Raw genomic sequence first — 112,181 nt, 5'->3', positions numbered from 1 at the left:
CTGTGCGGCTACGGCCAGATGCCCGACGAGCTCATCGACGCCGAGTGGGAGGGCGGCCGCGTCTTCGTCAGCAACGCCGACACCATCGCCCGGCCGCTGCGCCTGGGCCGCGACGAGGCCCTCACGCTGATGGTGGGGCTGCGCGCCCTCGCCAGTGTCCCCGGGCTGGGGGAACGGGACGCGATCGAGCGGGCCATGGCCAAGCTGGAGGAGGCGACCGGCGCCAGCAGCGAGGCCGCGGCCCGGGTGCAGGTCGCGATCGACGAGGGCGTGGAGGCCCAGCTGCTCGCCGACGCCCGGCGCGCCGTGGAGCAGCACCGCCGCGTGCACCTGACGTACCTCGTGCCCAGCCGGGACGAGTCGACCGAGCGGGACGTCGACCCCATGCGCGTGGTCAACCTCGACTCGCGCTGGTACCTCGAGGGCTGGTGCCACCGCGCGCAGGACACGCGCACGTTCCGGATGGACCGCATCACGGCGCTGGAGGTGCTCGCCGTCGACGGCACGCCCCCGCCGGACGCCCAGCTGCGCGACCTCGACGCCGGGGCCTTCACCCCGCGCCCCGACGACACGCTGGTGACCCTGCGGCTGGAGCCCGGGGCGCGCTGGGTCAGCGACTACTACCCGGTCGAGTCGGTGCAGGACGCCCCTGACGGGTCGCAGACGGTGACGCTGCGCACCGCCGACACCCTGTGGCTGCGGCGGCTCCTGTGGCGCCTGGGCGGCGGTGGCACGGTCGTCGCCCCCAGTGAAGTCGCGACCGCGGTGGCGCAGGGCGCCCGCGAGGCGCTCGCGGCATACGGGGCGGATCCGGACGCCACGCCGGCGGACCGGTAGGGTCGAACGCATGTGGTGGTGGGTGCTCATCTGGGCGCTGCTCGTGGTCGTGGCGGTGGTGTACCTCGCCTCGCGGGCCTGGGGCGTCTGGGGGCAGTTCAAGGAGCTCACCGCCGAGCTCACCCGGGCCTCGGAGACCGTGGCCGCGCTCGAGGCTGCTGCCGACCGCCTCGGCGACCGCTCGGAGCCGCCCACCCCGGACCTGTTCGGCGACCCGCGGCTGCTGCGGCGGGAACGCGAACGCACCCGTGCCTCGTTGAGGCAGGAGCGACGGGCCCGACAGGCGGCCCGCCGCCCGGCCTGGGCACGACACCTGGACTGAGGCGCCGACCCGGCGCCGACACCCACGACGCGCCACGTGGACTGGCGCACCACCGACGGTCGCGCGCCGCCTAGACTGGCCACGACACAGCACGACACCACGCCGGGCACCCGGCTGAAGGGAACGAACCACCATGGGACGCGGACTGTTCGAGGGATGGCACCTGATCATCCTGATCGTGTTGCTCATCGTTCTCTTCGGCTTCCGGCGGCTCCCGGACGCCGCGCGGTCGATCGGGCGGTCGATGCGCATCTTCAAGTCCGAGGTGGACGAGATGAAGAACGACGGCAAGAACGGCAAGAGCGCCGCCAGCCGCGACACCGTCAAGGGCGAGACCGTGCCCGGCACCGAGACCGACGCGGCCGGGACCACCCCGGTGCGTGAGGACAACTCGCCCCGCACGGACAACTCCTCCGGCGCAGCCTGACCTCGACCGACACGCCCACCCTGCCCACGATGGCGTTCCGCCGTGCCCGAAACCCCGACGGGCGGATGTCGCTGGGCGACCACCTGCGCGAGCTGCGCCGGCGCGTCGTCATCGCGGCGGTCGCGGTCCTGGTCCTGTCGGTCCTGGGCTGGATCTACTACCCGGAGATCTACGGTCGCCTGGCCGCGCCGTTCAACGACTACAAGAACGCGCACCCCGGCAGCGCGATCAGCCTCAACTTCGGCAATGCCACGGCGGCGTTCTCCCAGCAGCTGAGCATCTCGATCTTCGCCGGCGTCATCGTCGCGAGCCCGGTGTGGCTCTACCAGCTCTGGGCGTTCATCGTCCCGGGCCTGACCAAGAAGGAACGGCGCATCTCGCTGGCGTTCATCGCCGCCACCGTGCCGCTGTTCCTCGGGGGCTGCGCCCTGGCGTACTGGGTGCTGCCGAAGGTGCTCGCCGTGCTGTACGGCTTCACCCCGTCGGGGGCCTCGAACATCCAGCAGGTGTCGGACTACTTCTCGTTCGTCACCCGGTTCATCCTCGCCTTCGGTGGGGCGTTCCTCATGCCGGTGTTCCTCGTCGCGCTCAGCGCGATCGGGGTGCTGCCGTCCTCGGCGATGATCAAGGCCTGGCGCCCGGCGGTCTTCGGCATCTTCGTGCTCTCGGCGATCCTCACCCCGACGCCCGACGCGTTCACCATGTTCCTCATGGCCGGCCCGCTGGTCGTCCTGTACTTCGCGGCGATCGGCGTCGCCAAGCTCATCGAGCGCAGCCGTCGACGGGCGCGTCCGGAGTGGGCGGACGTGGCCGACGACGAGGCCTCGAGCCTGTAGCCTCCGCGCGTGGCACCCCTCCCCGCAGGCGCCAGGCGGGTCGGCCTGGTCGTCAACCCGACCTCCGGCAAGAACCGCGGCATGAGCCTGGGGCTCGAGGTCGCCCACCGCCTGCGGGCGGCCGGCCACGAGGTCCTCGACCTCTCCGACGAGACGTATGCCGCGGCGCGCGACCGCGCGCTCGGCGCCATCGCGCAGGGCCTGGACGTGCTGGCGGTCGTCGGCGGCGACGGCATGGTCCACCTGGGGGTGAACCTCGCGGCGGAGACGAAGACGCCGCTGGCGGTGATCGCCGCCGGGACGGGCAACGACGTCGCCCGGGGGCTCGGCCTGCCCGTGCACGACCCCGTGCGGGCGGCCGACCTCGTCACGACGGGTGTCCCGCGCAGCATCGACGCGGTGCGACACATCGACGTCCACGGGGTGCACCGGTGGTACGCCGGCGTGCTGGGCGCCGGGTTCGACTCCCTCGTCAACGAACGCGCCAACACCTGGCCGTGGCCCAAGGGCCAGATGCGGTACAACCTCGCCATCCTGCGCGAGCTCCCGCTCTTCCACGCCATCCCGTACGCCGTGACCGTCGACGGCGTCCGGCACGAGACGCGGGCGATGCTCGTCGTCGTGGCCAACGGGCCGTCGTACGGCGGCGGCATGCGGATCGCGCCGGACGCCCGGTTCGACGACGGCCTCGCCGACGTGGTGGTCCTGCACGAGATCAGCACCATGGAGTTCCTCAAGGTCTTCCCCAAGGTCTTCTCCGGCCGCCACCTCGGCCACCCGGCCGTGGAGGTGCTGCGCGGGCGCGAGGTGACGCTCGAGGCCGACGGCATCGTGGCATACGCCGACGGGGAGCGGTTCGCCCCGCTGCCCCTCACCCTCGAGACCGTGCCGGGTGCCCTGACGGTGCTGACGCCACCCGCCACGTAGTCTCGCCCCATGGCCACCCCCGCCGAGAGGTATGCCGCGTCGGTCCAGCGTGCGGCCCGTCGAGGGCCCCAGCTCACCGCCTTCGCGGACACGCTGGACTTCCCGCTCGACCCGTTCCAGGAGGAGGCCTGCGCCGCCGTCGAGTCCGGTCGCGGCGTGCTCGTCGCGGCGCCCACCGGCGCCGGCAAGACCATCGTCGGCGAGTTCGCGGTGCACCTGGCGATGGCGACGGGACGCAAGGCGTTCTACACGACGCCGATCAAGGCCCTGTCGAACCAGAAGTACAACGACCTGGTCCGCCAGCACGGCGCCGCCAACGTCGGGCTGCTCACCGGCGACTCCTCGGTCAACGGCGAGGCGCCCGTCGTCGTCATGACCACCGAGGTCCTGCGGAACATGATGTATGCCGGGTCGACCACCCTGCGCGGGCTCGGGTTCGTGGTCATGGACGAGGTGCACTACCTCGCCGACCGGTTCCGCGGGGCCGTGTGGGAGGAGGTCATCATCCACCTGCCGCAGGACGTGCAGGTCGTGTCGCTGTCGGCCACGGTCAGCAACGCCGAGGAGTTCGGGGCGTGGCTGTCCGAGGTGCGTGGCGGCGTCGACGTCATCGTCGCCGAGCACCGGCCGGTGCCGCTGTGGCAGCACATGATGGTCGGGCAGGGCATGTACGACCTCTTCGTCGACGAGGCCTCGGCACCGGCCACCGGTGACGGCGCGACGCGGGTCAACCCCGAGCTGCTGCAGGCCATCCGCACGACCGAGCAGCGCAGCGGCTGGGACTCCGGCGGCCGCGGGGGACGTGGCCGGGGCGGCGACCGGTACGGGCGCGGTGGGGACCGCTACGGACGCGGCGGCGGCCGGCGGGCCCCGGCCGGCCCCGGCGGCAACGGTGGCGGGGCCCCGGGGCCGGCCCGCGTGATGGGCGGCTCGGGTGGTCGTCCCGGCGGGGGAGCGACCCGCTCGGAGGTCGTGCGCCGCCTCGAGCGCGACGGCCTGCTCCCGGCGATCACCTTCATCTTCAGCCGGGTCGGGTGCGAGGCCGCGGTCGGGCAGCTGCTGCGCGACGGCGTGCGGCTCATCCCCGAGGCGGAGGGCGACCGGATCCGCCGGGTCGTCGAGGAGCGGGTGTCGTCCCTGGCGGACGAGGACCTCGGCGTGCTCGGCTACTGGGACTTCGTCGACGGGCTCACGCGCGGCTTCGCGGCCCACCACGCGGGGATGCTGCCGACCTTCCGCGAGATCGTGGAGGAGCTGTTCACCGCAGGACGCACCAAGATGGTCTTTGCCACCGAGACCCTGGCGCTGGGCATCAACATGCCGGCCCGGACCGTCGTCGTCGAGAAGCTCGTCAAGTTCAACGGCGAGACGCACGCCGACGTGACGCCGGCGGAGTACACCCAGCTCACCGGACGGGCCGGCCGCCGGGGGATCGACGTCGAGGGCCACGCCCTGGTGCAGTGGAACCGCGGGATGGACCCCATGGCCGTGGCCGGCCTCGCCTCCACCCGCACCTACCCGCTGCGCTCGTCCTTCCGCCCGACGTACAACATGGCCGTCAACCTCGTGGCCCAGGTCGGTCGCGAGACCGCCCGGGAGATCCTCGAGACCTCGTTCGCGCAGTTCCAGGCCGACCGGGCCGTCGTCGGGATCGCCCGCTCGGTCCGCCGCAACGAGGAGGGGCTCGAGGGGTACGCCGAGGCCATGCAGTGCCACCTCGGAGACTTCGCCGAGTACGCCGCGCTGCGGCGCGAGATCGCGCAGGTCGAGAAGGAGGGCGCCAAGGCCCGCTCGGCGAGCAGGCGGGCGGCGGCGGCGATCTCGCTGGAGTCCCTGCGCATCGGCGACGTCATCAAGATCCCCGCGGGTCGCAGGGCGGGCTGGGCCGTTGTCGTCGAGCCGGCGCGCACCCACCGCGGCGAGACGACCCTCCCGTCGGTCGTCACCGAGGACAAGCACCTGGTGCGCCTCACCCTCACCGACGTACCCGCCCCGGTGGAGCCCGTCACGACTGCCAAGGTGCCACCGCACTTCAACGCCAAGAGCCCCAAGGCCCGCCGTGACCTCGCGACCACCCTGCGCATCGCGGTGCCGCACGACCCGCCACCCAAGCGGGGCGCCGTGGGAGGCGCCGGGCACGCCGTGACCGAGGACGAGCGGGTCGCCGACCTGCGCCGCAGGATGCGCGCACACCCCTGCCACCAGTGCCCGGACCGGGAGGAGCACGCCCGCTGGGCCGAGCGGTGGTGGCGGCTCAAGCGCGAGACGGTCGGGCTGCAGCGCAAGGTGGAGGGCCGCACCAACTCCGTCGCCCGGACCTTCGACCGGATCTGCACGCTGCTGTCGGAGATGGGCTACCTGTCCGACGACGCGTCCGCCGTCACCGAGCAGGGCGAGCACCTGCGCCGGCTGTACACCGAGAAGGACCTGCTGGCCGCCGAGTGCCTGCGCCTCGGGGTCTGGAAGCGGCTGGACCCTGCCGGCCTGGCGGCCGTCGTCTCCGCGCTCATCCACGAGCCGCGTCGCGACGAGACCGACGTCAGCCCGCGCATGCCGACCGACGAGGTGGCCGAGGCGGTGCGCGAGATGACGCGGCTGTGGTCCGAGCTCGAGGACCGGGAGCGCGACCTCGGCCTGCCGCTGACCGGCGACCCCGACGCCGGGATGGCCTGGATGATGCACCGGTGGGCGAGCGGGCGCCGGCTCGAGGAGGTCCTGCGCGGCTCGGACATGGCGGCGGGCGACTTCGTGCGGCGGTGCAAGCAGGTCGTCGACCTCCTCGGCCAGATCGGTGACGCCGCGCCCGAACCGCACCTGCGCACGACGGCGCGCAAGGCCGTCGACGCGGTCATGCGTGGCGTGGTGGCCGCGGACCGGCTCGACTAGGACTCGACCAGGGCTCGGCGACGCCGGCGGGGCGGCGGACGCGGTGGTGCCACCGGCCGCGGTGGTGTCACCGGCCGCGGTGGTGTCGCCGGACGGGGGTACGTTCGCCTGGTGAGCGACCTCCCGCCCCTGACCGGGTATGCCGCGGACCTGCACCGCTACCTGCAGCAGGGACGCGACGCCCTCATGCGCACCCTCGACGGGCTGGGGGAGTACGACGTCCGCAGGCCGCTGGTCCCCAGTGGCACGAACCTCCTCGGGCTGGTCAAGCACCTCGCCGGGGTCGAGCTCGCCTACCTCGTCGAGTCCGTGGGTCGCGAGGCGCCTGTGCTGCCGTGGAACGAGGACGGGTCCGTCTGGGAGTCGGCCGACCTGTGGGCGACGGCAGGGGAGTCGCGCGAGCACCTCGAGGGCCTGTACCGGCGGGCCTGGGCGCTCAGCGACGCCTCGCTGGCCGCGGTGCCCCTCGACGCCCCGGCCGAGGTGGCGTGGTGGCGCCCTGAGACACGGCACACGACCTTCGGCCACCTCGTCGTTCGGGTCGTCGCCGAGACGGCCCAGCACGCCGGCCACGCCGAGATCCTGCGCGAGACGCTCGACGGGCAGGCAGGGCGCGACCGCGACGCCCAGGGCGGCGCGGACTGGTGGGAGGCGTACGTCACGCGCATCCAGGCCGCTGCGGACACGTTCCGGGACTGAGCGCCGGACACGCACTTCCCCGGGTTGCCGGGTCCAGGGGCGCGACGGAGGGTGGGACGGTGAGCGACCCGGCACCCGCACCAGCGACCGACACCCCTGAGGCAGGCGGGACGGGCGACCGCCCGGACGCGTCGGGCCGGCAGGGGACGTCCGACGGTCCCGACCCGCGGCGCTGGCGGGCGCTGGCGGTCTGCCTCGTCGCAGGCTTCATGACGCTGCTCGACGTGAGCATCGTCAACGTGGCGCTCCCGTCGATCGAGCGCGGTCTCCACGCCCCGACGAGCGACCTGCAGTGGGTCGTGTCCGGCTACGCCCTCGCCTTCGGCCTGGCCCTCGTGCCGTCCGGCCGCATCGGGGACGCGACCGGGCGCCGGCGCATGTTCGTCGCGGGGGTCGTCGTGTTCGGCGTGGGCAGCCTCCTGTGCGGCCTCGCCACGGGCAGCGCCGTGCTCGTGGCCGCCCGGCTCCTGCAGGGCGTCGGCGGCGGGATGCTCAACCCGCAGGTGTCCGGCCTGATCCAGGAGCTGTTCCGGGGGGCCGAGCGCGGGCGCGCCTTCGGGATGCTCGGCGCGACCATCGGCCTGTCGACCGCGGTGGGCCCGGTCACCGGCGGCCTCATCATCTCCGCGGTCGGCCCCGGCACGGGCTGGCGCTGGGTCTTCTTCGTGAACCTCCCCGTCGTCGTGGCGGCGGTGGTCCTGGCGATGCGCTGGCTGCCCGCCCCGAGCGCCCGGGTGCGCAGGCGCGAGGACCTCGACCCGCTCGGGACGGTGCTGCTCGGGGCCGGCGTGCTGGCACTCCTGCTGCCCCTCGTCGAGACCGGCCACGGGCAGTCGGGCGGTCGCAGCGTCCCGGCCTGGTGGGCCGCGGTCGGGGCCGCCCTCGTGGTCGCGTTCGTCCTGTGGGAGAGGGCGTATGCCCGTCGTGGCCGCACGCCGCTGGTCGACCTGCGCCTGTTCGGGCTGCCCGGCTACTCCTCGGGCGCGGCCGTGGCCCTCGTGTACTTCTCGGCCTTCACCGGCATCTTCTTCGTCCTGACCATCTTCTTCCAGCGCGCCCTGCACTACTCGGCGCTGATGGCGGGCCTGGCGGTGACCCCGTTCGCGCTCGGGTCGGCGGTGACCTCGTTCGTCGGGGGTCGCCTCGTCGGCCGCTTCGGGCGCTCCCTGGTGACGGTGGGGCTCGCGCTCGTGGTCGCCGGGCTCGTGGGCGCCGCGGTCGTGCTCGACCACGCCCGCACCGGCACCGGTTGGTACCTCGCGGGTCCGCTGCTGGTCGCCGGGCTCGGCAGCGGCATGGTGATCTCGCCCAACGTCACGCTCACGCTGGCCGAGGTGCCCGTGGAGCAGGCCGGCACCGCCGGCGGCGTCCTGCAGACGGGGCAGCGGATCGGCACCGCCGCGGGCATCGCGCTGGTCGGCACCGTCTTCTTCACCCTGGTGAGCGACGGCAGCCCTTCCTCCGCGGCCTCGCGGGCGCTGCTCGTCGCGACCGGGCTGGCCGTCCTGGCCCTCCTGGCGAGTGCTGTCGACCTGCTGGCGCGTCGTCGCTCGGCGCGGGCCGACCGGCCGGGTCAGCGTGACGGGGAGGGCGAACCCGATCGCGGCGACCAGTCCGAGCACCCCGTCGCCGGGTCCCGGGCGGCGCCGTCGTCGGACGGGGGCGGGCGTGGACCGGCGCGGCGGTCAGCCCAGGCGGAGGGCTGACAGCAGGCGGTTGACCGAGCTCGTCACGCCGAACTCGCTGGCGACCCGGCTCAGCAGGGCCGGGTCGGCCACCTCCGTCGGCAGGCTCGTGTCTACGTGGGGGACCGGTGCGTCCGGTGCCACCTGGACGACCTTGGGCGCGACCTCGAGGTAGGCCGCGCCGGCCTCCAGGCGTGCGCGCTGGGCCCCCTTGAGGGCAGGGTCGCCCGCCTCGAGCGCCTCACGCAGGGCCGCCAGGGAGCCGTAGGTGGTGATGAGCTTCGCGGCGGTCTTCTCGCCGATGCCGGCCACCCCGGGCAGCCCGTCGCTGGTGTCGCCGCGCAGGACCGCCATGTCGGCGTACGACGGGCCGTCGGGGATGGCGTACTTGGCGAGGAGGAACGCCTGGTCGACGAGGTCGGGGTCGCGCACGCCGCCACGAGCCGTGTAGACCACGCGGACCCCGGCGGCGTCGTCGACGAGCTGGAACAGGTCGCGGTCTCCCGTCACGACGTCGACGGCCATCGACCCCTTGTGCCGCGCGGTGAGGGTCCCGATGACGTCGTCCGCCTCGTACCCGTCGGCGCCGAGCCGCGCGATGCCGAGTGCGGCGAGGGCATCCACGATGACCGGCACCTGGGGGGAGAGGTCGTCGGGGACCTGCTCCTCCTCCAGGCCGCCGTCGGCGAGGCGGTGCGTCTTGTAGGTCGGGATGGCGTCGACCCGGAACTGGGGGCGCCAGTCGTTGTCCCAGCACGCGACGAGGTGCGTGGGCTCGAACTGGGTCACCAGCGAGGCGAGCATGTCGAGGAAGCCGCGGATCGCGTTCGTGGGCGGCTGTCCCGGGTCCTTGCGCTGGTCCGGCACGCCGAAGAAGGCCCGGAAGTACAGCGAGGCGGAGTCGAGCAGCAGCAGTCGGCCAACGGAGCCCGGCGTGGTCATGCCGGACATGCTGCCACGGGCGCCTCTACGCTGTGCCTGTGGAAGACCTCGACCGTCGCATCGTCGACCTGCTGCGCACCGACGGCCGGATGAGCTACACCGACCTCGGCAAGGCCATGGGCCTGTCCACGTCCGCGGTGCACCAGCGGGTGCGCCGGCTGGAGGAGCGCGGTGTCATCAAGGGGTATGCCGCGGTCGTGGACCCCACCGCGCTCGACCTGCCGCTCACGGCATTCATCTCGATCACGCCCCTCGACCCGGCGGCACCGGACGACATCCCCGAACGGCTGCACGGCTTCCCCGAGCTGGAGGCGTGCCACTCGGTGGCCGGCGACGAGAACTACATCCTCAAGGCGAGGGTCCGCACGCCCGGCGACCTCGAGGAGCTGCTGGCGCGGGTCCGTGCCACGGCCAACGTGGCCACACGCACCACGGTCGTCCTCTCGACCCCCTGGGAGTAGCGGGGCCGCTGGATCTCGCTCTGCGTGCAGGCCGGATCAGCGGGCGATCGGGGCGAACGACCCGCCGGTGACCCGCACCAGGTCGGCGGGGTCGAGCGAGAGGTCGAGGCCGCGGCGACCGCCGGACACGTACACCCGGTCGAGCGAGGCGGCCGACTCGTCGACGACGGTGGGGAGCGGCCGCTTCTGGCCGACGGGGGAGATGCCGCCGACGACGTAGCCGGTGGACCGCTCGGCGGCAGCCGGGTCGGCCATCGCCACCTTCTTCAGGCCCAGGGCGGCTGCGACGGCCTTGAGGTCGAGGGTCCGGTCGACCGGCACCACCCCGACGGCAAGACCCCGCTCGCCCTGCACCAGCAGCGTCTTGAAGACGTGCGCGGGCGGGACGCCGAGGGCCTCGGCGGCCTCCAGCCCGTAGGACGGGGCGGCGGGGTCGTGCTCGTAGGGGTGCAGGTCGTACGCGACGCCGAGCCGGGTCAGCGCGGTGGTCGCCGGGGTGCCGGCGGCCTCACGACGCTTCGCCACGATCGGGTCGGGACGGGGACGGGTCAGCCGCGGCCGAAGCGGTTGACCAGCGACCACGTGGCCGGCAGGACACCCGCGGCGACGGCCGTCTTGATGAGGTCGCCGACGACGAAGGGGGTGAAGCCCAGCGCCAGGCCCTTGGCCAGGCCGACGTGGGCGAAGCTCATGAGCCAGCCGACACCGAGGACGTAGATGACGGCGTTGCCGAGCAGCATGGTCCCCGCGGTGCGCAGGACCGTGCGGTCACCGCCACGCTCGGCGAGCTTGCCGACGAGGGCCGCGGCCACGACGAAGCCGACGAGGTAGCCGAAGGAGGCGAACTGCCACCCCGACCGGCCCTCGGCGAACCAGCCGACACCGGCCATGCCGGCGGCGAGGTAGAGCAGCACGCTCAGGCCACCGCGGACGAGGCCGAGCGAGGCGCCGGTGAGCAGGACCGCGAAGGTCTGCAGGCTGAGCGGGACCGGGGTCCACGGCAGCGGGATCGAGGCCTGCGCTGACAGGGCGACGAGCCCGGTGCCGGCGAGGACGAGGACGGCGTCACGGACGAGCGACGCCTTGCCGGACACGGCGATGGCGTCGGCCAGGACACGCTTGCGGGGGAGGGCGATGGCAGTCACGGGAGCAACCTAGCGAACGGCCTGCACCACGCACACCGACGTCTCACGTCGACCACGTCACACCCTCGCGCGTCGCCGTCCAACCCCGGCACGCAAAACGGCAGTTGCTGACGGGAAACGGGGCTTGCGAACTGCCGTTTCGTGCCAGCAACTGCCGTGTTGCGGGGGGAGGGCCGGTCAGACGAGGGAGGCCTCGCGGCTCGCGGCCGCTGCCACGACCGCCGCCTCGTGGGCAGCCTCGTGGCCGCCCTGCTCGAGCCACCACCGCTGCCCCGACTCCGGGAGCGTGTAGATCGGGTCGTAGTAGACGTAGTCGCGCGACAGCGCCTCGGTGTCCGCACCCTCGATCGAGGTCCGGTAGTTCTTGCGCCAGAACGACATGCCCTTCTCGGTGTCGTACTGGTCGACCTGGTGCACCCAGCGCTTGCCCACGAACGGCACGTCGCAGACGATGCGCGGCGTCGAGAACCCGGGCAGGTAGCCCATGATCGAGTGCTGCAGGTGCTGGGCCTCGGCCAGCGACAGCCGCCAGTGCTCGGCGAACGGGATCATGTCGCACATGTAGAAGTAGTACGGCGTGATCATCGCGTCGTCGGCGAGGGCGAAGCACAGGTCGAGCAGCTGCTCGGGGGTGTCGTTGACGCCCCGCATGAGCACGCCCTGGTTGCGCACGTCGCGGACGCCGACCTCGAGCATGGTGCGGGCTGCCTCGGCCACCAGCGGCGTCACCGACTGGGCGTTGTTGACGTGGGTGTGGATCGCGAGCGACACGCCGCGGTCGTGCGCCTTCTTCGCGACGCGGCCGACGCCCTCGACGACGTCCGGCTGCAGCCAGTGCTGCGGCAGGCCCATGAGCGCCTTGGTCGCGAGCCGGATGTCGCGGATGTTGTCGATCTCGAGCAGCTTGTCGAGGAAGCCCTCGAGGTTCTTCCACGGCATGTTCGCCACGTCACCGCCGGAGACGACGACGTCGCGCACCTGCGGCGTCTGCTGCAGGTAGGCGAGCATCGCGGCATACCGGTCGACGGGCTTGCCCACGAGCTTGAGCTTGTCCACGACGGGCGTGGAGTTGCCGACGAGGTCCATGCGGGTGCAGTGCCCGCAGTACTGCGGGCAGGTCGGCAGCAGCTCGGCGAGCACCTTGGTGGGGTAGCGGTGGGTCAGCCCCTCGGCCACCCACATGTCGTGCTCGTGCAGGCTGTCGCGGGTCGCGTGCGGGTGCGACGGCCAGTCGGTGCGGCGGTCGCTGAAGACGGGGAGCATGTAGCGGCGCACCGGGTCGGCGTAGAACGCCCGGGTGAACTCCTCGCCGGCGGCCGGCATGGTGCCGTCGGTCGCCGGGACCATCGTGTTCATCATCTGCGGCGGGACGAGCATCGACATCGTGGCGCGCTCGGCCTGGTCACGCTCGAGGTCGGCGTAGAAGGCCTCGGTCAGCAGGTCGCCCATGAGCTCGCGCAGCTGGCGGACGTTCTTGACGCAGTGGACGCGCTGCCACTGGGCGCTGGCCCAGTCCTGCGCGGTGACGTCCTTCCACCCGGGCAGGCGGGTCCAGTCCGGCTCCACCAGCTCGCGGTGGCGGTACGCGTAGGGCTGCTCGATCGTCGCGCTCATGCATGGCAGGATACGGGAGAAGTTCCACCGAACACGACCAGTCACCGCAGTATTTGCGTCGCGTGTCGCTCTTGATGGGAGATTCTGTGCCGGACACCCCCTCGTCCCCGGTCGGCCTGCACCGCGTGCTCGAGCCCGCGGGGGCCTCGCTGCCCCAGGCGGCGCAGCGCCTCGACGCCCGCCCGGAGCTGTGGCCGGACGAGGTGCGCATCGCCGTCGAGACGCTCAACCTCGACGCCGCCTCCTATCGCCAGCTGCACGACAAGCACGCCGGCGACGGTGCGGCGATCCGGAGCGAGGTCCTCGACATCGTCGCCACCCGCGGCAAGATGCAGAACCCCGTCACCGGCTCCGGCGGCATGCTCATCGGCACCGTCGAGGAGGTCGGCCCCGAGTCGACCCTGGGCCTGGCACCGGGGGACCGGGTCGCGACCCTGGTCTCCCTCTCGCTGACGCCGCTGGTCCTCTCCGACGGCCTCGAGCGCTGGGACGGCAGCTCCGAGCGGGTCCCCGCCGCCGGGCACGCGATCCTCTTCGGCCGGTCGATCGCCGCGAAGCTGCCCGACGACCTCGGCCCGGACCTCGCCCTCATGGTGATGGACGTGTGCGGCGCACCTGCCCTCGTGTCGCGGGTGGTGGGGGAGTATGCCGCGAGCGGCCACGCGCCCACCGTGGTTGTCCTCGGCGGAGCCGGGAAGTCCGGCTCGCTGTCGCTCGCCGCTGCCGCCGAGGCGGGTGCCGGCCGGCGCATCGCCGTCGTCCCGGTGCAGCGCGAGGCGGACCTGCTCGCCGGCACCGGCCTCGCCGACGAGGTCGTCGTCGCCGACGCCCGCAGCCCGCTCGGTCTCTCCGAGGCCGTGGCCGCCGCCGGCGGCCCGGCTGACGTGACCGTGGTGTGCGTCGACGTGCCGGGGTGCGAGCAGCCCGCGATCCTCTCGACCGCCCAGGGCGGCACGATCATCTTCTTCTCGATGGCCACCAACTTCGCGGCGGCCGCGCTCGGCGCCGAGGGGGTCGCGGCCGACGTGCGGATGCTGGTGGGCAACGGCTACGTGCCCGGCCACGCGGCATACGCCCTCGACCTGCTGCGCGGCAACGACGCGGTGCGGGGCCTGTTCGAGTCCCGGCTGGACGACTGAGGCACATCCGCGACCTCGGGGGCAAGGTCCTCGGACCCGTGGACGCGCGCGCCGTCCCGTGGTCGGATGCGGGGTATGCCTGCTGACGTGACGCCGGGATACGCCGCGGAGGACCTCGAGCTCGACCTGCGGTGGTGGGCTGCGGCCAACTACCTCACGGTCGGGCAGATCTACCTGCGTGAGAACGCGCTGCTCACCGAGCCGCTCCGCGTGGAGCACACCAAGCCGCGCCTGCTCGGGCACTGGGGGACCAGTCCGGGGCTGTCGATGGTCTACGCCCTGGTCAACCGGCGGATCCGCGAGACCGGGTCGAGCTGGCTGTACGTCACCGGACCCGGCCACGGCGGCCCCGCCCTCGTGGCGGCGGCGTGGCTCGAGGGGACGTACTCGGAGGTCTACCCGAAGGTGGGCGACGACGCGGCGGGCGTGCTCCGCCTGTTCCGCCAGTTCTCCTCGCCCGGCGGCGTGCCCAGCCACGTCAGCGTGCAGACCCCGGGGAGCATCCACGAGGGCGGCGAGCTCGGGTACGCGCTCGTGCACGCGGCCGGCGCGGCGTTCGACCACCCCGACCTCGTCGTGGCGTGCGTCGTCGGCGACGGCGAGGCCGAGACCGGTCCGCTGGCCGCGTCCTGGCGGCTGCCGCACTTCCTCAACCCGCGCCGCGACGGCGCCGTCCTGCCGATCCTGCACCTCAACGGGTACAAGATCGCCGGCCCCACCGTGCTGGGGCGCACCGACGACGAGGACGTCGAGGCGTACCTGCGCAGCCAGGGCTGGGACCCGGTCGTCGTGGCGGGTGACGACCCGCGCGAGGTGTTCCCGGCGTTCCGGGAGGCGCTGGCCGCGGCGCACGACCGGATCCGGGAGATCCAGGCCGCCGCCCGCGGGGGAGCGGCGCAGGACGGCGCGCGCTCCGACGAGGACGGCCGCGGGAGCGACCTGGGGGACCACCGGGCCGCGTGGCCGGCCATCGTGCTCCGCACCCCCAAGGGATGGACCGGCCCCGCCGTCGTCGACGGCAGGCAGGTCGAGGGCACCAACCTCGCCCACCAGGTGCCGCTCGCCGGCCTGGCCGAGAACCCCGAGCACCTGCGGATGCTCGAGGAGTGGATGCGCGGCTACCGGCCGGACGAGCTCTTCGACGGCGACGGCCGGCTCGTCCCCGAGCTGCGGGCGCTCGCCCCCGAGGGCGACCTGCGCATGTCGGCGACGCCCTACGCCAACGGCGGCCGGCTGCGCACGCCGCTGCCGATGCCGGAGCTGTCGGCGTACGAGGTGCAGGTCAGCCCCGACGGCCGTGGCCGGGAGATGGTCGAGAACACCATCACGACCGGTCGCCTCCTGCGCGACCTGTATGCCGCGACGGCCCGCCCGGACGGTGGCGGCACCTTCCGGCTGTTCTCCCCGGACGAGACGGCGAGCAACCGGCTGCAGCCGGTCTTCGAGGTGACCGACCGGTGCTTCATGGGGCCGCTGCGCGAGACCGACGACCACCTCGGGCCCGACGGCCGGGTCATGGAGGTGCTGAGCGAGCACCTGTGCCAGGGCTGGCTGGAGGGGTACCTGCTGTCCGGGCGGCACGGGATGTTCGCGACGTACGAGGCGTTCGCCATGGTCTCGGCCTCGATGGCGGTGCAGCACGTGAAGTGGCTGCAGCACGCGCAGGAGCTGCCGTGGCGCGAGTCGGTGTCCTCGCTCAACATCCTGCTGACGTCCACCTGCTGGCGCAACGACCACAACGGGTTCTCCCACCAGGGCCCCGGGCTCATCGACTGCCTGCTGCCGCTGGCGCCCGGCGTCGTCCGGGTCTGGCTGCCGCCGGACGCCAACACCGCCCTGTGGATCGCCGAGCACTGCCTGTCGGGCACCGACCACGTCAACCTCATCGTCGTCGACAAGCAGAAGCACCTGCAGTACCTCTCGCTCGAGGAGGCCGCCCGGGCCTGCTCGGCCGGTGCGTCGATGTGGGACTGGGCCAGCACCTGCGGCCCCGACGACGACCCCGACATCGTGCTGGCCTGCGCCGGCGACGTGCCGACCCAGGAGGCGCTCGCCGCCGCGGACCTGCTGCGCGAGCACGTGCCCGACCTCAAGGTGCGGTTCGTCAACGTCATCGACCTGATGACGCTGATCCCGGAGAACGACCACCCCAACGGGTTCTCCGACAGCCACTTCGAGGACGTCTTCACCCCCGAGCGGCACGTCGTCTTCGCGTTCCACGGCTACCCGCGCGCGATCCACCAGCTCATCCACGGCCGCGCCAACCCGGGTCGCTTCCACGTCCGCGGGTTCAGCGAGCAGGGCACCACCACGACGCCGTTCGACATGGTCGTGCTCAACCGGATGAGCCGCTTCCACCTCGCCAAGGAGGTCCTGCGGCGGGCGCGGACCCGGCCGCCGGGGTGGCGCGAGCTCAAGGACCTGTGCGACCAGCGGCTGGCCGAGCACGAGTCGTACATCCGCGAGAACCTCGCCGACCTGCCCGATGTCGCGAGCTGGACCTGGCAGGGGGCGTCAGACACCCCCGCCGGGTAGGTTCGGCGCCATGCCGAGCAGCATCTACCTCGCCGGGACGGAGGCGCGGTCGGGCAAGTCCGCCGTGGCGGTCGGGCTGCTGCACCGGCTCGCCCGGCGCGCGGGCCGCGTCACCGTCTTCCGGCCCGTGGTCCGCGCGGGCGAGACCGACGTGCTCGTGGAGACGCTGCTCTCGCTGCTGCCGGCCACGACCACGACGGCGGAGCTTGCCTGCGGGGTGACCTACGACGAGGTGCACGCCGACCCCGACCGCGCGATGAGCACCATCGTGGACCGGTTCCACGAGGTGGCGCGCGACCACGACACGGTGCTCGTCGTGGGGTCGGACTTCACCGACGTGGCCGCCCCGACCGAGTTCGCCGTGAACGCGCGCATCGCGGCCAACCTCGGGGCGCGGATGCTGCTCGTCGAGCCCGCCGTCGGGCGCGACCCCGAGGACGTGGCCACCACCGCGGAGCTCGCCATCACCGCGGCCCGCGAGCAGCACGCCCACGTGGCGGGGGTCGTCGCCAACCAGGTGCCGCCCGACCGCCTGGCGCAGACCGCCGAGGTGCTGGGCCGGCGGGTCGCCCCCGCCTCGGTGCACGTCCTGCCCGAGACGCCGCTGCTGCGCGCACCCACCGTCCGCGACCTCCTCGAGGCGTGCGGGGGCACCGTCGTGCACGGCGACGACAACCTGCTCGACCGCGAGTGCCTGGGCCTGGTCGTGGCCGCCATGACCATGCCGCACGTGCTCGACCGCCTGATCGAGGGCGGCGTCGTCATCGTCCCCGGCGACCGGGAGGACGTCGTCCTGGGCACCCTGCTCGCCCACCGTTCCAGCACCTTCCCCTCGCTCTCCGGGCTCGTGCTCAACGGCGGGTTCGCCCTCACGCCGCAGGTGCGCCGGCTCATCGAGGGCCTCGACGTGCGGCTCCCGGTGATCGCGAGCGAGGGCGGGACGATGACGACCGCCACCGCCCTCGGCGAGGCCCAGGGGCGGATCACCGCCGACGCGACGCGCAAGGTCGAGGCCGCAGTGGCCCTGGTCGACGACGCCTTCGGGCCCGAGGACTGGCCCGGCCTGCCGTCCCACCCGGGCGACGGCGAGGGTGCCGTCACGCCGCTCATGTTCGAGCACCAGCTCGTGGAACGGGCCCGGGCGTCCGGGTCGCACATCGTCCTGCCGGAGGGGACCGAGCCGCGCATCCTGCTCGCGACCGAGCGGGTCCGCAGCGCGGGCATCGCCCGCATCACGCTGCTCGGCGACCCCGAGGAGGTGCACGACGCCGCGAGGGCCGCCGGTGTCGACCTCATCGGCGTCGACGTGGTCGACCCGCTGACGAGCCCGTGGCGGGTGCGCTTCGCCCGGGAGTACGCAGCGCTGCGCGCCCACAAGGGCGTCACGCTGGACCAGGCGCTCGACCTCGTGGCGGACGGCGCCTACTTCGGGACGATGATGGTCCACGACGGGCTGGCGGACGGCATGGTCTCGGGCTCGGTCACCACGACGGCCCACACGATCCGCCCCGCACTGGAGGTCGTACGGACCGCCCCCGGCGTCCACATCGTCTCCAGCGTGTTCCTCATGTGCCTCGCGGACCGGGTGCTCATCTACGGCGACTGCGCGGTCAACCCCGACCCGACCGCCGAGCAGCTCGCCGACATCGCGATCTCCTCGGCCCGCACGGCGCAGCGGTTCGGGATCGAGCCGCGCGTGGCGATGCTGTCGTACTCCACCGGCGGATCCGGCACCGGAGCCGACGTCGAGAAGGTGCGCGCCGCGACGGCACTGGTGCGCGAGCGCGAGCCGGACCTGCTCGTCGAGGGGCCGATCCAGTACGACGCCGCGGTCGACCCGCACGTGGCTGCCACCAAGCTCGAGGGCAGCACCGTCGCGGGCCGGGCCACCGTGCTCGTCTTCCCCGACCTCAACACCGGCAACAACACCTACAAGGCCGTCCAGCGCAGCGCGTCGGCCGTCGCCATCGGGCCGGTCCTGCAGGGCCTCAACCGCCCGGTCAACGACCTGTCCCGAGGTGCCCTCGTGCGCGACATCGTCAACACCATCGCCATCACCGCGATCCAGGCCGGCGACTGATGGCCGGCAACCGGGTGCTGGTCCTCAACGCCGGCTCCTCGTCCCTGAAGTACCAGGTCGTCGACGGGGCGAGCGGCGAGACGGCCGCGACCGGCCTCGTCGAGCGGATCGGCGGCGACGGGCACCTGCGGCACACCGCGGGGGACGGGACGCACGAGCAGGACGTGTCCGTGCCCGACCACGCCGCCGCGCTCGCGGCCGCCCAGCAGGCGCTGCGGGACCACGGCCCGGACCTCGACGCCGAGCCGCCCGTCGCCATCGGCCACCGCGTCGTGCACGGCGGTGCCCGGTTCAGCGAGCCGGTCCTCGTCGACGACCGCGTCCTCCAGGCGGTCCGCAACCTGGCCCCGCTGGCGCCCCTGCACAACCCCGCCAACCTCGAGGGCATCGAGACCGCGCTGCGCGCCTTCCCGGACGTGCCCCAGGTGGCCGTCTTCGACACCGCCTTCCACCAGACGCTGCCGCCGTACGCCCACACGTATGCCGTGCCCCGCGAGTGGCGCGAGCGGCACCGTGTCCGCCGCTACGGCTTCCACGGGACGTCGTTCGCGTTCGTCTCGCGTCGCGCCTGCGAGGTCCTCGGGAGCGACCCGGGCGACACCAACCTCGTCGTGCTCCACCTCGGCAACGGCGCGAGCGCGTGCGCCGTCGAGGGCGGACGAAGCGTCGACACGTCGATGGGGCTGTCGCCGCTCGAGGGCCTGGTCATGGGCACCCGGCCCGGCGACCTCGACCCGGCCCTGGGCGCCTACCTGTCCCGCGCCGCGGGCCTGGACGCGACGGCATACGACAAGGCGCTCAACCACGAGAGCGGGCTCAAGGGCCTCACCGGCATCGCCGACCTGCGCGAGGTCGAGCAGCGCCGGGAGTCCGGGGACGCGGACGCCGCCCTCGCCTTCGACGTCATGGTGTACCGGCTGCGCAAGTACGTCGGGGCGTATGCCGCGGCCCTCGGCCGGGTCGACGCGATCGTCTTCACCGGCGGCATCGGCGAGCACAGCGCAGCCGTGCGCGCTGCGGTCCTGGGCCGGCTCGACGTCCTCGGCGTCGAGCTGGACACCGCCGCCAACGACGACGGCCCCGCCGAGCGCGTGGTCACCACGCCGGGGAGCCGGGTCGTCGGGCTGGTCGTCCCGACCAACGAGGAGCTGGAGATCGCGCGCGCCTGCCTCACCGTCCTGGGGGAGCGGGCCGGCGCATAGGGTGCAGCCGTGACCACCCTGTACCGCGGCGGATTCGTCTACACCCCCATCGACCCCTTCGCGAACGCGATGGTCGTCGACGACGCGACCGGCACCATCGCCTGGATCGGCGGCGACGACGCGGCGGCCGTGCACGCGGACGCCGTCGACGAGGTCGTCGAGCTCGACGGGGCGCTCGTCACGCCCGCCTTCGTCGACGCCCACGCCCACCTGTCGCAGACGGGGGCGGGCCTGCGCGGGGTGGACCTCGGCACCGCCCGCAGCGTGGCCGAGGCCCTGAGCCGGGTCGAGGACGCCGCCCGCCGCGACCGCGGACGGCCGGTCTACGCCCCCAACTGGGACCAGGGGAACTGGGCGGACGGACGCCCGCACACCGCTGCCGAGCTCGACCGGGCCACCTACGGCGGCGTCGTCTACAGCCCCCGCGTCGACGGCCACTCCGCGGTCATCTCCTCCGCGCTCGCGGCCGCGTGCGGTGCCCGCGACCTGCCGGGGTGGGAGGGCGACGGCCTCGTCACCCGCGACGCCCACCACGCCGCCCGCGAGGCGTTCAACGCCGCGGTCACCCCGGCCCAGCGGCAGGCCGACATCGACCTGGCCCTGCGCACCGCCGCCGCTGCCGGCATCGGCCTGGTCCACGAGAACGGCGGCCGAACCCTGTCGGGCACGGACGACTTCGCCGAGGTGCTGGCCGCGGGGGAGCGCGGCGACGGCCCGCAGACGATCGGCTACTGGGCCCAGCTGGTGTCCGACGAGCAGGAGGCCCGCGACGTCGCCGCCCTGCGCGGCGCGCACGGCCTCGCCGGCGACCTCAACATCGACGGCTCCGTCGGGTCGCGCACCGCGCACCTGCGCCGGCCCTACGCCGACCGCGAGGGGCACGCCGGCAACGCCTACCTCACCGTCGAGCAGGTGCGCGACCACGTCGCCGCCTGCTCGCTCGCCGGGCTGCAGGCCGGCTTCCACGTGATCGGCGACGCCGGCGTCGACACCGCCGTGGCCGGCTTCGAGGCGGCTGCCGAGCTCGTGGGGGCACCGGTCGTGACCCGCGCCCGGCACCGCCTCGAGCACCTCGAGATGGTCTCGCGGGACGGCATCGAGCGCCTGGCCCGCCTCGGCGTCTCGGCCTCCGTCCAGCCTGCCTTCGACGCCTTCTGGGGCGGGGACTCCGGCATGTATGCCGCGCGGCTGGGCGCCGACCGCGTCCACGGCCGGGGCGAGGGCGACGCCGGGCCGATGAACCCGTTCGCCTGGATGATGGCCGCCGGGATGACCGTCGCGCTGGGGTCCGACTCGCCGGTCACCCCGTTCGCGCCGTGGGAGGCCGTGCGCGCCTGCGTCAACCACCACGACGAGTCCCAGCGGGTCTCGGCCCGCTCCGCCTTCCTGGCCCACACCCGTGGTGGATGGCGGGCCGCCGGCTTCGACGACCGTGGCTACCTCGACCTGGGCCTGCCGGCGACGTTCGCGGTCTGGCAGGTGGGCGACCTCGTCGTCCAGGCTCCCGACGACCGCATCCAGACCTGGTCCACCGACCCCCGGTCGGGCACGCCCGGGCTGCCGGACCTCTCGCCGGGCGCCCCGCTGCCGGTGTGCCTGCGCACGTCCGTCCGCGGGCGCGTCGTGCACGACACCGGGGCGCTCGCCCCCTCGACCGCGGGCTGACCCGGTGCGGGTCGGCGTCGTCGGGGCGGGCGGCATCGCAGTGCCCCACGTGCGGGCCTGGCAGGCACTCGGCGCCCACGTCGTGGTCCACTCCCGTCGTCCGCCGACCGCGTTCGCCGAGCGCCACGGCACGGCGGTGGCCGGCGACCTGGCTGATCTCCTCGCAACCAGCGACCTGGTCGACGTCTGCTCGCCCACCGACACCCACGAGGAGGTCGTGCTGGCCGCCGTGGCAGCCCGCCGACCCGTCATCTGCGAGAAGCCGCTGGCCCGCACGGCGCACGGCGCGCAGTCGTTGGTCGACGCGGCCCGGCAGGCGGGGGTGCCGCTCCTGCCCGCCCACGTCGTGCGCTGGTTCCCCGCGTACGACGCGCTCCGTGCCCGGCTGTCCACCGGGGACCTCGGCGTCGTGGACCACGCGCGGTTCACCCGTCACGTCCAGGCTCCGCCGGACGACAGCTGGTTCCACGACGTCGCCCGGTCCGGGGGAGTGGTGCTCGACCTGATGCTGCACGACCTCGACCAGGCGCTGTGGCTCTTCGGACCGGTGCGCGAGGTGGCGGCGCGGTCCCTCGACCCCCGGCAGCGGTCGGTCCGGGCGGTCCTGGCGCATGAGTCAGGCGTCACGACCACGGTCGAGGCCACCTGGGGGCCGCCGGGCACGCCGTTCTCGACGACGTACGCCGTCGGGGGCTCCCGGGGAACTGCCGCGTACGACACGACCACCGACGACGAGGCCACCGACGACGAGTTCGCCGACGCCGACCCCTACCTGCGCCAGGCCCGCGAGCTGCGCGACCACGTGCTCACCGGGGCGCCCGCCAGGGTCACCGCCGACGACGGCGTGGCCGCGGTCGCCCTCGCCGAGCGCGTCCTCGAGCGGCTGCCCCTCCTAGGCCCCGCGGGCTAGTCGCCGCGCGCGTGTGCGGAGGCCCGGTCGTTGGCCCTCTGCAGCGCCTCGACCAGCTCGGCCTTGGTCATCCGGGAACGACCCCGGACGTCGAGCCGCCGCGCGAGATCGAGCAGGTGCTCCTTCGTGGCGTTGGCGTCGACGCCACCCGCCGTCGGCGCGGACCAGCCGTACCCCTGCTCGGCGTGCGCGTCGGACGGCCCGTACTCCTCCTTGGGCTCCCAGTGGTCGCCGACCTTCTCGTGCGTGTGCTTCAGGGCCGCGTAGGCCGTGCGCTGCGCGCGCTCCTCGCTGTCGTACTGCTCCGCCGCCGAGTCGTACGTCTGCGCGTAGGTGTCCTTGGCCTTCTGGTCCGAGCGCTGCAGCGTGCTCGGCAGCTCGCTCTCCTTCGCCCGTCCCGACCTCGTCGTCTTCGGCACGACCGCCTCCCGTCCCGCCGCTCGGTGCGGCGTCACGCCCAGCATCGCCGCGGCCGCCGGAACTGGCGACCCGGAGCGGGGCACAGCCTGAGGATTTGCGGCCTACGAGCGTACTGGCCGGAAATCCTGTGCTCCACTGCTAGATTCGGCGCGTGTCCTCCCGCGTGAAGCCCGTCCTCGACCTCGACCCCGCCACCGTCCGGAAGGCCCGCTCCCTGGCCCGCAAGGCCGGCCGCCCGGTCGTCCGGATGGCCCAGGAACACACCACCGTGTCGGTGGAGCGCGCGACCCTGCGCCTGGCGGGGCTCGCCGGCGCCGACCACGAGCGCGTGCCCTGGGTCAACCACCTCGTCGACCGGGTGCGTGCGGACGTCGGCCTCGAGCACGGCGTCACGACCCCCGTCTTCGACGCCCTGCGGCGAGGCGAGGCCGAGGACCTGCTGACCCTCGCCCAGAAGTCGGCCAGCGGCTCGGTGAGCTTCCGGCTCCCGGAGGGCCGCGAGGCCACCCGCGCGCAGAAGGCCGCCCGCTCGGCCGTCGCACGCGGCATACGCACCATCGACCGGCAGCGGGCCACGCGCGACCGGCTCATCCGCCGCCACGGCGACCCCGAGCAGCGGCCGTGGATCTACCTCATCGTCGCCACCGGCGACATCTACGAGGACATCCCGCAGGCCCAGGCCGCTGCCCGCGAGGGCGCGGACATCATCGCCGTCATCCGCTCCACCGGGCAGTCCCTGCTCGACTACGTGCCGGAGGGCGCCACCCGCGAGGGGTATGCCGGCACGTACGCCACGCAGGAGAACTTCCGCCTCATGCGCGCGGCCCTCGACGAGACGTCCAAGGAGCTCGGCCGCTACATCCGGCTCACCAACTACGCGTCCGGGCTGTGCATGCCGGAGATCGCCACGCTGGCCGGGCTCGAGCGACTCGACATGATGCTCAACGACTCGATGTACGGGATCCTCTTCCGCGACATCAACCCGGTCCGCACCTTCGTCGACCAGCGGTTCAGCCGCCAGATCCACGCCCGGGCCGGGATCATCATCAACACCGGCGAGGACAACTACCTCACCACGGCCGACGCCGTCGAGGCCGCGCACACGGTCACCGTGAGCCAGCTGCTCAACGAGTACTTCGCCAAGGAGGCCGGGCTCGAGGACTGGCAGCTCGGCCTGGGCCACGCGTTCGAGATCAACCCCGACCTGCCCGACAGCTTCCGGATGGAGCTCGCCCACGCGCTGCTCGCCCGGCAGCTGTTCCCGGACGCGCCGTTGAAGTGGATGCCACCGACCAAGCACATGACAGGCGACGTGTTCCGCGGCTACCTGCTCGACGGGTTCTTCAACCTCGTGGGTGCCATGACCGGCCAGGGGATCCTGCTCGTCGGGATGATGACCGAGGCCGTCGTGACGCCGTTCCTGTCCGACCGCGACCTCGCCCTGCAGAACGTGCGCTACGTGCTCAACGCGGCCGGCGGCCTCACCGAGGACTTCCACCCGCCGAGGGACGGCTTCATCCAGACGCGCGCCCGCCAGGTGCTGGGGGAGGCCGTCGACCTGCTCGACCAGATCGTCTCCGACAGCGACACCGCCGGGGACCCGCCGCTGCTGGCCGCGATCGCCGACGGCACCTTCGGCCTCATGAAGCGGCCTGCCGACCGGGGCAAGGGCCTGGACGGCGTGGTGCGACGGGCCGAGGGCTACGACAACCCGGCCGTGACCCTGCTCGAGACGGGGGAGACCAAGTGAGCGCCTCGACGACCGACAGCGCGATGCCGCTCGACCCGACCCCGACCCGCCGCTCGCGCGCGGCGCACGAGGCGCTGGCCGGGGGATCGGACACGGTCCGGCGGACGCCCGACATCGTCCGCCCCTACGGCGACACCACCGGCGACGGGATGGTGCAGGTGTCCTTCACCCTGCCTGTGCCGCACGACAAGCGCGCCGAGGGCGCCGCCCTGCAGCTCGCGGCGAAGATGGGCCTCGAGCCGGCCCTGCTCGTGCACGCCAAGGCCATGGGCCCGGACTTCACCTTCTTCGTCGTCTACGGCAGCGTGAAGCACCTCGTCGACCTGCGCGAGGTCGAGGTGGTCGAGCGCGAGTTCCCGCTGCTGAGCCCCAAGGAGGTCAACGCGGCGATCAAGTCCCGGCTCCGGCGCAAGCTCGTCGTCGTCGGCGCCTGCATCGGCACCGACGCCCACACGGTCGGGATCGACGCGATCCTCAACATCAAGGGCTTCGCGGGGGAGAAGGGCCTGGAGTACTACCGCGAGGTCAAGGTGGTGAACCTCGGCGCCCAGGTCCTCGTGCCCGAGCTCGTGGCGCGGGCCCGCGCGGAGAAGGCCGACGCCGTCATGGTCAGCCAGGTCGTGACCCAGAAGGACGCCCACATCCACAACACCACCGCGATGAGCGCCGCCTTCCGCGAGGCCTACCCGGCCGGGCAGGTCCCCCTGCTCGTCGTGGGCGGCCCCCGGTTCGAGGAGGGGTCGGCCCAGCGCCTGGGCGTCGACCGCATCTTCGGCCGCGGCACCACCCCCGGCGAGGTGGCCAGCTACCTCGTGCACGCCCTCGCCCAGCCCAAGGAGAAGCGATGACCAGCCCCGAGGTCGGCACGACCGTCACCCACCGCCGCTATGTCCCGTACTCGCACGCCCACTACGCCGGAAACCTCGTCGACGGGGCGTACTCGCTGGCCGCGTTCGGGGACGTCGCGACCGAGATGTGCATCCGCACCGACGGGGACGAGGGCCTGTTCGCCAGCTACTCCGACGTCCAGTTCAAGGCACCCGTCCGCGCGGGCGACGTCATCGAGATCGAGGCCCGGCTCGTCCGGGCCGGCACCCGCAGCCGCGAGATGGAGTTCGAGGTCCGGGTGGTGGGGCGTGGGGCGCCGGAGCGGGGCGAGTCCGCGGCCGACGTCCTCGACCCGCCGGTCGTGGCGACGACCGCCCGCGGCGTCGTGGTGGTCCCTCCCCGGGCGGGGTGACCACTCCTCGGACAGCGTGGTCGGCGTGTCGCGCCCCGACACGCCGACCTGACAGATTCTTTACGGGGATCCTCTGACGCACAAGGGAATTGGCGCAACCGCACGACCTGCGACGATGGCGTGACGGGGTTCCGTCACGGCGCTTGACAGGGCATGTGGCGACGGTATGTTGGCCCTCGGTTGTTTCACCGCAACGACCGCGACAGGGGGATCCAGCACCGGGCACGGGGACGTGATGCACGGTGACGAGCGCGCGCAGTCACCGCCCGCCAGCACCGCAGTCCCACCCGAGCTGACACCCCGCCTCGCCGCGGTGGTGGACGACGACACGGCCCGCGCGCTCAGTAGACAACAGCGTGGGGATGGCACCCAGCCAGCCCCCTGCTGGTCCCAACGGCGGCGCGGGTCGTGCCGTGTCCTACCGTGGTGGCGTGCCGTCGCCTGTCCGTCGCGCCCGCGCCCTGGCCCGGGTCCTCGCCGCCGTCCTGTCGGGCCTGCTCACGGCACAGGCCTTCCCGACCTCGAACCACTGGTGGCTGGCCCCGGTGGGGGTGGCGCTGCTGTCGGCGGCCGTGCTCGGCGCGCGGTGGCGGCTCGCCGCGCTGGTGGGCCTGGCGCACGGCCTCGGCTTCTTCCTGCCGACCCTGTCCTGGACGGGCGTGTACGTCGGGAACCTGCCCTGGGTCGCCCTCGCCGTCCTGGAGTCGCTGTACCTCGCCGCGATGTGCCTGCTCACCGCGGTCGTGCAGCGCCCGCTGCTGGGCACCCGCTGGCGGCCCCTGGCATACGCCGTCGTCCCGCTCGCCTGGGTGCTCCAGGAGTGGGCGCGGGGCACCACCCCGTTCGGCGGCTTCCCGTGGGCCCGGCTCGCGTTCAGCCAGGCGGACAGCCCGCTGGCACCCTTCGCCCGGTATGCCGGTGCGCCGGGGCTGACCTTCGCGGTCGCCTGCGTCGGGGTGCTCGTGCACGTGCTGGGCCGCGAGGCGACCCACCGGCTGGGGCGCCCGCGCCACCGCGGTCCGCGCTCCGGCCGGCTGCTGCCCGCGCTGCTGGTGCTTGCTGCCGCCGCGCCCGCGGTGGCAGCCGTGGCCACCACCCCGCCCACCGACGGCCGGCGCGTCTCGGTCCTGTTCGTCCAGGGCAACGTCCCCAAGCCCGGCCTGGACTTCAACGCCGAGCGCCGCAAGGTGCTCGACAACCACGTGCAGGCGACCGTGCGGGCCACGGCCCACGAGACGACGCCGCCGACGCTCGTCGTCTGGCCGGAGAACTCCTCCGACATCGACCCGCTGGAGAACCTCGACGCCGCCGCCGACATCCGGCTGGCGGTCGTGACGGCCAAGGCCCCCGTCCTGGTCGGGGCGGTCCTCGACGGTCCCGGCCGCTACGTCTCCAACGCCTCGCTGTTCTACGGGCCCGAGGGGGGCGCGCCCCAGCGGTACGTCAAGCAGCACCCGGTCCCGTTCGCCGAGTACATCCCGTACCGCTCGTTCTTCCGGAACTTCAGCGACAAGGTCGACCTGGTCGCTCGCGACTTCACCAAGGGGGACCGGCCCGGCGCGTTCGAGGTCCCGGTCAGCGGGAGCCGCCCCTACTGGATCGTCCCGACCATCTGCTTCGAGGTCGCCTACGACGGCCTGATGCGGGACTCGACGCTGCAGCCCGGGAAGCGCGACAGCGTCCTGGCCGTGCAGACCAACAACGCGACGTTCGGCTTCACCGCCGAGTCCGAGCAGCAGTTCGCGATCAGCCGGATCCGCGCGATCGAGCACGGTCGCTCGATCGTCCACGTCTCCACGGTCGGCGTGAGCGGCTTCATCGCCCCCGACGGAACGTACGTCGACAAGACGTCGTTGTTCACGCAGGCGGCCCGGTACGGCTCGCCGGTCGTGCGCACGGAGGTCACCCCGTCCGACCGCATCGGACCGCTGCCGGGGTATGCCGCGGGGCTCGCCACCCTGCTGCTGCTGGGGTTGGGACTGTGGCTGGGTCGCCGGAACGCTAGGGTCGGGCGCACTGCCGCCGGCCCGTCCGAGCCGGCCGACCACGAGAGGGAACGCGTCGTTGTCTGACCGCACGATCGAGCGGGTGCTGGTGTGCATCCCCACCTACAACGAGCGCGAGAACCTGCCGGTCGTGGTCCGGCGCCTGCGCGCGTCCGTCCCCGCGGCCGAGATCCTCGTCCTGGACGACAACTCGCCCGACGGGACCGGCCAGGTGGCCGACGAGCTCGCGGCCGCCGACCCGCTCGTGCACGTGCTGCACCGAGCCGGCAAGGAGGGCCTGGGCCGCGCGTACCTCGCCGGGTTCGCCTGGGCGCTCGAGCACGGCTACGACGCCGTCGTGGAGATGGACGCCGACGGCTCGCACCAGCCCGAGCAGCTGCCGGCCCTGCTCGTCGCCGTGCAGGACGGCGCGGACCTCGTCATCGGGTCCCGGTGGGTCCGGGGTGGCTCGGTCGTCAACTGGCCGCTGCACCGCAAGGCGCTGTCGGTGGGCGGCAACCTCTACATCCGCGTCCTGCTCGGCATGCCGGTCAACGACGCGACGGCCGGCTACCGCGTCTACACCGCCGACGCCCTGCGCAAGATCGGCCTGCACGACGTGGCCTCGCAGGGCTACTCGTTCCAGACCGACCTCACCCGCCGGGCCGTCGCGCTCGGCATGCGGGTCGTGGAGGTGCCCATCACCTTCGTCGAGCGCGAGCTGGGCGACTCCAAGATGAGCGGCGACATCATGCGCGAGTCGCTGCAGCGCATCACCGTGTGGGGTGTGCACCACCGCGCCGACCAGCTGCGCCGGCTGCGCCGCAGGGAGGCCACGTGGCACCAGCTGTAGGACCCGCCCCGCGCGCCCGCCGTCGCCGCCCGCGGTGGCTCGCCGTGGTGTTCGCCCTGCTGCTGGTCGTGCCGATCCTCGAGATCGCCACGATCATCGCCGTCGGCAAGGTCATCGGCGGGTGGCAGACCCTCGTCCTGCTGCTGCTCGAGTCGGCGCTGGGTGCGTGGCTGGTCCGCCGGGAGGGCGCCCGTGCCTGGCGGGCACTGGTCACCGCGCTGAACACCGGCCAGATGCCCAGCCGCCAGCTCGCCGACGCGGCCCTCGTGCTGGTCGGGGGCACGCTGCTGCTCTCGCCGGGGTTCCTCACCGACGTCGTCGGCTTCGTCCTGATCCTGCCGGTGACCCGGCCGTTCGCGCGGCGGGCGCTCGAGGCCGTCGTCGCACGCCGGCTGCTGCGCGGCTTCTTCGGCGGTCGGGGGCGCGGGGGAGGGCCGCCGGACGTCATCGAGGGCCAGGTGCTCTGAGCGCGGCCCGGCGGAGGCCGCACAGACATGGCGAAGGCCGCGTCCCCGAAAGGGACGCGGCCTTCGTCCTGTCTGAGGTCAGGCGGTGCGCTTGCGGCGCGGCTTCTCGCCACGCGACTCGCGCAGCAGGGTCAGCCGCTCCTCGAGCAGCTCCTCGAGCTCGGGGATGCTGCGGCGCTCCAGGAGCATGTCCCAGTGCGTGCGCTGGTGCTTGACCGGCTTGTGCTCGGGCTCCGGGCCGTCGACCAGCCGGGCCTCCTCGCCGCACCGGCACTCCCAGGTGGGCGGGATCTCGGCCTCGATCGAGAAGGGGAGCTCGGTGCGGTGCCCCAAGGGGCACACGTACGCGGTGATCTGCCGTTCGCTAGGCACGACGTGCTCGTCGGTCTCCAGGCTGTGCGAGACCATCCGGCTGCCGCGGAGGGTGCGTTCTGCCATGAGGGGTTCTCCCAACGTATGGTGTCCCTGCCCGCTCGGATTCGGTCGGGGCTCCCGGGATTCGTTGTCGTCAACGCCGCGGATCGGCCGAATGTTCCGGCTGCGTCTACCCCTGGGGACGGACTGGGACGCCTGTACGTTGGCTGCTGTGACGCAGATCACACGACCTGCGGCACCTCGTTGCCGGCGTCGAGGATGCCCTGGCGCACGTCGACCCGCCGCAGGAGCACGAACCCGGCCACGAAGAAGACGATGAGAGCAACGATCGCCGGGCGGTAGGACCCGGTGACCTGGTGCACCAGGCCGAACAGCAGCGTCCCGAACCACGACGTCCCACGCTCCATGGCCTGGTAGAAGGCGAAGAACTCGGCCTCCCGCGCCTTGGGCACCAGCTGGCTGAAGAGGGACCGGCTCAGCGCCTGGCTACCGCCCAGGACGATGCCGATGAGCACGCCCAGGGCGATGAACGGGACGAACGCCTTCGCGGGGAGGAAGAACGCTGCCACGACGATGAGCGACCAGGCGACGAGCGACCCCAGGACGGTCCGCCACGCGCCGTAGCTGCGGGCGAGCCGGCCGAACAGCAGGGCGCCGCCGAAGGCGACGAACTGCACGAGCAGGATGAGGGCGATCAGCTGGCTCTGCTCGAACTTCAGCTGCTCGGCGCCGTACAGGCTGCTCGAGGTGATGACGGTCTGGATGCCGTCGTTGAAGAACAGGTAGGCGGCCAGGAACAGCAGCGTCTGCGGGAAGGCCCGCATGTCGCGGAAGGTGTGGCCGAGCTGCACCCAGCTGCCACGGACGATGCCCGCCGTCGGCACGTCGTTCCCTCGGATCCCGGCGCCGCGCAGGTCCCACAGGCCCTTGACCGGGATGATCGTGAACAGGCCCCACCACAGGCCGGCCGACAGCAGGCTGATCCGGACGGCGGTGCCCTTGTCAACGCCGATGAGGCCGGGTGCCGAGACGATGAGCAGGTTGAGGGCGAGCAGCAGGCCGCCGCCGAGGTAGCCCAGCGCCCACCCCTTGGACGAGACCGCGTCACGGTCGTCGGGGCTGGCGATGCGGCACAGGATGGCGTCGTAGACGACGAGCGAGGACCCGAGGGCGATCGTCGCGAGGATCATCATGCCTGCACCGAAGCGCCAGTTCTGGCCGTCGAGGAAGAACAGCAGCGACGCCGCCAGCGCGCCGGTCCAGGCGAACCCGCCGAGGAGCCGCGCGGGGCGCGGCGTCCGGTCGGCGACGGCGCCGACGAGGACCAGCAGGACCGCGGACAGGATGGTCGACAGGGTCACGGTGTACGAGGCGACCGAGCCCGGGTCGAGCGGGGCGGTGAGCACCAGGAGCACAGCGCCGAGCCCGGCGGCCCCGAGGGGGACTCCGAACGGCAGGGGAGCGGGGCGGTCGCGCACGAGCTGCGCCACGCCGGCGACCAGGAGCAGGAGGCCCAGGACGGTCAGGACCAGCGCTCCTCGCCAGACCCAGCCCGGTAGGTCGGCGGCAGCGGGGACGACGTGCAGGTTCGTGGCACACCGCAGGTCGGTGTCCTGGTCGGGGCACGCGGCCTTCTTCGCGACGGTGGTCAGGTAGGGCCCGAACAGCACCGTGCCGACGGTCGTGACGAACGCGGAGTTGGCCCAGTCGTACCAGTACCAGGGGCGCTTGTACCGGTCGGTGTCCGCGTAGAGCGCGTCCGGGGCGGACGCCTGTGTCGTCATGCGTGAAGGGTGGCACAGCGGGTCGGCGCGACCATGCGTATTGGTACCCAGACCCCGCGGGCGCGTCGCACCCCGCAGGTCAGCCCGCGAACTCCCAGTGCCACGGCTCGGGCAGCGCACCCTGCGGCTCGGCCCAGTCGGGGTGGAACCAGCCGTAGAGGGGGGCGTTCTGCACCATCCACAGGTGGGCCGGGTTGCCGAAGTCCTCGACGCCGCCGCACAGGTCCACGGCGTGGCCCAGACCGTGCTCGCTCGTGCCGGGCTCGGCCGCCCACTTCCCGCGGCTCGCCTTGACCGCCACCTGCTCGGCATACGACCGGTAGGAGTCGGTGATGCACAGCGGCTTCCCCGTGTCCTTCTGGTACGCGAGGCTCATCTCGTTGAACGCGGCCGCGGCGCTCGGCCGCAGGCTCTGGCTGGGGTCGCCCACGAGCGGGCACAGGCCGGCCGCGGGGATCTGCCCGTTGGGGTAGTCGTTCTCGTTGGTGCTGCACGGCTTCACCGAGCCGTCCGCCGACACCCCCGGGACGACGAGCGCCTTGCGCAGCCGCTTGAACGCGTCGACCGCCGCCGGGTCGCCGCTGCCGAGCAGCAGCCCCGCCACCGGGCCCGCCTTCGACACCTGCTGTGCATGCAGGGCCCGGGTCGTCTCGAGCTGGGACTTCTGCTCGGCGATGACCACGTCGAGCTGGTCCTTGGCCGTCTTGGCGGCTGCCGCCGCCTCCGTGGCCCGGGTGCTGGCCTCGACAGCGCTGACGGCGACCGAGCGCTGCAGCTCGGTCTGGTTCTGCACGCGCGCGAACGCCCCAGCCCTCAGGTCGCTCAGGTAGGACAGCTGGGCGGCACTGTCGCTGGCCTCGGCCGGCGGCTCGCCCAAGGTGTCGAGCAGCGCGCCCACGTCCGTGATGGTGCCGCCGGTCCCGGCATACGCGAGGTAGGCCCACTGGGCGAGGGCGCGGCGGTCCTGGCCCATCTGGCTGCTGAGGCGCTGGTACAGCGCGACGTCGCGGGCAGCCTCGTCACGCGCGGCGCGCTCCTGCGTCGTGGCCTCGGAGTACTGCTGCAGCAGCGCGTTGGCCTGGACGGCCAGGCGAGACAGCTTCTCGGCCGCCGCGGCGATCCCGGCGTTGGTGCGGCCGAGGTCCGCGGTCAGTGCGTCGGCCTTGGCGATCTGGGCGGCGACGTCAGCGGGGCTGAGGGTCCGCTCACCGGCGGCACCGGGGGTGGCGGTGGCCCTGCCGGTGACGTCGCCCGTGCCCACCGTCGGCCCGGAGGCCGGCGTCGTGACCGTGCCGGTCGGGCCGGTCGTGGGGCTGGTCGCACCGGTGGGGGTCGTGGCGGGTGTGACGACTGTGGTCGATGTGACTGACGGGGAGGCGTGTGCCGGTGCTGCTCCTGCCAGCGCCACGGCCGCGAGTGCTGCTGCCGCGAGGCCGGCGCGTCCCAACAGCGCCACGTCTCGTCCTGTCCACCCCTGCCGCCGGACCCCCGGCGGACGAACTGCCATCCTCCACGACCCTAGCCCGACCTGCACGGATTGCGTCTCCTGCGTTTGGTCGAGAGGGGGTCGACCGGTCGGTCAGGCCTGGCCCGCCGCGAGCTCCTTGACCATGAGCCCGACCTGGTGGCCCTGAGGACCGAGGGTGCCCACCTCGACGAAGCCGCGTGCCCGGTGGAACGCCAGGGACGGCTCGTTCGGCGGGTCGACGTTCACCTCGAGGGCCAGCCGCCCCGCGTCGGCGGCCCGCGCCTCGACGAGGTCGTAGACGCGCGAAGCCAGGCCGCGCCGGCGGAACCGGTCGTCCACGACGATGCGGTCGAGGTAGAGGAAGCCGGCGCCGTAGCGCTGGGCGAACCAGCGGTAGTTCTCCGAGTCGTAGTCGCTGCCCGGGCCGAAGGTGAGGACGAAGCCCGCGACCTGCTCGTCCGCCGTGATGACGTCGGCGCGCTCGCTCCACCCGACCAGCCGCTCGAGCCTCGCCTCGTCCAGCGGGGAGAGCAGCTCGACGTGCGTGGCGTTGAGGTGCAGCACAGCCGGGACGTCCGCCTCGGTCAGGGGACGCAGGACGCCGTCGGCAGGGGAGGGGAGCGGGGGAGCGGGGGCCATGGAGGCGAGTGTGCCACCCATGACAAATGTCACTTCCGCCCACGTCAGCGGGTTGCGTAGCCTCCCGCGGTCACCCCTCTCCGCGCGACCGTCAGGAGCTCGTCACATGAGTCGACCCACCCAGCACGAAGGGGTCGGCTCGACCGCACCCCGCACCCGGCGAGGGGCGGTGGTCGCAGGCGTCGCGACCCTGGCCCTGGCCGCCGCCGCCGTCTCGGTCGCGGCCCCCGCCAGCGCCCACGGCACGGACGACCACCACGGGCGGCAGGACCGTCGCGACCAGCGGCTCGCGCCCCGCACCCACTTCACGATGAAGGACGACGGGTCCAGCGGCTACACGACCAGCGGTGAGGGCATCCCCAACATCGACTCGGTGAAGAAGACCATCTACGCCTACTACGGCGACCCCAAGGGCACCGGCGCCGCGAACCCGACCGACTCGCCCTACGTGCGCGAGATGGCCGGCATCCTCGCCCGGGAGCGCCAGCAGCTGCCGCGCCTGCTCGCCGACGCGAAGCGCCACCACGAGAAGCCGGCCATCGTGTTCGACGCCGACGACACGACGCTGTGGACCTACCAGATGGAGGTGGGGGACATGAAGTTCGTGTTCACCCCCCAAGCGCAGGCCCCGTGGGTCGACGGGGAGAAGATGCCCGCCGTACCCGGCATGGTCGACTTCGTCAACGACGCGCAGGCCATGGGCTTCACGGTCTTCGGGCTCACCGGCCGCAGCGACAGCCAGAAGGCGCACACGCTCGGCAACCTCGCCAAGGTCGGCTACACCGCCTTCACCGCGGACAGGTACTTCACCAAGTTCAACTCAGGGACGACGCCGCCGGCCTACCTCACCTGTGCGGCCGTGACGACCTGCACGACCGTCGAGTACAAGGCGGGCACGCGCAAGCACATCGAGCAGGACCTCGGCTACGACATCGCCCTCAACGTCGGCGACCAGTTCTCCGACCTGCAGGGCGGCTACGCCGACCACTACCTCAAGCTGCCGAACCCGACGTACTACCTGCCGTCGCCGGACCTGCCCGGCGTCAAGGAGCCGTGGCTCGCGCCGCGCACGCACTTCACCATGGAGCCGGACGGCTCGAGCGGCCTGACCCAGGGCGGCGAGGGCATCCCCAACATCGACTCGGTGAAGAAGACCATCTACGCCTACTACGGCGACCCGAAGGGCACCGGCACCGCGGCCACGACCTCGTCGCGCTACATCTCCGAGATGGCCACGATCGAGAAGCAGCAGCGCACGCGCCTGCTGCAGACCTGCGCCACGGAGTCCCAGGAGGGCCGCAAGCCGGCGGTCGTGCTCGACGCCGACGACACCACCCTGTGGGGCTACAACATGGAGGTCGGTGACATGAAGTTCGTCTTCACCCCGGCCGCCCAGGCGCCCTGGGTCAACGAGGGCAAGTTCCCGGCGACGCCGGGCATGGTCGACCTCGTCAACGCGGCCGCGCAGGCCGGCTGCACGCTCGTCGGCCTCACCGGTCGCAACGACACCCAGAAGGACGCGACCCTGGCGAACCTCGCCAAGGTCGGGTACCAGGGCTTCACGCCGGAGACCTACTTCACCAAGTGGGTCAGCGGCTCGACCCCGCCGTCGTACGTGACGAAGTCGGACTGCGTGGCGTACCCGAGCTGCACGACCATCGAGTACAAGTCGACCGTCCGCAAGCACGTCGAGGACGACCTCGGCTACGACGTGGTGGCCAACTTCGGGGACCAGTTCAGCGACCTCATCGGCGGCCACGCCGACCGGTCGGTCAAGCTGCCGAACCCGATGTACTACCTGCCCTGACCAGCGGTCGGCTGCCCTGAGGGCAGTCGTCCACAGGCCCAGCCGCGACCGGTCCCCGTCCACAGGGGGTACCGGTCGCGGTTGGTGTCGTCCTGCCCCCGGACGGCACCATCGAACACATGATCGAGACAGGGGAGTGGGCCAACGAGGTGCGCCTCGTGGGCAGGGTGAGCGGCAGCGGCCAGGAGCGCGAGCTGCCCAGCGGGGACGAGGTGGTGTCGCTGCGCATCGTCGTCCCGAGGACGGGCCGGGCGCCGCGGAAGTCGGCGGCGAGCGTCGACACGATCGACGTCGCGTGCTGGACGACGCGGGTGCGCCGGACGGCCCGCGGCCTGGCCGACGGTGACGTGGTGGAGGTCGAGGGCGCGCTGCGGCGCCGGTTCTTCCGCGCCGGTTCGGGCGCCGTCAGCCGGTACGAGGTGGAGGCGACGGCGGTGCGACGCGTGCGCCGCTGAAACGGTTCTCTACCGCGCCGATAATCGACATTATGTCATTACGGCGTGGCGGAGAGCGGGGTTGCCGGGGCCGCGGACGGGGCCGGCACTACCCTGCTCCGGTGCAGTGCGACTACTTCGACGCCGGCGTGTGCCGCTCGTGCACGTTCATGGGCCTCCCGTATGCCGCGCAGCTCGCCGACAAGGACGCGTCCGTGCGATCGGCACTCGCCGCCCACGTCGACGATGCGCTCTGGCTCCAGCCGTTCTCCGGCCCGGAGTCCGGGTTCCGCAACAAGGCCAAGCTCGTCGTCGGCGGACGACGCGGCGCCCCTGCGCTCGGCATCCTCGCCGACCGCGGCGCAGTCGCCGACCTCACGCGGTGCGGCCTCTACGAGCCGGTCCTGGCGGACGCCGTCCGCGCCCTGCCGGGCGTGGTCGCCCGCAGCGGCCTGACCCCGTACGACGTCGCGCGTCGCTCGGGCGAGCTCAAGAACATCCTGATGACGGCATCGCCGGACCACGAGCTCATGGTCCGCTTCGTGCTGCGCTCGCCGGGTCAGCTCCCCCGCCTGCGCGAGGCGCTCCAGGATCTCCGCACCACGCTTCCCCGCGCCACGGTCGTCACGGCCAACCTGCTCCCGGAGCACAAGGCCGTGCTCGAGGGTCCCGAGGAGGTCGTCCTCACCGAGGCGGACTCCCTGACGATGCGGGTGGACGACGTGGGGCTCCACCTGCGTCCCCAGAGCTTCTTCCAGACCAACACGACCGTCGCCACGGGCCTGTACCGGCAGGTGACCGACTGGGTGCGCGCCGTGGGCGCGACCTCGCTGTGGGACCTGTACTGCGGTGTCGGCGGCTTCGCACTGCACGCCCTGCGGGCCGGCGCCGTCCGGGCCGTCCGCGGTCTCGAGGTCTCCCCCGCCGCCGTCGACAGCGCCAACCGCACGGCCAGGGAGATGGGCGCAGCACCCGGGACCGCGGTCTTCGAGGCCGGTGACGCCACGCAGGACCTCGGGCCGGCCCGGGACGCGAATGCGTCCGGCGAGCCGGCGGGAACCACACCGGGCTCCCCCGAGGTCCTCGTCGTCAACCCCCCGCGGCGTGGCATCGGGGGCGACCTCGCGGCGCGTATCGAGCACTGGCCCGACCTGCGCCACGTCGTCTACTCCAGCTGCAACGTCACGTCACTCTCGCGTGACCTTGCCGCCATGCCGTCCCTGCGCGTGCGCGCGGCACGGCTCTTCGACATGTTCCCGCAGAGCGCCCACCACGAGGTGGCGGTCCTGCTCGAGCGGGTGTGAGTCCGTGACCCGACCCTCAGACCGCGGCCTGGCGACGGACCATGACCTCGCGCTCCTCCGGGGTGGTCCCACCCCAGACGCCGTACGGCTCGCGCACCTTGAGTGCGTGCGACAGGCAGGCCTGCACGACCGGGCACGTGGCGCACAGCGCCTTGGCCGCCGCCTCCCGAGCCATCCGACGCTTGCCGCGCTCAGCCTCACCGAAGAAGAACTGGTCCGGGCTGCTGCTCCGGCAGGCCCCCTCGAGCTGCCAGTCGTAGTTGTCCATGAGGGGCTTCGGCAGCCGCTTGATGTTGCCCACGTCCATTGGGTGTCCCGTCCTGTTCGCTGGTGGAGAACTTCGTCGGTGCGGAAAAATCTTGGCACAACCTGTTCAGGTGTGTGTCAGCAACTTATGCAAAACCGCTTCACTATGCAAGACCCTCGAATAAGTTCTAGAGTGGGGCATGCCCGGAAGACCATGCAGACGGTGACAGGAACCCGTCGACAGGGAAGCCGGGCGCTAACTGTGAGGAGTGGTACCGCGTGACCTCCGGAACCGACCGCAACCCGGACGCCGCCGTGCGACCGGTGTCGGAACCGATCCCCGACACGGCGACGTCCACCGACCTCGACTGGTCGGTGGGTCGGGTGGCCGACCGTCTCGGCATCCCCACCGCGACGCTGCGCACCTGGGACCGGCGCTACGGCGTCGGACCCTCCCAGCGCACCGCCGGCGGGCACCGGCGCTACTCCGAGGAGGACATCCGCCGGGTGCGGGTCATGTCCCGCTTCATCGACAAGGGGGTGCCGGCGCAGTCGGCGGCCCGGGTCGCCTCGGCGATGGACACCACCCGGCTGCAGATCGAGACCGCCGAGGACCACCCCGCCGACGTCGGCGGCGACCGCGGGCGCGTCGCGGCCATCACCAGCGCCGCCCTGGCGCTGGACCCCGAGTCCCTGTCGCGCCTGTACCAGGCCACCCTGCGCGAGCGTGACCTCGTGAGCGCGTGGACGGACGTGTTCGCACCCGCCATGCGTGAGATCGGCGAGCAGTGGGGCACCGGGACGCTCGGCGTGGAGTCCGAGCACCTCGCCAGCGAGATGCTCGTCACCGAGCTCCGTGCCGTCGTCGCGGCCAGCCGCCCGCAGCGGGTCCACCAGGACGTCATCCTGGCCAGCGCGGACGAGGAGCAGCACTATCTCCCCCTCCTGGCCCTCCAGGCCGAGCTGGCCCGCCAGGGCCTCGGCGTGTCCTACCTCGGGCCACGGATGCCCACCCACGCCCTGAGCTCGGTGATGCGCACCCGCCGCCCCGACCGGGTCTTCCTCTGGGCGTCGTTGTCCCGGGCGAGCAACGAGCCCATCTGGCAGACGCTCAACGTCATCGACCACCCGATGCTGCTCGTCATCGGCGGCCCGGGCTGGCCCGACAACACTCCCCCGGTGTCGCCGCACGTCACCGTGGCCCGGGCGAACGACCTCGCCACGGCCGCGAGCCTGCTGATGCACCCTCCCGAGTCGCGTTCCTGAGCCGTCCTCGTACGGTGTGTCCATGGCGACCCAGGACCTCACCTACCGGCTCAACGACGGCACCGCGGTGCCCCTCATCGGCTTCGGCACCTACCCGCTGCGCGGGGAGGAGGGCATCGCGGCGATGACGAGCGCGCTCGAGGCGGGCTACCGGTACCTCGACAGCGCCGTGAACTACGAGAACGAGGCCGAGGTCGGCGAGGCCCTGCGCCGCAGCGGCATCCCGCGCGAGGAGGTACGGCTCGCGACCAAGGTCCCCGGCCGGTTCCACGCCAAGGACCTCGCGCTGCGCTCCCTCGCGGACTCCGCCCAGCGACTCGGCGTCGAGCAGCTCGACGTCGCGCTCATCCACTGGCCGAACCCCAGCCAGGGCCTGTACCCGCAGGCCTGGCAGGCACTCGTCCAGGCGCAGCGCGACGGCCTGGTCCGCACCATCGGCGTCAGCAACTTCACGCGGACGCACCTCGAGCGCATCATCGACGACACGGGCGTGACGCCGGCGCTGAACCAGGTCGAGCTGCACCCGTACTTCCCCCAGCAGCAGCTGCGGGCGACGCACGAGGAGCTGGGGATCCGCACCCAAGCGTGGAGCCCGTTGGGCAAGAACCCCACCCCGTTCCACGAGCCGGCTGTGGCCGAGGCGGCGCAGGCCCACGGCGTGAGCCCGGCGCAGGTGGTGCTCCGTTGGCACGTCCAGCTCGGCTCGATGCCGCTGCCGAAGTCGGGGACGCCGGCGCGCCAGGCGGAGAACCTCGACGTGCTGGGGTTCGAGCTCACCGAGGCGGAGGTGGGTGCGATCAGCGCCCTCGAGCGGGCCGACGGGCGTCGCTTCGGCGGCGACCCGGACACGCACGAGGAGATGTAGCGCCGGTGGACCGGCAGGGGCAGGCCTGGGTGGGGACGTCCGGGTGGCTGTACCCGCGGTGGCGCGGCGACTTCTACCCCAAGGGCCTGCGCCAGCGCGACGAGCTGTCCTACCTCGCGGGTCGGGTCACGTCGATCGAGGTGAACGCCTCGTTCTACTCGCTGCGCCGCCCCAGCACGTATGCCGGGTGGCGCAGCGCGGTGCCCGACGGCTACCCCCTGGCCGTCAAGGGCGGTCGCTTCGTCACCCACCTCAAGCGGCTCCGCGGGGTGGAGACGGGCCTGGCGAACTTCTTCGCGTCGGGGCCGCTGGCTCTCGGGCCCAGCCTCGGCCCGGTCCTGTGGCAGCTGCCGGAGCGGGTCGAGTTCGACGCAGCTCTGGTGCGCGACTTCCTCGACCTGCTCCCCCGCACGACGACGGCCATGGCCGCCCTCACCCGCCGCCACGACGACAAGCTGGCCGACGACCGGGTCCTGACCAAGCCCGGGACGCACCGTCCCGTGCGGCACGCGCTCGAGCCACGCCACGCCTCCTTCGACACCGACGAGGCACGGGCGCTGCTGCGGGAGAAGGACGTGGCCATGGTGCACGCCGACACCGCCGGGCGGTTCCCCACCATCGGCGACGGGACGGCGTCGTTCCACTACGTGCGGCTGCACGGGGAGCAACGGCTCTACGGGGGCGGCTACTCCGCCGCCACGCTCGCGTCGTGGGCCGAGCAGCTGCACCGGTGGACGGCCGCCGGCGAGGACGCGTACGTGTACTTCGACAACGACGCGGACGGCCGGGCGCCCTACGACGCGGTGCGGCTGATCGACCGGGTCGGCGAACGGGCCGGCCCGGCGCCGACCGCCTAGGCCCCGGGCTCCGGAGCCCCGGGCCGGGCGGAGGACCCGGTCGACGGCCCGGCGGCGGCCGCGGCCTGCCGCAGCAGGTCGACCACCTCCACGTCGACGTCGCCCGGTCCCGCCAGCTCCACGTGGTGCATCCAGGTCCCCGGCGAGGAGTGCGCCACCTCCTTCACCCTGGCGTGGGACAGCTCGCGTGGCAGCGCCACGGACAGGACCAGGGGGACGGTGCTGCGGACGTACTGGCCCGGTCGCCAGGCGTACGCGAAGCCCCGGCGTCGGGACCACGCCACCTGGCTGCGGGTCACCCGCTCGCGCGCGCCGCCCAGCTCGTCGACCGCGCCGCGCAGGGCGCGGTACACCGCCAACGACGCGGGATGCCCGGCGAACAGCTCCTCCGGTCCCCCAGGGAGCTCGCGCGCACGTGCCGCCGCCACGACCGGCTCACTCGAACGGGGTGGGGTCCCCCGCGCCGACCCGGGTGACGACCGGCGTGCCGTCGGAGTAGTCGACGACGGTGGTCGGCTCGGTGCCGCACTCCCCCGAGTCGATGACCGCGTCGACGAGGTGGTCCAGCTCGTCCTTGACGACCCAGCCCTCCGTCATGGGCTCCTCGTGCCCGGGCAGGATCAGCGTGCTGGACAGCAGCGGCTCCCCCAGCTCGTCGAGCAGCGCCTGCACCACCCGCGAGTCGGGGATGCGGACGCCGACGGTCTTCTTCTTCGGGTGCAGCAGCCGGCGGGGCACCTCCTTGGTGCCGGGCAGGATGAACGTGTACGGGCCCGGCGTCGCGGCCTTGACCGCCCGGAACACCGCGTTGTCGATGTGCGCGAGCTGCCCCAGCTGGGCGAAGTCACGGCACACGAGCGTGAAGTGGTGGCGGTCGTCGAGGTGGCGGATGCGCAGGATCCGCTCCTTGCCCTCCTGATTGCCCAGGGCGCAGCCGAGCGCGTAGCCGGAGTCCGTCGGGTACGCCACGAGGCCGCCCTCGCGGATCAGGGCGACCGCCTGCCCGATGGCCCGTGGCTGGGGGTCGACCGGGTGGACGTCGAGGTAGCGGGCCATGGCCGAACTGTATGCCGCGGCGCCGGGCACCGCGGCATACAGGAGCTCTCGCGGGGGTCACTAGGGTGGGCGCGTGCGCGCACTCGTGAAGACCCACGCGGGTCCTGGTCTGGAGCTGTTGGACGTCCCCGAGCCGGTGGTGGGGCCGATGGACGTGAAGATCCGGGTGTTGCGGGCGGGGCTGTGCGGGACCGACCTGCACCTGGAGCAGTGGGACGACTGGGCGGCCTCGACGGTGCAGGCGCCGATGACGATCGGGCACGAGTTCTACGGCGAGGTCGTGCAGGTCGGTGAGGACGTCACGTCGGTGCGGGTGGGTCAGCGGGCCTCCGGCGAGGGCCACATCGTGTGTGGCACGTGCCGCAACTGCCGGGCCGGGCGGCGGCACATGTGCATCCACACGCAGGGGGTGGGGGTGAACCGGGACGGGGCGTTCGCGGACTTCGTGGTCATCCCGGCCTCGAACGTGTGGGTGCAGCCCGAGGACCTGGACCCAAACCTGGGGGCGGTGTTCGACCCGTTCGGCAACGCGGTGCACACGGCGCTGCAGTTTCCCATGGCCGGTGAGGACGTGGTGATCACCGGGGCGGGGCCGATCGGGGTGATGGCCGCGGCGCTGGCCCGGCACGTGGGCGCCCGGCACGTGGTCGTGACCGACGTGAGCGACTACCGGCTGGGGCTGGCCAAGGACGCCGGGGCGGACCTGGTCGTCAACGCCGCGACCAGCAACCTGCGCCAGGCGATGGGCGAGCTGGGCATGCGTGAGGGCTTCGACGTCGGCCTGGAGATGTCCGGGGTGCCGTCGGCGGTGGAGGACATGCTGGCGAACATGAACCACGGCGGCCGGGTGGCGATGCTCGGGCTGCCGAAGGACCCGTTCGCGATCGACTGGGGCCGGGTGATCACGCACATGATCACCATCAAGGGCATCTACGGCCGGGAGATGTACGACACCTGGTACGCGATGAGCTCGATGCTGGGCAGCAGCGAGGTGCTGCGGGCGCGGGTGGCGTCGGTGATCACCCACCGCTTCCCGGCCGAGCAGTGGCAGGACGCGTTCGCCGCGGCCCGGTCCGGGCACTGCGGCAAGGTCATTCTGGACTGGAGCTGAAAGGAGACCCCGTGTACGGCACCGTCAAGGAGCAGCTGGCCGCGACCCTGGCCGAGATCGAGCAGGCCGGCCTGTACAAGCAGGAGCGGCAGCTGGCCTCACCGCAGTCCGCCCACATCCGCACCCGCACCGGCGCGACCGGCGAGGGTGAGGGGTCGCAGGCGGAGGCGCTGAACTTCTGCGCGAACAACTACCTCGGCCTGGCCGACGACCCCGACGTCGAGGACGCCGCCGCCGCGGCGCTGCGCGAGTGGGGCTTCGGCATGGCCAGCGTCCGGTTCATCTGCGGCACCCAGGTCCTGCACAAGCAGCTCGAGGCGGCGTTGTCGGACTTCCTGGGCACCGACGACACGATCCTGTACTCCTCCTGCTTCGACGCCAACGGTGGCGTGTTCGAGGTCCTGTTCGGGGAGCAGGACGCGATCGTGTCCGACGAGCTCAACCACGCCTCGATCATCGACGGCATCCGCCTGTCCAAGGCCGCCCGGTACCGGTACCGCAACGCCGACATGGCCGACCTGCGCACCCAGCTGCAGGCCGCCCGCGACGCCGGCGCCCGGCGCACCGTCGTCGTCACCGACGGGGTGTTCTCCATGGACGGCTACCTCGCCCCGCTGGACCAGATCTGCGACCTCGCCGACGAGTTCGGCGCCATGGTCCTGGTCGACGACTCCCACGCCGTGGGGTTCATCGGCGACGGCGGCCGCGGCACCCCCGAGCGGTTCGGGGTCGCCGACCGCGTCGACATCCTCACCGGCACCCTCGGCAAGGCCCTCGGCGGCGCGTCCGGCGGCTACGTCGCGGCCCACCAGGAGATCGTCGACCTGCTGCGCCAGCGCTCCCGCCCGTACCTGTTCTCCAACGCCGTCGCCCCCTCCATCGCCGCGGGCTCGCTCAAGGCCCTGCAGCTCGCCGCCGCCTCCACCGACGCCCGGCAGCGGCTGCGGACCAACACCGCCCTGTTCCGCCGGCTCATGACCGACGCCGGGTTCGACCTGCTGCCCGGGGAGCACCCCATCACCCCGGTCATGTTCCCCGGCCCGGACGGCGCCCGCCGCGCCGCCCAGATCGCCGACGCCATGCTCGCCCAGGGCGTCTACGTCATCGCCTTCTCCTACCCCGTCGTCCCCCAGGGCAAGGCACGCATCCGCGTCCAGCTCTCCGCCGCGCACACCGAGGACGACATCCGCACCTGCGTCAACGCCTTCACCACCGCCCGCGACCAGGTCGACGGCCAGGGCTGAGGCGACGCGCCCGTGGGCCGCCTGGTCTTCTCCGCGCTCTGCTCGCTCGACGGGTACGTCGTCGACGCGGACGGTGACTTCACCTGGGCTGCCCCGGACGCCGAGGTGCACGCACACGTCAACGACGAGGCGGCTCGCATCGGCACGTACCTGCTCGGCCGGCGGATGTGGGAGGTCCTGCGGTGGTGGGACGGCCCGGGCGAGGACGACGGCGACCCCGTGACGAGCGAGTTCCGGCGGCTGTGGCAGGGCACGGACAAGGTCGTCCACTCCACGACCCTCGGCGCCCGCGGGGATACGCCACCGCGGACCCGCGTCGAGGCGGCATTCGACGTCGAGGCGGTCCGCCGGCTCGTGGACGAGTCAGCGGCGGACGTGAGCGTGGGCGGGCCGACCCTCGCGGCCCGCGCGTTCGCCGCGGGGCTGGTCGACGAGGTGGGGCTGTACCGCCACCCGGTCTGCGTGGGTGGCGGCACCGCGGCCCTGCCTGCCGGGCAGCGGCTCGACCTCGAGCTCGCGCAGGTGCGCACGTTCGGCAGCGGCGTGGTGTTCACCCGCCACCGCGTGCGGCACTGACCGGCCCGAACCGGCCGCCTCGCCGACGGCCTAGGAGTCGGCCTGGGAGTCGGCCAGACCGGCGTCGATCGGCGTGCCGTGCGCGACCGTCCGGCTGACCGTGCAGAGGCGCTCCTCGGACATCTGGATCGCCTTGGGCAGCATCTCCCGGGCCCGGTCGCCGTCCGGCCCCTCGGGGAACGTCACCGAGAAGCGGACCGTCAGGCCCTCCATCCGGTTGGTCCCCTGCTCGTCGCGAATCTTGTCGCCCTCGGACGTCACGGTGAAGGTGACCGGCTCGGCCCGCTTGGCCGTGATGAAGTCGACGTCGACGGCCGAGCAGCCGGCGATCGCGGTCAGCAGCAGCTCGACCGGGGTGAAGTCCGCGGTGTCGCCGCCGCCGATCCGCAGGGTGCCGCCGCGCACGTTCGTCACGTCGAACACGCCCTTGGACACGCGCTCCATGCTCACGCTGCGGTGGCCCAGGCCCGTGCCGCCGGTCTTCTCACTCGTCTCCTGCGCCATCAGGCACCCCATTTCTCCGCGATCGCCCGCACCACGGTCATGTTGCGGGCCGTTCCGTCCACTCCAGCGATCTTCTCCAGCAGGGCATTCCCGAGCCTGGCCTCGTTGTACGGGCCACCGATCTCGAGCAGCACGTCCTTGCCGAGGACGAACGCCCGCTCCCTGCTCTCATCCCACGCCTCCAGCCGCTTGCGTGCCGCAGCGGCCGGGGCGTCGGCGAGGAAGGAGACGTAGCGCGACGCCCCCTCCCACACCGCCGGTATGCCGTCGACCTCCTCGACGAGGGAGCGCACCTGCGTGCGGGTCCGCGCCATCGAGACGATGTCGAAGCCGGCGTGGGCACTGAGGCACTCACTGACCGCGGCCTCGACCTTGGCGGCGCTGCGCATCGTGGTGCCGAGCAGGAAGTTGCCCGTCTGGATGTGCGACTCGACGTCGGCGAAACCGCTCTGCGACAGCGCGTCCCGCGCCTCCGCCATGGTGAGCTTCCGCTTGCCGACGTTGACCGCGCGCAGGAAGACGACGAACTCGGGCATCAGAGCACGACCTCTCCCCCACCGACCTCGTGCACCAGCCCACCCACGCGCACCGTGCCGTCCTCGTCGACCTGCAGCCGCAGCGTCGAGGGACGGGACACCTGCTCGCCCTGGCTGACCTCCCACGACCCGGAGGCGCCCTGCGCGGCGAACCACGCGCCGAGGTTGGAGCACGCCGAACCGGTGGCCGGGTCCTCCGCGACGGAGGTGCCGTCGCTGAGCAGCGCCCGGGCGAGGATGCTGCCCGGGCCGGTCCGGGCCCACACGTAGACGAGGGCCTCCCCGCTTCGGCCCATCCCGGCATACGCGGGGAACGCGGTGGGGACCACCCGCGCGCGCCGCACGACGTCCGCGTCGGAGACAGGGGCGATGACCTGCGTCGTCCCCACCGACACCTGCTGGGCGGTGGCGAGCACCTCCCCCGGGGCCAGCGACAGGGCGGCGGCGAGGTCGTCGGCGTCGAGGTGCGCCTCGACCCGGCCGCGGTTGGCCGTCAGCGTCCAGGTGTCGCCGGCTGGCTGGACCGGGATGGTCCCGGCCGGCATGGAGAGGCCCAGGCGGTCGCCACCGAGGCCGAGGGCGCGGGCCACGTGCGCCGTGCCCAGCGTCGGGTGCCCGGCGAAGGGCATCTCGTAGTCCGTCGTGAAGATCCGCACCCCCACGTCGGCGCCGTCCGCAGGGGGCACGAGGAACGTGGTCTCGGACAGGTTGAACTGGCGGGCCAGGGCCAGCATCACGTCGTCGGACAAGCCGGAGCCGTCCTCGACGACGCACAGCGGGTTGCCCGAGAACGGGTCCCCCTCCCGGGCGAACACGTTGAGCAGGCGGTACCGCAGTCGCATGGGGCCACTGTGTCAGAGAGACTGCGCGGTGTGACCACGCGACCGTCGAACCCGCCGACGCCCGAGGGCCGGCTCGTCCTGCTGCGCCACGGGGAGACCGAGTGGTCGAGGTCCGGCCAGCACACCGGGCGCACCGACATCCCGCTGACCGGGCACGGTGAGGAGCTGGCCCGGGCGTCGGGGCGGCTGCTGACCGGCTACCGGTTCGTGCTCGCGCTGACCTCGCCGCTGGAGCGGGCGCGTCGGACGGCGGAGCTCGCCGGCCTGCGTCCCGAGGTCGACGACGACCTGCTCGAGTGGGACTACGGCGCCTACGAGGGGCTCACCACCCCGCAGATCCGCGAGCGCCTCGGCTACGACTGGAGCATCTTCGAGGACGGGGTGGCGCCTGGGGACACCCCCGGCGAGACGGTCGAGGAGGTCGCTGCGCGCGCCTCGCGCGTCGTCCGGCGAGCCGTCGCGGCCCTGCACGAGGGCGACGTCGCCCTGGTCGGGCACGGCCACTGCCTGCGGGTCCTGGCCACGGTGTTCCTGCGCCGCGAGCCGAGGATGGGGGCCCAGCTGCTGCTCGACACGGGCTCGGTCAGCGTCCTGGAGTACGAGCGGGAGCAGCCGGCGATCCGGGTCTGGAACCACGGACCGGCCGTCAGGGCCGCGTCCGCGGAGGCCGCACCACGGTGAGGTCGGCGAGCCGTGGCGGGGCCAGCGACACCGGCACGGCCTCGACGGCGACGGCCTGCACCGGCGCGGGGTCGACCGGCCAGTCTGCGGCCCCGGCCGTACCGAAGAGGGCCACGGCGCTGGCCTCTCCCGGCGTGAACCTCGGCCCGTAGGCCACCCCGCCCAGGCCCGCGTCGTCGAACGCGCGCGCCCACGCCTGCGGCACGGCATACGGCACCATGCTCTCCAGCTCGCGGGTGACCCCGAAGTCGCCGGCATCGCGGGACTGCACGTCCGCCACCTCGGTCGGCCCGGGGACGTGCAGGGTCGACACGAGCACCTCCTCGAGCAGCGACGCCGGCACCTCCCTCCGGCCGCCGAGGACGGGGCCGAGACGCTCGCGCACGGCGCTGCACGGGTCGAGCGCGAGGTAGCAGGTGCCGCGCGGGTCGCTGAGGTCGAACCGCCCTCCCCCGTCGTTCCCGAACCACCACGGGCCCCGGTCGGCACGGTGGGCCCGGAACAGGGCCGTCGCCCGGGTCAGGCGTCGGGTGGGGAAGCCGTCGAGCGACCCGGACGGTCGGCCCTGGGCAGGTCGTTGCCGGTCCGCCACGTCAGGCGGCCCAGCGGGCGGCGTCCGCGGCCGCGGCCGAGGCGACCCGCGCGACCGCGGCGGCGGACGACCGGTGGACCACGAGGTAGTCGACCGCGCTCTCCCCGTCGAAGACCTCGCTCGGCGTGGTCAGCCACGTGCCGGTCACCCAGCCGTCGACCCCGGCGCGGGTGAAGGCACCCACTGCCTCCTGGACGCCGGGTCGCACCTGGCCGGTGCGCCCGAACTGCAGCGACGGGTAGACGAGGTGGCCGTCGGCGGTGCGGCAGGCCAGCACCGTGCCGCGGCGGACACGGTCGAAGAGCGCCTGGCGCGAGATGCCGAGCCAGGCGACCAGGCCTGTCGTGTCGTAGAACGGCGCGAGCGGCTGGTCCATCGGGTGCACCGTCGGCAGCGCCGCGACCATGCGGTCGGCGAGGTCCTCGACCTGGGCGAGGTCCAGGCGCCGCCCCTGCGCGACGAGCCCACGGGCCCGCTCCTCCACCCGGCGGCGCACCTCGGCCACGAGGGCGTCCACGGCCTCGGGGTCGACCGGACCTGTGGTTGCCGGGTCCGTCGCCGGGTCCCCGACCGGGTCCGTCGTCGGGTCCGCGACCGGCCCCGGGGTCGATCGGGTCGTCGTCCTGGCCATGTGCGCCTCACCTCGTGCGTCAAGGGTGTCAAGGTCTCGTGTCAACCCTACCGCGCCCGTCCGACGTCGCTACCATGACGCCCGTGGGGATCGAGGGGGGACAGGACCCGGCTGCGCCCGCGCGCCCGGACCGGTGGGCGTCGGCACGTCGGTGGCTGGCGACGGTGACGGTGCGCCAGTGGCTGCTCGCGGGCTTCCTCGTGCTGCTGCTCGCCTCGACGCCGTTCGGTGGCCTGCGGGCCCAGCGGGCGCAGGCCACCCCCGCGCTGGAGACGGGGAAGGCCACCACCGTGGAGCCGTTCCGCGTCACGGTCACCAAGGTCCGCGAGGGGAACGACCTCGGCGTGGCGCAGGCCCCCAAGATCGACGGCCGCTACCTCGTCGTCTTCGCGACCGTCTCGAGCACCGACCGCGAGCGCTCGGTGCCGCAGTTCTCCGCCCTGCGCGAGCTGCTGCGGGTCGAGGGCGTCACGGGCGTGACCCGCGCCTACGGGTCCCGGCCGGAGGCGAGGAGCGACGACCTCGAGCCCGACACGGTCCTCGTCGCCGACGACGCGCAGCCCATGGGCGACCTGGCCCCGGGCCTCACCTACCGGCTGGCGTTCGTGTGGCGGCAGGCGCCGGGTCAGCCTGTGCCCGCCACGGTGCGGGTCGCGGCCTACCGCCACACCTACCGCCAGGCCTCGATCGACGACACGGTCGACTGGCGCGACCCCACCCGCGCCGCTGCCGGCACCTTCCCGGTGCTGCCCTACCAGAAGGCGGCGTCGTGAGGGTGCCCCGCCCCAGCCGGTCGCAGCTGGGTGCCGGCGCCCTCGTCCTGGCCGCGCTGTCGCTGGGACGCGTCGTGACCGAGTGGCTCCCGCAGGGACCGTCGCCCGTGCGGCCGTTCGAGCGCACCACCACCGTGGGCCACCCTGCGCACCTGCGGTATGCCGACGTCGTCGTCTCCCGCGTCGACGGCGGCCGGCAGCTGTCCACCACGACCGAGGCGATGCTCTCCCCCGACCTCTGGGTCACGGTCGAGGCGGAGGTGACCCCGACCCTGGACGACACCGCGTTCGGCTGGGCCGAGCTCCGGGACGGCCGCGGCCGCGTCGTCAGCCTCGGCACCCGCAACGTCCTGCGCTGCGAGCTGACCAACCCCGGCATACCGGGGCACTGCATCACCGCCTTCGAGGTGAGCCACGACGCGCTGCCCGGGGCACGCCTGGTCCTCGGCCGCTCCGCCGACGACCAGCGCGGCGACGACGAGGCGGTGGTCGACCTGGGCATCACCCGCGCGGACGTCGCGCACTGGCGGGCCCGCACCACCCCCGTCGAGCTCGCCCTGCCCGAGGAGGACGCCCGATGAGCCGTCCCGGTCCCCTCGGGCTGCGCAGGCGCACGGTGCTCACCGTGGCGGCCATCCCGCTCGCACTGGTCGCGGCGATGGGGGCGAGCAGCCAGCGGCTCGTGGACCGGTGGTGGCCGAGCTTCCCGCACGACCGCCTCCCCGCGGCCGCCGACGGGTCGGTCCACCTGCGGGACACCCTCACCGACGCCCGGGGGACGCACCCCCGCGAGGTGACCATGCGGCTGGTGTCGCTGGAGCCGGTGACGGACTACCGCGAGGGCCCCGGCGCCGCGTCCCAGCCCGTCACACTGCCGCCCGGCCAGGTGATGTGGCGCCTGTCGGTCCACTTCGCTGCCGACCCCGACACGGTCCTGGGGGCCTGCTTCGTGAAGGTCCGGGACGCCGCCGGTCGCGAGTACAGCCCCGGCGTCGCGCGAGCCGTCAAGGACGTGCTGGCGTACACCAGCTGCACGCCGCCGGGCGCCCCCGGGCCGATGCCGGCCCTGTCGGAGGACGAGCCGGCAACGGCGGCGAGCCCGGCCCGGCCGGCCGGGTACGACCGGTGGTACCCGGTGATCCTGCCGTCGGGCGTGCGTCCCACCGCGGTCCGCGTGTGGTTCGACACCCCGCGCTACGCCGAGTTCCCCGTCACCGGCTCCTGAGCCACACCGGCCGGCGCGGTCGTGACCGGGGTCCCCGCCGGCTCGACCTCCTGCTCGTCCTCGAGGTGGCCCAGGATGCGGTCCACGGCGGCACCGAGGAGCACGACGAGGACGACCGTGTACGCGCCGCGACTCACCACCGACAGGTACGGCGACAGCGTGAGCGCGTCCCGGAAGTCGCGGGGGCCGACCACGAGGCGCAGCAGCTCGGCCACACCGACCTCGACCTGGCGGCTCAGCAGGAAGACCAGGCAGAACAGCAGCATGGGCGCCAGCCCGGCCAGGGCGAGCAGCCGGATCCCGTTGGTGAGGGCCGAGAACCGGCCCCGGAAGTTCGCGGTCGCCTCGCGACCTGCCCGCCGCACGGGCCCGGGGACCCGCTGGACTCCGCGCTGCCACGGGCGGGGTGCCGCGCCCGGTGCGGATGCCGGACCGGGGGCGCGTGGCGCCGAGGCGCTCGCGCCGCCGGCCACAACGGCAGCGCCCTGGGTCCCCGTGGACGCCGCGGGTGCGGCGACCGGCTTCCCCCGGTCGAGGGACCGTCCGTAGACGACGGCGCCGACGGTCAGCCACGCGATCGGCACGACGATGATGGCGTCGGCCTTGCCCAGCGCACCCCAGAGCCACTGGGCGGTCGCGTCCACGGGGTGGCCGACGGGTCCCAGGGCCGTGACGACGTCCGCCCACCGGTCCAGCAGCCAGCCGGTCAGGGCCCGGGTGCGCACCCAGTCCTCGACCGCGCTGGTGAAGTTGCCCAGCCGCTTGGCGAGCAACCAGACCCAGAGGACCTCGACGTAGGCGGCGAACAGCCCCCAGCCCACCGCCTTCTGCGGCAGGTCGAACCGGTCGAGCAGCCACCGCACCAGCAGGGCGCCCGCGACGATCCCTGCGAGCGCCGCCCCGCTGGCGATGTTGGTCCGGTCGACGTTGAAGGCCGCACCGCCCAGGCCGCCGGCCCGCTCGAGCAGCTCGTCGCTCGTCGCCGCGTTGAGGAAGGCGCGGGTGTCCTCCGCGAGGTACTGCTGGGACACGTAGACGGTGAGGAACGGGACCAGCGCGCTCGCGAGCAGCGTCAGCCGGCCCATCCGTGGCGGCTGGATGTGCGCCAGCGACGGGGTGAGCGAGCGCAGCATGAGGATGAGCGCGGTGAGGGTGGCCAGCGGGACGAGCGGGAGGACGAACGCGGCACTCGTCGAGTGCTTCTCGCTCAGCCAGACGCAGAACCACAGGATGCCGTTGTGCGCCGCAGCCCCGAGCAGGTAGGTCAGGACGAGCACCGGCCAGTGCCGCGCCAGCAGCACCACGGCACGCACCAGCACCACACCCGTGTCCGCGAACGCCCCCGCGAGTCTCCCCCTCACGGCGCACGATCCTAGGGGCACGAGCCCGCGACAGGGCGCTGACGCGTCAGGGCAGCGGCCAGGTGTGGACCGGGTCGTTGCTGTGCATGTGCCCGGCATACACCCGCAGCATCTCGGCCAGCGCGCTCTGGCGGTCCATCCCCCGATCCTGCAGGCGGGTCACGGCATCGGTCTGCCACGTGGCACCGTTGGTGGAGGTCGTGCACCGGCCCTCGATGACGGACAGGTACCGGTCGCGGACCTTCTGCGAGACGCCCCACTCGGTGAGGCCCTCGTGCGCCATCGGCAGCAGGTGGCGCAGGACCAGCTCCTCGGCGCGGACCTCGCCGAAACCCGGCCAGTAGAGCCGGGACTCGATGCCGTCGCGGGCCGCGCTGTGGAAGTTCTGCTCGGCGGCGGCGAAGCTCATCTTCGTCCACACGGGGCGGTCGTCGGAGGCGAGCTTGCGCATGACGCCGTAGTAGAAGGCCGCGTTGGCGAGGACGTCGACGAGGGTCGGACCGGCGGGCAGCACGCGGTTCTCGACCCGCAGGTGGGGCGTGCCGTCGACGATGTCGTAGATCGGGCGGTTCCACCGGTAGACCGTGCCGTTGTGCAGCCGCAGCTCGGCGAGGGCGGGCGCCTCCCCCGCCTCCAGCTTGGCGACCGGGTCCTCGTCGGAGACCTCCGCCAGCAGCGCCGGGAAGTACCGCACGTTCTCCTCGAAGAGGTCGAAGATCGAGGTGATCCAGCGCTCGCCGAAGAAGACCCGCGGGCGCACGCCCTGGTTCTTCAGCTCGATGCTGCGCGTGTCGGTGGCCTGGCTGAACAGCTCGATGCGGGTCTCGGCGTGCAGCCGCTGGCCGAAGAAGAACGGGCTGTTCGCGGCGAGCGCGATCTGCGGCGCGACGAGCGCCTGCGCGGCGTTCCAGTGCGCGGCGAAGTCCTGCGGCGACACCTGCAGGTGGAGCTGGACGCTGGTGCAGGCGGACTCGGGCGCGATCGAGTCGCAGTAGGTCGCGACCCGCTCCCCCGTCGGCCCCTCGATGTCGAGGTAGATGTCCTCGCCCCGGGCGTAGAAGATCGAGTCGTTGAGCGCGGTGTAGCGGTTGTTGGCGCTGATCCACTCGCCCTCGAAGTGCTCCGGCATGATCGTCGGCAGGATGCCGACGGCGACGATGTGCGCGCCGCGCTTCTCCGCCGCCGCGCTGGCGGCGTTGAGCGAGGACCGCATCTCCTCCTCCAGCTCGATGGCGGAGTCGCCGGGCAGCGGCCGGGGCGGGACGTTGAGCTCGATGTTGTAGCGCGCCAGCTCGGTCTGGTAGCCGGGGTCGGCGATCTCCTCGAGGACCTCGGCGTTGGCGAACTTGGGCCGGTAGTCCTCGTCGACGAGGTTGAGCTCGATCTCCATGCCCGTCATCGGGCGCTCGAACTCGAAGACGCTCTGGGCGAGCATCCGCTCGAACACGTCGAGGTTCTGGCGGACCTTCTCGCGGTAGCGCTGGCGCTGCTCGCGGCTGTAGCTCTGCGCCGTCACCTCTTCGCCCACTGCTGACCTCCTGTGCGGTGCGGCACGCGGTGCGTGCGGATGCGGCGTGGCGCCCTCTGCTGACACGACCCAACCACAGGCGGCGCGGGCCTGCCACCACCGCGGGAGATCCCGGGACGAGGCACGCCGAGGCGCCTCACCGATCGTGTCGGTGCACTCTCCTAGCCTGCTCGTGTGCGGTTCCTCCACACCTCCGACTGGCACCTGGGGCGCTCGTTCCACCAGGTGGGGCTGCTCGACGCCCAGGCGGGTTTCGTGGACTCCCTCGTCGAGGTCGTGCGCACCGAGTCGGTCGACGCGGTGCTGGTCTCCGGCGACGTCTACGACCGTGCGATGCCGTCCCCCGACACGGTGCGCCTGCTGTCCGAGGCGGTCACCCGCCTGGTCGACGCGGGCGCCCAGGTGGTGCTGTCCAGCGGCAACCACGACTCCGCGATCCGGCTCGGGTTCGCCAGCGAGCTGCTGGCACGCGCCGGGCTGCACATCCGCTCCTCGCTGACATCGGTCGGCACCCCCGTGGTGGTCGGCGGCGTCGCGGTCTACCCGCTCCCCTACCTCGAGCCGTCCGTCGCGGCCGAGCCGCTCGGCGCGTCCGAGCGCACCCACGCCGGGGTGCTCGGCGCGGCGATGGCCCGCGTGCGCGCCGACCTCGACGGCCGAGGGCTGCCGGGCGTCGTGATGGCGCACGCGTTCGTCACCGGCGGCGCGACCAGCGACTCCGAGCGGGACATCTCCGTGGGCGGCGTGAGCGCGGTGCCGCCGTCCGTCTTCGACGGTGTCGCGTATGCCGCGCTGGGCCACCTCCACGGGCGCCAGCAGGTGGACGACACCGTGCGGTACAGCGGCTCCCCGGTGGCGCTGTCGTTCAGCGAGTGGCGGCACTCCAAGGGCTCGTGGCTGGTCGACCTCGACGCGGCCACCGGTGCCGTCGAGGTCGAGCACGTGGAGGCGCCGGTGCACCGCGAGCTGGCGGTGCTGCGCGGCGACCTCGACGAGCTGCTGCTCGACCCGCGGCTGACCCCGGCCGAGCGCGCCTGGTGCCAGGTGACGCTCACCGACCCCGTGCGGCCGCTCGGCGCGATGGAGCAGCTCCGCCGCCGGTTCCCGCACACGCTGGTCCTGCAGTTCGACCCGCAGGGCGCGGCCGTGCCGGTCCGCAGCTACACCGAGCGCACCGCCGCGGAGGACCCCGTCGACGTGTGCTGCGACTTCCTCGGCCACGTCCGGGTCGGAGCGGCCGCGAGCGAGGACGAGCGCGCCCTGCTGCTCGAGGCGGTCGAGGCGGTCCGGCTCGACCGGGGCCTGCGCGACGACGAGGGCCGCGCCGAGGTCGGCCGGGGGCCGGGTCGCCGGGAGGATGGAGCCGCCGGCCGCCGGGCGGGTGCGGCATGAGGCTGCACCGGCTGTCCGTCACGGCGTTCGGGCCGTTCGCGGGCACGGTCGAGGTGGACCTCGACGCCGTGTCCGAGGGCGGCCTCTTCCTGATCCGCGGAGCCACCGGGGCGGGCAAGACGAGCCTGCTCGACGCCATCGCCTTCGCCCTGTATGCCGATGTGCCCGGCGCCCGGACGAAGAAGGGGCTGCACAGCGACCACGCCGAGCGCGGAGCCGTCCCGCTCGTCTCGCTCGAGCTGACCGCAGGCGGTCGACGCCTGCGCATCGAGCGGTCGCCGGAGTTCCGCCGGCCCAAGGCCCGCGGCCGGGGCGAGGTGTCGGTGCCCGCCAAGGCGACCCTGTACGAGCTGCGCGACGGCTCCTGGGAGGCGCTCAGCTCGCGCCACGACGAGATCGCAGACGTCGTGGCCGACGTGCTGGGCATGGGGCTGGACCAGTTCAGCAAGGTGGTGCTGCTCCCCCAGGGCGACTTCGCCGCCTTCCTCCGTGCCTCCCCCGAGGAGCGCCGGGGGCTCCTGGAGCGGCTGTTCGACGTCGCTGGCTACGTCGGCATCGAGGACTGGTTCGCCGACCAGCGCAAGGCAGCAGCCGGCACGGTCGAGTCGGAGCGGTCCGCCCTCTCCTCCGCCCTGACCGTGCTGGGCGAGCACCTCGTCGGCGCGCCCCCCGAGGTCACGGCCGACGCCCCCGAGTGGGGTGCGCTGTCGCCGCGTGAGCTCGGGGAGTCGCTGGAGTCGCTGGAGACTGCCGTCGAGGGCTGGGTCGCCACCTCCATGGCCGACCTCGACGCCGCCCGCATCGCCGGTTCCCGCGCCGTGTCGGCGCACACCTCCGCGCAGGAGCTCGCCAGGCTCCAGCAGCGCGGCGAGGCGGCGCGGCGCGAGCTGGACGGGCTCGAGGAGGCCGCCGAGGCGCACGTCGAGGCGACCGCAGCGCTCGAGCGGGCGGTGCGGGCGCGCGCGGTGTCCGGAGACCTCAACGCCCTGACCCGAGCCGCCGCGGCGGTCGCGGACGCGCGCGCCGCGGTCGACTCGACCAGCGCGCCGGTGGCAGCCCTCGGTCTGTCCGACCGCTCCGAGGAGGCCCTGCGGGACGCGCTCGACCAGCTCGGCACCTCCGGCGACCACCTCGTCGACGCCGTGCACCACGCGGACGACCTCGAACAGGCGCAGTCCGAGCGCACCGAGGTCCACTCCCGGCTCCGGCGCAGTGCCGCACGCGTGGCCGAGCTGTCCGGTGAGCGCACCCGCATCGCGAGCGACCTGGTGACTGCGATCGAGCGGGTCACGAAGCTCGATCACGCGCGCCAGGAGCTGGGCCCCGCGCAGGCGAGGGTCGCCACCGCCGAGGAGGCGCTGCGCCGTCGCAGGGCCTGTGACGCCGCCACGACGCGGCTCACCGTCCTCCGGGACGACCTGCGCGCGGCACGCGACCACGAGCAGGCGCTGCGCGACACCTACCAGCGCCTGCGCGAGGCGCGGCTCGACGGGATGGCTGCCGAGCTCGCCGCGCACCTCGCGGACGGGTCGAGCTGCCCGGTGTGCGGGTCCGTGGAGCACCCGGCCCCGGCCAGGTCGGCGGACCCCGTCAGTGCCGACGACGTCGAGGCGGCCGAGTCCCGCTGGCGTGAGGCGCAGCAGGTGTCCACGGCCCTCCAGGTCCGGATCGCCTCGGTCGAGGCCGTGGTCGCCCAGCACACCGAGGCACTCGCGGACCACCCCGGGACGGCCGAGGAGCTCGCGGCGGAGGTCGGGAGCGCCGAGGAGGCGGTGGCCGTCCTGCAGGCTCAGGCTGCAGAGCTCGAGGGCGCGCGGCAGCGCGTCGCCGCGCTCGAGGAGAAGGCCACCGCGCTGGCCGACCAGGAGGGCTGGCTCCGCGAGACGGTGTCCGCTGCGAAGGCCTCCCTCACCGACCTCGACCGGCGGCTGTCCGCCAGTCACGCCCGCTACCTCGAAGCCGTGAGCGACCACGACCAGCTCTGCCCGTGCGCGACACCCGTCAGGAGCGACCCCGCGGCCGACCAGGGCGTGGACCGGGCGGCCCTCACGGCCACCGCGACCGCGCACCGTCGCGCGGTCGACGACCTGGTGGCCCACCTCGACGCGGCGAGCCGGCTGCGCGAGCGGAGCGCCGAGCTCGCCGAGGTCACCGCATCCACGTCGGCTGCGCTGACCGAGCACGGGTTCGCCGACGCCTCCGACGCGAGAAGTGCCCTGCTCGACCCCGCCACGGTGGCCGAGCTCACGCAGGCCACCCGCACCCACGAGCGGCGCCTCGCGGTCGCCACCGCCACGGTGGCCGAGCCGGACGTCGCTGCCGCCCTGGAGCAGCCGTCACCCGACCTCGTCGCGCTCGAGACCGCCAGGGCAGCCACTGCGGAGGTCCTGTCGGCTGCCACGTCCGCCGACACCCTGGCCCGCGCCACCTTGGCGAACGTGCGTCGGGCCCGGGCGACTGTGACGGCGCACAGCGAGCGGCTGGGTGAGGCGGTGGTGCGCCACGACGTCCTGCGCGACCTCGCCGACACCGTGGCCGGTCTCGGGCCGAACAACGTGCTGCGGATGCGCCTGTCCGCCTTCGTCCTCGCCGCCCGGCTCGAGAAGGTCGCCACGCTGGCCAACGAGCGCCTCCGCTCCATGGGCGACGGCCGCTACCTGCTGCGGCACACCGACGGGCTCGCCGCCCGGGGCGCCCGCAGCGGCCTCGGCCTGGAGGTTCTCGACCAGTGGACCGGCCAGGCCCGAGCCACCACCTCGCTGTCCGGCGGAGAGTCCTTCATGGCCTCGCTGGCGCTGGCCCTCGGGCTCGCCGACGCCGTGCGTGAGGAGTCCGGCGGGTTCGAGCTCCAGACGCTGTTCGTGGACGAGGGCTTCGGGACGCTCGACGACGACAGCCTCGAACAGGTCATGGACGTGCTCGACGGCCTGCGCGAGGGCGGCCGTGCGGTCGGCGTCGTGAGCCACGTGGCCGAGCTGCGCACCCGCATCGCGAGCCAGGTGGAGGTCGTCAAGACCGAGCGCGGGTCCACCGTGCACCTGCGCGGGACGGCTGACTCCGCCGCCGTCGCCTGACGGGGCCCGCGGTCCCGCACCAGGTACCGCGAACGCACCGCGCCGACGCCACGGGCTGTGGCGTCGGCGCGGTGTCGTGCCGGGTTCGACGGTGGGCCGGTCCGGCGCCCTCAGCCCTCGAAGGCCTCCGGCGGCGGGCAGCTGCAGACGAGGTGGCGGTCGCCGTACGCACCGTCGATCCGGGCGACCGGCGGCCAGTACTTGTCCGCCGACTCGACCCCGACCGGGAAGGCGGCGTCCGAGCGCTCGTACGGGTACTCCCACTTGCCCGCCAGCGCCTTCGCGGTGTGCGGGGCGTTGCGCAGCATGCTGTCGACCACGGCCACCTCGCCGGACTCGACCGCGGCGATCTCGTGCCGGATCGCGATCATCGCGTCGCAGAACCGGTCGATCTCGTACCGGTCCTCGCTCTCGGTCGGCTCCACCATGAGGGTGCCGGCCACCGGGAACGACATCGTCGGGGCGTGGAAGCCGTAGTCGATGAGCCGCTTGGCCACGTCGTCGACGGTGACGCCGCTGCGCTTGGTCAGGTCGCGCAGGTCGAGGATGCACTCGTGCGCGACGATCCCGTCGTGCCCGGCATACAGCACCGGGTAGTGCTCACGCAGGCGCGCGGCGATGTAGTTGGCGTTGAGCACCGCGACCTGGGTCGCGCGCGTCAGGCCGGCGCCGCCCATGAGGCGGACGTACGCCCACGAGATCGGCAGGATGCTCGCCGACCCGTACGGCGCGGCCGAGATCGGGCCGACGCCCGACTCCGGGCCGGCCTCGGGCGCGAGCGGGTGGTTGGGCAGGTGCGGCGCGAGGTGCGACCGCACCGCCACCGGGCCCACGCCGGGGCCGCCGCCGCCGTGCGGGATGCAGAAGGTCTTGTGCAGGTTGAGGTGCGACACGTCGGCGCCGAACTTGCCCGGCTTGGCCAGGCCGACGAGGGCGTTGAGGTTCGCGCCGTCGACGTACACCTGGCCGCCGGCGTCGTGGACCAGCCCGCACAGCTCGGTGATGGTGTCCTCGAACACCCCGTGGGTCGAGGGGTAGGTCACCATGATCGCCGCGAGGTCGTCGCGGTGCTGCTCGACCTTGGCGCGCAGGTCGTCCATGTCGATGTCACCGCCGGGCGCGGTCCTCACCACGACGACCTTCATGCCGGCCATGACCGCGCTGGCCGCGTTGGTGCCGTGGGCGCTGGCGGGGATGAGGCAGATCCGGCGCTGCGACTGGCCGTTCGCCTCGTGGAAGGCCGAGATCGCGAGCAGCCCGGCGAACTCGCCCTGCGAGCCGGCGTTCGGCTGGAGCGAGACCGCGTCGTACCCAGTGATCTCGCACAGCCACGCCGACAGGTCGGAGATGAGCTCGCGGATGCCGGTCGTCTGCGCTGCCGGGGCGAACGGGTGCAGGTCGGAGAACTCCGGCCACGTCACGGCCACCATCTCGGTCGTCGCGTTGAGCTTCATCGTGCAGGAACCGAGCGGGATCATGCCGCGGTCGAGGGCGAAGTCGCGGTCGGAGAGCCGGCGCAGGTAGCGCAGCATCGACGTCTCGCTGTGGTGGGTGTTGAAGACCGGGTGCTCCAGGTAGCCGCTCTGGCGGACCAGGGCCTCCGGCCACTGCGGTGCGGCAACCTCCACCGCCGAGGCCCCCGTCACGCCGAAGGCACCCCACACGGCCTCGAGGTCACGCAGGTCGGTCGTCTCGTCGACGCTCACGGACACGTGGTCGCCGTCGACGAGCCACAGGTTCACGCCCCGCTGGGCGGCCTCCTGCACGACCTCGTCGGCGCGACCGGGGACGGCCACCGTCACCGTGTCGAAGTAGGCGCCGGTGACGACCTCGATGCCGCCTGCCGCCAGCCCCTCGGCGAGGGTGCGGGCGTGGGAGTGCACGCGGGTCGCGATCGCGGCCAGGCCCTGCGGGCCGTGGTACACGGCATACATCGAGGCCATCACGGCGAGCAGCACCTGGGCGGTGCAGATGTTCGAGGTCGCCTTCTCGCGGCGGATGTGCTGCTCTCGCGTCTGCAGGGCGAGCCGGTATGCCGGTGCGCCCTCCGTGTCGACGCTGACGCCGACGAGCCGGCCGGGCAGCGACCGCTCGAGGCCGGCGCGCACGGACATGTAGCCGGCGTGCGGGCCGCCGAACCCCATCGGCACGCCGAACCGCTGGCTGGTGCCGACGGCGACGTCCGCGCCCCACTCCCCCGGCGCCGTGGCCAGGGTGAGGGCGAGCAGGTCGGCGGCAGCGGTGACGAGGGCACCGGCCTCGTGGGCGGCCTCCGCCAGCGCCGCCCAGTCGCGCAGCTCGCCGTCGGCGCCGGGGTACTGCACCAGCACGCCGAACACGTCACGGCCGCCCGCGGCGGCCCGCAGCGCCTCGGCCGAGTCGACCCCGGCGAGGTCGGCGACGACGAGGTCGATGCCGAGCGGCGTCGCCCGGGTCTGCATCACGGCGATGGTCTGGGGGAAGGCGTGCCGGTCCACGAGCAGCACGGCGTCGGCGGCGGCCTTGCTGGAGCGGCGCATCAGCGTCATGGCCTCCGCGGCGGCGGTGCCCTCGTCGAGCAGCGACGCCCCCGACGTGGTGAGCCCGGTCAGGTCGCTGACCACGGTCTGGAAGTTGAGCAGCGCCTCGAGCCGGCCCTGGGAGATCTCCGGCTGGTAGGGCGTGTAGGCGGTGTACCAGGCGGGGTTCTCCAGCACGTTGCGCTGGATGACGGCGGGCGTGATGGTGCCGTAGTAGCCCAGGCCGATCATCGAGGTCAGCACGTGGTTGCGTCGGGCGAGGGCGCGCAGCTCCTCGACGACGGCCGCCTCGGACTCGGCGGCGTCGACGCGCAGCGCCCCCTGGGACCGGATGGCACCGGGGATCGCGGCGTCGACCAGCGAGTCGAGCGAGTCGTGGCCGACGGTCGCCAGCATGGCGGCGACGTCGTCGGACGAGGGACCGATGTGGCGGCCGGCGAAGGCGGGCAGGTCGGCGGCGGGCTGCGCGGACATGAGGCTCCTGAACGGGTGGGTGCTCGGATCGCCTCCCCTTCTGTCACGGCGAGGCCGCTCCAGAGGTGCCTGTCCCGCGCGGTCCTGGCGCCTGAGAGGTTCCGGGGAGTTTGCCCCTTCGGCGCCCCGCCGCACACCGACCGGTGCGCGCGGGGACTCTCCCACGCGGGATGTTCAGCAGCCCCAATCTAACACCGCGGCCCGCCTCCCCGGAGGGACGACGGGCCGGTGGACGGTGGGACCGAGTACTGGCGCCTCAGGACCAGGCGGAGTGCCTCAGGCCAGGCGGAGTGCCTCAGGCCAGGCGCGCGGCCCGGCGGGCGCTGAGCTCGTCGTCCGGGTGGGCGGCGGGGGACTCGTCCTCGGTGCGCTCGCTCGGCAGTTCGGCGAGGGTGCCCTCGACCTCGCGCCAGACGCGACCGACGGCGATGCCGAAGACGCCCTGGCCACCCTGCACCAGGTCGATGACCTCGTCGGCGGAGGTGCACTCGTAGACGGAGGCGCCGTCGCTCATGAGCGTGATCTGGGCCAGGTCCTCGACGCCGCGCTCACGCAGGTGCTGGATGGCGACGCGGATCTGCTGCAGCGAGACGCCGGTGTCGAGCAAGCGCTTGACGACCTTGAGCACGAGGATGTCGCGGAAGCCGTACAGCCGCTGCGTGCCCGAGCCGGTCGCACCACGGACCGACGGCTCGACGAGCCCGGTGCGGGCCCAGTAGTCGAGCTGGCGGTAGGTGATCCCGGCCGCCTTGCAGGCGGTCGGGCCGCGGTAGCCGATGTCGTCACTGAGCTCCGGGAGGTCGTCCGTGAACAGCAGCCCCTGGGCCACAGCGGGCACGCTCCTGTGGCCGTGCTGAGCCTCTTCGCTCGGGGTCACAGCGCTCACCTCCCGGGTGTAACTACATCGGTCGCATTACAGGTCTTGACCTGACGGTACGGCGGGGCGTAAGCGCAGGTCAACAACCACTGGACCTTCGGCTGTCGGCGTGTCGCGGCGCGCGGACCTACTCTCGATGTGCAGTTGAGGGTCAGGGTGGGCGTGCTACGCCTCGGTGCCGCTCTCCCCCGGCTTGGTCTCGAAGTCCTCCGCGGACACGTGGTCGAGGAACTCCTTGAACCGCTCGACCTCGTCGTCCTTGTCCTCCTCGGCCGACATGGAGACACCGGCCTCCTCGAGCAGGCTCTCGCCGGTCACGATGGTCGTCCCGGTGCGCAGGGCCAGGGCGATCGCGTCGGAGGACCGGGAGGAGATCTCGACCGTGCCGTCGAAGACCAGCGCGGCGTGGAACACGCCGTCCTTGATCTCGACGATCCGCACCTCGGTGAGCCGGTGACCCAGGGCCTCGATGACGTTCTTCATCAGGTCGTGGGTCAGCGGGCGCGGCGGCTCGATGCCCTGCTGGGCGTAGGCGATCGCAGTCGCCTCCGCGGCACCGATCCAGATCGGCAGGTAGCGGTCGCCGTCCCGCTCACGGAGCAGCACGATCGGGTGGTTGGTGGGCATCTCCACCCGCACGCCGAGCACATCGAGGACCTTCACGATCCCACCGTACCCCCGCGCCACGTCACCGGCTCAGGCCCGTCCCAGGCCGTCCTTCACCAGTGCCGTGTGCAGCGCGATGCACAGGCGCAGCACCTCCCCGGTGGGGTCGTCCGCGCGGCCCGTGGCGACCGCCTGGACCAGCCCCACCTCACGGTCGGCGGCCGTCCGGAACGGCCGCAGGTGCCGAGCCTCGATGCCGTATGCCGCGAGTCCGGCGGCGGTCGTGGCCACCGACAGCGCGGCGTCGCCGTAGTGGCCCTCGCCGTCGGGGCGCACCAGCCCGAACGTCTCGAGGTCGCGCAGCAGGGGCTCGTCGGCACCGCTGGACGTGAGCAGCTCGCCCCGGGTCAGCCGCAGCGTCGGCGCGGCGGTGAGCTGCTCCGCAGACGGCACGTCGGGGTCAGCGGCCGCCGCCGGCACGACCGGACGCGGCATACTGGGCTGGTCACCGCGCGGCGGGGTGAGCCCGCGGTCGAGCGCGTCGAGCGCCTCGCGGATCACCTTGAGCGGCCAGAAGTGGTCGCGCTGGGCGGTCAGGACGTAGTGCAGCCGCTGCACGTCGGTGTCCGAGTACGTGCGGTAGCCCGAGGCCGTACGGGCGGGCGTCACGAGGCCCTCGGCCTCGAGGAACCGGATCTTGGAGATCGTGACGTCCGGGAAGTCCTGCTGGAGCGTCGCGAGCACGGCGCCGATCGTCATGGACCGGCGTGGCGGGCGGGCGGACACCGTGCCGGGTCAGGCCTTGCCGGCGTAGAAGACGAGCCGGAACTTGCCGATCTGCACCTCGTCACCGGTGTGCAGCGCGACCTCGTCGATCCGCTCGCGGTTGACGTAGGTGCCGTTGAGGGACCCGACGTCGCGGACCACGAACGTGTCACCCTCGCGGCGGAAGGTGGCGTGCTTGCGCGAGACGGTGACGTCGTCGAGGAAGATGTCGCTGTCGGGGTGGCGGCCCGAGTGGACCTCGTCGTCGTCGAGCAGGAAGCGTGCCCCGGTGTTGGGGCCGCGCAGGACCACGAGCAGGGCCGTGCCCGGGCGCAGGGCGTCGACGGTGGCCTGGTCGGCCTTGCTGAGCGCGACCTCCGGCTCGGCCGTCGTGTCGACCTGCTCGAGGTCGTGGATGCCGGGCAGCCGCATGGTCGTCGGCTCCTGCGGCCGCGACGCCTGGTCGTCCCTCTCGCTGCCGTTCATGACTGCCCGCTCCCTCGTCGTGTTCGACTGTCCCGGCCCTAGCAAAGCACACACCCTAGGCGACGCCGCCGACACGGTGCAGCGGAATCGCCCAGAGCCGGCGGCGGGTCAGCCCAGCTGGTCCCTGTAGGCGGCCTGGTCCATCAGCCCGTCGAGCGCACCCTCGTCGGAGGCCCGCAGCTCGTACATCCAGCCCTCGCCGTACGGGTCGGTGTTGACGAGCTCGGGGGTCGCGTCGAGCGCGGAGTTGACCGCGGTGACCTCCCCGGCGAGCGGCGCGTACAGGTCGCTCACGGACTTGGTCGACTCGACCTCGCCGCATGCGTCGCCGGCCGCGACGGTGTCGCCGACGCCCGGCAGGCTCACGTAGACGACGTCGCCGAGGGAGTCCTGGGCGAAGGAGGTGATGCCGATCCGGACCGTGCCGTCGTCCCCGGCGCGCACCCACTCGTGCTCCGCGGTGTAGCGCAGGTCCTCGGGGTACTCCAGCTCGCTCATGCTGCTCCTTGCTCGGGGGTGCGGAGGTCGGCGGGGCGCCGCGGTGGCACAGGGGGTGTCACTTCGAGGGCGCCGGGACGGGCCGAGCGTAACGAGGCTCCGTCAGGCTGTGCAATGCGGTCACCTCGACCGTGTCGGCCTGGCGCACCGTGGACGTGGCACCGTCGCGCCGGACGGACTCGGTGACACCGCCGGGGATGTCCATCGCGGACGCCATGGTGGCGCTGTCGCCGATGGCCCGGATCGTGTACGGCGGCCGGATCTGGCGCCCGCTGACCTCGACGGCGCCGTCGCTGTCGGTGAACCAGGTGTCGGCCACGACGCGGACGTCGTTGATCTGCACGGCCTCCGCCCCGGCGTCTCGCAGCTCCTGCAGGGCGTCGAGGAGCCGGGCCGCCGTCACCTTGTGGTCGGGGTCGCTGATGGTGATGACGACACCGGGTCCCGTGGCGGGGGCGGTGCCGGTGAGGATGCCGAGCGTGTCGACCCGCTCCTGCGCCGACTTCAGCGCCTCCTCGCTGCCATCGGCCCCGGAGAGCAGGCGGTCGCGGCGCAGCTCGAGCGTCCGGACGTCGGCCGAGAGGCGGTCCTGCTCCGAGCTGACGTCGTCGAGGATGCGGACCAGCTCGTCCTCGCGCAGCTGCTCCAGTCCGTTCTGGTTGGTCTGCTGCACCTGGGTGGCGATCGCGAAGCCGAGGCCGATCGCGAGCAGGGCCGCGAAGGCGTTGGCCCGGGTCGCCCGCGGCCGCGCCATGCGCAGCAGCCGGTGCCACGCGCCGTCCGGTGGGGACGTCGGCGTGGGTCGGGGGTCGGGACCGCCGGGCGGGGGCGTGCTGCTCATCGTCACGCCTTGAACAGGTGCCGCCGGATCGAGGCGACGTTGGAGAAGATCCGGACGCCGAGGACGACGACGACGCCGGTCGACAGCTGCGAGCCGACGCCGAGCTGGTCACCGAGGAAGACGATGAAGGCCGCGACCACGACGTTGGCCAGGAACGAGACGACGAAGACCTTGTCGTTGAAGATCCCGTCGAGGACCGCCCGCACCGCACCGAACACCGCGTCGAGGGCGGCGATGACGGCGATGGGCAGGTACGGCTGGAGCGCCACGGGCACGTCGGGGCCCCAGACGAGGCCGATGACGACGCCGCCGATGAGGCCGAGCAGGGGGATCACGGTGAGGTCTCCGAGGGTGACGGGGTCGCGGTGGACGTGGCCGGTGTCGGGGAGGTGGTGCGCGAGCGGGTGGGCGTGGCCGTGGCGCTTGCGCTCGGCCGCGGGACGGTCGCGGCGCTGACCGTGAGCGACGCCGCCGCCGGCAGGGTCAGCGAGTCGGCGGTGTCCATGGAAACACGGATGCCGTAGTTGTCGTGCAGGGCGCGCGCGTACGACCCGCCGTCGTTCTCGGCGAAGCCGGTCTGCAGCCCGGTGGGGTCCCCGATCGCGCTGATGCGGTAGGGGCGGGTCAGCGGGCGGTAGTTGACGAGGATCGCCTCGCCCGCGAACCGGATCGCCGACCGGGACGTGAGCCGCTGCCCGTTGACCGCGATGGCCTCGGCCCCCGCCTGCCACAGGCCGTTCACGACGATCTGCAGGTCCTTGGAGAAGACCTTCCCCTCGTCGGTGCCCGTGCTGGTCCGGGGGTTGCCGTCGGCGCTGTTGGTGTCGCTCCCGGGCGCGTTGTCGAGGGTGAGGACGACGCCCTTGCCCGTGACGGCCTCCGAGCCGGACACCAGGCTCAGCGTGTCGAGCCGCGACTGCAGGGCGGCCTGCTGGCCGCCCAGCGCCTCCTTCTGCAGCCGGTCGATGTCGGCCTGCATGGAGCGCAGGGTGGCCTCCTGGCGGTCGGACGCCGCCCGGCGCGTCTCGATCTGGGACACGAGGTCGGACTTCGCCTTCGCCGCCGCGGTGGACGGGGCCCGCAGGGCGAGCGCCCCGAAGGTGAGCAGCAAGCCGACGACCGCGGACGCGACGACGACCACCGGGGTGCGGAAGCCCGTGCTGGGCGGCAGCCCGGCGGCCACGCGCCGCTCGGCGGCCGCGGCATACCCGGGGTCGAGCGGGCGCTCCATCATCGAGGTGAGCAGCGTCATGGACTCGTCCACGCGCCGCCCCGTGGGGGTCGGCGGTGGCGCCTCCGAACGGTGCGAGGTGGGGACCACGCCGCCGCCCTACCGGACCGGCACGGGGCGGTGGGAGGCCACCACCTGCCGTGCCTGGACGATGTACATGACGCCGGCGACCCAGTACAGGACCGTGCCCCACCAGGCGAACGCCCAGCCGATCGGCTCGGCCCACTGGGCGAACGCGCTCGTGCCCTGGCCGAGCAGCAGCAGCGGGAAGGCGTAGAGGAGGTTGAAGGTCGCAGCCTTGCCGACGAAGTGCACCGGCAGGCCGACCTGGCCGTAGCGGCGGATCCACCACAGGACCGCGGCGAGCAGCACCTCGCGGCCGACCAGCGCGCCGACCAGCCACCACGGGATGATCTCGCGCCAGGCGAGCCCGAAGAGCGTCGTCGCGATGTAGAGGCGGTCGGCGAGCGGGTCGAGCAGCTCCCCCAGCCGGGAGACCAGCCCGAACCGGCGCGCGATCTTGCCGTCGAGGTAGTCGCTGACCCCGGACACCATCAGCGTGAGCAGGGCGACCGCGTCGTGGCCGGTGAGGATCGCCCAGAGGAAGACCGGCACGCCCACCAGCCGCAGCGCCGACAGGGCGTTCGGCACGTTGAGGACCTGCCCGGACGCGGGGACGGGTCGCGACGGCGCCTCGACAGCGCTCCCCCGCTCCGTTCGTCCGACCACGTCCGAAGCCTAACCGGCTGGTGCTGCGTAGAGTTCGCAGGCATGGACAACCCGCTGCTGGGACCGGGCCTGGAGCTGCTGCGGCGGCGCCGGAGCGTCAAGTGGCGGCTGTACGGGCCGGACGTGCTGCCGCTGTGGGTGGCCGAGATGGACGTGGTCCCGGCCGAGCCCGTGCGCCGTGCGGTGCACGACGCGCTCGAGGCCGGTGACACCGGGTACCCGTGGCCGGAGGACTACGCCGAGGCCCTCGCGAGCTTCGCGGGCGAGCGGTGGGGCTGGCACCCGGACCCCGCTTACATGCAGATCGTCCCGGACGTCATGCTCGGCGTGGTGGAGGTGCTCAAGCTCCTCACCGGCGAGGGCGACGCCGTGGTCGTGAACTCCCCCGTGTACCCGCCGTTCTTCCAGTTCGTCGAGCACCTCGGGCGGCGGGTGGTCGAGGCGCCGCTGGGCGGGACCGGCCGCATCGACCTCGAGTCCCTCGAGCGAGCCCTCGCCGACGCCACCCGCGACGGCGGCCACGCGGCATACCTCCTGTGCAACCCGCAGAACCCCACCGGCACGGTGCACAGCCCCGAGGAGCTGACCGCCGCGATCGAGCTCGCCGAGCAGCACGGCGTGCGGGTGGTCGCCGACGAGATCCATGCCCCCCTCGTGCCGCAGGGCGCGACCTTCACCCCGGTGGCGTCGCTGCCTGCCGGCGCGCGGGCGGTCGCGCTGATGTCGGCGTCCAAGGCGTTCAACCTGGCCGGGCTCAAGGCCGCGCTCGCCGTGCCCGGGCCCGAGGCCGCCGCGGAGCTGGCCCGCATCCCGGAGGAGGTGTCGCACGGCGCGAGCCACGTCGGCGTCATTGCCCACCGCGCCGCATACCTGCATGGCGGCGCCTGGCTCGACGCCCTGCTCGCCGGCCTGGACGAGAACCGGCGGCTGCTCGCCGACCTCGTGTCCGAGCAGCTGCCGGGCGTCGGCTACCGGGTACCCGAGGGGACGTTCCTGGCCTGGCTGGACTTCACCGCCGTCGGGCTCGGCGACGACCCGAGCGCCGTCCTGCGCGAGCGCGCCAAGGTGGCGCTGCACCCCGGTCCCGGGTTCGGGACGGGCGGGACGGGGCACGCCCGGCTGAACTTCGGGACCTCGCCGGACATCCTGCGCGAGGCCGTCTCACGGATCGCCGCGGCGCTGTAGCGACTGCTCGCCCCGGCGCCCAGGAACACGAACCGGCCGGCGCCACCCGTGGGTGGCGCCGACCGGTTCGGCGTATGCCGGGGCCTGCCCGGGCTCGCCCCGCGCGGGCGAGGGGTCAGTGCCCCTTGCCGTGGCCCTTGCCGTGCTTGCCGCCCTTGCCGGTGGAGTGGCCCGAGCCACCGGACTTGCCGTGGGTCGTCGTGGAGGACGTGGCGCTCGGCGTGCTGGGCTGGTCCTCGGTCGCCGACGGCTGGGGCTGGGTCGCCGTGCCCAGCACGGTCGCGCAGTACGCGCCAACCTGGTCCTGGCCACCCGCGGCCGCCGCGAGGGCGCGGAACGCGGTCGAGTCGGCGGACTTGCCGGTGGCGCGACCCTGGTGGTGCGTCCAGGCGGTGCACAGGCCGCGCGCGGCAGGACCGGTGGCGTCGGGGCCCTGGGTGCCCGTGGCCGTGGGGTCGGCCGTCTCCGTCTCGGTGGGGTCGGTCGTCTCGGTCTCCGTCGGGTCGGCCGTCTCCGTCTCGGTCTCCGTCGGGTCGGCCGTCTCCGTCTCCGTCGGGTCCGCGGTCGCCGTCTCGGTGGGGTCGGTCGTCGCCGACGCTGCCGGGGTGGCCGACGTGCTGTCGACCGGCGAGGACGTCAGCGCGTAGGCGACCGTCCCTCCTCCGGCGACACCGAGGGCGATGACGAGGGCAGCGCCGAGCTTGACGCCGATGACCGTGGGACGCATGGGGGGTTCTCCTGCCGAAGCCGTGACCGACGGGCGCACTCTAGCGCCGCGGCAGACCTCATGGAGGCCATTTGCGGAACTCCACGCCGGACGACTGCTCTTGGGTGGACAATTCACGTGTCTACGCGCGTTTGCCGTTGGGTGCGTGCTGGGCGGGGACTGCGGTTCCCGCGCTCGCTCGTCCGTGGCCATTGACGCGGAGGCGGAGGCGGCGGACGCTCGGGTCCGTGGGCTTCGAGGTGACCGCGCAGGCGTACGGACAGTTCATGGGACGCTTCTCCGAGCCGCTCGCGGCGGTGTTCGCCGACGCTGCCGGGGTGGCACCGGGCGGCGACCAGTCGGTGCTGGACGTCGGCTGCGGCCCCGGCGCCTTGACGTCGGCCCTCGTCGAGCGGCTCGGGCCGGACCGGGTGCACGCCTGCGACCCCTCCCGCTCGTTCGTGGAGGCGGCGCGGTCGCGGTTGCCCGGGGTCGACGTGGTCGCCGCCGCCGCGGAGGATCTGCCCTTCCCCGACGACGGGTTCGACGCCGCCCTGGCGCAGCTGGTCGTGCACTTCATGTGCGACCCGGTGGCCGGACTGCGTGAGATGGCACGGGTCACCCGTCCTGGCGGTGTCGTCGCGGCGTGCGTGTGGGACCACGCCGGGCGCCAGGGACCGGTCTCGGCCTTCTGGGACGTCGTCCGCGAGTTCGATCCCGGCGAGGAGGGCGAGGGGCTGCTCGCGGGGACGGAGCGCGGGCAGCTGGGTGAGCTCCTGCGCGGGGCCGGGCTCGCCGAGGTCCGGGAGTCCTCGCTCGCCGTCACGACGCGCTACGACTCCTTCGAGGACTGGTGGGAGCCGTACACGTTCGGGGTGGGCCCGGCCGGGGCATACGTCACCGCGCTCGACGACGAGCGCCGGGACGCGCTGCGGGCGCTGGCGCAGCGACGCCTGCCCGAGGCACCCTTCGAGGTCCGCGCCGAGGCCTGGTGCGCCGTCGGCACCGCCTGACCCCGGCACCGCCTGACCCCGGCACCGCCTGACCCCGGCCCCGAGCACCTGACCCGAGCCCCGAGCACCTGACCCGAGCCCCGAGCACCTGACCCGAGCCCCACCGGCCCGGACCGAGCCTCAGCGGCCCGGACCGAGCCTCAGCGGCCCGGACTGAGCCCCCGCGGTTGCCTGGACGTGCGGTCAGGCGGCGACGCGCTCCGGCTCGCGGGCCCGTTCGCGCTCGGCCGCCGCGCGCCGGGCCTTCGCGCCGGAGCGCTGCTGGCCGACGACGATCCCGCCGAGCACCAGCGCGATGCCGAGCAGCTGCCACGGCGTCAGGTGCTCGCCCGCCACCAGCGCGCCGAGCAGCACTCCCGTGACCGGGTTGAGCAGGCCGATGACACCCACGGTGCCGGCTGACAGGCGGCGCAGGCCGTCGTACCAGACGACGAACGCGAGCGCGGTACCGATGAGGCTGACGAACGCGGCCCCGGCGACACCCTTCGCGTCGAGCGTGGGAGGCGCACCCTCGGCCACGGCCGCGACGACGGTCAGGAGGACGCCACCGAAAAGCATCTGCCACGCGGTCGTCGCCACGACAGGGGTGTCGTCGGACCAGCGCTTGGCCAGCACGAACCCCAACGAGGACATCGCCATCGCCGAGGCCGAGGCCGCGACGCCCCAGCCGGAGACGGCGCCCGACCCGGCCGCCACGACCAGGAGCACGCCGAGGATCCCCACGACGGCTCCGGCCAGCACGCGGGCGGTCGGCCGCTCGGAGGCGAGCAGCCAGGCGAAGCCGGCGAGGACGAGGGGCGAGGCCGCCATGATCGAGGCGGCCACGCTGCTCGGCAGCATCTGCGCGGCGAGGTAGACGAGCAGGAAGAAGCCGCCGACGGTGAGGGTGCCCAGGACCGCCGAGCGCCACCACCACGCACCGCGAGGCAGTCTGCGTGCGACCAGCAGCAGCACGAGCGCCGCCGGGAGCGCCCGCAGCGACGAGCCCCAGAGCGGGCTGTCGGCGGGCAGGGTGTGCCGGATGACGTAGTAGTTGGCGCCCCAGGCGATCGGGGCGAGGGCGGTCGTGAGGACCACGCGCAGGTTCGACTCCACGAGACCCTCAATGCCTTCCGAGGAAGGTATATTCCGCGAATGGCCCAGCAGCAGTCCCCGGACGGGTCCGCGACCGACCGGGTCGCGCAGATCCAGGACCAGTGGCGGCGCGAGCGCCCGGACCTCGACACCTCGCCCGTCGGCGTCATCGGGCGCCTGCACCGGCTCGCCGCGCACCTCACCGACGAGCTCCTCCCCGTCTACCGGCGGTTCGGGCTGGGCGAGGGCGACTTCGACGTGCTGGCGTCGCTGCGCCGCTCGGGTGACCCGTTCGAGCTGGCTCCCGGCGAGCTCGCCCGGCACACGATGGTGACCACAGGCGGGATGACCAAGCGTCTGGACCGCCTCGAGGCCGCCGGCCTCGTGACCCGTCGCGCCGCCACCGGCGACCGCCGTGGTCGCGTCGTCGCCCTCACCCAGCAGGGCCGCGCGCTCGTGGACGACGCCATCGCGGCACACCTCGCCAACGAGCAGCGCATCCTGGAGGCGCTCTCCCCCACCGATCGGGACGACCTGGAGCGCATCCTCACAAGTTGGCTCGCCCACTACGAGGGCTGAGGCCCGGTATGCCGGGTGCGCTCGTCACCGTGGCCACATCGGGTTCGCGGACGCGCTGCCCGCCTGGTCGGCGACTCGTCACTGCAGCGCAGCGAGCCCGAGCATCGATCGCGGCCATGGCCTGCAGGTGCTGTCGCCGATCCCGCCGGGGCGGGCAGGGCCCGAGGACCTTCTCCCCTGTCGGCACCACCGACCCGCCGAAAGGCTCGGGGTGGAAGCGGATGAGGCCGCACGCAGACGCGCCGCGTCGCCCGGCACACCGCAGCTGGAGGTCACCATGCCGACGACGACCCACTACCTCGACCACCGGGTCGACCCACGGCTCACGATCGCAGCATCGTGGACGTCCATGCTCTTCCTCTTCGTGTGCGTGGACCTCTTCAGCCTGTACCGCAAGGACGTGCGCGCCGACCTCGAGGCGGGCAAGGTGGCCGCCTTCACGATCGGACAGGGCTACCTCCTGGGCGTGATCCTTTACGTCGCCGTGCCGAGCCTGATGCTGCTCCTGAGCCTGGTCATGCCGGCGAGGGTGACCCGCGCCGCGAACATCGCCGTGGCAGCGATCTACGCCGTCACCATCGCCGCGAGCGCGGTGGGCGAGTGGACCTACTTCGTCGTGGGCAGCGTCATCGAGGTCACGCTCCTGGTCGCGATCGCATACCAGGCCTGGACCTGGCCGACGGTGACCGACAGCCTCCCGACGCCCCGCGGGGGGCAGTGGCGACACACAGGACAGAACCAGCTCGACCTCGAGGTGGCCGAGCACGAAACGACAACGGGGAGGTGACGAGATGTCGGTCGTGGCCACAGATCGCACGCCCCGATACCTCGGAGCAGCCTTCGTGTTCCAGTTCGCCACCAGCCTGGCAGCCGGTCTGCTCTCGGCGCCGCTGCTCGACGGCCGTGCCTCCGACGTCCTGAGCAGGCTGGCGAGCAACCCGAACCGGATGCGCACGACGGTGGTGCTCGAGCTGCTCACCAGCATCGGCATCCTGGTGATGAGCGCCTTGCTCTACCTCGTCCTCAGGCAGCTGGACCGCGCCCTGTCCCTGGTCGCCCTCGTCCTGTGGACCTGCGAGGCGGTCTTCCTCACGGTCAAGACCGTGGGGCTGGCGGTCCTGCTGAGCTTGAGCCAGGAGGCGGGTGCTACGGACGTGGCGATCGCGTCGCCCGGGCAGTCGTCCGGCTCGCTCGCTCTCAGCCTCAGTCAGCACGCGGGCGACATCGACATGCTGTTCTTCTGCGTCGGGGCGATGCTGTGGTACGGCCTGCTGTACCGGTCGAGGATCGTCCCGCGCGTGCTGGGCCTGTGGGGGCTTCTCGCGGTGCCCCTCGTCCTCGTCGCCACCGTGGCACTCCTCTGGAACCGGGACCTTGAACCGAGCCGGGTCCTGTACGCGCCCTACGTGCCGTTCGAGCTCGTCCTGGGCCTGTGGCTGCTCGCCAAGGGCGCCCACCCCACCGGGCCGCACGGTCAGCGTGAGGAGGCCTCGACTCCCGACCTGGCTCTGTCTGTCACCTGAGCCGACCTGATCCGCGCGCCAGGCGCCCGGCCAGATGGCTCGGACCCGGTCCGGAGAATTTCGTGAACGGCCACCGGGGCCGGGCACGACAACGGGGCCTGACCTGTGGTCACAGGTCAGGCCCCGGTTGGTCGGGCTGACAGGATTTGAACCTGCGACCCCTTGACCCCCAGTCAAGTGCGCTACCAAGCTGCGCCACAGCCCGTGGCATTCGCCCCTTGCGGAGCGAACGAAACCTTAGCGCACGGCATACCGCCGCTTGAAATCGGTGTGCCGCACGCGAGCCCGACGTCGCGGGCCGCCCTCGCTACCGGCGCTTGCGCTTCTCGCGCACCCGGACGGACACCTCGATCGGCGTGCCCTCGAAGCCGAACTCCTCGCGCAGGCGGCGCTCGACGAACCGGCGGTACCCGGCCTCCATGAACCCGGACGCGAAGAGCACGAACCGCGGCGGACGGGTCGAGGCCTGGGTCGCGAACAGGATGCGCGGCTGCTTGCCGCCACGCACCGGGTGCGGGTGGGCGGCCACGACCTCGCCGAGGAAGGCGTTGAGCCGACCCGTGGGGACGCGGGTGTCCCAGGAGTCCAGCGCCTTCTCGATCGCCGGGACGAGCCGCTCGACGGCGCGGCCGGTCTTGGCCGAGATGTTGACGCGGGGCGCCCACGGGATCTGCACGAGCTCGCGCTCGATCTCCCGCTCGAGGTAGTAGCGGCGCTCCTCGTCGAGCAGGTCCCACTTGTTGTAGGCGACGACGAGCGCACGGCCCGCGTCGATGACCTGCTGGACGACGCGGATGTCCTGCTCGGCGATGCTCTGCTCGGCGTCGATGAGGACGACGGCGACCTCGGCCTTCTCCAGCGCGGTCTGGGTGCGCAGCGAGGCGTAGAAGTCGGCGCCCCGGGTCTGGTGCACGCGGCGGCGGATGCCGGCCGTGTCGACGAACCGCCAGGTCTTGCCACCGAGCTCGATCAGCTCGTCGACCGGGTCGCGGGTGGTGCCGGCGACGTTGTCGACGACGACGCGCTCGGAGCCGGCGAGCTTGTTGAGCAGCGAGGACTTGCCGACGTTCGGGCGGCCGATGAGGGCCACGCGGCGCGGGCCACCGCGCTCGTAGGCGCCGCCCACACCGGACACCGCCGGGAGGACCTCGAGGACGGCGTCGAGGGCGTCACCGCTCCCCCGGCCGTGCAGCGCGGACACCGGCCACGGCTGGCCGAGCCCGAGGTTCCACAGCGCGGCGGCGTCGGCCTCCGTGCGCTGGTCGTCGACCTTGTTGGCGACGAGGACGACGGGCTTGCCGGAGCGGCGCAGCAGCTTCACCACGGCCTCGTCGTCGTCGGTGGCGCCGACGGTGGCGTCGACGACGAACATGACGACATCGGCCAGCTCGACCGCGACCTCGGCCTGCTCGGCGACCCGCAGGTGGATGCCGGTGGCGTCGATCTCCCAGCCGCCGGTGTCGACGAGGGTGAACCGGCGACCGGCCCAGTCGGCGTCGTACGCGACGCGGTCGCGGGTCACGCCGGGGACGTCCTCGACGACGGCCTCGCGGCGGCCGAGGATGCGGTTGACGAGGGTCGACTTGCCGACGTTCGGGCGGCCGACGACGGCGACGACCGGGCGCGGACCCTCCTCACGGGCGTACCCGTCGTCGTCGAGCTCGCCGTCGACGAGGGCGCGGTCCTCGTCGCTCAGGTCGAACTCCTCCAGGCCGGCGCGCAGGGCGCGCTCGACGGTGGAGTCGTCGGTCAGGTGCTCGGTCACAGCGGGTCCTCGGGGAGTCGTGGTGGGGCCGCCGCGGCGCAGGTATGCCGTGGGGCCGGCGCCCATTGTCTCGCATGTCGGCGGGTGCCCCGGACACGTCGACCGGGGCGGGCCGTGCGACCGGGGCCGGCCGGGCGTGCGACCCAGCCTGAGCCGGGCGCACAGGCAGTCGCGCGCGGGCGCGGGGACGGGCGGTCAGCCCTCGTCCCCGGGGAGGAACACCTGGTGGCGTGCCTGGGATTCCCGCACGTGCGTGGCGAGGGCGTCGCGGACCTGCTCGGTGGCGACGACAAGCCGCTGGCGCCCGGTCAGGGAGGGGTCCGCGGAGAGCGTCACCGGGTGGCCGAACTCGACGACCACCCTGCTGCGCAGCCGCGGGACGGAGTTCCTCGAGGCACCGGCGACCCGCGTCCCGAGGAAGGCCACGGGCACGACCACCGCCCCACCCTGCTGCGCCAGCCAGGCGGCACCCTGCTGGACGGCGGCGACGTCACCGCGTCCGCGGGTCCCCTCGGGGAAGATCCCGACCGCACCGCCGGAGTGCAGGACCGCGACGGCCGCGCTGAGGGCCGCCCGGTCGCCGGAGCCGCGGGTCACGGGGATGTGGCCGATGAACCGCAGGAAGCGCCCGAGCAGCCCCCGGAACATCTCCCGCTTCACGAGCACGCACGTCGGGCGCGGCGCGACGCCCGGCAGCATCGGGCCGTCGAGGAACCCCACGTGGTTGCCGACAAACACGACCGGTCCCGTGCGCGGCACCCGGTTCCGGCCGATCACCGACAGCCGGTACAACGCGTGGAACAGCGGCCAGCCGATGACCGTGTTGACCCTGACCCGCCAGGGCGCCGGCACCTGCACCGCTCCGGGCGCCGGGGCCGTGCGGGGCGGCTCCGTCACCCGCGGACCTTGGCCGGCGCGTGCGAGCGGACGAGCTCGACGAGGGCGTCCACGCTCTGCTCGAAGTCCAGGTCGGAGGTGTCGAGCAGGGTCACGCCGTCCGCCGCCTCCATGAAGTCGGAGACCGTGGAGTCGTCCTCGTCGCGGCGCACGATCTGGTCGCGGGTCGCCGCCACGGCCGCCGCGTCGTCGCCCCCGTGCAGCTCCCTGGAGCGGCGGCGCAGGCGCGCCTCGACGCTCGCGGTGAGCAGCACCCGGACGTCGGCGTCGGGAGCCACGACCGTGGTGATGTCCCGCCCCTCGGCCACCACTCCCCCGGTGCGCGTCGCGATCTCGTCCATGAGGTCGCGCTGCAGCTGCTGCAGGACGGGGCGCACCTGCGTGTTCGTGGCGACCTTCGAGACGGCCTCGGACACCCTGGTCGTTCGGATGGCGTCCTCGATCTCACGCCCGCTGACCTGGACGCTGGCGTGCGCCGGCTCGGTGCCCATCACCAGCGGGATCTCACGGGCGGCCTGCGCGACCGCGTCGCGGTCGTCGAGGTCGACGCCCTCCTCCAGGCACCACCAGGTCACCGCGCGGTACATGGCGCCCGTGTCGAGGTAGCCCACCCCCAGCCGAGTGGCTGCCGCGCGCGAGACGCTCGACTTGCCCGAGCCGGACGGCCCGTCGACGGCCACGACGAGGTGCTCACTGCTCATGGCCGTCGAGAATAGTGCCCGTCAGCCGTGCAGCCGCCAGCCGCGGGCGCGCAGCTCCTCGCCGAGGCGCTCGACCACGGCGGGCAGGACGGAGATCTCCGCGAGCCCGAACGGCTGCCCCAGGCCGTGCTCGAGGTGCAGGTCCTCGAGGTTGACGCCGGCGTCGCCGACGTCGTGCAGGAGCCGGGCGAGCTCGCCCGGCCGGTCCGGGACCAGCACGACCACGACGCCGTATGCCGTGGGCGCGGCACCGTGCTTGCCGGGGATCCGGGCGTGGCCGGCGTTGCCGTGGGCGACGACCCTGGCCAGCACCTCGCGGGCGCCAACGGCGTCGCCCTCGCTCAGCCGGGTCAGGGCAGTGACGACCTCGTCGAGCTCGTCCCGGAGGTCGGCGAGGACGTGGCGGACCGCGGTCGCGTTGCCGGAGAGGATCTGGGTCCACAGCTGGGGGTCGCTGGCGGCGATCCGCGTGACGTCGCGGATCCCGGTGCCGGAGAGCGCGACGGCAGGATCGCCGAGGTCGCGCAGCCGGCTCGCCACCAGGGAGGCCGCCACCTGCGGCACGTGCGACACCGCCGCGACGGCCGCGTCGTGCGCCTCGGGGTCCATGGTGGACACGGTCCCGCCGGCGGCGCGCGCCAGCTCCTGCACCGTCTCCACGGCGTCGGCGGAGGACTCGGCGTGCGGCACCACGACCCAGGCCCGGCCGTCGAAGAGGTCCCCGCGGGCCGCCACCGCGCCCGACCGCTCCCGTCCCGCCATGGGGTGCGAGCCGACGTACCGCGTGACGTCCCCGCCCCGCGCGCGGACGTCGTCGAGGACGGCGACCTTGACCGACGCGACGTCGGTCACCACGGCCCGGGGCCACGAGGCGAGCTCCAGCGCGACGACGGCACCCGCCACGTCCGGCGGTGCCGCGACGACGACGACCTTGGGCTCGGGGGTGCCGGGCCCGGTCACCTCCCCCGCGCCGAGGTCGCGGGCGAGCGCCACGGCGGTCGGCGACGGGTCTGCCAGCGACACGGCATACCCGGCCCGGCTCAGGGCGATGCCCAGGCTGGTGCCGATGAGGCCGGTGCCGACGATCCGCACGGAGGGAGTCACGACGCGAAGGCTACCGACGCAGCCTCCGGGCACGGCGGGTGTGCCCACGGACGAGCCCGCCTGCGGCCGTCGACTCGGCCGGCCGGTCAGAGACCAGCGGCGGCGTAGAGCTTGCCGACCTCGTCGCTGTTGAGCTTGCGCATCTTGCCGGGCTTGGTGTCGCCGAGGTGGATCGGGCCGACCTGCGTGCGGACGAGCGAGAGCACGGGGTGCCCGACGGCGTCGAGCAGGCGGCGCACGATGTGCTTGCGCCCCTCGTGGAGCACGACCTCGACGAGGGCGCGGCCCGGCTGGGAGTCCACGACGCGGAACGAGTCGACGCTCGCCGGCCCGTCGTCGAGGTCGACGCCCTCGCGCAGCCGCCGGCCGAGGTCACGCGGGACCGGACCGGCGATCTGGGCGAGGTAGGTCTTGAGCACGCCGTACTGCGGGTGCTGCAGCCGGTGGGCGAGGTCGCCGTCGTTGGTGAGGATGAGCAGGCCCTCGGTGTCGGCGTCGAGCCGGCCGACGTGGAACAGCCGCTGCTCGCGGTTGCCGACGTAGTCGCCGATGTTGATCCGGCCGAGCTCGTCGTTCATCGTCGTGACGACGCCGAGCGGCTTGTTGAACGCGAAGTAGAGCCGGCTCTCGTCGAGCTGGACCCGTGTGCCGTCGACGTGCACCACCTGATCGGTGCGGATCCGCACGCCGAGCTCGGTCACGACCTGCCCGTCGACCTCCACCCGCCCCTCGGCGATGAGGTTCTCGCACACGCGCCGGGAGCCGACGCCGGCCGCGGCGAGCAGCTTCTGCAGGCGGATGCCGTCGGGGTCGTGGACGTCGACGTCCGGCCGGGCAGCCTCGCGCGGGACGCGCGTGGGCTGGCTGCGCTTGGTCGTGCCGGCGCTGCCGCGCTGGGGGCGGTCGGACCGCTTCGGGACCGGCCCTCCCCCGCTGCCCGCCCCGGCGCCGCGGCTGCGGCCCCCCGGCGCTCCGGGACGGCCGCCGCCGGAGGCGGGACGACCGCCGCCGGAGCCCGCCCCCCCTCGCGAGGGGCGCTGGGGGCGGCCGCCACCGGCGCCGCCACGGTTCTTCGGCGGGGTCATGCGCGACCCTGCTCTGCGATCTCGTCGAGCACGTCGACCTCCGGGAGGTAGGGAGCCAGGGCCGGCAGCTCGTCGATCGAGCCGAGGCCGAGGCGCTGAAGGAAGTAGTCGGTGGTCCCGTAGAGGACTGCGCCGGAGTCGCCCTCGGCGCCGAGCTCCTCGATGAGGCCACGGTTGAGCAGGGTGCGCACGACACCGTCGACGTTGACGCCACGGACGGCGCTGACCCGCGAGCGGGAGATCGGCTGGCGGTAGGCGATGACGGCCAGCGTCTCGAGCGAGGCCTGGGTCAGCTTGGCCTGCTGGCCGTCGAGCAGGAACTTCTCGACGACCGGCGCGTAGTCGCTGCGGCTGTACACGCGCCAGCCACCGGCGACGCTGCGCAGGGTGAACCCGCGCTGCTGCTCGGCATACTCGCGCTCCAGCCCGTGGAGGTGCTCGCGCACGTCGTCGACGGGCAGCTCGAGGGCGGAGGCCAGCGCGACCTCGGCGACGGGCTCGTCGACGACCATGAGGACGGCCTCGATCGCCGACCGCGCACCACCCGGGAAGTCGTTGACGTCGAAGGCGATCTGCTCCTCGACGACCGGCTCCTCGACGGCGGGTTCGGGCTGCTGCTCACTCATGGTCGGCGCTCTCCTGCGTCGTCTGGTCGGGCTGCTCGTCGGCGTCGCCCTCGTCGAACTCGTCGCTCACGTCGATGTCCCCCTCGTCGGTGCCGGTCCAGCGCACCGTCAGCTCCCCCAGCGCCTCGGCCTGCTCGAAGGCGATCGCGGCCTCCCGGAACAGCTCGAGCAGCGCCAGGAACCGCGCCACGATGACGAGCGTGCTGTCGGCGTCGGCGACCAGCGCCCGGAACGAGCACACGCGCTCCGACCGCAGCCGGCTGCCGATGATGCCCGCCTGCTCGCGCACGCTGACCTGCGGCGCGTGCAGGTGGTCCAGGCCCACCGACGGCGCCACCTTCGGCGTCATCGCCTTGGCCGCGATCATGGCCAGCTGCTCGGGCGTGATGCCCATGACGAGCTCGGGCAGGAGCTTGGCGAACTGCGGCTCGAGCCCGGCCTGGCGCGGGGTCATCCGCCCGGCGGTCGCCATCCGGTCGGCGAAGGTGAAGGCGATGTCCTTGAAGGCGCGGTACTGCAGCAGCCGCGCGAACAGCAGGTCGCGCGCCTCGATGAGCGCGAGGTCCTCCTCGTCCTGCGGGCCGGTCTGCGGCAGCAGCCGCGAGGCCTTGAGGTCGAGCAGCGTCGCCGCGATGAGCAGGAACTCCGAGGCCTGCGACAGGTCCCAGTCCCGGTCGGCTTCGCGGGCCGCCTTGATGTGCGCGATGAACTCGTCGGTGACCTTGGCCAGCGCGATCTCGGTGATGTCGAGCTTGTGCTTGCTGATCAGGCCGAGCAGCAGGTCGAACGGGCCGGAGAACACGTCGAGGTGCACCTCGAACGGCGTGACGGCGCCCCGCCGGGTGATGACGCCTCCCGGCGTGATCTGGTCCTGCTCAGGGGTGGGGGCCTGCTCCTCGGCCGCCGCCACCGGCTCCTGGGTCACCGCGGTCAGGCCGCACCGCCCCGAGCGATGAGCTCGCGGGCGAGCTGGCGGTAGGCCGCGGCCGCGCCGTGGGTGGAGGCGTAGGACGTGATCGGCTCGGCCGCCAGGGTGGCGTCGGGGAACTTCACGGTGCGGCTGATGACGGTGTGGAACACCTGGTCGCCGAAGTGGTCGACGACGCTGCGCACGACCTCCTTGGAGTGCAGGGTCCGCGAGTCGAACATCGTCGCGAGGATGCCGTCGACCTGCAGGCGCGGGTTGAGCCGGTCGGTGATCTTGTCGATCGTCTCCACGAGCAGGGCGACACCGCGCATGGCGAAGAACTCGCACTCGAGCGGGATCACCACGCCGTGGGCGGCGGTGAGCGCGTTGACGGTCAGCAGGCCGAGCGAGGGCTGGCAGTCGATGAGGATGACGTCGTAGTCGTCCATGACCGGGCGCAGCACCCGGGCCAGGATCTGCTCGCGCGCCACCTCGCCGACGAGCTGGACCTCGGCGGCCGACAGGTCGATGTTCGCCGGGATGACGTCGAGGTTCTCTGTGGCCGTCTCCTGGATGACCTCGCGGACGTCGTGGCCGCGCTCGATGAGCAGGTTGTAGATCGTCACGTCGAGCTCGTTGGCACGCACGCCGAGGCCGACGGACAGCGCCCCCTGCGGGTCGAAGTCGACGAGCAGCACGCGGCGGCCGACCTCGGCCAGGGCGGCACCCAGGTTGATCGTGGTCGTCGTCTTGCCGACGCCACCCTTCTGGTTGCACATGGCGATGATGCGGGCCGGGCCGTGGCCGTCGAGCTCCGGCGGCTCGGGGAAGTCGGGCATCGGTCGCCCGGTGGGGCCGACCTGGCCCGCGGCGGCGGCCTCGATCCCGGGGAGCCGGCCGTCGGCCGACGGGGAGGTGTGGGGGGCCGCCTCGGGTGACGGCGACGGCTGGTGGTGCGTCGTGGTCGCCTCAGGGTCCACAGGCGTTTCACTCCCGGTGAGGTTGCGTTCGTCGGTCAGCCTCTCGCTGATCGCCCCGACCCTATCAGCGGGTATGCCGCGAACCGTGGTCACGGCGCCGACGGGGACGCGGTTGCGTCGAGCGGGGTCACCGGGCCCGCGGGTGCGACTGGGCGTAGACCTCCCGCAGCCGCTGCACCGTGACCAGCGTGTAGATCTGGGTCGTGGTGACCGAGGCGTGGCCCAGCAGCTCCTGCACGACCCGCACGTCCGCCCCGCCGTCGAGCAGGTGCGTCGCGAACGAGTGGCGCAGCGTGTGCGGCGACAGGTGCCCGGACAGGTCGGCCCGTTCGGCGGCGGCCCGGATCGCCGCCCACGCCGACTGCCGCGAGAGCCGGTTCCCCCGCTGGTTGAGGAACACGGCAGCGGTTCCCCTCCCCTGCGTCGCGAGCGCCGGACGCCCCCGGACGAGGTACGCGTCCAGCGCCTGCGCGGCATACGAGCCGAGGGGGACGATCCGCTCCTTGCGGCCCTTGCCGAAGAGCCGCACCACGCCCTCGTCGGTGTCGATGTCGTCGACGTCGAGGCCGACGGCCTCGCTGATGCGCGCGCCGGCGCCGTAGAGGACCTCGAGCAGGGCCCGGTCGCGCAAGGCCACGGGCGTGTCGCCCACGCCGGCGGCGGCGAGCAGCCGCTCGACCTCCTCGACCGTGATGGCCTTCGGCAGCCGGGCGGGCGGCGTGGGCGGGCTGACGGCGGCCGTCGGGTCGGTCGCGACGTCGCCCTCGAGCGCCAGGAAACGGTGGAAGCCGCGGACCGCGACCAGCGTGCGGGCGGCCGACGACGCGGCCAGCGGCGGGTGCCCCTCGCTGCCCTCGCGCAGCGAGGCGAGGAAGTCCGTGACGTGCCCCTCGCGCACGTCACCCGGCGCCGTGACCCCCCTGGCCTGCAGGTATGCCGTCCAACGGGCCAGGTCGCGCCGGTAGGAGGAGAGCGTGTGCGGGCTCGCGCCGCGCTCGACGTCGAGGTGGTCCAGCCAGCCCCGCACGGCCCGTTCGAGCGCGCTGGGAGGTGGCACGGATGGGAGTGTAGGCGGCATGAAGCTCTACGCAGACCTGCCCGGCCGACGCACCGCGCAGATCCTCGCCGACGTGGGCATGTTCGCCTGGGTGTGCGTCTGGGCATGGGTGGGCCGGTTCGTCCACGACTCGACGATGGAGCTGGCGGCCCCGGGTCGCCGGCTGCAGAGCGCCGGCAGCGGCTTCCGCCAGCAGATGACCAGCGCCGGGGACACGGTGCGCGACGTGCCGCTGGTCGGCGACCGGATCGCCGCGCCCTTCCGGCAGGCGAGCGGCGCCGGGACGACGATCGAGCAGGCCGGCACCGACCTGGTCGACGCGGTGACGCAGCTGGCGAACATCCTCGGGTGGGTGACCGCGCTCGTCCCGATCCTGGTCGTGGGCCTCGCGTGGGCCCTCCTGCGCGGGCGCTTCGTGCGCCGGGCGAGCGCAGCCCAGCGGTTCATCGACAGCGCCGCCGACCTCGACCTGTTCGCGCTGCGGGCCATGGCCACCCAGCCGATGCGCAAGATCGCGGCGATCTCCGACGACCCGACCGGCGCGTGGCGGCGCGGTGAGGCGGCGACCATCCGCGCGCTGGCACTCCTCGAGCTCGAGGACAGCGGGCTGCGACCGCCCGCCTCAGCGGGTGGGCAGGCGGCCTGACGCCTCGGTGAGGTCGCGCAGCCGGCGCGCGAGGTCGGGGGTCAGCGCTCCCGGCTCCATCTGCCAGCGCCAGCCGCCCTCGATGCCGGGGGCGTTCATCCGGGCCTGCGACCCCAGCGACAGGACGTCCTGCGCCTGCATCACCGCGAGACCGCAGGGAGCCGCGAGCGCCAGCTCGATCAGCGCCCACGACGGCTCCTCGTCGATCATGGCGTGCGTCCCCGCGTGCCGGCACGCGTCCCGTGCCATCCGGCGCCGCTCCTCGGGCAGGGCCGCCCACCAGCCGACGACCGTGTCGTTGTCGTGGGTGCCGGTGTAGACGACCTGGTTGGTGTCGAGCCGCTCGGGGTCGTGGACGTTGTCGGCGTACGCCGGCTCGAAGGCGAACTGCAGCACCGCCATCCCCGGGTAGCCGAGCGCCCGGCGCAGGTCCACGACCGGCTGGTCGATGTCGCCGAGGTCCTCGGCCAGGACCGGCAGGGTCCCGAGCTCGGCCGTGGCGGCGTCGAAGACCTCACGCCCCGGCCCCGGCTCCCAGCGGCCGCCCAGGGCGGTCTCAGCGTCCGCCGGCACCGCCCAGTAGGCCGCGAAGCCGCGGAAGTGGTCCACCCGCACGACGTCGAACAGGGCGAACGTGCGGCGCATCCGCTCGACCCACCACCGGTACCCGTCCTCGCGCAGGACGTCCCAGCGGTAGAGGGGGTTGCCCCACAGCTGGCCGGTCGCGGCATACGCGTCCGGCGGCACACCCGCCACCGCGTCGGTGCGGAAGAACTCGGGCCACGCGCGCTCGTCGGCGCCGTCGGGCGCCACGTAGATCGGCACGTCACCCATGAGGCGGACGCCCCGCTCGGCGGCATACGCCCGCAGCGCGGTCCACTCCCGGCCGAACCGGACCTGGTCGTCGAGGTCGCCCCCGTAGTCGGTCCAGGAGCGCACCCAGTACGCCTGCTGCTCGGCGAAGGCCCTGGCCTCGTCGGGGTCGACCGGCGCGTCAGGGTGCTCGAGCAGAGCGGGCGACGCGGCGAACGCGGACGGCGACTTGTACGGCGAACCGTGCTTGTCCGGCACCGAGACCGGCAGGACCTGCCACAGCGTCTGCCCCGCGTCGGCGAGCCAGTCGACGAACCGGCGCGCCTCGTCGCCGAGGCGGCCACCCGGCAGCGAGGTGACGTGGCACTGGACCCCGCTGGACCGCGGGTCGGTGACCGGGCTGGCCGTCATCCGGCTACTCCTGGGGTGCGTCGTCGGCGCCCCGGTCAGCGGTGCGCAGGACGCGCGGGTGCAGGTCCTCCGCAGGAGGGTTCCACGCCGCGGCGTCGGCGTCGACCTGGGCTCCGGAGCGGATGTCCTTCACCTGGTCGCCACCGCCCTCGGCAGCACCGGCGAACCAGACGAACGGGATCCCGCGCCGCTCGGCATACCGGATCTGCTTGCCGAACTTCGCCGGCTTCGGCGCGACCTCGCACGCGATGCCCCGCGCCCGCAGCGCGGTGGCCACCGCCTGGGAGGCGCCGCGGGACTCCTCGTCGGTGACGGCGACGAGCACGGCCGCCGGGGTCGATCGGGTGGCCGTGACGAGCCCCTGCGACAGCAACAGGCCCAGCAGGCGCGAGACGCCGATCGAGATGCCGACGCCGGGGTAGGTCGTGCGGCCGTCCGAGGCGAGCGAGTCGTACCGGCCACCGGAGCAGAACGAGCCCCACGACTCGTACCCCTCGAGCTGCGTCTCGTAGACGGTGCCGGTGTAGTAGTCGAGCCCGCGGGCGATCTTCAGCTCGGCGACCAGCGCACCCGGCGCGTTCTGCATGCCCGTGCGGATGACGGCCGCCAGCGCCTCGAGGCCCTCGTCGAGGGTGGGGTGCTCCACCCCGAGCTCGCGCACCCGCTCGACGAAGGACAGGTCCTCGGTGCGGATCGACGCCAGCGCGAGGCACTGGTCGGCCTGCTCCGGCGTGCGGCCCGCCTCGACGAGGGCCTCCTTGACCCGGGCGGGGCCGATCTTGTCGAGCTTGTCGATGATGCGGAGGGTCTGCTGGATCTCGGTGGCATCCTGCGCGCCGATCCCGATCCCGCGGTAGAAGCCCTCGGGGATCTTGCGGTTGTTGACCTGGATCACCATGCGCCCGATCGGCAGCTTGCGGAACACCTCCGCGACGACGAGCGGCATCTCGGCCTCGAAGTGCGGGGCCAGCTCGCCCACGTCGACCACGTCGATGTCGGCCTGCGTGAACTCGCGGTACCGCCCCTCCTGGGGTCGCTCGCCCCGCCACACCTTCTGGATCTGGTGGCGGCGGAACGGGAAGGCGAGGTGACCGGCGTTCTCGAGCACGTAGCGCGCGAACGGGACGGTGAGGTCGAAGTGCAGCCCGAGCTCGGCGTCGGCGACCGCAGCGGGGTCCTCGGCGTTGGCCAGGCGGCGGATGCCGTAGATCTCCTTGTCGGTGTCGCCGCCCTTGCCGAGGAGCCGCTCGACGGGCTCGACCGCACGGGTCTCGATCGAGGGGAACCCGTGCAGCTCGAAGGTCTCCCGGATGACGTCGAGGAAGTGCTGCTCGACGATGCGCTGGGCCGGGAGGTACTCGGGGAATCCGCTGATCGGGGAGATCTTCACGTCACAAGCCTTGCAGATAGGGGTTGGTCGCCCGCTCGCGGTCCATCGTGGTCGCGGGTCCGTGGCCCGGGAGGACGAGCGTGGTGTCGGGCAGCGGCAGCACGACCTCGCGCAGGGAGCGCTGCATGGCAGCGTCGCTGCCGCCGGGCAGGTCGGTGCGCCCGATCGACCCCGCGAACAGCACGTCACCGGTCAGGACGGTCGAGCGGACGTCCACCTGGTCGGCCACGCCGTCCGGCACCGTCGGCATACCGAACAGCACGGAGCCCTCGGTGTGGCCGGGCGCGTGGACGACGTCGACGGTGAGCCCGGCCAGCTCGAGCGTCTGCCCACCGGTCACCTCCACGACCCGCTCGGGCGCGCGCCACGTGGCGCGCGCGCCGAACTGCTGCTCCACCATGGCGAGGAGCGGCGCGCTGATGTGCGCCAGCGGGTCCTCCAACCGGTAGCGGTCGTCGGTGTGGACGTATGCCGCGGTGTCGCCACCGCAGACCGGCGTCACCGAGTACACGTGGTCGAGGTGGCCGTGGGTCAGCAGCACCGCGGCGGGACGGAGGCGGTGCTCGCGCAGGACCTCGCGAAGGGTGTCCTCGATGCCGATGCCAGGGTCGACGACGAGGCACTCCTCGCCCGGCCCGGTGGCCAGGACGTAGCAGTTGGCGTCGATGACCCTGCCGGGGAAGGCGAACGTGAGCACGGCCTGCAGCCTAGCCAGAGGGCGTCCTGCCTAGACTGACGCGCGTGACCAGAGAGCAGGAGCGGGCCCGCGCACGCCGACGGGCCGAGAAGTTGGACGCCAAGATCGCCGCCAGGGAACGCGAGGCCGCCCGCAACCGCCAGGTCGCGTGGGTGGTGGCAGCCGTCCTCGTCGTCGTCGCGGCCTTCGTCCTGCTGGCCGGCAAGCTGTCCGGCGACAAGCCCGCGACGCCGGCTGCTGCGCCCTCCTCGTCCGCCTCGGCGCCGTCCGCCTCGGCCACGACCGCCGCGGTCCCGGGCTGCACGACTCCCCCGAAGGCGCCGACCACCGTCAAGAAGGAGAAGCTGCCGGACAAGAAGACCGCGGCCGGCAAGACCTTCACGGCCGTCGTCACGACGAACTGCGGCGACATCACGTTCCAGCTCGACGGCGCCAGGGCGCCCCAGACCGTTGCCTCCTTCGTCTCCCTCGCCAAGGACGGCTACTTCGCCGACTCCCCCTGCCACCGCGTGACCACCTCGGGCATCTTCGTGCTGCAGTGCGGCGACCCGCTCGGCGGCACGGGCACCGGCCCCGGCTACACGTTCGGGCTCGAGAACACGCCCAAGGACGGCAAGTACCCGAAGGGCACGCTGGCGATGGCGCGCACCAACGACCCCAACTCGAATGCCGACCAGTTCTTCATCGTCTACAAGGACACCGACCTCAGCAGCGTCCCCGCCGGCTACTCCGTCTTCGGCACGGTCACGTCCGGAATGGATATTGTCGAGAAGATCGCCGCAGCAGGTGCGGCCGGCGGCACCGGTGACGGCGCCCCGAACGCACCCATCAGCATCCTCAAGGTTGCTGTGACCGAGAAGAAGGCCTGACGTGACCGAGCAGACGCCCAAGCCCACCCCGCCGAAGCCGGGCCCGCCCTCTCCCGCGGCCGTGCGCAAGGTCGCCCACCCGCCGGCCCCCGCGCTGACCCCCGCCGCCCCGAGCGGTCCGCCTGCAGAGTCGTTCGGGCGCGTCGCCGAGGACGGGACCGTCTTCGTGCGCACGACCGACGGCGAGCGTGAGGTGGGCGCCTACCCGGGTGCCACCCCGGAGGAGGCGCTGCACTACTTCGCCCGCAAGTACGACGAGCTCTACGCCTCGGCCGACCTGCTGCACCAGCGCGTCACCACGACCGACCTGTCGGCCAAGGACGGCGCCGACGGCCTGGCCAAGCTGCGCGAGCACTGCGCCGAGGCGAACGTCGTCGGCGACCTCGCCGCCCTGGACACCAAGGTCGCCGAGATCGAGCAGGCGGTCACCGCCCGCCGCGAGACCGAGGCCGCCGAGCGGTCCGCCGCCCGCGCTGCCGCGGCGACCGAGCGCGAGGCGATCGTCGCGGAGGCCGAGAAGATCGCCGCGCAGCCCGAGAACAAGGTGCAGTGGAAGGCCAGCGGAGCCCGGATGCGCGAGCTGCTCGAGGAGTGGAAGAAGCACCAGCGCTCCGGCGCCCGCCTCGACCGCGAGACCGAGGGTGCCCTGTGGCAGCGGTTCTCCGCCGCCCGCAACAGCTTCGACAAGGCCCGCCGCGTCCACTTCGCCCAGCTCGAGGGGACCCAGGCCGAGGCCAAGGCCGCCAAGGAGGCGCTCGTCGCCGAGGCCGAGTCGATGACCACCAGCACCGACTGGGGCTCGACCGCCGGGGCGTACAAGCGGCTCATGGACCGCTGGCGCCAGGCCGGGCGGGCCTCCCGCGCCGACGACGACGCCCTGTGGGAACGGTTCAAGGCCGCCCAGGACGCGTTCTTCTCCGCCAAGGACGCGATCGCCGCGCAGGAGGACGAGGAGTACCGCGCGAACCTGTCGGTCAAGGAGGAGCTCCTCAAAGAGGCCGAGGCGATCCTGCCCGTCACCGACCTCGACGCCGCCAAGGCCGCCCTGCGCGCCGTCCAGGACAAGTGGGATGCCGCCGGCCGGGTCCCGCGCGCCGACGTGGACCGGATGGAGAAGGGCATGCGCCGGGTCGAGCAGGCCGTGCGCGACGCCGACGACAAGCGCTGGAACCAGACCAACCCCGAGGTCGCCGCGCGTGCCCAGAGCATGGTCGACCAGCTCGAGGCCTCCGTGGCCTCGCTCCGGGCGGACCTGGAGAAGGCCCAGGCGTCCGGCAACGAGCGCAAGGTCAAGGACGCCCAGGCCAAGCTCGAGGCGCAGGAGCAGTGGCTGGCCCAGGCCCGGGGCAACCTCGACGAGTTCTCCGGCTGACCGGGGCTCCGTGTACGCGCCCGCGTTCAACCGGGTCGACGACGAGGACGCCGCGCGCCTGATGGTCGCCCGGGCCGGTGCGGGCGAGCTCATCTCGGTCGGCCCGGACGGCTACCCGGCGGCGACGCTGCTGCCGGTGCTCTGGCGCGGTGACCGCGTGCTCGCGCACCTGGCACGCGCCAACCCGCACTGGCAGCAGATCGGGGCAGACTCCCCCGGCCTGCTCGTCGTGGGAGGACCGCAGGCCTACGTGTCACCGAGCTGGTACGCGTCGAAGGCCGAGCACGGGCGGGTGGTCCCGACGTGGAACTACACCACGGTACACCTCACCGGGCGGGTGCGCGTGCACGACGACATCGAGTGGCTGCGCGCGCTCGTCACCGCGCTGACCGAGGAGCACGAGGCCGGTCGGGAGCACCCCTGGGCGGTGTCCGACGCACCCGAGGCGTACGTCGCCGGGCAGCTGCGCGGCATCGTGGGCGTCGAGCTCGTGGTGGAGCGGGTCGAGGCCAAGGCCAAACTCAGCCAGAACCGCTCCGAGGCGGACCGGTCCGGGGTCGTCGAGGGGCTGCGCGCCGACGGCGGCCCTGGCACGGCGCAGGTGGCCGACCTCATGCAGGCTGCACTGGACCAGCCCGGGCCGGTGCGGCCGAACCCGCGCGGCTGACGACGTGGTCGACACCGCGGCCGCCGCGCTGCTCGGGGCCGCCGGCCTGCACGCAGGCTTCCAGCTGACCGTCACCACGCTCGTCTACCCCGCCCTGGCCCGGGTCGACGGCTCACGCTGGCCGGAGGCCCACGACCGGCACAGCCGCGCGATCACCCCGGTCGTCGGGGTCGTGTACCTGCTGCTGCTGGCGACCGGTGCCTGGGCCCTGGCGACCCTGCCGCTGACGGCTTGGCTCGTCACTGCCGTCGCGGGCGCCGGGATCGCGCTGGCCACCACTGCGTTCGTCGCCGCTCCCCTGCACGGCAGGCTGGGGCGCGTGGGCCCGGACCCGTCACTGATGCGCCGGCTGCTCGTGGCCGACCGGGTCCGCTGCACCGGCGCGCTGGTCTGCCTCGCCGGAGCAGCCCTCGTCTGCCTGCGCCCCTGACAACACGGCGGTTGCTGGCGTGAGACGGCAGTTCTGGACCGCCGTTTCACGTACGCAACTGCCGTTTTGCGGGGGTGCGATGGGGGGTCAGGCCTTGGCGGCCGTGGCCTTGGTGCCGGTGATCCGGTAGACGTCGAAGACGCCGTCGATCCTGCGGACTGCCTTCATGACGTGCTCGAGGTGGCTCGGGTCGCCCATCTCGAACGTGAACTTGCTGATCGCCACCCGGTCCCGTGAGGTCTGCACGGACGCCGACAGGATGTTGACGTGCTGGTCCGACAGCACCCGCGTCACGTCCGACAGCAGCCGGTTGCGGTCGAGCGCCTCGACCTGGAGCTGCACGAGGAAGACCGACGCCGACGACGGCGCCCACTCGACCTCGATCATCCGGTCGGGCTGGGAGAGCAGCGACTCGGCGTTGGTGCAGTCGGTGCGATGGACCGAGACGCCGTTGCCGCGGGTGATGAAGCCCATGATCGGGTCACCAGGGACCGGAGTGCAGCAGCGCGCGAGCTTGACCCACACGTCGGCGGTCCCCACGACGACCACGCCCGGGTCGCCCGAGCGGCGGCGCATCGAGCGCGTCGGCGTGGTGGCCTCGGCGAGGTCCTCCGAGGCGCCCTCCTCGCCACCGAGCGAGGCGACGAGCCGGCCCACCACGTGCTGGGCGGACACGTGCCCCTCGCCCACCGCGGCATACAGGGCGTCGATGTCCTGGTAGCGCAGCTCGGAAGCCAGCCCGGTGAGGGTCTCCACGGTGAGCAGGCGCTGCAGCGGCAGGCCCTCCTTGCGCATCGCCTTCGCGATCGCGTCCTTGCCGGTCTCGATCGCCTCCTCGCGCCGCTCCTTGGAGAACCACTGCTTGATCTTGTTGCGGGCGCGCGGGCTCTTGACGAAGGTCAGCCAGTCCCGCGACGGCCCGGCGCCGTCGGCCTTGGAGGTGAGCACCTCGACGACGTCGCCGTTCTCGAGGGTGGACTCCAGCGGCACGAGCCGGCCGTTGACCCGGCCGCCGATGCAGTGGTGGCCGACCTCGGTGTGCACGGCGTACGCGAAGTCGACGGGGGTCGAGCCCGCGGGCAGCGCGACGACCTCGCCCTTGGGCGTGAAGACGTAGACCTCGCGGGCGTTGATCTCGAACCGCAGCGAGTCGAGGAACTCCCCCGGGTCCGAGGTCTCCTTCTGCCAGTCGAGCAGCTGGCGCAGCCACGCCATGTCGCTGATCGGCCCGGTCTCGCCGTCCCTGGTGGCCGCGGCCGAGGCGGTCGCGTCCTCCTTGTACTTCCAGTGCGCGGCGACGCCGTACTCGGCGCGACGGTGCATCGTGTGGGTGCGGATCTGGATCTCGACCGGCTTGCCCTCGGGCCCGATGACCGTCGTGTGCAGCGACTGGTACATGTTGAACTTCGGCATCGCGATGTAGTCCTTGAACCGCCCGGGCAGGGGGTTCCACCGCGCGTGCAGCGCACCGAGGGCCGCGTAGCAGTCGCGCACCGAGTCGACGAGGACGCGTACCGCGACGAGGTCGTAGATGTCCTCGAAGTCGCGGCCGCGCACGATCATCTTCTGGTACACGGAGTAGTAGTGCTTGGGCCGGCCGGTGACCGTGGCCTTGATCTTGGCGGCCTTGAGGTCCTCGCTGACCTGCTCGCGGACTCCCGACAGGAACTCCTCGCGGGCGGGGGCGCGTTCGGCCACGAGCCGGACGATCTCGTCGTACACCTTCGGGTAGAGCGTCGCGAACGACAGGTCCTCGAGCTCCCACTTGATGGTGTTCATGCCGAGCCGGTGCGCCAGCGGGGCGTAGATCTCGAGGGTCTCGCGGGCCTTGCGCTGCGCGGACTCGACCGAGACGTACCGCCACGTGCGGGCGTTGTGCAGCCGGTCGGCGAGCTTGATGACCAGGACGCGGATGTCCTTGGCCATCGCCACGACCATCTTGCGGACGGTCTCGGCCTGGGCCGCGTCGCCGTAGGTCACCTTGTCGAGCTTGGTGACGCCGTCGACGAGCATCGCGACCTCGTGGCCGAAGTCCTTCTCCAGCTGGTCGAGCCCGTATGCCGTGTCCTCGACCGTGTCGTGCAGCAGCGCCGCAGCCAGCGTGGCCGGCGTCATGCCGAGCTCGGCGAGGATCGTGGTGACCGCGAGCGGGTGCGTGATGTACGCGTCCCCGGACTTGCGCTTCTGGCCCCGGTGGGCCTCCTCGGCGACGACGTACGCGCGCTCGATCACGGTCAGGTCGGCCTTGGGGTGGGTGGCCCGGACCGTCTGGAGCAGCGGCTCGAGGACGGGGTTCGTCGGGCCCCCGCGGGCGCCGAAACGCGCCAGCCTGGCGCGGACCCGGCTCGCCGAGGACGCGCCCGTGGGCACGGGCCCGGTGACGACGTCCTCAGTCATGACAAGAGCCTACGTGATGCGGCGTCGGCTCCGGCGCGGGTCTGGGCGTCTCAGTCCCCCGTGACGACGACCGTCGTGTGCACCTCGCGCCCGGCCAGGCGGTCACGGCCGTCGAGGAAGGTCAGCTCGACGAGCGTCTCGAACGCCACCACGGTGGCGCCGACCTGCTCGACGAGCCTGCAGGCCGCCTCGGCGGTCCCGCCGGTGGCCAGCACGTCGTCGACGACGAGCACCCGCGCGTCCGGCTCGAAGCCGTCCTCGTGGACCTCGATGGTCGCGTTGCCGTACTCGAGCGCGTAGGACAGCGACACCGTGGCACCGGGCAGCTTGCCGGCCTTGCGGATCGGGACGAACCCGAGGCCGAGCTCGTGGGCCAGGGCGGCGCCGAAGATGAAGCCTCTGGCCTCGACGCCCGCGACGACGTCGACGCGCCCGGCATACCGCTGCGCCATGTCGCGCACGACGTCCCCGAACAGCGCACCGTCGGCGAGCACCGGGGTGACGTCCTTGAACACCACCCCGGACTCGGGGAAGTCGGGGATGTCGCGCAACGTGCCGTCGACACGCTCGGCGAGGGTCGTGACGGACTCGTCGGTCGTCATGGGGTGCCTCCGGCCCGGCTCAGCGGCGCGACTTGGGCGCACGCCGCGGCTGGTTCCGCGGGCCGGAGGTGGCGTACCGGTGCGTCTCGCGGGCGACCGCGGTGCGCGCAGCCGCCGGGACACCCTCGCGGTCCGCCGACTCCTCGCCCTCGACGCCGTCCGCCGGCTCCGGCGCCTCGTGGGCGTGCGGGGCGACGTCGTGCGAGGTCGGCGCACCGTGTCGCTGCTGGTAGCGCAGGGCGGCCTTCTCGAGCTGCTGCACCGCCGGCTCCTTCGCCCGCAGGGTCACGAGCAGCGGGGTCGCGATGAAGATCGAGGAGTACGCGCCGATCGCCATGCCGATGAACAGCACGAGCGAGAGGTCGAGGAGCGTGCCGGGGCCGATCGTCGCGAAGCCCACGACGAGCACCGCCAGTGTCGGCAGGAGCGCGACCACGGTGGTGTTGATGGAGCGGACCACGGTCTGGTTGACGGCGAGGTTGGCGGCCTGGGCGTACGTGACCCGCTTGCCGGCGAACGCCTCGTTGGTGTTCTCGCGCACCTTGTCGAAGACGACGACGGTGTCGTACAGCGAGTACCCGAGGACGGTCAGGAAGCCGATCATCGTCGCCGGTGACACCTCGAAGCCGGTGAGGGCGTAGATGCCGACCGTGATGATCATGTCGTGCACCAGGGCGACCAGGGCCGACAGCGCCATCTTCCAGGTGCGGAAGTACAGCGCCATGACCAGCATCGTCAGCACGAGGAAGACGACGAGCGCGCGCAGGGCCTGCTGGCTCAGCGAGGCACCCCACGACGGGCCGATGAAGCTCGCGCTCACCTTGTCGGTGGGGACGTCGAACTCCTTGGCGAGGGCGTCGCGGACGTTCGCCGACTGCGCGTCGTTCAGCTGCTCGGTCTGCACCCGCACGGTGTTGCTGCCGAGCTTGGTGACGTTGGCGTCCTGGGCCGAGCCGACCGAGCGGACGGCGTCCTTGGCGCGGGACTCGTAGCTGGACGTGCCTGCGGGCGTGGTGGAGACACGGAACTCCGAGCCACCCGTGAACTCCAGGCCCAGGTTGAGCCGGAACACGATCAGGCCCACGAGCGCGATCAGCATGACGACGCCGGACGCGGTGTACCAGCGACGGCGGTTCTCGATGAACCGGACCGACCGCTTGCCGGTGTAGAGGTCGTTGCCGAGCTGGGCGAAGTTGATCATCGGGCGCTCCCCTGGGTCGCGGTGGCGGCGGGTGCGGCGAACCGACCTCGTCCCACGTAGCGCGGCGTCACCTTGGCCCCGAGGCGCTCAGGGCTGAGGCCGGACCACTTGTGGCCGCCGCCGAAGAACTTCGTCTCCGCCAGGATCCCCACCACGGGGTGGGTGAACAGGAAGACGACGAGGATGTCGAGCAGCGTCGTGAGGCCGAGGGTGAAGGCGAAGCCACGCACCCCGGAGGACGCCAGGAAGTACAGCACCACGGCGGCGAGGAAGTTGACGCCGTCGGCGACGAGGATGGTCCGGCGGGCACGCCGCCAGCCGGTCTCGACCGCGGCACGCAGCGGCCGGCCCTCGCGGACCTCGTCGCGGACGCGCTCGAAGTAGACGATGAACGAGTCGGCCGTCACGCCGATCGCCACCACCAGGCCCGTCACGCCGGCCATGTCGAGTCGGTAGTTGTGCGACCAGCCGAGGATCGTGATGAGCAGGTAGGTCAGCAGCCCGGCGATCGCGATGCTGGCCACGGTGACGAAGCCGAGCGCGCGGTACTGGAACAGCGAGTAGACCGCGACGAGGAGCAGGCCGACGAGTCCGGCGAGCAGGCCCATGGTGAGCTGCTCGGATCCCAGGGTCGGGCTGATCTGCTCACGCGTCTGCAGGGTGAACGAGATCGGCAGCGCGCCGAACTTCAGCTGGTTGGCCAGGGCGCGGGCGCTCTCGATGGTGAAGTTGCCCGTGATGCTCGCCGAGCCGTTGAGGATCGCCTCGTTGAACGACGGCGCGACGATCGACCGGTTGTCCAGGACGGCCGCCATCCGGTTGCGGGGCGACTCGAGCCCGACCATGCGCTTGCTCGCCTCGCCGTACGCCTTGGCGCCGGCGGACTTGAACGACAGCTGGATCTCGACGGTGCTCGAGGGCTGGCCGTTGGACAGCGGGCGGTAGCCGGCGGCAGCCTTGTCGATCTGGTTCCCGTCGACGATGACCGGGCCGAGGATGAACTTCTCGACACCGTCGTCGCTGCAGGTGACCAGCGGCTTCTTGGGGTCGTTGACGATGTTGTCGAGCACGCCCGGCTTGGAGCAGTCGAGCGCCTGGAACTGCTGCTGCAGCTCCGGGGTCACCCAGGCGAGGTCGTTGGGGTTGGTGGGCGTGGCGCCGGTCGCGCCGGTGGTGGCGGTGCCCGTCGGGGTGGCTGCCCCGGTGGTGGCCGTCGCCGCGCCAGTGGTCGCCGAGGGGGTGGGCGGCGGGGTCGTCGCCTGGAGGAACGAGCCGGGCAGCGCGCTCTTGGCCGTCGTCGTGGCCGCACCGGACGCCGTCGGGACGGGTGCGGTGGCCGTGCCGGTGGCCGTGCCGGTGGGCGAGCCCGTCGCGGTGCCGGTCGCCGTTCCGGTGCTGGTCGGGGCCGGCTGGGGCGAGCCGGGACCGGAGACCAGGACGCCGCGGAACTGCATCTGCGACGAGCGCCGGATCGCGTCCTCGTCCTGCCTCGAGGGCTCACCCGGCATGGACACGACGATGTCGTTGCCGCGGGTGGTCACCTCCGCGCCGGAGACACCGTTGGAGTCGATGCGCTGCACGATGATCCCGCGCGCCTGGTCCAGCTGCTGGCTGGACACCTTCTGGGCACCGACCAGCTTGGGCTGCAGCACCATCTCGGTGCCGCCCTCGAGGTCGAGGCCCAGCTTGGGCGTCCAGCTGCCGGTGCCCCAGGTGTTGGCGCTGAACAGCAGCGCCCCGAGGACCACGGTGATCGCGGCCAGCCAGGCCAGGACCTTCAGCGGCTTGCGGGTGTACGGGTTGAGTGCCACGGGCTGGTTACCCCTAGTCGGTGGTGCTGGGCGCGTCGGTGGACGAGGTGCCATCGGCGGACGGGGTGCCGTCCGTCGCCGGCGCGGTCGTCCTGGTGCCGATCGCACGCCGGTCGAAGCGGACGGTGACCCCCGGGCTGACCTCGAGGGTGACGACGGAGTCGTCGAGGGAGGTGATGCGGCCGAAGAGGCCGGACGTCGTGCACACCTCGTCGCCCACGGACAGCCCCGCCTGCAGGTTCTGCGTCTCCCGCTGGCGGCGCCGCTGGCTGAAGACCATGAAGACGATCAGCGCGACCGGCAGGAGGAAGATGAGCAGGCTGGACGCGGACGAGCCGCCGTTCGACATGGGAGAGGTCCTTCGGGCAGGGTGCTTGGACGCGCCGGGCTGGGCGACCGCCCGAGTGTAGGTGACACCGGGCATACCGACCAACGTGGCCCGCGGGGGTCGCGTTCCAATCGTGACCTACGCGTGGGGTGTGCCGAAAGCACCTCCCCGGCGGCTTCAGCCGCCGAACCGGCCCTCGCCCTCGAGCGGCAGCGGCACCTGCACGTCAGCGCCCGCAGGGGGTGTGAGACCGAGGTGCGCCCAGGCCAGCGCCGTCGCGGCCCGGCCCCGTGGCGTACGCGTCACGAGCCCCTCGCGCACGAGGAACGGCTCGGCGACGGTCTCGACCGTGTCGGCCTCCTCCCCCACTGCGACGGCCAGGGTCGACAGGCCCACCGGGCCCCCGGCGAAGCGGCGGCACAGCGCGTCGAGCACGGCGCGGTCGAGCCGGTCGAGCCCGCGGTCGTCGACGTCGAAGAGGGCCAGGGCCGCGTGGGCGGCCTCCTCGTCGACGACGTCGCGGCCGTGCACCTGCGCCCAGTCGCGCACGCGGCGCAGCAGCCTGTTGGCGATGCGGGGCGTGCCGCGGGACCGCCGGGAGATCTCGAGGATGCCGGCCTCGTCGGCGCTCACGTCGAGCAGGCGTGCCGAGCGGTGCAGGATCGTCACCAGGTCCTCGGTGGCGTAGAAGTCGAGGTGGCCGGTGAAGCCGAAGCGGTCGCGCAGGGGTGCCGGCAGCAGGCCGGCACGTGTCGTGGCGCCGACGACGGTGAAGGGCGGGAGCTCCAACGGGATGGCCGTCGCGCCCGGGCCCTTGCCGACCACGACGTCGACCCGGAAGTCCTCCATCGCGAGGTACAGCATCTCCTCGGCGGAGCGGGACATGCGGTGGATCTCGTCGAGGAAGAGCACCTCGCCCTCGGACAGGGACGACAGGACGGCGGCGAGGTCGCCCGCGTGCTGGATCGCCGGCCCGCTGGTGATCCGGATCGGGCGCTCGAGCTCGGTGCCGATGAGCATGGCGAGGGTCGTCTTGCCGAGGCCGGGCGGCCCGGAGAGCAGGACGTGGTCGGGCGCGCTCCCCCGGCGACGCGCCGCCTCGAGCACGAGCGAGAGCTGGTCGCGCACCCGCGACTGCCCGGAGAACTCGCTGAGGCGCCGGGGCCGCAGGGCGTTCTCGACGGTGCGCTCGTCGGCGTCGCTGCCGGGGTCGACGACGCGGGCCGTGGCGTCGACCGACCGGTCCTCGTACATCTCGGAGGAGAAGCCGTCCGCCACTGCGCTCACCGGCCCAACTCGCGCAGGGCGGCCCGGAGCATCGCCGAGACGTCGGGCGTGGCGCCGGGAGCAGCCGTCCCGTCGGCGCCGTCCGCGACGCGGGCGACGGCGTCCTCGGCCTGCTTGGCGGTCCAGCCCAGCCCGGTCAGCGCCTCGGTGACCTGCTCGCGCCAGGGGGCGACGGTCCGGGCGACGGGGGCGCCGGCCGCGGCGGCGGTCGCCGAGGGCAGGCCGATCTTGTCGCGCAGCTCGAGGACCATCCGCTCGGCGCCCTTCTTGCCGATGCCGGGGACCTTGGTGAGCGCGGCCACGTCGCCGCCGCCGATGGCCGCGCGCAGGCGGTCGGGCGGCATGACGGACAGCATGGCCAGGGCCAGCCGGGGGCCGACGCCGGACACGGTCTGCACCTGCTCGAAGACGTCGCGCTCGTCGTCGGTCGCGAAGCCGTAGAGCGTGAGGCTGTCCTCGCGAACCACGAGGGTGGTGGCCAGCACCGCCTCCTGGCCCCGGTGCACGGAGGCGGCCGTGGCCGGTGTGGTGTGCAGCAGCATCCCGACCCCGCCGACCTCGACGACGACGCGGTCGAGCCCGGCGTGCAGGACCGGCCCGCGGACGGAGGCGATCACGACGACACCGCCTTGAGGCGGGCGCGCTCGGACGCGGCGGCGAGGGCGAGCCGGCGGTCCCCGGCGCCGCGCCAGTGGTGGCAGATCGCCAGGGCGAGGGCGTCGGCGGCATCCGCCGGCTTGGGGGCGACCTCGAGGGCGAGGATGCGCGTGACCATGGTGGTGACCTGTGCCTTGTCGGCGCGGCCCTGGCCGGTGACGGCGGCCTTGACCTCGCTGGGGGTGTGGGTGACGAGCGGCAGGCCACGGCGCGCCGCCGCCAGGAGCACCAGGCCGGACGCCTGGGCGGTGGTCATGACGGTCGGGACGTGGTCGGCTGCGAAGACCCGCTCGAGCGCGATCGCGTCCGGCTCGAACCGGTCGAGCCAGGCGTCGAGCTGGTCCTGGAGGTAGACGAGCCGCTCGCCCGTGTCCCTGTCGCCGGGCGTGCGCACGACGCCCACGGCCACCATCGTCAGGCGGCCGCCGCGGCTCCCGTCGACGACACCGAGGCCGCACCGGGTGAGCCCGGGGTCGACACCGAGCACGCGCACGTCAGTCCCTTCCGTCCGAACAGGTGTTCGGTCGAACGCTACACACGACGGCGCCCGCTCCCCCGCAGTGACACGCGAGGGGCGGGCGCCGGTGTCCGGGGTCCTAGTCCTCGTCCTCGAGCTGGGCCAGGACGTCGTCCGGGATGTCCCCGTTGGCGAAGACGTCCTGCACGTCGTCGGAGTCCTCCAGCGCCTCGATGACGCGGATCATCTTCCGGGCGCCCTCGAGGTCGAGCGGCACCTGCAGGTTCGGCACCCACGAGGCCTCGGCGGAGTCGTACTCCACGCCGGCGTCCTGCAGGGCGGTCCGCACGGCGACGACGTCGGTCGCCTCGCTGACGATCTCCCAGGTGTCGCCGTTGTCGTTGACCTCGTCGGCACCGGCGTCGAGGACGATCTCGAGGATGTCGTCCTCGCCCTGGCCCTCGGTCTTCGGGACGATGACGACGCCCTTGCGGTCGAAGACGTAGGCGACCGAACCGGGGTCGGCGAGCTGGCCGCCGTTGCGGGTCAGCGCGGTGCGGACCTCCGCAGCGGCCCGGTTGCGGTTGTCGGTGAGGCACTCGATGAGGACGGCCACGCCGCCGGGCGCGTAGCCCTCGTACGTGATGTTCTCCCAGTCGGCACCGCCGGCGGTCGCGCCGCTGCCGCGCTTGACCGCGTTGTCGATGTTGTTGTTCGGGACCGAGGACTTCTTCGCCTTCTGGATGGCGTCGTAGAGCGTCGGGTTGCCCGCGGGGTCACCGCCGCCCTGGCGCGCGGCGACCTCGATGTTCTTGATGAGCTTGGCGAAGAGCTTGCCGCGCTTGGCGTCGATGGCAGCCTTCTTGTGCTTCGTGGTGGCCCATTTGCTGTGGCCGCTCATGCGTTGCCTCTCACGATCTCGACGAACAACTGGTGGAACCGGTGGTCACCGGTCACTTCCGGGTGGAAGGAGGTGGCCAGCAGGGCCCCCTGACGAACGGCGACGATCCTACCTGCGGCGGGACCCTCCTCGACGTGGGCCAGCACGTCCACCGCGTCGCCGACCTGCTCGACCCAGGGCGCGCGGATGAAGACCGCCCGCATGGGGGCGCCCCCGATCGCGTGGATGTGCAGGTCCTCCTCGAAGGAGTCCACCTGGCGTCCGAACGCGTTGCGCCGCACCGTCATGTCGATGCCGCCGAGCGTCTGCTGGTCGGGGCGGGCGTCGGCGATGCGGTCGGCGAGCATGATCATCCCCGCGCACGAGCCGTATGCCGGCATACCGCCCGCGATGCGCGCGCGCAGCGGCTCGTACAGGTCGAACGCGCGGACGAGCTTGTCCATCGTCGTGGACTCGCCGCCGGGCAGCACCAGCCCGTCCACCCCCTCGAGCTCGACCGCGCGCCGGACGGGGACGGCACGGGCACCGGCGTCCTCGAGGGCGCGCAGGTGCTCGCGGACGTCTCCCTGGACGGCCAGGACACCGATCGTGGGCTGCGTGGTCACGGCGGGAATGCTACGACCGCCCTCCTAGGCTGGACCCCGTGCCCCTCCCCGACGTGCCGCAGCCCGGCGCCGTGCGCATCCGCGAGCGCACCCCCGACGACCTCCCCGCCCTCGCCCGCGTGCTCGCAGCACAACAGCCGCACACGGGGTACCCGCAGCGGTGGCCGCTGCCGTGGCCGGTCGAGTCGTTCCTGCGGCGCCAGGGCGAGCTCGGCGCGTGGGTGGCCACCCTCGCCGACGCCGACGCGCCCGTCGGACACGTCTCGGTGACCGAGGTGATGGGCGACGGGCCCGAGGTCGACGGCTGGGTCGCCGGCACGGGGCGGCCGGTGGAGGACCTGGCCGCGGTCTCGGTGCTCTTCGTGGACCACGAGGTCTCGGGGCTCGGCGTGGGCCGGGCGCTGCTGGAGGCGTCGGTCGCGTTCATCCGGGGCAGCGGACGCGTGCCCGTGCTCGACGTGGTGCAGGAGACCGAGCGCGCGGTCCGCCTCTACCAGCGCTCGGGGTGGCAGGTCGTGGGCGAGGCGCGCCCGTCGTGGCTGCCCGACACCCACCGGCCGGTGCTGCTCATGGCGCTCCCGGAGGCGTAGAGCGGGCGGCCGGCGGGGGTCCCGCCGGCCGCCGGTGTCACCAGCCGCGCTCCGCCAGGCGGTGCGGCTCGGGGATCTCGTCGACGTTGATGCCGACCATGGCCTCACCGAGGCCGCGGGAGACCTTGGCGATCACGTCGGGGTCGTCGAAGAACGTCGTCGCCTTGACGATCGCCTCGGCGCGCTGGGCCGGGTTGCCGGACTTGAAGATGCCGGAGCCGACGAAGACGCCCTCGGCGCCGAGCTGCATCATCATCGCGGCGTCGGCCGGGGTGGCGATGCCGCCCGCGGTGAAGAGCACGACGGGGAGCTTGCCCTTCTCGGCCACCTCCTTGACGAGGTCGTACGGCGCCTGCAGCTCCTTGGCGGCGACGTAGAGCTCGTCCTCGGGCAGGTTCTGCAGCCAGCGGATCTGGTCGCGCATCTTGCGCATGTGGGTCGTGGCGTTGGAGACGTCACCGGTGCCGGCCTCGCCCTTGGAGCGGATCATGGCCGCGCCCTCGGTGATGCGGCGCAGTGCCTCGCCGAGGTTGGTGGCCCCGCAGACGAAGGGGACGGTGAACGCCCACTTGTCGATGTGGTTGCTGTAGTCGGCCGGGGTCAGCACCTCGGACTCGTCGATGTAGTCGACACCGAGGCTCTGCAGCACCTGGGCCTCGACGAAGTGGCCGATGCGGGCCTTGGCCATCACCGGGATCGAGACGGCCTCGATGATGCCGTCGATCATGTCGGGGTCGGACATCCGGGAGACGCCGCCCTGGGCGCGGATGTCGGCCGGGACGCGCTCGAGTGCCATGACGGCGACGGCGCCGGCGTCCTCGGCGATCTTGGCCTGCTCGGCGTTGACGACGTCCATGATGACGCCGCCCTTGAGCATCTCGGCCATGCCGCGCTTGACGCGCTGGGTGCCGGTGCCGGGCGGGGTCGTGGGGGTGGTCGTGTCGGCGGACATGAAGGTGCCTACTTCCGGTCGTTCAGAGGGCGCAGCGCAGGGGGCGCGCTTCGCCTCCATGGTAGTTGGTGGCCGGGGGTCGGTATGCCGGGGAGTCACCAGCGTGGGGCGGCGCCCCCGGGCCGCCCGCGGGGCCCGATGACGGACAGGCCGGCCGCACGGCATACGCTGGTCCGCGAAAGGGAGTAGTCCCCAACCGCCGCGTCGACACACTGACCCCCGGGTCCGGTGCGGTGGGCCACCCTCCGCAGGTGGCGGACGAGACTTTCGACCGGTTCGACGTACCCACGACGGGCGTCCTGGTCGAAGGGACGTCCGGTCAACGGGTCTCCTCGGCCCGGGTGCCGGAGGAGAGACACCCCATGTATGCATTCCTGCTCAGCACTGCCGTCATCTTCGTCGCCGAGCTCGGCGACAAGAGCCAGCTGATGGCCATGACGTTCGCGACGAGGTACCGGGCGCGGCAGGTGCTGCTCGGCATCACGGTCGCGACGGCCGTCGTCCACCTCGCCTCGGTCGGGATCGGCCGGCTCGTCGGCACGGCGTTCAGCGACCACCAGTGGCTGGTGAACGTCGTGGCCGGCGTCGCCTTCCTCGGTTTCGCGGCGTGGACGCTGCGCGGGGACGAGCTCACCGAGGACGAGGCCGACAAGGCCCGCCGCAGCACCGGCGCCGCCCTGCTGGCGGTCGGCACGGCCTTCTTCCTCGCCGAGCTCGGCGACAAGACGATGCTCGCCACCATCACCCTCGCCGCGAAGGAGGGCTGGTTCGGGACGTGGGTCGGCAGCACCCTCGGCATGGTGCTGGCGGACGCGCTGGCCATCGGCGTCGGCGCGGTGCTCGGCCGCAAGCTCCCCGAGAAGGTCGTCAAGGTCGGGGCCGCGGTCGCGTTCCTCGTCTTCGGCGTCGCCCTCGTCGTGCAGGGCCTGCTCGCCCGCTGACACCCGAGGCGGGTGCGGCGCGCGGGTCAGGTGCTGCGGACGGCCGGCGGCAGCTCGTCGTCGAACTCCACGGTCCGGGGCAGCTCGGCGTGGCCGGCGAGCCGGAAGACCCGCACGACCTGCTTGCGTCGGACCCGCCGGACGTCGGTCACGGCGTCGTTGTGGAACCGGCGGGCGAGCTGCACCCGCATCCCGGCGGCCTCGACCCGCTCCAGCGCCGCGGCGGCGAGGCCCGCGGGGTCCTGGCGCAGGTGGGCGACGACGTCCGCGGTCAGGGCGGCCTGGAGCGCCTCGGTCAGGCCGCTCTCGATGCCCTCGCGCGGGCCGAACACCTGCCCCTCGAGCAGGTCGTCCTCGAGTGCCCGCTCGTTGTGCGCCTCGAGCGACTCCGAGGCCGCACTGACGAGCATGAGCGCGGAGGCAGGGTCCAGCGCGCCGGAGTTGGCCAGCTCGAGGGTCGCCTCGGCGCGGCGGACCAGCTGGGCGTCGAGGGCGGACAGCGACCCCTCCACGCGGGTGTGCAGGCGGTCGAGCCGGGCGGCGCTGTAGGACAGGTACCAGGCGACACCCAGCAGGAGGGCGACGGCGAGCGCACCCCACGTCAGCGCGTCCACGTCTCCTCACCTCCCCGGCGTCCGCGCAGCAACCGTGTCCACCGCGTGTCCGACCCCGAGTCGTAGCGGCCCTCCTCGGCTCCGTGCGTCACCATCTCGTAGACCGCCATCACGTCGCGTGCCACCTCCGACCAGTCGAAGACCAGCGCGCGCCGGTGTCCCTCCTCGGCGAGCCGGGCGCGCTCACGCGGGTCCTCCAGCAGGCCGCAGAGCTTGGCGGCGAGGTCCTCGTGGTCCTCGTTCGCGAACATCACGCCGGTGCGGCCGCCGTCGAGCACGCGCACGAACGCCGCCAGGTCGCTCGCGACGACCGGGGCACCCGCGCTCATCGCCTCGACGAGGACGATGCCGAAGGACTCGCCGCCGGTGTGGGGCGCGACGTAGGCGTCGACGGAGGACAGCAGCGCCGCCTTGTCGTCGTCGGAGACCATGCCGAGGAACTCGGTGGCCCGGGCCACCTCGGGCGCCATCCGCTCACGGGCGGCGTCGACGTCGCCCGGCCCTGCGACGAGCAGTCGCGTGCCGGGGTGCGTGCGCAGAACCGGCGACATCGCGGCCGACAGCACCGGCAGGCCCTTGCGCGGCTCGTCGATCCGGCCCAGGAACGCCAGGGTCGGGGCATCGGGGGTGCCCTGCCACGCCGGGTTCGGGGCGGCCGTCGCGAAGCGGGCGACGTTGACGCCGTTGGGGATGACGACGGCGTCGCCGCCGAGGTGCGTCGTCACCGTGCGCCGGGCGTCCTCGGACACCGCGATCCGCGCACTGATCTTCTCCAGGCTCGGCCGCAGCAGCGGGTAGGCCGCCTGCATGGCACGGGAGCGCAGGTTGCTCGTGTGGAAGGTCCCGACGATGGGGCCCTCGCCCGCCCACAGTGCGAGCAGCGAGATGCTGGGCGTCACGGGCTCGTGGATGTGCAGCACGTCGAAGTCGCCCTGCTCGAGCCACCGGCCGACCCGCGCCGCGGTGACCGGGCCGAAGCTGAGCCGAGCGACGGAGCCGTTGTAGCGCACCGGCACCGCGCGCCCGACCGACTCGACGTAGTCCGGCAGCGGCGTGTCGTCGTCGGCAGGCGCCAGGACCCGGGCGTGGTGCCCCTCGGCCAGGAAGTGCTCGGCGAGGTCGCGGACGTGGAACTGCACACCCCCGGGGACGTCGAACGAGTACGGGCAGACGATGCCGATCCTCACCGTCGCACCTCGTCACCCTGCTCGGCGCCCGGGGCACCGGCAGAGGAGGCCGCGCCCGGCAGGTCCTCGAGGAACACCCGCTGGAGCATGTGCCAGTCCTGGGTGTGCTCGCGGATCGCGCCGCCGAGGGCGTCGGCGCACTGCTGGGTCATGGCCACCGCCTTGGCGCGGGTCGCCCCGCTCGTCGGGACGGTCACGCGCTCGTGGAAGGTGATGACGACCCGGTGCCGCCACGACGGCTGCTCCATCGGCTCGTAGTGGATGGACACCGGGAACAGCGCGGCACCGCTGGCCAGCGAGAGCGCAGCCGGCCCTGCCGCCATGGAGGTGCGGTGGCCGCACAGGTCGACCTCGACCCCTCGCGCGGTGAGGTCGCGGTCTGCGAGCAGCGGCATGAGCACCGGCTGGGCCAGGTGGCCGCGCAGCTGGGCGAACACGTCGCCGCCACCGGTCAGCGGCAGGATCGTCATGCCCAGCGACTCGCGGAAGGCGAGGAACTCGGCATACACCTCCTCGGGCTCGAGCCGCTCGGCGACGGTGACGACGGGGGCGATGGCGCGCGTGCCCCACGCCCCGGCGAGGTCCCAGTTGCCGAGGTGCCCGAGGAAGCAGACGACCGGCCGCCCCGCGGCGATCTCGGCCCGCACGGGCGCGTCCCCCACGACGCGCACGGAGGCCTCGAGCTCTGCCCGCGTGCGGTCGGGCAGCCGGAACGCCTCGCAGTAGTAGCGCATGTACGAGCGCATGCCCGCCTTGACGAGCGCGTCGAGCTCGGGCTCCCCCAGCTCGGGCCGCACCTTCGCGTAGTTGGAGCGCAGCCGCCGCACGCCCTTGCCGCCGCGGGCGACGGTGAGGTCGGCTAGCCGGTCGAAGACCGTGTATGCCGTGCGCTCGGGGAGGCGGCGTACCGCCCCCCAACCGAGGCGGTAGCCGCCGAGGGCGAGGACGTCGCCGATGCCGCCCACGGGCTCAGGCGGTCTCGGCCAGCGCCTGGCGGCGCACCATGAGCATGCGCTGCACGACGGTGACCAGGCTGGCGACGGCCAGCAGCGCCAGCACGACGCCGAGCACGACCTCGGGCAGGCCCAGCCCGACCAGGCCCGTCGTCACGAGCACGGCCACGAGCCGGTCGGCCCGCTCGGCGATGCCGACGTTGGCGGTGAAGCCGAGGCCCTCCGCACGCGCCTTGGCGTACGACACGACGCTGCCCAGGATGAGGCAGGCCAGCGCAAGACCGGCCATGAGGAAGTTGTCCCCGCTGCCGGCGTACCAGAGCACGAGGCCGCCGAAGATCGCCGAGTCGCCGACGCGGTCGAGCGTGGAGTCGAGGTAGGCGCCCCAGTTGCCCGAGCGGCCCGACATCCGCGCCATCACGCCGTCGACGGTGTCGGAGAAGACGAACAGGGTGACGACGAGCGTGCCCCAGAAGAAGTTCGTCCCGCCCCGGGGATAGAAGGCGAGGGCGCCGACGCAGACACCGATGGTGCCGACGGTCGTGACGACGTCGGGGCTGATCCCGAGCTTCAGGAGGAACCGGGCGACCGGCGTGAAGACCTTGGTGAAGAAGGCGCGCGCGTACTTGTTGAGCATGGTGGGCGCCAGCCTACTGAGCCGAGGGCCCAGCGGTGCCCGACGCGGCCGGTGCCGTTGCGGGCTGCGTGGGCGCACACGCCGGCGTGCCGCCCGGGAGCTGGTAGCGGTGGTCCGCCACCCACGTGTAGACGCGTCCGGCCACGGCGCGGATGCCGGGAGCGGCCACCAGCCACCCGAGGGGCCGCCAGGGCGGGGCGCCGTGGCGAAGACCCTCGGCGATGGCGAGGTGGGCCGAGGCCACGGTGCCGTCGGGGCGGACGTACTGGGCCGCCTCGATGCACTGTGCCTCCGTGAGGCCGAGTGCCGCGAGGTCGAGCTCCTGCCACGGCTGCAGGTCGTAGCGCCCACGCCGGTCGACCCACCGCTTGGCGAACCGCGCACTGGTGGTGCAGAAGCCGCAGTCGCCGTCGAAGACGAGCACCCCTCGACCGGTGCCGCTGCTGGAGTCCATGGGGCCAGTGTGGCATCCCGCGCAGGACGCTCTGGCACCATGTGCGCCATGACGGGGGCAGGGGTGCGACGGCTGGGACGGCTCGCGCTCGGGTGGCGGCTCCTGGTGACGGCGGCGGTCGTGGTGACGGCGGCGATGGGGACGCTGGTCGGCAACGACGACTGGTGGCCGTTCGCGCCGATGTCGCAGTACGCGTTCTCGGTGCGCAACGACGGCGTCATCAACTCCCTCGGCATGGACGCGCTGACGGTCGACGGCGAGGTCGTGCGCGTGCCCCTGTCGAAGGAGAAGATCGGCATCGAGCGCGCCGAGGTCGAGGGCCAGGCCCCGCGGATCATCCGCCACCCCGAGATCCTGCAGGACATCGCGGTCCTGCACTCGCGCCGGCTGCCGCACGAGCCGGCGTACCGGACGATCTGGCTGCGCAACACCCAGACCCGAATCAGGACGGGCGAGGTGGTCGTCACGACCCTGGCCACCTGGGAGGTCCGCGACCCGCTGCACCCCCGGCCCACCGGCATACCGGGTGGTGCGCCGTGAGCGGGCAGGGCGTGAGCGGGCAGGGCGTGAGCGGCGCGGCGGTGGTGCGCGGCGCTGAGGCCGTGCGGCGCTTCTTCGCCCCGGCGCTGCCGCCGGCGCGGGTGGCCTGGCTGCGACGGGTCGTCTACCCGTTCGTGTGGCTCGACGTGCTCTGGATCGTCACCGACCCGATCCCCCACGGCGACGTCCCACCCAGCCTCTACCGCGGCCTGCTCGTCCGGGACCTGCTCCACCTGCCGGTCCCGTCGCACGACTACGTGCGCTGGCTGCTGGGCGTCATCCTCGTGAGCTCCGCCGTCGCCGCGACCGGCCGCCTCCCGAGGCTGGCGGGCTGGGTGTGTGCCGTCGGGATGCTCGACTGGGTCAGCAACGCCTTCGCGTACTCCAAGGTCGACCATGACCACTTCGCGCTGGTCGTGGCCCTGTTCGTCCTCCCGACCGCCGGCCGGGCGAGCACGCGCGAGGTGGACGAGCGGACGGAACGCGCCGGCTGGGCGCTGCGGATGGTGCAGGTCGGGGCGGTCTGCATCTACGCCCTCTCGGCGTGGGCGAAGATGCGGTTCGGCGGCTGGGGCTGGGCCAACGGCGCCACCCTCATCTGGGCACTCACGAGGCGCCCCAACGGGATCGGCCCGTGGGTCGGGTCGCACCCCGCGCTCACCCACGCGCTGCAGTGGGTCGTGCTCGTCGCCGAGTTCTGCTCCCCCGTCCTGCTGTGGTTGAGGGGCCGGGCGCTGTATGCCGGGCTGCTCTTCTGGGCAGGCTTCCACCTGAGCACCTACGTGATGCTCAAGATCCACTTCCTGCCGCTGGTGGTCTGCCTGCTGGCGTTCCTGCCGCTCGAGCGGCTCAGGCGTCCCCGCGCGCCCGCGGCCACGCCGCGACGAGCTGGGTCCGAACGTCCTCGAGCAACGTCGGGAGCGCCTTCGTCTGCCCGATGATGGGCAGGAAGTTGGCGTCGCCACCCCACCGGGGCACCACGTGCTGGTGCAGGTGGGCCTGCACCCCGGCACCGGCGACCGCACCCTGGTTCATGCCCAGGTTGTAGCCGTGCGGGGCGCTCGAGGCGTCGAGGGCTCCGATGGCGGCCTTGGTCAGCGCGGTGAACTCGGTGGTCTCCTCGTCGGTGAGGTCGACGTAGAGCGACACGTGGCGGTACGGGCACACCAGCACGTGACCGGGGTTGTACGGGAACAGGTTCATGACGACGTAGCAGTGCTGCCCGCGGTGGACGATGAGCCCGGTCGCGTCGTCCTTGCCGGGCGCGGCGCAGAACGGGCACCCGTCGCCGGCGTCCTCGCTCGGCCGCTCCCCCGTGATGTACGCCATGCGGTGCGGCGTCCAGAGGCGCTCGAACCCGTCCTGCACCCCGGCGAAGTCGGTGTCCCGCTCGAGCTCGTCGGTCATGCGGCGATCCTAGGGGCCCGTGCGAACGAGGGAGGCGGCGCCGGTCGGCCTGCACCACAATGACCGGCGTGTCCGCACCGAACGACCCTGCTCCTGCCGCCCCCGACCCCGCTCACACCTCGGCTCCCGCTGCTCCCGACCCCGCTCACACCTCGGCTCCCGCTGTCCCGCTCCCGGCGATCCGGCCCGCGACGCCCGAGGACGCCGGCGCGCTGGCCGAGCTGTTCTGGCAGGTGCGGACCGAGTCCGTGCCGAGCATCCCGATGATCGTGCACCCACGCGAGAGCGTGCTGCCGTTCGTCGAGACCGTGCTGCTGCGCGAGTTCGAGGTGTGGGTGGCGCAGGACGACGACACCCTCGTCGGGTTCCTGGCCCTCATGCCGCCGGACCAGCTGGGCCACCTGTACATCACGTCCGGGTTCACCGGGCGCGGGCTGGGGACGCAGCTCCTCGGACTGGCGAAGACCCGGTTCCCGGACGGGCTGCAGCTGTGGGCGTTCCAGAGCAACGAGGGCGCGCTGCGGTTCTACGAGCGGCACGGGTTCGAGCCGGTCGAGTGGACCGAGGGCGACAACGAGGAGCAGGCCCCCGACGTCCGGATGGTCTGGAAGCCGTCGGCCACCGGCGGCTGACGCGTCGAGGGGCCAGGACATGCCGGGACGGACGACGGTCCGTCGGCATGTCCTGGCCCCTCGACGGCAGCGACGCGAGCCGGCCGGGTCGGGTCTCAGACCTGGCGGCGTGACTCCACGGCCTCGAGCACCTCGGCCACGGCCTCGGCCACCGGGACGCCGTTCTTCTGCGAGCCGTCGCGGTAGCGGAAGGACACGGCCCCCTTGGACCGGTCCTCCTCGCCCGCGATCAGCACGAACGGCACCTTGGACTTGCTCGCGTTGCGGATCTTCTTCGGGAACCGGTCGTCGCTGTCGTCGACCTCGACCCGGATCCCCTTGACGCGCAGCTGGTCCGCGACCTCGTGGAGGTACTCGGAGTACTCCTCGGCGACGGGGATGCCGGTGACCTGGACCGGGGACAGCCAGGGCGGGAACGCGCCGGCGTAGTGCTCGACGAGGACGCCGATGAACCGCTCGATCGACCCGAACTTGGCCGAGTGGATCATGACCGGCTGCTGGCGGGTGCCGTCGGCGGCCTGGTACTCGAGCTCGAACCGCTCGGGCTGGCTGAAGTCGTACTGGATGGTCGACATCTGCCAGGTGCGGCCGATCGCGTCGCGGGCCTGGACCGAGATCTTCGGGCCGTAGAAGGCGGCGCCCCCCGGGTCGGGGACGAGCTCGAGGCCGCTGCCGTCGGCGACCTCCTGCAGGATCGCGGTCGCCTCGGCCCACTGCTCGTCGGTGCCGATGAACTTGTCCGGCTTGCTGTCGTCGCGGGTCGACAGCTCGAGGTAGTAGTCGTCGAGCCCGAAGTCGCGCAGCAGCGAGAGCACGAAGTCGAGCAGGTGGCGGACCTCGTCGGGTGCGCCCTCCTTGGTGACGTAGGAGTGGCTGTCGTCCTGGGTGATCATCCGCACGCGGGTCAGGCCCGACAGCACGCCGGACTTCTCGTCGCGGTAGACGGTGCCGAACTCGAAGAACCGCAGGGGCAGCTCGCGGTAGGAGCGGCCGCGGGACTTGAAGATGAGGTTGTGGATCGGGCAGTTCATCGCCTTGAGGCGGTAGTTCTGCCCGTCGACGTCCATGGGCGGGAACATGCCCTGCGAGTAGTAGGGCAGGTGACCCGAGGTGTAGAAGAGCTCCTCGCGGCTGATGTGCGGCGAGCCGACGTAGCTGAAGCCCTCCTCGAGGTGCCGCCGCCGGACGTAGTCCTCCATCTCGCGCTTGATGACCCCGCCCTTGGGGTGGAACACCGGCAGGCCGGCGCCGAGGACCTCGGGGAACGAGAACAGGTCGAGCTCGGCACCGAGCTTGCGGTGGTCGCGCTTCTCGGCCTCGGCGAGCCGGTCGAGGTAGGCCTTGAGGTCCTCCTTGGTCGGCCACGCGGTGCCGTAGATGCGCTGCAGCTGCGGGTTCTTCTCGCTGCCGCGCCAGTAGGCGCCGCCGCTGCGCATCAGCTTGAACGCGTTGCCCAGGACCTTGGTGGTCGGCACGTGCGGGCCGCGGCAGAGGTCGCCCCAGGCCCGCGAGCCGTCGCGGCGGACGTTGTCGTAGATGGTGAGCTGCGCTCCCCCCACCTCGACCGAGGCGCCCTCGGCGGCCTCCTCGACGTCGCCGGATGCGCCGCCCTTGAGCCCGATGAGCTCGATCTTGTACGGCTCGTCGGCCAGCTCGACCGCGGCGTCCTCGTCGCTGACCTCGCGGCGCACGAAGGTCTGGCCCTCGTTGACGATGCGCTGCATGACCTTCTCCAGCGCCTTGAGGTCGTCGGGGCTGAACGGTTCCTCGACGTCGAAGTCGTAGTAGAAGCCGTCGCGCACGGGCGGGCCGATGCCGAGCCGCGCCTTGGGGTTGACCTCCTGCACGGCCTGGGCGAGCACGTGGGCGGCACTGTGCCGGAGCACGTCGAGGCCGTCCTGCTCCTGGGCGGTCACCGGCTCGACGGTGTCGCCGTCGGCGAGGACGTGCGCGAGGTCGCGCAGCGCGCCGTTGACCCGGGCGACGAGCACGGCCCGGTCACCCTCGAAGAGCTCGGCCGCAGTCGTCTGCTCCGGCACCGATCGCTCGCTCCCGGCGACGTGGACGGTGATCTCGGCAGGCACGCTGGCTTCTCCTCGGGTGGGTGGTGCAGATCGGTGCTCGATGGGTGCCGGCGCAGCCTGCGCGCGGCACCACGATGCTATCCGCCGGACGGAAATGGCCGCGCGTGAGTATCGGCGCGCGGCATACCGTCGCGGCATGGACCTCGAGATCGTCACCCTCGCCGAGCGCCCGGACCTGGCCGAGCAGCTGTGGGACTTCGACGACCTGTGGCCCCGGTTCATGCAGCAGGACCCGATCGGCGACCTCTACTACTCCCGCACCGCCACCCGGTACGCCGAGTTCACGCTGCTCGCTTTCGACCGCGACGACCCGGGCGGCCGCCCGGTGGCCCGCTCCTGCGCAGTGCCCTTCGCCATGGGCGCGGGGCTCGGGCGGACCGAGCTGCCCGAGGACGGCTGGGACGGCGTGATCCGCTGGGCCTGGCTCGACGACGTGGCCGGCCGGGAGCCGACGCACGTGTCCGCGCTGGAGGTGGCGATCCGGCCCGACCTGCGCGGCACCGGGCTCGCGTCGGTCCTGCTCGAGGCCAAGCGGGCCAACGCCGTCCGGCTCGGCTTCACCGAGCTCGTGGCCCCGGTGCGCCCGAGCGGCAAGCACCTGGAGCCCCGGGTGGCGATGCGCGACTATGCCGCGCGCACCCGCCCGGACGGCCTGCCCGTCGACCCCTGGTTGCGGCTGCACGTGCGGGTCGGCGCCGAGGTGGTCGGCGTGTGCCCGCGTGCGATGACCATCTCCGGCACCCTCGCGCAGTGGCGCGAGTGGACCGGTATGCCGTTCGACGCGACCGGCGACGTCGTCGTCCCCGGGGCGTTGAACCCGGTGCACTGCGACGTCACCCACGACCACGCCGTCTACGTCGAGCCGGGCGTCTGGGTACGCCACCGCCTCCGCTGAGCACCCTGCGCCGACCGCTGGTAGACAGGTCGCATGCGCGTCGTCATCGCCGGTGGACACGGCCAGATCGCCCTCCTGCTCGAGAAGCGGCTCGCCGATGCGGGCCACGACCCCGTCGGCCTCGTGCGCAACCCCGACCACGAGCGGGACGTCCACGCGGCCGGCGCGACTCCCGTGGTGCTGGACCTCGAATCGTCCTCCGTCACGGACGTCACCCACGTGCTGCAGGGCGCGGACGCGGTCGTCTTCGCCGCTGGCGCCGGGCCGGGCAGCTCCGCGGAGCGCAAGGAGACCGTCGACCGAGCCGGGGCCGCCCTCCTCGCGGACGCCGCGTCGGCGGCGGGAGTCGCCCGGTACGTCATGGTCTCCTCGATGGGCACCGACAAGGCGGACCCGACGTCGGACGACGTGTTCCAGGTCTACCTGCGGGCCAAGGCGGCCGCGGACGCCGACCTGCGCGGCCGGTCCGACCTGGTCTGGACGATCGTGCGTCCGGGCCGCCTCACCGACGACGCCCCCACGGGCCGGGTCACCGTCGGCACGTCCCTGCCCAGCGGGTCGATCGCCCGGGCCGACGTGAGCGACGTGCTGCTGTCGGTGCTGGAGAGCCCGGCTGCCGACCGGCGCCAGTTCGACGTCGTCTCGGGCGAGACGCCGGTGCGGGACGCCGTCGCGTCCCTCATCTCGCTCGGCTGACCAGGGATCTCGCTCGGCCGGGCGGGCGGCTCGTCCCCACGAGGGGACCGACGCCCCTCCGCACCTCCCCCACGCGGCGGAGTCCCACCCGGTTTCCGCCACCCACACTGGGCGACATGGAGGAGTCCGAGGCAGTCCGCGTCGCCGAGCCCGCCGAGGCCGAGTTCATGCACGCCATGGCCCGGCTCGCACCCGCGAAGGTGCAGCACGAGCTCGGGATGGCCCAGGCGCGGCTCGGGGGTGGCGTCGCGCTCGTGATGAGCAGGGACCCGACGGGCGGCTACTGGAACAAGGCACTCGGCTTCGGCGTCACGGAGCCGGTGACGGGTGACCTCGTCTCCCAGGTCCTCGACTTCTACCGCGCCCACGACGGGCAGGGCGCCGTCATCCAGGTCGCGCCCTCCGTGCTGCCCGACGACTGGGACGACATCTGCGCCCGGGAGGGCCTCGTCGCGGGCTCCGTCTGGGTGAAGCTGCTCCGCGACGCCGGTCCCGCGGCGCCCGCGACGACCGACCTGCGGGTTGCGGAGGTCGGGGCCGACGACGCGCGCGCCTGGGCGGAGGTGCTGTGCCGCGGCTTCGGGATGCCGTTGGGCCCGTTGGTCGACATGGTGGCAGGGGTCGTGGTGCCG

General features: G+C 73.1%; 115 protein-coding genes, 1 tRNA gene and 1 riboswitch (2 of these 117 running past the window's edge). Of the genes, 54 read left to right on the top strand and 62 right to left on the bottom strand.

Annotated elements, in window-relative coordinates; all coding sequences use genetic code 11:
* From J2X64_RS16825 to J2X64_RS16790, 8 genes are all read left to right on the top strand, one after another.
* Window positions 1-837 carry the 3' portion of a WYL domain-containing protein gene (locus J2X64_RS16825; RefSeq protein ID WP_310156956.1) on the top strand. It extends 171 nt beyond the left edge of the window, so 837 of the gene's 1,008 nt are visible here — the last part of the coding sequence; its start codon lies beyond the left edge, outside the window; its stop codon occupies window positions 835-837.
* A 10-nt stretch (window positions 838-847) separates the two neighbouring features.
* Complete coding sequence (locus J2X64_RS16820; RefSeq protein WP_310156954.1) at window positions 848-1,159, top strand: hypothetical protein; 312 nt, start codon at window positions 848-850, stop codon at window positions 1,157-1,159.
* Between the two features lie 133 nt (window positions 1,160-1,292).
* Window positions 1,293-1,586 carry a Sec-independent protein translocase subunit TatA gene (tatA, locus tag J2X64_RS16815; RefSeq protein WP_310156952.1) on the top strand — a complete coding sequence of 98 codons (294 nt, stop codon included), beginning with the start codon at window positions 1,293-1,295 and terminating at the stop codon, window positions 1,584-1,586.
* Window positions 1,587-1,615: 29 nt separating this feature from the next.
* Window positions 1,616-2,422: a twin-arginine translocase subunit TatC gene (tatC, locus tag J2X64_RS16810; RefSeq protein ID WP_310156950.1), complete on the top strand. Its 807-nt coding sequence runs from the start codon at window positions 1,616-1,618 to the stop codon at window positions 2,420-2,422.
* A gap of 9 nt (window positions 2,423-2,431) precedes the next feature.
* Window positions 2,432-3,349, top strand: a complete 918-nt coding sequence (locus J2X64_RS16805) for a YegS/Rv2252/BmrU family lipid kinase (RefSeq protein WP_310156948.1) — start codon at window positions 2,432-2,434, stop codon at window positions 3,347-3,349.
* A gap of 9 nt (window positions 3,350-3,358) precedes the next feature.
* Complete coding sequence (locus J2X64_RS16800; protein ID WP_310156946.1) at window positions 3,359-6,235, top strand: DEAD/DEAH box helicase; 2,877 nt, start codon at window positions 3,359-3,361, stop codon at window positions 6,233-6,235.
* Between the two features lie 111 nt (window positions 6,236-6,346).
* Window positions 6,347-6,934: a DinB family protein gene (locus J2X64_RS16795; RefSeq protein WP_310156944.1), complete on the top strand. Its 588-nt coding sequence runs from the start codon at window positions 6,347-6,349 to the stop codon at window positions 6,932-6,934.
* Window positions 6,935-6,993: 59 nt separating this feature from the next.
* On the top strand, window positions 6,994-8,640 hold the full coding sequence (locus tag J2X64_RS16790) for an MFS transporter (RefSeq protein WP_310156942.1): 1,647 nt from the start codon (window positions 6,994-6,996) through the stop codon (window positions 8,638-8,640).
* Here J2X64_RS16790 and J2X64_RS16785 read toward each other — a convergent pair.
* Complete coding sequence (locus J2X64_RS16785) at window positions 8,620-9,561, bottom strand: 5'-3' exonuclease (protein WP_310156940.1); 942 nt, start codon at window positions 9,559-9,561, stop codon at window positions 8,620-8,622. The genes J2X64_RS16790 and J2X64_RS16785 overlap by 21 nt on opposite strands.
* Before the next feature lie 38 nt (window positions 9,562-9,599).
* Here J2X64_RS16785 and J2X64_RS16780 point away from each other — a divergent pair, with 38 nt between their 5' ends.
* Window positions 9,600-10,022, top strand: coding sequence for an Lrp/AsnC family transcriptional regulator (locus J2X64_RS16780; protein ID WP_310156938.1), 423 nt, complete (start codon window positions 9,600-9,602; stop codon window positions 10,020-10,022).
* A gap of 36 nt (window positions 10,023-10,058) precedes the next feature.
* On the opposite strand, the gene ybaK is transcribed toward J2X64_RS16780, so the two are convergent.
* The 3 genes from ybaK to J2X64_RS16765 all read right to left on the bottom strand — a co-directional run bounded on the left by ybaK (window position 10,059) and on the right by J2X64_RS16765 (window position 12,781).
* Entirely contained in the window at window positions 10,059-10,547 is a 489-nt protein-coding gene (gene ybaK, locus J2X64_RS16775; RefSeq protein ID WP_310156936.1) for a Cys-tRNA(Pro) deacylase, read from the bottom strand.
* Between the two features lie 23 nt (window positions 10,548-10,570).
* Entirely contained in the window at window positions 10,571-11,167 is a 597-nt protein-coding gene (locus J2X64_RS16770) for a biotin transporter BioY (protein WP_310156935.1), read from the bottom strand.
* A gap of 177 nt (window positions 11,168-11,344) precedes the next feature.
* Window positions 11,345-12,781, bottom strand: coding sequence for a lysine 2,3-aminomutase (locus J2X64_RS16765; protein WP_310156934.1), 1,437 nt, complete (start codon window positions 12,779-12,781; stop codon window positions 11,345-11,347).
* A gap of 86 nt (window positions 12,782-12,867) precedes the next feature.
* On the opposite strand from J2X64_RS16765, the gene J2X64_RS16760 reads away from it, so the two are divergent.
* The 6 genes from J2X64_RS16760 (at window position 12,868) to J2X64_RS16735 (ending at window position 22,312) form a co-directional block, all read left to right on the top strand.
* The gene (locus J2X64_RS16760; RefSeq protein WP_310156933.1) at window positions 12,868-13,920 is read left to right on the top strand and encodes an L-erythro-3,5-diaminohexanoate dehydrogenase; all 1,053 of its coding nucleotides are present in this window, start codon (window positions 12,868-12,870) and stop codon (window positions 13,918-13,920) included.
* Between the two features lie 75 nt (window positions 13,921-13,995).
* Complete coding sequence (locus J2X64_RS16755; protein ID WP_310156932.1) at window positions 13,996-16,455, top strand: phosphoketolase family protein; 2,460 nt, start codon at window positions 13,996-13,998, stop codon at window positions 16,453-16,455.
* A gap of 10 nt (window positions 16,456-16,465) precedes the next feature.
* Complete coding sequence (gene pta, locus J2X64_RS16750) at window positions 16,466-18,535, top strand: phosphate acetyltransferase (protein WP_310156931.1); 2,070 nt, start codon at window positions 16,466-16,468, stop codon at window positions 18,533-18,535.
* On the top strand, window positions 18,535-19,737 hold the full coding sequence (locus J2X64_RS16745) for an acetate kinase (RefSeq protein ID WP_310156930.1): 1,203 nt from the start codon (window positions 18,535-18,537) through the stop codon (window positions 19,735-19,737). Before pta ends, J2X64_RS16745 begins: the two co-directional genes overlap by 1 nt.
* A gap of 9 nt (window positions 19,738-19,746) precedes the next feature.
* Window positions 19,747-21,402 carry an amidohydrolase family protein gene (locus J2X64_RS16740; protein WP_310156928.1) on the top strand — a complete coding sequence of 552 codons (1,656 nt, stop codon included), beginning with the start codon at window positions 19,747-19,749 and terminating at the stop codon, window positions 21,400-21,402.
* 4 nt (window positions 21,403-21,406) lie between these two features.
* Window positions 21,407-22,312 carry a Gfo/Idh/MocA family oxidoreductase gene (locus tag J2X64_RS16735; RefSeq protein ID WP_310156925.1) on the top strand — a complete coding sequence of 302 codons (906 nt, stop codon included), beginning with the start codon at window positions 21,407-21,409 and terminating at the stop codon, window positions 22,310-22,312.
* Here the strand turns inward: J2X64_RS16735 and J2X64_RS16730 are convergent.
* A complete protein-coding gene (locus J2X64_RS16730; protein WP_310156923.1) occupies window positions 22,309-22,731 on the bottom strand; it encodes a ChaB family protein in 423 nt (140 codons plus the stop codon). The two genes, J2X64_RS16735 and J2X64_RS16730, sit on opposite strands and share 4 nt — an antisense overlap.
* Window positions 22,732-22,883: 152 nt before the next feature.
* Here J2X64_RS16730 and J2X64_RS16725 point away from each other — a divergent pair, with 152 nt between their 5' ends.
* From J2X64_RS16725 to J2X64_RS16700, 6 genes are all read left to right on the top strand, one after another.
* Window positions 22,884-24,482 carry a lysine 5,6-aminomutase subunit alpha gene (locus J2X64_RS16725; protein WP_310156921.1) on the top strand — a complete coding sequence of 533 codons (1,599 nt, stop codon included), beginning with the start codon at window positions 22,884-22,886 and terminating at the stop codon, window positions 24,480-24,482.
* Entirely contained in the window at window positions 24,479-25,330 is an 852-nt protein-coding gene (locus J2X64_RS16720; RefSeq protein ID WP_310156919.1) for an OAM dimerization domain-containing protein, read from the top strand. Before J2X64_RS16725 ends, J2X64_RS16720 begins: the two co-directional genes overlap by 4 nt.
* Window positions 25,327-25,722: a hotdog domain-containing protein gene (locus J2X64_RS16715; RefSeq protein WP_310156917.1), complete on the top strand. Its 396-nt coding sequence runs from the start codon at window positions 25,327-25,329 to the stop codon at window positions 25,720-25,722. The genes J2X64_RS16720 and J2X64_RS16715 overlap by 4 nt, the downstream gene beginning before the upstream one ends.
* A gap of 431 nt (window positions 25,723-26,153) precedes the next feature.
* A complete protein-coding gene (gene lnt, locus J2X64_RS16710; protein WP_310156915.1) occupies window positions 26,154-27,794 on the top strand; it encodes an apolipoprotein N-acyltransferase in 1,641 nt (546 codons plus the stop codon).
* Complete coding sequence (locus tag J2X64_RS16705) at window positions 27,787-28,560, top strand: polyprenol monophosphomannose synthase (protein ID WP_310156914.1); 774 nt, start codon at window positions 27,787-27,789, stop codon at window positions 28,558-28,560. Before lnt ends, J2X64_RS16705 begins: the two co-directional genes overlap by 8 nt.
* On the top strand, window positions 28,545-29,027 hold the full coding sequence (locus tag J2X64_RS16700) for an FxsA family protein (protein WP_310156912.1): 483 nt from the start codon (window positions 28,545-28,547) through the stop codon (window positions 29,025-29,027). The genes J2X64_RS16705 and J2X64_RS16700 overlap by 16 nt, the downstream gene beginning before the upstream one ends.
* A gap of 78 nt (window positions 29,028-29,105) precedes the next feature.
* Here J2X64_RS16700 and J2X64_RS16695 read toward each other — a convergent pair whose 3' ends face one another.
* The 4 genes from J2X64_RS16695 to J2X64_RS16680 form a co-directional block, all read right to left on the bottom strand.
* The gene (locus J2X64_RS16695; protein WP_310156909.1) at window positions 29,106-29,465 is read right to left on the bottom strand and encodes an RNA polymerase-binding protein RbpA; all 360 of its coding nucleotides are present in this window, start codon (window positions 29,463-29,465) and stop codon (window positions 29,106-29,108) included.
* A gap of 158 nt (window positions 29,466-29,623) precedes the next feature.
* Window positions 29,624-31,186: an MFS transporter gene (locus J2X64_RS16690; protein WP_310156907.1), complete on the bottom strand. Its 1,563-nt coding sequence runs from the start codon at window positions 31,184-31,186 to the stop codon at window positions 29,624-29,626.
* 79 nt (window positions 31,187-31,265) lie between these two features.
* Window positions 31,266-32,642, bottom strand: a complete 1,377-nt coding sequence (locus J2X64_RS16685; RefSeq protein ID WP_310156905.1) for a D-alanyl-D-alanine carboxypeptidase family protein — start codon at window positions 32,640-32,642, stop codon at window positions 31,266-31,268.
* Window positions 32,643-32,765: 123 nt separating this feature from the next.
* Window positions 32,766-33,293, bottom strand: a complete 528-nt coding sequence (locus tag J2X64_RS16680; RefSeq protein WP_310156904.1) for a GNAT family N-acetyltransferase — start codon at window positions 33,291-33,293, stop codon at window positions 32,766-32,768.
* Window positions 33,294-33,399: 106 nt separating this feature from the next.
* Between J2X64_RS16680 and J2X64_RS16675 the strand changes: the two genes are divergently transcribed.
* From J2X64_RS16675 to J2X64_RS16665, 3 genes are all read left to right on the top strand, one after another.
* Window positions 33,400-35,100, top strand: a complete 1,701-nt coding sequence (locus J2X64_RS16675; protein ID WP_310156903.1) for an HAD family acid phosphatase — start codon at window positions 33,400-33,402, stop codon at window positions 35,098-35,100.
* 119 nt (window positions 35,101-35,219) lie between these two features.
* Entirely contained in the window at window positions 35,220-35,555 is a 336-nt protein-coding gene (locus J2X64_RS16670) for a single-stranded DNA-binding protein (protein WP_310156901.1), read from the top strand.
* Window positions 35,556-35,656: 101 nt separating this feature from the next.
* Window positions 35,657-36,838, top strand: a complete 1,182-nt coding sequence (locus J2X64_RS16665) for a methyltransferase domain-containing protein (RefSeq protein ID WP_310156899.1) — start codon at window positions 35,657-35,659, stop codon at window positions 36,836-36,838.
* A gap of 16 nt (window positions 36,839-36,854) precedes the next feature.
* Here the strand turns inward: J2X64_RS16665 and J2X64_RS16660 are convergent, their stop codons facing one another.
* Window positions 36,855-37,139, bottom strand: coding sequence for a WhiB family transcriptional regulator (locus tag J2X64_RS16660; RefSeq protein ID WP_310156897.1), 285 nt, complete (start codon window positions 37,137-37,139; stop codon window positions 36,855-36,857).
* Between the two features lie 224 nt (window positions 37,140-37,363).
* Here J2X64_RS16660 and J2X64_RS16655 point away from each other — a divergent pair, with 224 nt between their 5' ends.
* From J2X64_RS16655 to J2X64_RS16645, 3 genes are read left to right on the top strand one after another with little or no spacing between them, the layout of a single operon-like run.
* Window positions 37,364-38,350 (top strand): MerR family transcriptional regulator, encoded by a 987-nt coding sequence (locus tag J2X64_RS16655; protein WP_310156895.1) that lies wholly within the window; start codon window positions 37,364-37,366, stop codon window positions 38,348-38,350.
* A 22-nt stretch (window positions 38,351-38,372) separates the two neighbouring features.
* Window positions 38,373-39,215, top strand: coding sequence for an aldo/keto reductase (locus J2X64_RS16650; protein ID WP_310156893.1), 843 nt, complete (start codon window positions 38,373-38,375; stop codon window positions 39,213-39,215).
* 5 nt (window positions 39,216-39,220) lie between these two features.
* Window positions 39,221-40,072, top strand: coding sequence for a DUF72 domain-containing protein (locus J2X64_RS16645; protein WP_310156891.1), 852 nt, complete (start codon window positions 39,221-39,223; stop codon window positions 40,070-40,072).
* On the opposite strand, the gene J2X64_RS16640 is transcribed toward J2X64_RS16645, so the two are convergent.
* Both J2X64_RS16640 and J2X64_RS16635 read right to left on the bottom strand, forming a co-directional pair.
* Window positions 40,069-40,500, bottom strand: coding sequence for a DUF5655 domain-containing protein (locus J2X64_RS16640; RefSeq protein WP_310156889.1), 432 nt, complete (start codon window positions 40,498-40,500; stop codon window positions 40,069-40,071). The genes J2X64_RS16645 and J2X64_RS16640 overlap by 4 nt on opposite strands.
* Before the next feature lie 7 nt (window positions 40,501-40,507).
* On the bottom strand, window positions 40,508-41,128 hold the full coding sequence (locus tag J2X64_RS16635) for an L-threonylcarbamoyladenylate synthase (protein ID WP_310156887.1): 621 nt from the start codon (window positions 41,126-41,128) through the stop codon (window positions 40,508-40,510).
* 73 nt (window positions 41,129-41,201) lie between these two features.
* Between J2X64_RS16635 and tdh the strand changes: the two genes are divergently transcribed.
* From tdh to J2X64_RS16620, 3 genes are read left to right on the top strand one after another with little or no spacing between them, the layout of a single operon-like run.
* A complete protein-coding gene (gene tdh, locus J2X64_RS16630) occupies window positions 41,202-42,239 on the top strand; it encodes an L-threonine 3-dehydrogenase (protein ID WP_310156886.1) in 1,038 nt (345 codons plus the stop codon).
* 11 nt (window positions 42,240-42,250) lie between these two features.
* Window positions 42,251-43,483 carry a glycine C-acetyltransferase gene (locus tag J2X64_RS16625; RefSeq protein WP_310156884.1) on the top strand — a complete coding sequence of 411 codons (1,233 nt, stop codon included), beginning with the start codon at window positions 42,251-42,253 and terminating at the stop codon, window positions 43,481-43,483.
* A 12-nt stretch (window positions 43,484-43,495) separates the two neighbouring features.
* Window positions 43,496-44,059, top strand: coding sequence for a dihydrofolate reductase family protein (locus J2X64_RS16620; RefSeq protein ID WP_310156882.1), 564 nt, complete (start codon window positions 43,496-43,498; stop codon window positions 44,057-44,059).
* A 30-nt stretch (window positions 44,060-44,089) separates the two neighbouring features.
* Here J2X64_RS16620 and J2X64_RS16615 read toward each other — a convergent pair whose 3' ends face one another.
* The 3 genes from J2X64_RS16615 to J2X64_RS16605 are packed head-to-tail and all read right to left on the bottom strand — an operon-like array spanning window position 44,090 to window position 45,941.
* The gene (locus J2X64_RS16615; RefSeq protein WP_310156880.1) at window positions 44,090-44,563 is read right to left on the bottom strand and encodes an OsmC family protein; all 474 of its coding nucleotides are present in this window, start codon (window positions 44,561-44,563) and stop codon (window positions 44,090-44,092) included.
* Window positions 44,563-45,099: a DUF1697 domain-containing protein gene (locus J2X64_RS16610; protein ID WP_310156879.1), complete on the bottom strand. Its 537-nt coding sequence runs from the start codon at window positions 45,097-45,099 to the stop codon at window positions 44,563-44,565. Before J2X64_RS16610 ends, J2X64_RS16615 begins: the two co-directional genes overlap by 1 nt.
* Window positions 45,099-45,941, bottom strand: a complete 843-nt coding sequence (locus J2X64_RS16605; RefSeq protein WP_310156877.1) for a PhzF family phenazine biosynthesis protein — start codon at window positions 45,939-45,941, stop codon at window positions 45,099-45,101. The genes J2X64_RS16610 and J2X64_RS16605 overlap by 1 nt, the downstream gene beginning before the upstream one ends.
* A 30-nt stretch (window positions 45,942-45,971) precedes the next feature.
* Between J2X64_RS16605 and J2X64_RS16600 the strand changes: the two genes are divergently transcribed.
* On the top strand, window positions 45,972-46,622 hold the full coding sequence (locus J2X64_RS16600) for a histidine phosphatase family protein (protein ID WP_310156875.1): 651 nt from the start codon (window positions 45,972-45,974) through the stop codon (window positions 46,620-46,622).
* Here the strand turns inward: J2X64_RS16600 and J2X64_RS16595 are convergent.
* Together J2X64_RS16595 and J2X64_RS16590 are read right to left on the bottom strand one after the other, a co-directional pair.
* Window positions 46,588-47,214 carry an RES family NAD+ phosphorylase gene (locus tag J2X64_RS16595; protein ID WP_310156874.1) on the bottom strand — a complete coding sequence of 209 codons (627 nt, stop codon included), beginning with the start codon at window positions 47,212-47,214 and terminating at the stop codon, window positions 46,588-46,590. The two genes, J2X64_RS16600 and J2X64_RS16595, sit on opposite strands and share 35 nt — an antisense overlap.
* Before the next feature lies 1 nt (window position 47,215).
* On the bottom strand, window positions 47,216-47,845 hold the full coding sequence (locus tag J2X64_RS16590) for a hypothetical protein (RefSeq protein ID WP_310156872.1): 630 nt from the start codon (window positions 47,843-47,845) through the stop codon (window positions 47,216-47,218).
* A gap of 83 nt (window positions 47,846-47,928) precedes the next feature.
* Here J2X64_RS16590 and J2X64_RS16585 point away from each other — a divergent pair, with 83 nt between their 5' ends.
* Genes J2X64_RS16585 through J2X64_RS16575 form a run of 3 tightly spaced genes read left to right on the top strand, consistent with a single transcriptional unit; the run spans window position 47,929 to window position 49,843 of the window.
* Window positions 47,929-48,618, top strand: coding sequence for a hypothetical protein (locus J2X64_RS16585; RefSeq protein WP_310156871.1), 690 nt, complete (start codon window positions 47,929-47,931; stop codon window positions 48,616-48,618).
* On the top strand, window positions 48,615-49,199 hold the full coding sequence (locus tag J2X64_RS16580) for a hypothetical protein (RefSeq protein WP_310156869.1): 585 nt from the start codon (window positions 48,615-48,617) through the stop codon (window positions 49,197-49,199). Before J2X64_RS16585 ends, J2X64_RS16580 begins: the two co-directional genes overlap by 4 nt.
* Window positions 49,196-49,843: a hypothetical protein gene (locus J2X64_RS16575; RefSeq protein WP_310156867.1), complete on the top strand. Its 648-nt coding sequence runs from the start codon at window positions 49,196-49,198 to the stop codon at window positions 49,841-49,843. Before J2X64_RS16580 ends, J2X64_RS16575 begins: the two co-directional genes overlap by 4 nt.
* On the opposite strand, the gene J2X64_RS16570 is transcribed toward J2X64_RS16575, so the two are convergent.
* Window positions 49,813-51,204, bottom strand: a complete 1,392-nt coding sequence (locus J2X64_RS16570) for a hypothetical protein (protein ID WP_310156866.1) — start codon at window positions 51,202-51,204, stop codon at window positions 49,813-49,815. The two genes, J2X64_RS16575 and J2X64_RS16570, sit on opposite strands and share 31 nt — an antisense overlap.
* Before the next feature lie 46 nt (window positions 51,205-51,250).
* Window positions 51,251-52,732, bottom strand: coding sequence for a glutamate-cysteine ligase family protein (locus J2X64_RS16565; protein ID WP_310156864.1), 1,482 nt, complete (start codon window positions 52,730-52,732; stop codon window positions 51,251-51,253).
* 174 nt (window positions 52,733-52,906) lie between these two features.
* On the opposite strand from J2X64_RS16565, the gene J2X64_RS16560 reads away from it, so the two are divergent.
* Window positions 52,907-54,124 (top strand): exonuclease SbcCD subunit D, encoded by a 1,218-nt coding sequence (locus J2X64_RS16560; RefSeq protein WP_310156862.1) that lies wholly within the window; start codon window positions 52,907-52,909, stop codon window positions 54,122-54,124.
* Window positions 54,121-57,198 (top strand): AAA family ATPase, encoded by a 3,078-nt coding sequence (locus tag J2X64_RS16555; protein WP_310156860.1) that lies wholly within the window; start codon window positions 54,121-54,123, stop codon window positions 57,196-57,198. The genes J2X64_RS16560 and J2X64_RS16555 overlap by 4 nt, the downstream gene beginning before the upstream one ends.
* Window positions 57,199-57,308: 110 nt before the next feature.
* Here the strand turns inward: J2X64_RS16555 and gcvP are convergent, their stop codons facing one another.
* From gcvP to J2X64_RS16505, 10 genes are all read right to left on the bottom strand, one after another.
* A complete protein-coding gene (gcvP, locus tag J2X64_RS16550; protein WP_310156858.1) occupies window positions 57,309-60,191 on the bottom strand; it encodes an aminomethyl-transferring glycine dehydrogenase in 2,883 nt (960 codons plus the stop codon).
* 69 nt (window positions 60,192-60,260) lie between these two features.
* A riboswitch (glycine riboswitch) is annotated at window positions 60,261-60,365 on the bottom strand.
* Window positions 60,366-60,486: 121 nt separating this feature from the next.
* Window positions 60,487-61,068: a MerR family transcriptional regulator gene (locus J2X64_RS16545; RefSeq protein WP_310157575.1), complete on the bottom strand. Its 582-nt coding sequence runs from the start codon at window positions 61,066-61,068 to the stop codon at window positions 60,487-60,489.
* A 165-nt stretch (window positions 61,069-61,233) separates the two neighbouring features.
* Window positions 61,234-61,731: a bifunctional nuclease family protein gene (locus tag J2X64_RS16540; protein WP_310156856.1), complete on the bottom strand. Its 498-nt coding sequence runs from the start codon at window positions 61,729-61,731 to the stop codon at window positions 61,234-61,236.
* A 33-nt stretch (window positions 61,732-61,764) separates the two neighbouring features.
* Window positions 61,765-62,433, bottom strand: coding sequence for a MerR family transcriptional regulator (locus J2X64_RS16535; protein ID WP_310156854.1), 669 nt, complete (start codon window positions 62,431-62,433; stop codon window positions 61,765-61,767).
* A gap of 36 nt (window positions 62,434-62,469) precedes the next feature.
* Entirely contained in the window at window positions 62,470-62,925 is a 456-nt protein-coding gene (locus tag J2X64_RS16530; protein ID WP_310156852.1) for an FHA domain-containing protein, read from the bottom strand.
* A 108-nt stretch (window positions 62,926-63,033) separates the two neighbouring features.
* A complete protein-coding gene (gene gcvH / locus J2X64_RS16525) occupies window positions 63,034-63,423 on the bottom strand; it encodes a glycine cleavage system protein GcvH (RefSeq protein WP_310156851.1) in 390 nt (129 codons plus the stop codon).
* Window positions 63,424-63,481: 58 nt separating this feature from the next.
* The gene (locus J2X64_RS16520) at window positions 63,482-64,264 is read right to left on the bottom strand and encodes a DUF881 domain-containing protein (RefSeq protein WP_310156849.1); all 783 of its coding nucleotides are present in this window, start codon (window positions 64,262-64,264) and stop codon (window positions 63,482-63,484) included.
* Window positions 64,265-64,266: 2 nt separating this feature from the next.
* Window positions 64,267-64,599 carry a small basic family protein gene (locus J2X64_RS16515; protein WP_310156848.1) on the bottom strand — a complete coding sequence of 111 codons (333 nt, stop codon included), beginning with the start codon at window positions 64,597-64,599 and terminating at the stop codon, window positions 64,267-64,269.
* Entirely contained in the window at window positions 64,596-65,528 is a 933-nt protein-coding gene (locus J2X64_RS16510; protein ID WP_310156846.1) for a DUF881 domain-containing protein, read from the bottom strand. Before J2X64_RS16510 ends, J2X64_RS16515 begins: the two co-directional genes overlap by 4 nt.
* Before the next feature lie 66 nt (window positions 65,529-65,594).
* Window positions 65,595-66,224, bottom strand: a complete 630-nt coding sequence (locus J2X64_RS16505; RefSeq protein WP_310156844.1) for a CDP-alcohol phosphatidyltransferase family protein — start codon at window positions 66,222-66,224, stop codon at window positions 65,595-65,597.
* 42 nt (window positions 66,225-66,266) lie between these two features.
* Between J2X64_RS16505 and J2X64_RS16500 the strand changes: the two genes are divergently transcribed.
* Window positions 66,267-67,409: an aminotransferase class I/II-fold pyridoxal phosphate-dependent enzyme gene (locus J2X64_RS16500; protein WP_310156841.1), complete on the top strand. Its 1,143-nt coding sequence runs from the start codon at window positions 66,267-66,269 to the stop codon at window positions 67,407-67,409.
* Window positions 67,410-67,524: 115 nt separating this feature from the next.
* Here J2X64_RS16500 and J2X64_RS16495 read toward each other — a convergent pair whose 3' ends face one another.
* On the bottom strand, window positions 67,525-68,136 hold the full coding sequence (locus J2X64_RS16495; RefSeq protein ID WP_310156839.1) for a hypothetical protein: 612 nt from the start codon (window positions 68,134-68,136) through the stop codon (window positions 67,525-67,527).
* Window positions 68,137-68,363: 227 nt separating this feature from the next.
* Here J2X64_RS16495 and J2X64_RS16490 point away from each other — a divergent pair, with 227 nt between their 5' ends.
* The gene (locus J2X64_RS16490; RefSeq protein WP_310156836.1) at window positions 68,364-69,128 is read left to right on the top strand and encodes a class I SAM-dependent methyltransferase; all 765 of its coding nucleotides are present in this window, start codon (window positions 68,364-68,366) and stop codon (window positions 69,126-69,128) included.
* 183 nt (window positions 69,129-69,311) lie between these two features.
* Here J2X64_RS16490 and J2X64_RS16485 read toward each other — a convergent pair whose 3' ends face one another.
* Complete coding sequence (locus tag J2X64_RS16485; protein ID WP_310156835.1) at window positions 69,312-70,223, bottom strand: DMT family transporter; 912 nt, start codon at window positions 70,221-70,223, stop codon at window positions 69,312-69,314.
* 39 nt (window positions 70,224-70,262) lie between these two features.
* Here J2X64_RS16485 and J2X64_RS16480 point away from each other — a divergent pair, with 39 nt between their 5' ends.
* The 3 genes from J2X64_RS16480 (at window position 70,263) to J2X64_RS16470 (ending at window position 72,304) form a co-directional block, all read left to right on the top strand.
* Window positions 70,263-70,781: a MarR family transcriptional regulator gene (locus J2X64_RS16480; RefSeq protein WP_310156833.1), complete on the top strand. Its 519-nt coding sequence runs from the start codon at window positions 70,263-70,265 to the stop codon at window positions 70,779-70,781.
* Between the two features lie 277 nt (window positions 70,782-71,058).
* Entirely contained in the window at window positions 71,059-71,568 is a 510-nt protein-coding gene (locus J2X64_RS16475; RefSeq protein ID WP_310156830.1) for a DUF6326 family protein, read from the top strand.
* Window positions 71,569-71,581: 13 nt separating this feature from the next.
* Window positions 71,582-72,304, top strand: a complete 723-nt coding sequence (locus J2X64_RS16470; protein WP_310156828.1) for a DUF4386 domain-containing protein — start codon at window positions 71,582-71,584, stop codon at window positions 72,302-72,304.
* A gap of 128 nt (window positions 72,305-72,432) precedes the next feature.
* Here the strand turns inward: J2X64_RS16470 and J2X64_RS16465 are convergent.
* The 10 genes from J2X64_RS16465 to xerD all read right to left on the bottom strand — a co-directional run bounded on the left by J2X64_RS16465 (window position 72,433) and on the right by xerD (window position 81,447).
* Window positions 72,433-72,509: transfer RNA gene (locus J2X64_RS16465), tRNA-Pro, on the bottom strand.
* 102 nt (window positions 72,510-72,611) lie between these two features.
* Complete coding sequence (gene der / locus J2X64_RS16460) at window positions 72,612-74,135, bottom strand: ribosome biogenesis GTPase Der (protein ID WP_397444073.1); 1,524 nt, start codon at window positions 74,133-74,135, stop codon at window positions 72,612-72,614.
* Window positions 74,136-74,264: 129 nt separating this feature from the next.
* Complete coding sequence (locus J2X64_RS16455) at window positions 74,265-74,966, bottom strand: lysophospholipid acyltransferase family protein (protein WP_310156825.1); 702 nt, start codon at window positions 74,964-74,966, stop codon at window positions 74,265-74,267.
* Window positions 74,963-75,667: a (d)CMP kinase gene (cmk, locus tag J2X64_RS16450; RefSeq protein WP_310156823.1), complete on the bottom strand. Its 705-nt coding sequence runs from the start codon at window positions 75,665-75,667 to the stop codon at window positions 74,963-74,965. Before cmk ends, J2X64_RS16455 begins: the two co-directional genes overlap by 4 nt.
* A 21-nt stretch (window positions 75,668-75,688) precedes the next feature.
* Complete coding sequence (locus J2X64_RS16445) at window positions 75,689-76,771, bottom strand: prephenate dehydrogenase (protein WP_310156821.1); 1,083 nt, start codon at window positions 76,769-76,771, stop codon at window positions 75,689-75,691.
* Between the two features lie 86 nt (window positions 76,772-76,857).
* Complete coding sequence (locus tag J2X64_RS16440) at window positions 76,858-77,856, bottom strand: pseudouridine synthase (RefSeq protein WP_310156819.1); 999 nt, start codon at window positions 77,854-77,856, stop codon at window positions 76,858-76,860.
* Window positions 77,853-78,482: an SMC-Scp complex subunit ScpB gene (gene scpB / locus J2X64_RS16435; protein ID WP_310156817.1), complete on the bottom strand. Its 630-nt coding sequence runs from the start codon at window positions 78,480-78,482 to the stop codon at window positions 77,853-77,855. Before scpB ends, J2X64_RS16440 begins: the two co-directional genes overlap by 4 nt.
* Entirely contained in the window at window positions 78,475-79,416 is a 942-nt protein-coding gene (locus tag J2X64_RS16430; protein WP_397444086.1) for a segregation and condensation protein A, read from the bottom strand. Before J2X64_RS16430 ends, scpB begins: the two co-directional genes overlap by 8 nt.
* Entirely contained in the window at window positions 79,413-80,420 is a 1,008-nt protein-coding gene (locus tag J2X64_RS16425) for a ParA family protein (protein WP_397444085.1), read from the bottom strand. The genes J2X64_RS16430 and J2X64_RS16425 overlap by 4 nt, the downstream gene beginning before the upstream one ends.
* A gap of 76 nt (window positions 80,421-80,496) precedes the next feature.
* Window positions 80,497-81,447 (bottom strand): site-specific tyrosine recombinase XerD, encoded by a 951-nt coding sequence (gene xerD / locus J2X64_RS16420; protein WP_310156815.1) that lies wholly within the window; start codon window positions 81,445-81,447, stop codon window positions 80,497-80,499.
* Here xerD and J2X64_RS16415 point away from each other — a divergent pair.
* Window positions 81,446-82,072, top strand: a complete 627-nt coding sequence (locus tag J2X64_RS16415; RefSeq protein WP_310156813.1) for a hypothetical protein — start codon at window positions 81,446-81,448, stop codon at window positions 82,070-82,072. The two genes, xerD and J2X64_RS16415, sit on opposite strands and share 2 nt — an antisense overlap.
* On the opposite strand, the gene J2X64_RS16410 is transcribed toward J2X64_RS16415, so the two are convergent.
* Genes J2X64_RS16410 through J2X64_RS16400 form a run of 3 tightly spaced genes read right to left on the bottom strand, consistent with a single transcriptional unit; the run spans window position 82,049 to window position 85,383 of the window.
* Window positions 82,049-83,296: a 4-alpha-glucanotransferase gene (locus J2X64_RS16410; protein ID WP_310156811.1), complete on the bottom strand. Its 1,248-nt coding sequence runs from the start codon at window positions 83,294-83,296 to the stop codon at window positions 82,049-82,051. The genes J2X64_RS16415 and J2X64_RS16410 overlap by 24 nt on opposite strands.
* 4 nt (window positions 83,297-83,300) lie before the next feature.
* Window positions 83,301-84,686, bottom strand: coding sequence for a histidine--tRNA ligase (hisS, locus tag J2X64_RS16405; RefSeq protein ID WP_310156809.1), 1,386 nt, complete (start codon window positions 84,684-84,686; stop codon window positions 83,301-83,303).
* 1 nt (window position 84,687) lies between these two features.
* The gene (locus J2X64_RS16400) at window positions 84,688-85,383 is read right to left on the bottom strand and encodes an MBL fold metallo-hydrolase (protein WP_310156806.1); all 696 of its coding nucleotides are present in this window, start codon (window positions 85,381-85,383) and stop codon (window positions 84,688-84,690) included.
* 44 nt (window positions 85,384-85,427) lie between these two features.
* Between J2X64_RS16400 and J2X64_RS16395 the strand changes: the two genes are divergently transcribed.
* From J2X64_RS16395 to J2X64_RS16380, 4 genes are read left to right on the top strand one after another with little or no spacing between them, the layout of a single operon-like run.
* Window positions 85,428-86,252 carry a peptidylprolyl isomerase gene (locus J2X64_RS16395; RefSeq protein ID WP_310156804.1) on the top strand — a complete coding sequence of 275 codons (825 nt, stop codon included), beginning with the start codon at window positions 85,428-85,430 and terminating at the stop codon, window positions 86,250-86,252.
* 1 nt (window position 86,253) lies between these two features.
* Window positions 86,254-87,624: a DUF349 domain-containing protein gene (locus tag J2X64_RS16390; protein WP_310156803.1), complete on the top strand. Its 1,371-nt coding sequence runs from the start codon at window positions 86,254-86,256 to the stop codon at window positions 87,622-87,624.
* 10 nt (window positions 87,625-87,634) lie between these two features.
* A complete protein-coding gene (locus tag J2X64_RS16385) occupies window positions 87,635-88,291 on the top strand; it encodes an FMN-binding negative transcriptional regulator (RefSeq protein ID WP_310156801.1) in 657 nt (218 codons plus the stop codon).
* Window positions 88,292-88,295: 4 nt separating this feature from the next.
* Window positions 88,296-88,721 (top strand): hypothetical protein, encoded by a 426-nt coding sequence (locus tag J2X64_RS16380; protein ID WP_310156799.1) that lies wholly within the window; start codon window positions 88,296-88,298, stop codon window positions 88,719-88,721.
* A gap of 87 nt (window positions 88,722-88,808) precedes the next feature.
* Here J2X64_RS16380 and J2X64_RS16375 read toward each other — a convergent pair whose 3' ends face one another.
* The 10 genes from J2X64_RS16375 to pdxT form a co-directional block, all read right to left on the bottom strand.
* The gene (locus J2X64_RS16375; protein WP_310156797.1) at window positions 88,809-91,118 is read right to left on the bottom strand and encodes a bifunctional (p)ppGpp synthetase/guanosine-3',5'-bis(diphosphate) 3'-pyrophosphohydrolase; all 2,310 of its coding nucleotides are present in this window, start codon (window positions 91,116-91,118) and stop codon (window positions 88,809-88,811) included.
* 50 nt (window positions 91,119-91,168) lie between these two features.
* Window positions 91,169-91,720, bottom strand: coding sequence for an adenine phosphoribosyltransferase (locus tag J2X64_RS16370; protein ID WP_310156795.1), 552 nt, complete (start codon window positions 91,718-91,720; stop codon window positions 91,169-91,171).
* Between the two features lie 19 nt (window positions 91,721-91,739).
* On the bottom strand, window positions 91,740-92,921 hold the full coding sequence (gene secF / locus J2X64_RS16365; protein ID WP_310156793.1) for a protein translocase subunit SecF: 1,182 nt from the start codon (window positions 92,919-92,921) through the stop codon (window positions 91,740-91,742).
* Entirely contained in the window at window positions 92,918-94,732 is a 1,815-nt protein-coding gene (gene secD / locus J2X64_RS16360; protein ID WP_310156791.1) for a protein translocase subunit SecD, read from the bottom strand. The genes secF and secD overlap by 4 nt, the downstream gene beginning before the upstream one ends.
* Window positions 94,733-94,745: 13 nt before the next feature.
* Entirely contained in the window at window positions 94,746-95,081 is a 336-nt protein-coding gene (gene yajC, locus J2X64_RS16355; RefSeq protein ID WP_310156790.1) for a preprotein translocase subunit YajC, read from the bottom strand.
* A 156-nt stretch (window positions 95,082-95,237) separates the two neighbouring features.
* On the bottom strand, window positions 95,238-96,314 hold the full coding sequence (ruvB, locus tag J2X64_RS16350; RefSeq protein ID WP_310157569.1) for a Holliday junction branch migration DNA helicase RuvB: 1,077 nt from the start codon (window positions 96,312-96,314) through the stop codon (window positions 95,238-95,240).
* Between the two features lie 29 nt (window positions 96,315-96,343).
* A complete protein-coding gene (gene ruvA, locus J2X64_RS16345) occupies window positions 96,344-96,964 on the bottom strand; it encodes a Holliday junction branch migration protein RuvA (RefSeq protein ID WP_310156789.1) in 621 nt (206 codons plus the stop codon).
* The gene (ruvC, locus tag J2X64_RS16340) at window positions 96,961-97,497 is read right to left on the bottom strand and encodes a crossover junction endodeoxyribonuclease RuvC (protein WP_310156788.1); all 537 of its coding nucleotides are present in this window, start codon (window positions 97,495-97,497) and stop codon (window positions 96,961-96,963) included. Before ruvC ends, ruvA begins: the two co-directional genes overlap by 4 nt.
* Window positions 97,498-97,600: 103 nt before the next feature.
* Window positions 97,601-98,362: a YebC/PmpR family DNA-binding transcriptional regulator gene (locus tag J2X64_RS16335; RefSeq protein ID WP_310156787.1), complete on the bottom strand. Its 762-nt coding sequence runs from the start codon at window positions 98,360-98,362 to the stop codon at window positions 97,601-97,603.
* Window positions 98,359-98,967, bottom strand: a complete 609-nt coding sequence (gene pdxT / locus J2X64_RS16330) for a pyridoxal 5'-phosphate synthase glutaminase subunit PdxT (protein WP_310156785.1) — start codon at window positions 98,965-98,967, stop codon at window positions 98,359-98,361. The genes J2X64_RS16335 and pdxT overlap by 4 nt, the downstream gene beginning before the upstream one ends.
* Before the next feature lie 38 nt (window positions 98,968-99,005).
* On the opposite strand from pdxT, the gene J2X64_RS16325 reads away from it, so the two are divergent.
* Window positions 99,006-99,557 carry an N-acetyltransferase gene (locus J2X64_RS16325; protein WP_310156783.1) on the top strand — a complete coding sequence of 184 codons (552 nt, stop codon included), beginning with the start codon at window positions 99,006-99,008 and terminating at the stop codon, window positions 99,555-99,557.
* A gap of 37 nt (window positions 99,558-99,594) precedes the next feature.
* Here the strand turns inward: J2X64_RS16325 and pdxS are convergent, their stop codons facing one another.
* The gene (gene pdxS / locus J2X64_RS16320) at window positions 99,595-100,509 is read right to left on the bottom strand and encodes a pyridoxal 5'-phosphate synthase lyase subunit PdxS (RefSeq protein ID WP_310156781.1); all 915 of its coding nucleotides are present in this window, start codon (window positions 100,507-100,509) and stop codon (window positions 99,595-99,597) included.
* 362 nt (window positions 100,510-100,871) lie between these two features.
* Here pdxS and J2X64_RS16315 point away from each other — a divergent pair, with 362 nt between their 5' ends.
* A complete protein-coding gene (locus J2X64_RS16315) occupies window positions 100,872-101,450 on the top strand; it encodes a TMEM165/GDT1 family protein (protein ID WP_310156779.1) in 579 nt (192 codons plus the stop codon).
* Between the two features lie 26 nt (window positions 101,451-101,476).
* Here the strand turns inward: J2X64_RS16315 and J2X64_RS16310 are convergent, their stop codons facing one another.
* From J2X64_RS16310 to J2X64_RS16290, 5 genes are read right to left on the bottom strand one after another with little or no spacing between them, the layout of a single operon-like run.
* Window positions 101,477-102,064, bottom strand: coding sequence for a hypothetical protein (locus J2X64_RS16310; protein WP_310156777.1), 588 nt, complete (start codon window positions 102,062-102,064; stop codon window positions 101,477-101,479).
* Window positions 102,052-103,251: a glycosyltransferase family 4 protein gene (locus J2X64_RS16305; RefSeq protein WP_310156775.1), complete on the bottom strand. Its 1,200-nt coding sequence runs from the start codon at window positions 103,249-103,251 to the stop codon at window positions 102,052-102,054. The genes J2X64_RS16310 and J2X64_RS16305 overlap by 13 nt, the downstream gene beginning before the upstream one ends.
* Window positions 103,248-104,216, bottom strand: coding sequence for a phosphatidylinositol mannoside acyltransferase (locus tag J2X64_RS16300; RefSeq protein ID WP_310156773.1), 969 nt, complete (start codon window positions 104,214-104,216; stop codon window positions 103,248-103,250). Before J2X64_RS16300 ends, J2X64_RS16305 begins: the two co-directional genes overlap by 4 nt.
* 4 nt (window positions 104,217-104,220) lie before the next feature.
* Window positions 104,221-104,841 (bottom strand): phosphatidylinositol phosphate synthase, encoded by a 621-nt coding sequence (gene pgsA / locus J2X64_RS16295; protein ID WP_310156770.1) that lies wholly within the window; start codon window positions 104,839-104,841, stop codon window positions 104,221-104,223.
* Window positions 104,842-104,854: 13 nt separating this feature from the next.
* Window positions 104,855-105,295 (bottom strand): DUF393 domain-containing protein, encoded by a 441-nt coding sequence (locus J2X64_RS16290; RefSeq protein WP_310156769.1) that lies wholly within the window; start codon window positions 105,293-105,295, stop codon window positions 104,855-104,857.
* Between the two features lie 48 nt (window positions 105,296-105,343).
* Between J2X64_RS16290 and J2X64_RS16285 the strand changes: the two genes are divergently transcribed.
* Both J2X64_RS16285 and J2X64_RS16280 read left to right on the top strand, forming a co-directional pair.
* Window positions 105,344-105,835, top strand: coding sequence for a hypothetical protein (locus tag J2X64_RS16285; RefSeq protein WP_310156766.1), 492 nt, complete (start codon window positions 105,344-105,346; stop codon window positions 105,833-105,835).
* An 11-nt stretch (window positions 105,836-105,846) separates the two neighbouring features.
* Complete coding sequence (locus tag J2X64_RS16280) at window positions 105,847-106,776, top strand: hypothetical protein (RefSeq protein ID WP_310156765.1); 930 nt, start codon at window positions 105,847-105,849, stop codon at window positions 106,774-106,776.
* Here the strand turns inward: J2X64_RS16280 and J2X64_RS16275 are convergent.
* Window positions 106,685-107,242 (bottom strand): HIT domain-containing protein, encoded by a 558-nt coding sequence (locus J2X64_RS16275; protein WP_310156764.1) that lies wholly within the window; start codon window positions 107,240-107,242, stop codon window positions 106,685-106,687. The genes J2X64_RS16280 and J2X64_RS16275 overlap by 92 nt on opposite strands.
* A 68-nt stretch (window positions 107,243-107,310) precedes the next feature.
* Here J2X64_RS16275 and J2X64_RS16270 point away from each other — a divergent pair, with 68 nt between their 5' ends.
* Window positions 107,311-107,874, top strand: coding sequence for a GNAT family N-acetyltransferase (locus tag J2X64_RS16270; RefSeq protein ID WP_310156763.1), 564 nt, complete (start codon window positions 107,311-107,313; stop codon window positions 107,872-107,874).
* 95 nt (window positions 107,875-107,969) lie between these two features.
* Here the strand turns inward: J2X64_RS16270 and thrS are convergent, their stop codons facing one another.
* Window positions 107,970-109,958 (bottom strand): threonine--tRNA ligase, encoded by a 1,989-nt coding sequence (thrS, locus tag J2X64_RS16265; RefSeq protein WP_310156761.1) that lies wholly within the window; start codon window positions 109,956-109,958, stop codon window positions 107,970-107,972.
* 136 nt (window positions 109,959-110,094) lie between these two features.
* Here thrS and J2X64_RS16260 point away from each other — a divergent pair, with 136 nt between their 5' ends.
* From J2X64_RS16260 to J2X64_RS16250, 3 genes are all read left to right on the top strand, one after another.
* Window positions 110,095-110,853 (top strand): N-acetyltransferase, encoded by a 759-nt coding sequence (locus J2X64_RS16260; RefSeq protein ID WP_310156759.1) that lies wholly within the window; start codon window positions 110,095-110,097, stop codon window positions 110,851-110,853.
* Between the two features lie 33 nt (window positions 110,854-110,886).
* Complete coding sequence (locus J2X64_RS16255) at window positions 110,887-111,549, top strand: SDR family oxidoreductase (protein WP_310156757.1); 663 nt, start codon at window positions 110,887-110,889, stop codon at window positions 111,547-111,549.
* A 116-nt stretch (window positions 111,550-111,665) separates the two neighbouring features.
* On the top strand, window positions 111,666-112,181 hold the 5' portion of the coding sequence (locus J2X64_RS16250; protein WP_310156756.1) for a GCN5 family acetyltransferase. Its footprint extends 309 nt past the window's final position; 516 of the gene's 825 nt are visible here — the first part of the coding sequence; it begins with the start codon at window positions 111,666-111,668; the stop codon falls past the right edge of the window.

Source organism: Phycicoccus sp. 3266 (assembly GCF_031456495.1).
Lineage (GTDB): Bacteria > Actinomycetota > Actinomycetes > Actinomycetales > Dermatophilaceae > Pedococcus.
This window is presented reverse-complemented; position numbering and strand designations above follow the sequence as displayed.

Bases quoted from the DNA above. Each gene is read 5' to 3' on its own strand.
- J2X64_RS16800 (WP_310156946.1), top strand. From the start codon at position 3,359: ATGGCCACCCCCGCCGAGAGGTATGCCGCGTCGGTCCAGCGTGCGGCC.
- pta (WP_310156931.1), top strand. From the start codon at position 16,466: ATGCCGAGCAGCATCTACCTCGCCGGGACGGAGGCGCGGTCGGGCAAG.
- J2X64_RS16520 (WP_310156849.1), bottom strand. From the start codon at position 64,264: ATGAGCAGCACGCCCCCGCCCGGCGGTCCCGACCCCCGACCCACGCCG.
- J2X64_RS16650 (WP_310156893.1), top strand. From the start codon at position 38,373: ATGGCGACCCAGGACCTCACCTACCGGCTCAACGACGGCACCGCGGTG.
- xerD (WP_310156815.1), bottom strand. From the start codon at position 81,447: ATGCCGCCTACACTCCCATCCGTGCCACCTCCCAGCGCGCTCGAACGG.
- gcvP (WP_310156858.1), bottom strand. From the start codon at position 60,191: ATGTCCGCGCAGCCCGCCGCCGACCTGCCCGCCTTCGCCGGCCGCCAC.
- J2X64_RS16755 (WP_310156932.1), top strand. From the start codon at position 13,996: ATGCCTGCTGACGTGACGCCGGGATACGCCGCGGAGGACCTCGAGCTC.
- J2X64_RS16475 (WP_310156830.1), top strand. From the start codon at position 71,059: ATGCCGACGACGACCCACTACCTCGACCACCGGGTCGACCCACGGCTC.
- J2X64_RS16615 (WP_310156880.1), bottom strand. From the start codon at position 44,563: ATGGCGCAGGAGACGAGTGAGAAGACCGGCGGCACGGGCCTGGGCCAC.
- J2X64_RS16290 (WP_310156769.1), bottom strand. From the start codon at position 105,295: ATGGACTCCAGCAGCGGCACCGGTCGAGGGGTGCTCGTCTTCGACGGC.
- ruvB (WP_310157569.1), bottom strand. From the start codon at position 96,314: ATGTACGAGGACCGGTCGGTCGACGCCACGGCCCGCGTCGTCGACCCC.
- scpB (WP_310156817.1), bottom strand. From the start codon at position 78,482: ATGAGTGAGCAGCAGCCCGAACCCGCCGTCGAGGAGCCGGTCGTCGAG.
- tatC (WP_310156950.1), top strand. From the start codon at position 1,616: ATGGCGTTCCGCCGTGCCCGAAACCCCGACGGGCGGATGTCGCTGGGC.
- J2X64_RS16715 (WP_310156917.1), top strand. From the start codon at position 25,327: ATGACCAGCCCCGAGGTCGGCACGACCGTCACCCACCGCCGCTATGTC.
- J2X64_RS16675 (WP_310156903.1), top strand. From the start codon at position 33,400: ATGAGTCGACCCACCCAGCACGAAGGGGTCGGCTCGACCGCACCCCGC.
- J2X64_RS16575 (WP_310156867.1), top strand. From the start codon at position 49,196: ATGAGCCGTCCCGGTCCCCTCGGGCTGCGCAGGCGCACGGTGCTCACC.
- J2X64_RS16410 (WP_310156811.1), bottom strand. From the start codon at position 83,296: ATGACGGCCAGCCCGGTCACCGACCCGCGGTCCAGCGGGGTCCAGTGC.
- tatA (WP_310156952.1), top strand. From the start codon at position 1,293: ATGGGACGCGGACTGTTCGAGGGATGGCACCTGATCATCCTGATCGTG.
- pdxS (WP_310156781.1), bottom strand. From the start codon at position 100,509: ATGTCCGCCGACACGACCACCCCCACGACCCCGCCCGGCACCGGCACC.
- J2X64_RS16500 (WP_310156841.1), top strand. From the start codon at position 66,267: ATGGACAACCCGCTGCTGGGACCGGGCCTGGAGCTGCTGCGGCGGCGC.
- J2X64_RS16785 (WP_310156940.1), bottom strand. From the start codon at position 9,561: ATGACCACGCCGGGCTCCGTTGGCCGACTGCTGCTGCTCGACTCCGCC.
- J2X64_RS16335 (WP_310156787.1), bottom strand. From the start codon at position 98,362: ATGAGCGGCCACAGCAAATGGGCCACCACGAAGCACAAGAAGGCTGCC.
- J2X64_RS16370 (WP_310156795.1), bottom strand. From the start codon at position 91,720: ATGACGACCGACGAGTCCGTCACGACCCTCGCCGAGCGTGTCGACGGC.
- J2X64_RS16530 (WP_310156852.1), bottom strand. From the start codon at position 62,925: ATGAACGGCAGCGAGAGGGACGACCAGGCGTCGCGGCCGCAGGAGCCG.
- J2X64_RS16375 (WP_310156797.1), bottom strand. From the start codon at position 91,118: ATGACTGAGGACGTCGTCACCGGGCCCGTGCCCACGGGCGCGTCCTCG.
- J2X64_RS16535 (WP_310156854.1), bottom strand. From the start codon at position 62,433: ATGACGATCGGCGCCGTGCTCGCGACGCTCCAGCAGGACTTCCCGGAC.
- J2X64_RS16590 (WP_310156872.1), bottom strand. From the start codon at position 47,845: ATGGCCAGGACGACGACCCGATCGACCCCGGGGCCGGTCGCGGACCCG.
- J2X64_RS16765 (WP_310156934.1), bottom strand. From the start codon at position 12,781: ATGAGCGCGACGATCGAGCAGCCCTACGCGTACCGCCACCGCGAGCTG.
- cmk (WP_310156823.1), bottom strand. From the start codon at position 75,667: ATGAGCAGTGAGCACCTCGTCGTGGCCGTCGACGGGCCGTCCGGCTCG.
- J2X64_RS16555 (WP_310156860.1), top strand. From the start codon at position 54,121: ATGAGGCTGCACCGGCTGTCCGTCACGGCGTTCGGGCCGTTCGCGGGC.
- J2X64_RS16260 (WP_310156759.1), top strand. From the start codon at position 110,095: ATGGACCTCGAGATCGTCACCCTCGCCGAGCGCCCGGACCTGGCCGAG.
- J2X64_RS16605 (WP_310156877.1), bottom strand. From the start codon at position 45,941: ATGCGACTGCGGTACCGCCTGCTCAACGTGTTCGCCCGGGAGGGGGAC.
- gcvH (WP_310156851.1), bottom strand. From the start codon at position 63,423: ATGAGCGAGCTGGAGTACCCCGAGGACCTGCGCTACACCGCGGAGCAC.
- yajC (WP_310156790.1), bottom strand. From the start codon at position 95,081: ATGTCGAACGGCGGCTCGTCCGCGTCCAGCCTGCTCATCTTCCTCCTG.
- J2X64_RS16690 (WP_310156907.1), bottom strand. From the start codon at position 31,186: ATGACGACACAGGCGTCCGCCCCGGACGCGCTCTACGCGGACACCGAC.
- secF (WP_310156793.1), bottom strand. From the start codon at position 92,921: ATGATCAACTTCGCCCAGCTCGGCAACGACCTCTACACCGGCAAGCGG.
- J2X64_RS16315 (WP_310156779.1), top strand. From the start codon at position 100,872: ATGTATGCATTCCTGCTCAGCACTGCCGTCATCTTCGTCGCCGAGCTC.
- der (WP_397444073.1), bottom strand. From the start codon at position 74,135: ATGGGCGCCGGCCCCACGGCATACCTGCGCCGCGGCGGCCCCACCACG.
- J2X64_RS16670 (WP_310156901.1), top strand. From the start codon at position 35,220: ATGATCGAGACAGGGGAGTGGGCCAACGAGGTGCGCCTCGTGGGCAGG.
- J2X64_RS16495 (WP_310156839.1), bottom strand. From the start codon at position 68,136: ATGCGTCCCACGGTCATCGGCGTCAAGCTCGGCGCTGCCCTCGTCATC.
- J2X64_RS16415 (WP_310156813.1), top strand. From the start codon at position 81,446: ATGAAGCTCTACGCAGACCTGCCCGGCCGACGCACCGCGCAGATCCTC.
- J2X64_RS16285 (WP_310156766.1), top strand. From the start codon at position 105,344: ATGACGGGGGCAGGGGTGCGACGGCTGGGACGGCTCGCGCTCGGGTGG.
- J2X64_RS16440 (WP_310156819.1), bottom strand. From the start codon at position 77,856: ATGACCCCGCCGAAGAACCGTGGCGGCGCCGGTGGCGGCCGCCCCCAG.
- J2X64_RS16275 (WP_310156764.1), bottom strand. From the start codon at position 107,242: ATGACCGACGAGCTCGAGCGGGACACCGACTTCGCCGGGGTGCAGGAC.
- J2X64_RS16820 (WP_310156954.1), top strand. From the start codon at position 848: ATGTGGTGGTGGGTGCTCATCTGGGCGCTGCTCGTGGTCGTGGCGGTG.
- J2X64_RS16255 (WP_310156757.1), top strand. From the start codon at position 110,887: ATGCGCGTCGTCATCGCCGGTGGACACGGCCAGATCGCCCTCCTGCTC.
- J2X64_RS16610 (WP_310156879.1), bottom strand. From the start codon at position 45,099: ATGCCCGAGTTCGTCGTCTTCCTGCGCGCGGTCAACGTCGGCAAGCGG.
- J2X64_RS16745 (WP_310156930.1), top strand. From the start codon at position 18,535: ATGGCCGGCAACCGGGTGCTGGTCCTCAACGCCGGCTCCTCGTCCCTG.
- J2X64_RS16695 (WP_310156909.1), bottom strand. From the start codon at position 29,465: ATGGCAGAACGCACCCTCCGCGGCAGCCGGATGGTCTCGCACAGCCTG.
- J2X64_RS16480 (WP_310156833.1), top strand. From the start codon at position 70,263: ATGGCCCAGCAGCAGTCCCCGGACGGGTCCGCGACCGACCGGGTCGCG.
- J2X64_RS16680 (WP_310156904.1), bottom strand. From the start codon at position 33,293: ATGGCCCCCGCTCCCCCGCTCCCCTCCCCTGCCGACGGCGTCCTGCGT.
- pgsA (WP_310156770.1), bottom strand. From the start codon at position 104,841: ATGCTCAACAAGTACGCGCGCGCCTTCTTCACCAAGGTCTTCACGCCG.
- J2X64_RS16635 (WP_310156887.1), bottom strand. From the start codon at position 41,128: ATGGCCCGCTACCTCGACGTCCACCCGGTCGACCCCCAGCCACGGGCC.